106 protein-coding genes and 5 pseudogenes (2 of these 111 only partly in view) are annotated in these 115343 nt (G+C 39.7%); 54 read left to right on the plus strand and 57 right to left on the minus strand.

The window, feature by feature from the left end; translation table 11 throughout:
* From tssL to tagH, 4 genes and pseudogenes are all read right to left on the minus strand, one after another.
* A protein-coding gene (tssL, locus tag KQP93_RS18265) for a type VI secretion system protein TssL, long form (protein ID WP_217877254.1) crosses the window boundary here: on the minus strand, positions 1–174 show its 5' end (the start). 1104 nt of this gene lie to the left of the window's left edge; the window shows 174 of its 1278 coding nt (coding positions 1–174); the start codon lies at positions 172–174; the stop codon falls past the left edge of the window.
* 16 nt (positions 175–190) lie between these two features.
* Positions 191–1518: pseudogene (gene tssK / locus KQP93_RS18270) on the minus strand (type VI secretion system baseplate subunit TssK).
* Positions 1519–1527: 9 nt separating this feature from the next.
* Positions 1528–1986, minus strand: coding sequence for a type VI secretion system lipoprotein TssJ (gene tssJ / locus KQP93_RS18275; protein WP_105181720.1), 459 nt, complete (start codon positions 1984–1986; stop codon positions 1528–1530).
* Between the two features lie 26 nt (positions 1987–2012).
* Positions 2013–3323 (minus strand): type VI secretion system-associated FHA domain protein TagH, encoded by a 1311-nt coding sequence (tagH, locus tag KQP93_RS18280; RefSeq protein WP_217877255.1) that lies wholly within the window; start codon positions 3321–3323, stop codon positions 2013–2015.
* Positions 3324–3584: 261 nt separating this feature from the next.
* Here tagH and KQP93_RS18285 point away from each other — a divergent pair, with 261 nt between their 5' ends.
* Positions 3585–5543: a serine/threonine-protein kinase gene (locus tag KQP93_RS18285; protein WP_217877256.1), complete on the plus strand. Its 1959-nt coding sequence runs from the start codon at positions 3585–3587 to the stop codon at positions 5541–5543.
* Between the two features lie 114 nt (positions 5544–5657).
* Positions 5658–6002 carry a PEGA domain-containing protein gene (locus KQP93_RS18290; protein WP_217877257.1) on the plus strand — a complete coding sequence of 115 codons (345 nt, stop codon included), beginning with the start codon at positions 5658–5660 and terminating at the stop codon, positions 6000–6002.
* Between the two features lie 56 nt (positions 6003–6058).
* Here the strand turns inward: KQP93_RS18290 and KQP93_RS18295 are convergent, their stop codons facing one another.
* On the minus strand, positions 6059–6418 hold the full coding sequence (locus tag KQP93_RS18295; protein ID WP_217877258.1) for a DUF1294 domain-containing protein: 360 nt from the start codon (positions 6416–6418) through the stop codon (positions 6059–6061).
* 52 nt (positions 6419–6470) lie between these two features.
* On the opposite strand from KQP93_RS18295, the gene KQP93_RS18300 reads away from it, so the two are divergent.
* Positions 6471–6995: a hypothetical protein gene (locus KQP93_RS18300; RefSeq protein ID WP_217877259.1), complete on the plus strand. Its 525-nt coding sequence runs from the start codon at positions 6471–6473 to the stop codon at positions 6993–6995.
* A 45-nt stretch (positions 6996–7040) separates the two neighbouring features.
* On the opposite strand, the gene KQP93_RS18305 is transcribed toward KQP93_RS18300, so the two are convergent.
* Positions 7041–8558 carry a DUF3360 family protein gene (locus KQP93_RS18305; protein ID WP_217877260.1) on the minus strand — a complete coding sequence of 506 codons (1518 nt, stop codon included), beginning with the start codon at positions 8556–8558 and terminating at the stop codon, positions 7041–7043.
* Between the two features lie 399 nt (positions 8559–8957).
* On the opposite strand from KQP93_RS18305, the gene KQP93_RS18310 reads away from it, so the two are divergent.
* On the plus strand, positions 8958–10430 hold the full coding sequence (locus KQP93_RS18310; protein WP_217877261.1) for a sensor domain-containing diguanylate cyclase: 1473 nt from the start codon (positions 8958–8960) through the stop codon (positions 10428–10430).
* Between the two features lie 525 nt (positions 10431–10955).
* Here the strand turns inward: KQP93_RS18310 and KQP93_RS18315 are convergent.
* Positions 10956–13079 (minus strand): methyl-accepting chemotaxis protein, encoded by a 2124-nt coding sequence (locus KQP93_RS18315; RefSeq protein ID WP_217877262.1) that lies wholly within the window; start codon positions 13077–13079, stop codon positions 10956–10958.
* Between the two features lie 116 nt (positions 13080–13195).
* Positions 13196–14200 (minus strand): AraC family transcriptional regulator, encoded by a 1005-nt coding sequence (locus KQP93_RS18320; RefSeq protein ID WP_217877263.1) that lies wholly within the window; start codon positions 14198–14200, stop codon positions 13196–13198.
* Positions 14201–14306: 106 nt separating this feature from the next.
* Here KQP93_RS18320 and KQP93_RS18325 point away from each other — a divergent pair, with 106 nt between their 5' ends.
* The 3 genes from KQP93_RS18325 to KQP93_RS18335 are packed head-to-tail and all read left to right on the plus strand — an operon-like array spanning position 14307 to position 19478.
* Complete coding sequence (locus tag KQP93_RS18325; RefSeq protein ID WP_217877264.1) at positions 14307–15740, plus strand: coniferyl aldehyde dehydrogenase; 1434 nt, start codon at positions 14307–14309, stop codon at positions 15738–15740.
* Positions 15741–15765: 25 nt separating this feature from the next.
* On the plus strand, positions 15766–17484 hold the full coding sequence (locus KQP93_RS18330; protein ID WP_217877265.1) for a GMC family oxidoreductase: 1719 nt from the start codon (positions 15766–15768) through the stop codon (positions 17482–17484).
* Between the two features lie 23 nt (positions 17485–17507).
* Positions 17508–19478 (plus strand): alkyl/aryl-sulfatase, encoded by a 1971-nt coding sequence (locus tag KQP93_RS18335; RefSeq protein WP_217877266.1) that lies wholly within the window; start codon positions 17508–17510, stop codon positions 19476–19478.
* Between the two features lie 38 nt (positions 19479–19516).
* Here KQP93_RS18335 and KQP93_RS18340 read toward each other — a convergent pair whose 3' ends face one another.
* Positions 19517–19945 carry an organic hydroperoxide resistance protein gene (locus KQP93_RS18340; RefSeq protein ID WP_054553604.1) on the minus strand — a complete coding sequence of 143 codons (429 nt, stop codon included), beginning with the start codon at positions 19943–19945 and terminating at the stop codon, positions 19517–19519.
* 123 nt (positions 19946–20068) lie between these two features.
* Here KQP93_RS18340 and KQP93_RS18345 point away from each other — a divergent pair, with 123 nt between their 5' ends.
* From KQP93_RS18345 to KQP93_RS18370, 6 genes are all read left to right on the plus strand, one after another.
* Entirely contained in the window at positions 20069–20500 is a 432-nt protein-coding gene (locus KQP93_RS18345; protein WP_130151823.1) for a MarR family winged helix-turn-helix transcriptional regulator, read from the plus strand.
* Between the two features lie 93 nt (positions 20501–20593).
* Positions 20594–21607, plus strand: coding sequence for a zinc-binding alcohol dehydrogenase family protein (locus tag KQP93_RS18350; RefSeq protein ID WP_217877267.1), 1014 nt, complete (start codon positions 20594–20596; stop codon positions 21605–21607).
* A 734-nt stretch (positions 21608–22341) separates the two neighbouring features.
* Entirely contained in the window at positions 22342–22572 is a 231-nt protein-coding gene (locus KQP93_RS18355) for a helix-turn-helix domain-containing protein (protein WP_217877268.1), read from the plus strand.
* Positions 22573–22620: 48 nt separating this feature from the next.
* On the plus strand, positions 22621–23964 hold the full coding sequence (gene astB / locus KQP93_RS18360) for an N-succinylarginine dihydrolase (RefSeq protein WP_217877269.1): 1344 nt from the start codon (positions 22621–22623) through the stop codon (positions 23962–23964).
* Positions 23965–23967: 3 nt separating this feature from the next.
* Entirely contained in the window at positions 23968–24477 is a 510-nt protein-coding gene (locus KQP93_RS18365; protein WP_217877270.1) for a GNAT family N-acetyltransferase, read from the plus strand.
* Positions 24478–24576: 99 nt separating this feature from the next.
* A complete protein-coding gene (locus tag KQP93_RS18370; RefSeq protein WP_217877271.1) occupies positions 24577–26265 on the plus strand; it encodes a methyl-accepting chemotaxis protein in 1689 nt (562 codons plus the stop codon).
* 37 nt (positions 26266–26302) lie between these two features.
* Here the strand turns inward: KQP93_RS18370 and KQP93_RS18375 are convergent, their stop codons facing one another.
* Complete coding sequence (locus KQP93_RS18375; RefSeq protein WP_217877272.1) at positions 26303–26743, minus strand: hypothetical protein; 441 nt, start codon at positions 26741–26743, stop codon at positions 26303–26305.
* A 229-nt stretch (positions 26744–26972) separates the two neighbouring features.
* Here KQP93_RS18375 and KQP93_RS18380 point away from each other — a divergent pair, with 229 nt between their 5' ends.
* A complete protein-coding gene (locus tag KQP93_RS18380; protein ID WP_217877464.1) occupies positions 26973–27971 on the plus strand; it encodes a DUF4382 domain-containing protein in 999 nt (332 codons plus the stop codon).
* Between the two features lie 52 nt (positions 27972–28023).
* Here the strand turns inward: KQP93_RS18380 and KQP93_RS21595 are convergent, their stop codons facing one another.
* Complete coding sequence (locus KQP93_RS21595; protein WP_217877273.1) at positions 28024–29340, minus strand: methyl-accepting chemotaxis protein; 1317 nt, start codon at positions 29338–29340, stop codon at positions 28024–28026.
* 193 nt (positions 29341–29533) lie between these two features.
* Here KQP93_RS21595 and KQP93_RS18390 point away from each other — a divergent pair, with 193 nt between their 5' ends.
* Positions 29534–31126 carry a carboxylesterase/lipase family protein gene (locus tag KQP93_RS18390; RefSeq protein WP_217877274.1) on the plus strand — a complete coding sequence of 531 codons (1593 nt, stop codon included), beginning with the start codon at positions 29534–29536 and terminating at the stop codon, positions 31124–31126.
* 33 nt (positions 31127–31159) lie between these two features.
* Here KQP93_RS18390 and KQP93_RS18395 read toward each other — a convergent pair whose 3' ends face one another.
* The 3 genes from KQP93_RS18395 to KQP93_RS18405 all read right to left on the minus strand — a co-directional run bounded on the left by KQP93_RS18395 (position 31160) and on the right by KQP93_RS18405 (position 33596).
* On the minus strand, positions 31160–31879 hold the full coding sequence (locus KQP93_RS18395; RefSeq protein WP_217877275.1) for an SIR2 family NAD-dependent protein deacylase: 720 nt from the start codon (positions 31877–31879) through the stop codon (positions 31160–31162).
* Positions 31876–32898, minus strand: coding sequence for a Kelch repeat-containing protein (locus KQP93_RS18400; RefSeq protein ID WP_217877276.1), 1023 nt, complete (start codon positions 32896–32898; stop codon positions 31876–31878). The genes KQP93_RS18395 and KQP93_RS18400 overlap by 4 nt, the downstream gene beginning before the upstream one ends.
* 68 nt (positions 32899–32966) lie before the next feature.
* On the minus strand, positions 32967–33596 hold the full coding sequence (locus tag KQP93_RS18405) for an NAD(P)-dependent oxidoreductase (RefSeq protein ID WP_217877277.1): 630 nt from the start codon (positions 33594–33596) through the stop codon (positions 32967–32969).
* Positions 33597–33698: 102 nt separating this feature from the next.
* On the opposite strand from KQP93_RS18405, the gene KQP93_RS18410 reads away from it, so the two are divergent.
* Positions 33699–34583: a LysR family transcriptional regulator gene (locus KQP93_RS18410; RefSeq protein WP_217877278.1), complete on the plus strand. Its 885-nt coding sequence runs from the start codon at positions 33699–33701 to the stop codon at positions 34581–34583.
* 45 nt (positions 34584–34628) lie between these two features.
* Positions 34629–34880, plus strand: a complete 252-nt coding sequence (locus KQP93_RS18415) for a TIGR03643 family protein (RefSeq protein ID WP_058584633.1) — start codon at positions 34629–34631, stop codon at positions 34878–34880.
* Positions 34881–34882: 2 nt separating this feature from the next.
* Here the strand turns inward: KQP93_RS18415 and KQP93_RS21685 are convergent, their stop codons facing one another.
* The 5 genes and pseudogenes from KQP93_RS21685 to KQP93_RS18435 form a co-directional block, all read right to left on the minus strand.
* Positions 34883–35632 (minus strand): methyl-accepting chemotaxis protein, encoded by a 750-nt coding sequence (locus KQP93_RS21685; RefSeq protein ID WP_217877279.1) that lies wholly within the window; start codon positions 35630–35632, stop codon positions 34883–34885.
* A gap of 10 nt (positions 35633–35642) precedes the next feature.
* Positions 35643–36203, minus strand: a complete 561-nt coding sequence (locus KQP93_RS21690; RefSeq protein ID WP_217877280.1) for a PAS domain-containing protein — start codon at positions 36201–36203, stop codon at positions 35643–35645.
* Between the two features lie 196 nt (positions 36204–36399).
* Positions 36400–36975, minus strand: a complete 576-nt coding sequence (locus tag KQP93_RS21560; RefSeq protein ID WP_369598770.1) for a methyl-accepting chemotaxis protein — start codon at positions 36973–36975, stop codon at positions 36400–36402.
* A 12-nt stretch (positions 36976–36987) separates the two neighbouring features.
* A pseudogene (locus KQP93_RS21565) lies at positions 36988–37719 on the minus strand (PAS domain-containing protein); the annotation flags it as partial.
* A gap of 105 nt (positions 37720–37824) precedes the next feature.
* Entirely contained in the window at positions 37825–38079 is a 255-nt protein-coding gene (locus KQP93_RS18435; protein WP_054562570.1) for a YfhL family 4Fe-4S dicluster ferredoxin, read from the minus strand.
* Positions 38080–38326: 247 nt separating this feature from the next.
* On the opposite strand from KQP93_RS18435, the gene KQP93_RS18440 reads away from it, so the two are divergent.
* Entirely contained in the window at positions 38327–39985 is a 1659-nt protein-coding gene (locus KQP93_RS18440; RefSeq protein WP_217877282.1) for a tyrosine-type recombinase/integrase, read from the plus strand.
* A gap of 503 nt (positions 39986–40488) precedes the next feature.
* Positions 40489–42075, plus strand: a complete 1587-nt coding sequence (locus KQP93_RS18445) for a hypothetical protein (protein ID WP_217877283.1) — start codon at positions 40489–40491, stop codon at positions 42073–42075.
* A 180-nt stretch (positions 42076–42255) separates the two neighbouring features.
* On the opposite strand, the gene KQP93_RS18450 is transcribed toward KQP93_RS18445, so the two are convergent.
* The 8 genes from KQP93_RS18450 to KQP93_RS18485 all read right to left on the minus strand — a co-directional run bounded on the left by KQP93_RS18450 (position 42256) and on the right by KQP93_RS18485 (position 46763).
* The gene (locus tag KQP93_RS18450; RefSeq protein WP_217877284.1) at positions 42256–43020 is read right to left on the minus strand and encodes a hypothetical protein; all 765 of its coding nucleotides are present in this window, start codon (positions 43018–43020) and stop codon (positions 42256–42258) included.
* A gap of 100 nt (positions 43021–43120) precedes the next feature.
* Positions 43121–43462, minus strand: coding sequence for a hypothetical protein (locus tag KQP93_RS18455; RefSeq protein ID WP_217877285.1), 342 nt, complete (start codon positions 43460–43462; stop codon positions 43121–43123).
* 117 nt (positions 43463–43579) lie between these two features.
* Entirely contained in the window at positions 43580–44152 is a 573-nt protein-coding gene (locus KQP93_RS18460) for a hypothetical protein (protein WP_217877286.1), read from the minus strand.
* A 133-nt stretch (positions 44153–44285) separates the two neighbouring features.
* Entirely contained in the window at positions 44286–44564 is a 279-nt protein-coding gene (locus tag KQP93_RS18465; protein WP_055022527.1) for a hypothetical protein, read from the minus strand.
* A gap of 113 nt (positions 44565–44677) precedes the next feature.
* A complete protein-coding gene (locus KQP93_RS18470) occupies positions 44678–45115 on the minus strand; it encodes a hypothetical protein (RefSeq protein WP_217877287.1) in 438 nt (145 codons plus the stop codon).
* 99 nt (positions 45116–45214) lie between these two features.
* The gene (locus KQP93_RS18475) at positions 45215–45616 is read right to left on the minus strand and encodes a hypothetical protein (protein WP_217877288.1); all 402 of its coding nucleotides are present in this window, start codon (positions 45614–45616) and stop codon (positions 45215–45217) included.
* A gap of 711 nt (positions 45617–46327) precedes the next feature.
* Positions 46328–46573: a hypothetical protein gene (locus KQP93_RS18480; protein WP_217877289.1), complete on the minus strand. Its 246-nt coding sequence runs from the start codon at positions 46571–46573 to the stop codon at positions 46328–46330.
* A complete protein-coding gene (locus tag KQP93_RS18485) occupies positions 46563–46763 on the minus strand; it encodes a hypothetical protein (protein WP_055022470.1) in 201 nt (66 codons plus the stop codon). Before KQP93_RS18485 ends, KQP93_RS18480 begins: the two co-directional genes overlap by 11 nt.
* Positions 46764–47548: 785 nt before the next feature.
* Here KQP93_RS18485 and KQP93_RS18490 point away from each other — a divergent pair.
* Together KQP93_RS18490 and KQP93_RS18495 are read left to right on the plus strand one after the other, a co-directional pair.
* Positions 47549–48424, plus strand: coding sequence for a hypothetical protein (locus KQP93_RS18490; protein WP_217877290.1), 876 nt, complete (start codon positions 47549–47551; stop codon positions 48422–48424).
* A gap of 131 nt (positions 48425–48555) precedes the next feature.
* A complete protein-coding gene (locus KQP93_RS18495) occupies positions 48556–48918 on the plus strand; it encodes a hypothetical protein (RefSeq protein WP_217877291.1) in 363 nt (120 codons plus the stop codon).
* Positions 48919–48987: 69 nt separating this feature from the next.
* Here KQP93_RS18495 and KQP93_RS18500 read toward each other — a convergent pair whose 3' ends face one another.
* The 14 genes and pseudogenes from KQP93_RS18500 to KQP93_RS18560 form a co-directional block, all read right to left on the minus strand.
* Positions 48988–50088, minus strand: a complete 1101-nt coding sequence (locus tag KQP93_RS18500) for a cell division protein FtsZ (protein WP_217877292.1) — start codon at positions 50086–50088, stop codon at positions 48988–48990.
* A gap of 64 nt (positions 50089–50152) precedes the next feature.
* On the minus strand, positions 50153–51127 hold the full coding sequence (locus KQP93_RS18505; protein WP_254907777.1) for a WYL domain-containing protein: 975 nt from the start codon (positions 51125–51127) through the stop codon (positions 50153–50155).
* A gap of 27 nt (positions 51128–51154) precedes the next feature.
* Positions 51155–51922 carry an HNH endonuclease gene (locus KQP93_RS18510; protein ID WP_217877293.1) on the minus strand — a complete coding sequence of 256 codons (768 nt, stop codon included), beginning with the start codon at positions 51920–51922 and terminating at the stop codon, positions 51155–51157.
* 172 nt (positions 51923–52094) lie between these two features.
* Positions 52095–52547 (minus strand): hypothetical protein, encoded by a 453-nt coding sequence (locus KQP93_RS18515; RefSeq protein ID WP_217877294.1) that lies wholly within the window; start codon positions 52545–52547, stop codon positions 52095–52097.
* The gene (locus KQP93_RS18520; RefSeq protein WP_217877295.1) at positions 52544–56221 is read right to left on the minus strand and encodes a reverse transcriptase domain-containing protein; all 3678 of its coding nucleotides are present in this window, start codon (positions 56219–56221) and stop codon (positions 52544–52546) included. Before KQP93_RS18520 ends, KQP93_RS18515 begins: the two co-directional genes overlap by 4 nt.
* A gap of 155 nt (positions 56222–56376) precedes the next feature.
* Positions 56377–56475, minus strand: a pseudogene (locus tag KQP93_RS21695) (type I restriction endonuclease); the annotation flags it as partial.
* Between the two features lie 198 nt (positions 56476–56673).
* A complete protein-coding gene (locus KQP93_RS18525; protein ID WP_217877296.1) occupies positions 56674–57981 on the minus strand; it encodes a DUF4145 domain-containing protein in 1308 nt (435 codons plus the stop codon).
* Positions 57978–58946: a viperin family antiviral radical SAM protein gene (locus KQP93_RS18530; RefSeq protein ID WP_217877297.1), complete on the minus strand. Its 969-nt coding sequence runs from the start codon at positions 58944–58946 to the stop codon at positions 57978–57980. The genes KQP93_RS18525 and KQP93_RS18530 overlap by 4 nt, the downstream gene beginning before the upstream one ends.
* A 603-nt stretch (positions 58947–59549) precedes the next feature.
* Positions 59550–60155, minus strand: a complete 606-nt coding sequence (locus KQP93_RS18535; RefSeq protein WP_217877298.1) for a deoxynucleoside kinase — start codon at positions 60153–60155, stop codon at positions 59550–59552.
* Positions 60156–60245: 90 nt separating this feature from the next.
* Positions 60246–60917 carry a hypothetical protein gene (locus KQP93_RS18540; RefSeq protein WP_217877299.1) on the minus strand — a complete coding sequence of 224 codons (672 nt, stop codon included), beginning with the start codon at positions 60915–60917 and terminating at the stop codon, positions 60246–60248.
* Positions 60907–61335, minus strand: coding sequence for a hypothetical protein (locus tag KQP93_RS18545; protein ID WP_217877300.1), 429 nt, complete (start codon positions 61333–61335; stop codon positions 60907–60909). Before KQP93_RS18545 ends, KQP93_RS18540 begins: the two co-directional genes overlap by 11 nt.
* A complete protein-coding gene (locus tag KQP93_RS18550) occupies positions 61328–62182 on the minus strand; it encodes a hypothetical protein (RefSeq protein WP_217877301.1) in 855 nt (284 codons plus the stop codon). Before KQP93_RS18550 ends, KQP93_RS18545 begins: the two co-directional genes overlap by 8 nt.
* Positions 62183–62558: 376 nt before the next feature.
* Complete coding sequence (locus KQP93_RS18555; protein ID WP_217877302.1) at positions 62559–63005, minus strand: hypothetical protein; 447 nt, start codon at positions 63003–63005, stop codon at positions 62559–62561.
* A gap of 110 nt (positions 63006–63115) precedes the next feature.
* Positions 63116–63517, minus strand: coding sequence for a hypothetical protein (locus KQP93_RS18560; protein ID WP_217877303.1), 402 nt, complete (start codon positions 63515–63517; stop codon positions 63116–63118).
* Between the two features lie 760 nt (positions 63518–64277).
* Between KQP93_RS18560 and KQP93_RS18565 the strand changes: the two genes are divergently transcribed.
* Positions 64278–64643 (plus strand): hypothetical protein, encoded by a 366-nt coding sequence (locus KQP93_RS18565; RefSeq protein ID WP_217877304.1) that lies wholly within the window; start codon positions 64278–64280, stop codon positions 64641–64643.
* Between the two features lie 245 nt (positions 64644–64888).
* On the opposite strand, the gene KQP93_RS18570 is transcribed toward KQP93_RS18565, so the two are convergent.
* Positions 64889–65980, minus strand: coding sequence for a hypothetical protein (locus KQP93_RS18570; RefSeq protein ID WP_217877305.1), 1092 nt, complete (start codon positions 65978–65980; stop codon positions 64889–64891).
* A 1183-nt stretch (positions 65981–67163) separates the two neighbouring features.
* Here KQP93_RS18570 and KQP93_RS18575 point away from each other — a divergent pair.
* Positions 67164–68327, plus strand: a complete 1164-nt coding sequence (locus KQP93_RS18575) for a GGDEF domain-containing protein (protein WP_217877306.1) — start codon at positions 67164–67166, stop codon at positions 68325–68327.
* Positions 68328–68581: 254 nt separating this feature from the next.
* Here the strand turns inward: KQP93_RS18575 and KQP93_RS18580 are convergent, their stop codons facing one another.
* On the minus strand, positions 68582–69880 hold the full coding sequence (locus KQP93_RS18580) for a methyl-accepting chemotaxis protein (protein ID WP_217877307.1): 1299 nt from the start codon (positions 69878–69880) through the stop codon (positions 68582–68584).
* A gap of 448 nt (positions 69881–70328) precedes the next feature.
* Positions 70329–72428, minus strand: a complete 2100-nt coding sequence (locus KQP93_RS18585; RefSeq protein ID WP_217877308.1) for a TonB-dependent siderophore receptor — start codon at positions 72426–72428, stop codon at positions 70329–70331.
* A gap of 208 nt (positions 72429–72636) precedes the next feature.
* Between KQP93_RS18585 and KQP93_RS18590 the strand changes: the two genes are divergently transcribed.
* The 7 genes from KQP93_RS18590 to KQP93_RS18620 all read left to right on the plus strand — a co-directional run bounded on the left by KQP93_RS18590 (position 72637) and on the right by KQP93_RS18620 (position 77607).
* A complete protein-coding gene (locus KQP93_RS18590; RefSeq protein WP_217877309.1) occupies positions 72637–73374 on the plus strand; it encodes a DUF4198 domain-containing protein in 738 nt (245 codons plus the stop codon).
* A 362-nt stretch (positions 73375–73736) separates the two neighbouring features.
* On the plus strand, positions 73737–73949 hold the full coding sequence (locus KQP93_RS18595) for a DUF2061 domain-containing protein (RefSeq protein ID WP_058584548.1): 213 nt from the start codon (positions 73737–73739) through the stop codon (positions 73947–73949).
* Between the two features lie 367 nt (positions 73950–74316).
* Entirely contained in the window at positions 74317–74529 is a 213-nt protein-coding gene (locus KQP93_RS18600; protein ID WP_217877310.1) for a cold-shock protein, read from the plus strand.
* A 153-nt stretch (positions 74530–74682) separates the two neighbouring features.
* Positions 74683–74826, plus strand: coding sequence for a hypothetical protein (locus tag KQP93_RS18605; protein WP_217877311.1), 144 nt, complete (start codon positions 74683–74685; stop codon positions 74824–74826).
* Between the two features lie 2 nt (positions 74827–74828).
* Positions 74829–75038, plus strand: coding sequence for a hypothetical protein (locus KQP93_RS18610; RefSeq protein WP_217877312.1), 210 nt, complete (start codon positions 74829–74831; stop codon positions 75036–75038).
* Between the two features lie 467 nt (positions 75039–75505).
* Positions 75506–76549, plus strand: coding sequence for a flavin reductase family protein (locus KQP93_RS18615; RefSeq protein WP_217877313.1), 1044 nt, complete (start codon positions 75506–75508; stop codon positions 76547–76549).
* The gene (locus KQP93_RS18620) at positions 76546–77607 is read left to right on the plus strand and encodes a fatty acid desaturase family protein (RefSeq protein WP_217877314.1); all 1062 of its coding nucleotides are present in this window, start codon (positions 76546–76548) and stop codon (positions 77605–77607) included. The genes KQP93_RS18615 and KQP93_RS18620 overlap by 4 nt, the downstream gene beginning before the upstream one ends.
* Positions 77608–77651: 44 nt before the next feature.
* On the opposite strand, the gene KQP93_RS18625 is transcribed toward KQP93_RS18620, so the two are convergent.
* Positions 77652–78104 carry a hypothetical protein gene (locus tag KQP93_RS18625; RefSeq protein ID WP_217877315.1) on the minus strand — a complete coding sequence of 151 codons (453 nt, stop codon included), beginning with the start codon at positions 78102–78104 and terminating at the stop codon, positions 77652–77654.
* Positions 78105–78125: 21 nt separating this feature from the next.
* Positions 78126–78482, minus strand: coding sequence for a winged helix-turn-helix transcriptional regulator (locus tag KQP93_RS18630; protein WP_054553546.1), 357 nt, complete (start codon positions 78480–78482; stop codon positions 78126–78128).
* A 127-nt stretch (positions 78483–78609) separates the two neighbouring features.
* Here KQP93_RS18630 and KQP93_RS18635 point away from each other — a divergent pair, with 127 nt between their 5' ends.
* From KQP93_RS18635 to KQP93_RS18655, 6 genes and pseudogenes are all read left to right on the plus strand, one after another.
* Positions 78610–79191 (plus strand): NAD(P)H-dependent oxidoreductase, encoded by a 582-nt coding sequence (locus KQP93_RS18635; protein ID WP_217877316.1) that lies wholly within the window; start codon positions 78610–78612, stop codon positions 79189–79191.
* 9 nt (positions 79192–79200) lie between these two features.
* Positions 79201–79749 carry a redoxin domain-containing protein gene (locus KQP93_RS18640; protein WP_217877317.1) on the plus strand — a complete coding sequence of 183 codons (549 nt, stop codon included), beginning with the start codon at positions 79201–79203 and terminating at the stop codon, positions 79747–79749.
* Between the two features lie 9 nt (positions 79750–79758).
* Positions 79759–80124, plus strand: a complete 366-nt coding sequence (locus KQP93_RS18645) for a hypothetical protein (protein ID WP_058584543.1) — start codon at positions 79759–79761, stop codon at positions 80122–80124.
* Positions 80125–80136: 12 nt separating this feature from the next.
* A complete protein-coding gene (locus tag KQP93_RS18650) occupies positions 80137–81327 on the plus strand; it encodes a low temperature requirement protein A (protein WP_217877318.1) in 1191 nt (396 codons plus the stop codon).
* Between the two features lie 282 nt (positions 81328–81609).
* A pseudogene (dkgB, locus tag KQP93_RS21570) lies at positions 81610–82419 on the plus strand (2,5-didehydrogluconate reductase DkgB); the annotation flags it as partial.
* 60 nt (positions 82420–82479) lie between these two features.
* Positions 82480–83364, plus strand: a complete 885-nt coding sequence (locus KQP93_RS18655; RefSeq protein ID WP_254907792.1) for an alcohol dehydrogenase catalytic domain-containing protein — start codon at positions 82480–82482, stop codon at positions 83362–83364.
* Positions 83365–83401: 37 nt separating this feature from the next.
* On the opposite strand, the gene KQP93_RS18660 is transcribed toward KQP93_RS18655, so the two are convergent.
* Positions 83402–84256 (minus strand): DUF417 family protein, encoded by an 855-nt coding sequence (locus KQP93_RS18660; protein ID WP_217877319.1) that lies wholly within the window; start codon positions 84254–84256, stop codon positions 83402–83404.
* Positions 84257–84521: 265 nt separating this feature from the next.
* Here KQP93_RS18660 and KQP93_RS18665 point away from each other — a divergent pair, with 265 nt between their 5' ends.
* From KQP93_RS18665 to KQP93_RS18685, 5 genes and pseudogenes are all read left to right on the plus strand, one after another.
* A complete protein-coding gene (locus tag KQP93_RS18665; RefSeq protein ID WP_217877320.1) occupies positions 84522–85352 on the plus strand; it encodes an AraC family transcriptional regulator in 831 nt (276 codons plus the stop codon).
* Between the two features lie 26 nt (positions 85353–85378).
* On the plus strand, positions 85379–85981 hold the full coding sequence (locus tag KQP93_RS18670) for a LysE family translocator (RefSeq protein WP_217877321.1): 603 nt from the start codon (positions 85379–85381) through the stop codon (positions 85979–85981).
* 62 nt (positions 85982–86043) lie between these two features.
* The gene (locus tag KQP93_RS18675) at positions 86044–86751 is read left to right on the plus strand and encodes a helix-turn-helix domain-containing protein (RefSeq protein WP_217877467.1); all 708 of its coding nucleotides are present in this window, start codon (positions 86044–86046) and stop codon (positions 86749–86751) included.
* A 98-nt stretch (positions 86752–86849) separates the two neighbouring features.
* The gene (locus KQP93_RS18680; RefSeq protein ID WP_217877322.1) at positions 86850–87776 is read left to right on the plus strand and encodes a DMT family transporter; all 927 of its coding nucleotides are present in this window, start codon (positions 86850–86852) and stop codon (positions 87774–87776) included.
* Positions 87773–88186: pseudogene (locus KQP93_RS18685) on the plus strand (Rrf2 family transcriptional regulator). The gene KQP93_RS18680 and the pseudogene KQP93_RS18685 overlap by 4 nt, the downstream one beginning before the upstream one ends.
* Positions 88187–88188: 2 nt before the next feature.
* Here KQP93_RS18685 and KQP93_RS18690 read toward each other — a convergent pair.
* The 6 genes from KQP93_RS18690 to KQP93_RS18715 all read right to left on the minus strand — a co-directional run bounded on the left by KQP93_RS18690 (position 88189) and on the right by KQP93_RS18715 (position 98110).
* Positions 88189–91497, minus strand: coding sequence for a bifunctional diguanylate cyclase/phosphodiesterase (locus KQP93_RS18690; protein WP_217877323.1), 3309 nt, complete (start codon positions 91495–91497; stop codon positions 88189–88191).
* A 126-nt stretch (positions 91498–91623) separates the two neighbouring features.
* Positions 91624–93009, minus strand: coding sequence for a prephenate-dependent tRNA uridine(34) hydroxylase TrhP (gene trhP / locus KQP93_RS18695; protein WP_217877324.1), 1386 nt, complete (start codon positions 93007–93009; stop codon positions 91624–91626).
* 263 nt (positions 93010–93272) lie between these two features.
* A complete protein-coding gene (locus tag KQP93_RS18700) occupies positions 93273–93761 on the minus strand; it encodes a hypothetical protein (protein WP_217877325.1) in 489 nt (162 codons plus the stop codon).
* 80 nt (positions 93762–93841) lie between these two features.
* Positions 93842–96463, minus strand: coding sequence for a hypothetical protein (locus KQP93_RS18705; RefSeq protein ID WP_217877326.1), 2622 nt, complete (start codon positions 96461–96463; stop codon positions 93842–93844).
* On the minus strand, positions 96463–97074 hold the full coding sequence (locus tag KQP93_RS18710) for a hypothetical protein (RefSeq protein WP_217877327.1): 612 nt from the start codon (positions 97072–97074) through the stop codon (positions 96463–96465). Before KQP93_RS18710 ends, KQP93_RS18705 begins: the two co-directional genes overlap by 1 nt.
* A 445-nt stretch (positions 97075–97519) precedes the next feature.
* Positions 97520–98110, minus strand: a complete 591-nt coding sequence (locus KQP93_RS18715) for a hypothetical protein (RefSeq protein WP_217877328.1) — start codon at positions 98108–98110, stop codon at positions 97520–97522.
* 241 nt (positions 98111–98351) lie between these two features.
* Here KQP93_RS18715 and ndk point away from each other — a divergent pair, with 241 nt between their 5' ends.
* The 10 genes from ndk to KQP93_RS18765 all read left to right on the plus strand — a co-directional run bounded on the left by ndk (position 98352) and on the right by KQP93_RS18765 (position 109289).
* The gene (ndk, locus tag KQP93_RS18720) at positions 98352–98783 is read left to right on the plus strand and encodes a nucleoside-diphosphate kinase (protein ID WP_036972405.1); all 432 of its coding nucleotides are present in this window, start codon (positions 98352–98354) and stop codon (positions 98781–98783) included.
* Positions 98784–98953: 170 nt separating this feature from the next.
* On the plus strand, positions 98954–100084 hold the full coding sequence (locus KQP93_RS18725; protein WP_058584529.1) for a bifunctional tRNA (adenosine(37)-C2)-methyltransferase TrmG/ribosomal RNA large subunit methyltransferase RlmN: 1131 nt from the start codon (positions 98954–98956) through the stop codon (positions 100082–100084).
* A 114-nt stretch (positions 100085–100198) separates the two neighbouring features.
* Positions 100199–102001, plus strand: a complete 1803-nt coding sequence (pilW, locus tag KQP93_RS18730) for a type IV pilus biogenesis/stability protein PilW (RefSeq protein WP_217877329.1) — start codon at positions 100199–100201, stop codon at positions 101999–102001.
* Entirely contained in the window at positions 101998–102885 is an 888-nt protein-coding gene (locus tag KQP93_RS18735; RefSeq protein ID WP_217877330.1) for a RodZ domain-containing protein, read from the plus strand. Before pilW ends, KQP93_RS18735 begins: the two co-directional genes overlap by 4 nt.
* A gap of 5 nt (positions 102886–102890) precedes the next feature.
* Positions 102891–104009: a flavodoxin-dependent (E)-4-hydroxy-3-methylbut-2-enyl-diphosphate synthase gene (ispG, locus tag KQP93_RS18740; protein ID WP_054553525.1), complete on the plus strand. Its 1119-nt coding sequence runs from the start codon at positions 102891–102893 to the stop codon at positions 104007–104009.
* Between the two features lie 133 nt (positions 104010–104142).
* Positions 104143–105417, plus strand: a complete 1275-nt coding sequence (gene hisS, locus KQP93_RS18745; protein ID WP_217877331.1) for a histidine--tRNA ligase — start codon at positions 104143–104145, stop codon at positions 105415–105417.
* Positions 105418–105441: 24 nt separating this feature from the next.
* Positions 105442–106062, plus strand: a complete 621-nt coding sequence (locus tag KQP93_RS18750) for a YfgM family protein (RefSeq protein ID WP_217877332.1) — start codon at positions 105442–105444, stop codon at positions 106060–106062.
* Between the two features lie 9 nt (positions 106063–106071).
* Entirely contained in the window at positions 106072–107250 is a 1179-nt protein-coding gene (bamB, locus tag KQP93_RS18755; protein ID WP_217877333.1) for an outer membrane protein assembly factor BamB, read from the plus strand.
* A 75-nt stretch (positions 107251–107325) separates the two neighbouring features.
* Positions 107326–108795, plus strand: coding sequence for a ribosome biogenesis GTPase Der (gene der, locus KQP93_RS18760; protein WP_217877334.1), 1470 nt, complete (start codon positions 107326–107328; stop codon positions 108793–108795).
* 113 nt (positions 108796–108908) lie between these two features.
* Complete coding sequence (locus KQP93_RS18765) at positions 108909–109289, plus strand: VOC family protein (RefSeq protein ID WP_217877335.1); 381 nt, start codon at positions 108909–108911, stop codon at positions 109287–109289.
* On the opposite strand, the gene KQP93_RS18770 is transcribed toward KQP93_RS18765, so the two are convergent.
* A complete protein-coding gene (locus KQP93_RS18770; RefSeq protein ID WP_217877336.1) occupies positions 109286–109711 on the minus strand; it encodes a MarR family winged helix-turn-helix transcriptional regulator in 426 nt (141 codons plus the stop codon). The genes KQP93_RS18765 and KQP93_RS18770 overlap by 4 nt on opposite strands.
* 177 nt (positions 109712–109888) lie before the next feature.
* On the opposite strand from KQP93_RS18770, the gene KQP93_RS18775 reads away from it, so the two are divergent.
* Positions 109889–110887 (plus strand): NADP-dependent oxidoreductase, encoded by a 999-nt coding sequence (locus KQP93_RS18775; RefSeq protein ID WP_217877337.1) that lies wholly within the window; start codon positions 109889–109891, stop codon positions 110885–110887.
* Between the two features lie 51 nt (positions 110888–110938).
* Here the strand turns inward: KQP93_RS18775 and KQP93_RS18780 are convergent, their stop codons facing one another.
* Together KQP93_RS18780 and KQP93_RS18785 are read right to left on the minus strand one after the other, a co-directional pair.
* Positions 110939–111454: a zf-TFIIB domain-containing protein gene (locus KQP93_RS18780; RefSeq protein WP_217877338.1), complete on the minus strand. Its 516-nt coding sequence runs from the start codon at positions 111452–111454 to the stop codon at positions 110939–110941.
* Between the two features lie 22 nt (positions 111455–111476).
* On the minus strand, positions 111477–112064 hold the full coding sequence (locus tag KQP93_RS18785; RefSeq protein WP_217877339.1) for a DUF4202 domain-containing protein: 588 nt from the start codon (positions 112062–112064) through the stop codon (positions 111477–111479).
* A gap of 276 nt (positions 112065–112340) precedes the next feature.
* On the opposite strand from KQP93_RS18785, the gene KQP93_RS18790 reads away from it, so the two are divergent.
* Positions 112341–114749, plus strand: coding sequence for a putative bifunctional diguanylate cyclase/phosphodiesterase (locus KQP93_RS18790; protein ID WP_217877340.1), 2409 nt, complete (start codon positions 112341–112343; stop codon positions 114747–114749).
* Here the strand turns inward: KQP93_RS18790 and KQP93_RS18795 are convergent.
* A complete protein-coding gene (locus tag KQP93_RS18795; protein ID WP_217877341.1) occupies positions 114724–115188 on the minus strand; it encodes a TlpA family protein disulfide reductase in 465 nt (154 codons plus the stop codon). The two genes, KQP93_RS18790 and KQP93_RS18795, sit on opposite strands and share 26 nt — an antisense overlap.
* 139 nt (positions 115189–115327) lie before the next feature.
* Between KQP93_RS18795 and KQP93_RS18800 the strand changes: the two genes are divergently transcribed.
* On the plus strand, positions 115328–115343 hold the 5' portion of the coding sequence (locus KQP93_RS18800) for a Tll0287-like domain-containing protein (protein WP_217877342.1). The gene runs 551 nt beyond the window's last position; 16 of the gene's 567 nt are visible here — the first part of the coding sequence; it begins with the start codon at positions 115328–115330; the stop codon falls past the right edge of the window.

The raw sequence follows: 115343 nt of genomic DNA on the forward strand, positions 1-115343 counted from the left end.
AGCAGCATCGAGTAACTCATTTTTAAAAATTGAAACAGAACTGACATTCGCCTTTTCAGGTGAAGAGTGACTAAAGGAGACAACGGTTTTGTCACTCGTAGCCTTAGATACTTCTGAATTTGACGTGTCTCGGCTCAAACGTCCTGGACGTGGTTTAATTATTGTTTCATCCATTGAAACGCTTCCTTTATTAGCTTCTAATTGCCCAAAGAATTAAGTTTAAATCAGGGTAATTACCCGATAAATGAATAGCGATACCCCCACTGGTTGTTAGTTTGCTCCAGTGTTCACTGTTTTTATTAAGCTCAAAATAATGATATCCAGCATGGTAAGGTACTTGACGAGGCGCTGTAGGTAATCCATTTATTGAGATCCCTGGCAGCTGGTTATTTACTAGGTCTCGAATCGACTCTACGCTACCAATTTTAATTTGCGAAGGTAGCAACTTTCGTAATTCTTCATGGGGAATACTCGCTTTGACAGCTAGTACGAATTGAGCTGAGTCAAGAATCGACTTATCTCTTAATGCACCGAATGAGATACCAAACTTGCTTTGTTCTAACTTAATTTCAGTAGCTGTTTGTTCAATCACTTGGCTTAGTGATTGGTAAAGGAAGTTTACAACTTCTGCAAAAACAAACTGTAAATTTGCATGGTCATATTTTGGAAGTTGCGGCACCCGTTTATTCACAGCACTAAATGTTGCAAGTTCTCCAGCTAACTCAATTAGTCGCGCATAAAGCTCTCTCGGGTGAACACGAGAATGCGTTAGTAGGCTTTGAAAAATAGCATCATACTTATTAAGTGTTTGTAGCATCAAAAAATCAGCCACGGATGTGCTACCTGCATACCCTTGGCAAAGTCTCACCGCGATACTTTCAGCACGTTGCTTTATTAAACCAGAAACTTCTCTGACAAGCGCTGTCAGAGGCTTATTACTGGTAACAAACAAACTAGGAGGAATATACTTAGAATCAAGTTTTATTGCTCCCTCATTGGATACTTCTGTATTTTTGCGAGCGGTAGCAATACATAACCCGATGTATCATCAGACATTAACATCAATCGGCTGTGAAGCTTTGCTACTTGGATTACTTCTTGAGCCTGGGAGCCTAAACTGTCATCACTAACGGATAAGTCTGCAATCCTATAACGCGTCACTAATTCATCTTCATTAGAAGAGATGTTGATTCCACTTCCTTTCAAGGCTGGGATTGCAAGGCATATAATTTCATCATAGGCACTTTTAGCTACCACTAAGGGGTCAGGAAGAAACTCATCACTTGGCATCTGAATTGGGCATAAATCTGGCGAAATAGCTGACAATTTATCAATAGCAAATTGACCGGTTACAAGTAATTCACTATCAATCTCAAGCTCAATGACTCCCCATGAGTCAGGAACAGTACCCTCTACTACCCTTCTAATTACACTAGAAACATGCTTATCTGCTTGTTGAAAGTGCTGGGGCCTTAAGAACATTCCTTCTGTCCATGCGACCCGCGTGTAATCACTCATGTTTATTCCTTAATCTTTCATATATACAGCTAACGACTCAACATTTACGTCAATGTCATCATAGCCAGTTGGGTCAACCTCTATCACAGCTCGCCAACGGGCCTTCTCAATATCTCTGTAAGCGACTACAACACCAACAAAACGAGTGTTTCTGTTTAAGTTCATTTTGTATTCAATGTTTGCAGAAGGTTGTAATTCGAGTTCATCTTTTTTAAGAAGATCAGGTCCAAGTACTGCTTCAGGGTTTTCATATAAGCTAAAAAAATCTTGTGTATCAAAAATGGTGCGAGAGCTCAGTTCAAACACTTTATAAACAACAGGTGAAGGACGACCAGAGATATCTGGGTTCACATCTGAGGCCACTGAAATGTTTAAATCAGTAGATGGGGGCACAAACTTGTTTACCGTTGTACAGGCTGTTAAAAATACCCATAAAGCACCTACAAAAGTAAGCTTGAACTTCAACATTGCATTATTCCTTTTTTGTAATACAACTAATTTCCAACATTGTATGCCTTCAGAAAATCATCAGAAAATGCTAAAACACCTTTAGCTTTAACATCATCTGCAATGTCAGCATACAATTCGTTATATATACGCCAGCTAGAAGCTCCACCATAAGTTGGCAATGAGCTAAGAAAACCACCATTACTGCTTTGCGCTTTTATGCCATGAGGTGATAATTGCTCTAAAAGGCCATTAAGCGCACCAGTTGTTCCGGCTAATAATCCTTGTTCATGAAGCTTTATATCTACAAAACTTTCTTTAACTGCTTCATTCGCTGGCAAAAAACTTGCACTGTTACGAACAAAAAGATTCTGCATAACATCATCAATGGTTGCTGAAAATTTAAGCGGGTTATTCTGTTCAACTTTAAACGTTGTGTGATTCAATTTAAGTTGGTTCTTAATATTTGTCCGTTGGCGAATCAAATCCATCGAGCCTTCAAGGAACAACTTAAAGCACTCGCCCATATGCTGCCATGTATCTTCACTTTGCAGCTCTGCTGAAAGCTTTTCATTTATACTTAAGCCATTTAAAAATGAAGAGATTAACTTCGATGAGTTAGGATTTTGATTATCTTCTATTGGCACACTAACTGAGGCGTTATTTGCAGCCATTGCTCTATTGCCACTATTAAACGACTTACTATCATTAACGGCTGTAGTGCTACTTACAGGCTCTTTTGCCGGCGGTACAGGCATGCTATTTTCTTTTTCTTCTACCGTAGCTGATAGTTGTGCTAGATCATCCCAGTCTTCTGGAATCGGTTGAGTAAGGCTTTGTTGTGAAAAGGTGTCAATATTATCACTCGGCGTTTTCTGAAAAGTTGGCGCGACCATTGCCTCTTCAAGTTCATTTGCACTGCCATAAGTCATTTGCTGTTCAACAAAACCATTAATATCATCGCTTGAGTTTTTTGGCATTTCCGATGGCAAGGAATTGAAAGAATTGATTTGTGGCTCAAAATCTTGAACTTGGTTAGCTTGCTGTAGAGTTGATTCTATTTGAAAATCACCAATAGTGAGAATGTCACCATCATTTAGACGATGTTTATTTTCTTTTCCTAACGGTGAAACTGAAAAGTTTATAAACAATCCATTGGTAGAGTAGTCATACACGTAGAATCCATCGGTCTCTTTGACTATTTTACCATGACGCCCTGATATTACTTTTTCAGGATCAGGTAAATACCAATCGCACTCTTCTGAACGACCAAAAATTAATTCATTTTTTACTACTTTTTTCGCATCTATCTCAGGAGAGAGCCTGTGATAACTGGTAACATTTAGAATCACTTCCATTTGATTGTTAGTCCCATAAATACAAACATTCTATTAGGATAAAATACTTCACCGAATAAAGTCAACGCGGAAAAATACCCAAAAATAAAATTTAAAATAGTTTTAAAAAACAGAATAAAAAGGATAAAACAAATAACCAATTCTGAAACTAAACCTTAAGTACCAGTTCATTAATATAAACTGAATGATTGCTTATTGGTGTATTTTTTGTAAAATATGACACCAGTCAAAAGGATATTGATTTTTATAAAAGGAATTATAATGACTGCTGAAAATGATAAAACACGTATTGCTTCCATAAAAAATAAAAATGCAGTACCGAAAGAAAGTAAGCTTCACTTAATTGGTAAATATCTAGCTAAGCGCTATTTGATTGAAGAATTGATTGGCGAAGGCGGAATGGGTTATATTTATCGAGCACGAGATACATATCTAAATACTAATTCTAATCAAGACGATATCGTCGCTATCAAAGTATTGCACCCAGAGTTAGCAGATTCTGAAGATGCGCTATTGTTGTTGAAAGATGAAACAATAAAAACGCGCTCTCTTTCTCACCCTAACATTGTCAAAGTGTTTTCAGCATCTTCAAGTGACAACTATCATTTCGTTGTAATGGAATGGATTGAAGGTGAAACTCTTGAACAGTTGATCAAAAGAAACAAGCCTAGTGGATTATCTCAAAAAAGAGCTAAACCAATTTTAAATCAACTGATTGATGCCCTTACTTATGCGCACTCAAAAGGAATCGTTCATAGCGACCTAAAGCCTTCAAACATTATTCTTGATTCGCAAGGAAACTTAAAAATTTTGGATTTTGGGATTGCAAAAACCAATCTTCAAGAAGATATATACGCAGCCCCTGCAAACAATGAGCAACCAAACAGCAATGGTTACACCCCTACATATGCAAGCCCCGAACAGTTAAATGGAGACAAATCTTCAGCTAAAGACGATATATTTGCATTTGGTTGTATTGCATTTGAGCTATTAACGAGCAAGCACCCATACAACAGAGTCGCTGCAAATCAAGTAGCAAAAGAAACAAGTGTAAAAAAACCTAGGAACTGTTCACTAAGTGTTTGGCTTAAAATCAAAAAATGCCTCTCACTTGATGCCGCAAAACGCCCTAAATCATTGATCGAAGTTAGGTCTGAACTAAACAACAATAGTACATCTTTATTAATCCATGCCGCTTGCTACACATTACTCCTTGGAGCTGCTGGGTATCAGTTTTTATCTCAAAGCGATAAACAGCAATTGATTGAAGCAAACTATCAAAACTCGCTTGCAAAAGTAGAACAACTTGAAACATGGATGAATTGGCCTAGTGATGACTTACCGCAACGTTTAAATGAGATTCCTCCACAATACAAAGTATTAAAAGAAGGTCTTTTAGCTGTTCATCAAAGTAAAGTCGTGGAAAAATTTACTAAGCAAGTTGATAACTTACCAAAAACAGCCATAAATACAAGGGCCTACGATGATGCTATTGATATTTATGACGAAGCAAAAAAAATCTATCCCGATTCAGAAACATTAAATAACAAGCTCGAAAGTTTACTTACTGAAAGGCAGTCGATCCTATCTGATCTTAGTTATCGTTTAGATGTACTGTTATCGCAATCTAGATATGATGAAAGTGGAGAAAACAATATTCACAGCCTTGTATCTCAATTAAAAATTATCGACGCTAGTTATAGTTATGTACCTAACCAAGAACATATAAATAATTTCAAAATGGCCGTTTTAACGTCTATTGAAAATGAAGATTTCGTCGCGCAAAAAACGTTACTTGATGTCGGTGAATTAGTTTTTTCAAATACTTCAGAACTTGAACCACTCGTTACGGCATTGCAAAAAAAAGAGTCAGCCATGGTTGCATTAGCTGAGTATAAGAGAAAAACAAATGAAGGGATGACTGTCAGTTATCCTGACGATGATGCCAAAATATTTTATCAAGAAAAGTTAGAAAAGTTTAATACTCAACTTGCCGATGTTTCTGACTATAAACAACTTATGGAATTTGATGAATCATTTAGTAAGGAAGCTGAAATTTTCCCCGAATCTTTTGAGCCCATTTTACTAATCAAAGATCAAATAGCGACGACTTATATTTCTATGGCGAGTAGCTTAATGAAACGAAAAATGTACAGAACAGCCGAAAGACTTGTCGAGCGTAGCGAAGAAATTAGAAAGAGCCTAGAAAATAAAATCTAGTTCAGAATGTTAAATAATCAAACGTCAGGGAAGAGTGAATTTGCACAGTTATATTTTTGAACGCCATTCTTTTTCTTTAACGTTTAATAAATAGTGTAATTTAATGGAGTAATTATGAAAAAATTAAGTCTTGCCTGTGCATTAATGATACTTGCTGGCTGTTCATCAACCACTGAAGTTTCGCCAGAACCGGAGCCTATTGTAGAGCCTGTAGCTGAAGTGATAGAAGAAATGCCTGTAACTTCATTAACCGTCGTTACTACACCTAACGATGCCCGTGTTCGTATTATGAATATTAAACCCGTATACGAAGATGGTATCGAACTTGATGATGGTAAATACGATATTGAAGTTACAAAACCTGGCTATTTAACCTATCGCAAGTGGATTGTTGTAGATAAGAAAACAATATTGACTGTAGACCTTGCCAGCATAGAGTCTAATCAAGTGACTCAATAATGTAAAAATTACTTCCCACCAAAGGAAAGCAACTGCTTTCCTTTTTTTATCTACTTTTAAATTAACTGCAAATAATACAGTGACGACAGTACACTGCCATTAACAATAATTGTTAACCAAAGTACGGCAATAAAACTGCGTTTTTTAGATTTGTGTCTTAACCATTGCTGTGCAATTAATGAACCTGGCCAGCCACCGATTAACCCTAAAATATGCAGTGTACGCTCAGGTACTCTTATCACATTCTCGCCATGTTGCATCGCTAAACGTTTATCCCAGCCATATACCAAAAAGCTTATTAAGCTCGCTACGCTGTAAGTGCTTGCAATAAAGAAGGTAATATTAAGTTGCCACGATACCAACCATAGCAGCGCTAAGAACAACAATGAAAATGTAATTAATGTTTTCTTAATCAATGAACTATCACCTATACTCTGCAAAACAAATTAATTTTATCGGGGCGCTATTATGGCATACCTAAAATCACTTTTACTATCAATCTGCCTATGTTCGCTTTCTGTTATGGCAGCAGAGCAACAACTTGATGATAAGCTAAAAGTGTTTGAGCCTTACTTAGGCACGTGGCAGTCAGACTTTAATGTCGCAGCAGGTAAACCTGCGGTGCAAGATGTGAGTACCTGGCAACGCGCGCTAAATGGCACGGCGATTAAAACCATTCACTCTATCAATGAAGGTGAATATGGTGGTGAGTCGATGATTTTTTGGGACAATAAAAAGCAGTCTTTGGTGTTTTATTACTTTACTACGGCAGGGTTTTATACTCAAGGTACTATGAATGTACTTAGCCCTACTCAGTTTGTTGCTTATGAGAATGTAACGGGTAATAAAGAAGGGATCACTAAGGTCAAATCGACAAGCGAGTTTAAAGACAACAGCTTTGTGGTGTCGACCTCTTACCTTAAAAAAGGCCAGTGGACAAAACCCGATACCCGAACTTACACCCGCAGCGAAAAAACAGTTAAATTTAAATAAAAGCTTTGAAAAAGGGTAAGGCGTTTATCACCTTACCCTTTTTTATCAATGCCTAAAGTCAGCCATTAATGCCGGAATACCTGGCAGCATCCCCACTATTGCCATCACAGTTGTTAAGATAACAAACATCACTAATGGAATGATCCAACGGCTCATTGGAGACAGCTCAGAGCTTCGCTCTTTACAACCAATTAAGCCCAGATTGTCGAGCAACATAGTTAATGACCAGCCAAATGCAGGATTCACTAAAGTAGATGAAAACACCACAATAGCAGCCGATTGCGTAGTTTTACCTTCGCGGGTCATTTCCATACCCGCTTCTAGAAGTGGGATAAACACACCAACTATTAGCGCGACGCATAACACAGGTTGCCAAATTGCTAAATCCATTGGGTAGCCCCAAATACTGGCAATGATACAAAATAATGCCGTTAATACCGCACCCGCAGGAATTGGGCGTTTAGCGATAGCTGCTGGCACGATGTAGGTGCCCCATGAAGAGGTAAAGTTAGAGCCGCCTAACAATGAACCAAACGTTTGGCGAATTGAAGCACTAAACATGGTATCGTCAATGTTCATTTGTACTTTTTCAGTGCGTTCTGGGTAACTAATTTTTTGGAATACTTGATGCCCTAAAAAGTCAGGTGACCACATTGCAACCGCAAGCACCGCGAATGGCAATACCACAACAAAGCTCTCTAGGGTTGGTAAACCCAACATCCAACCAGTGTTTTCACCCCACCAATACATTGGGTTCATATTTGGTAAGCCCGGTGCTGTTTTAAACTCAAACGGCGCACCCAGTAAAAATGCGATTAAACCGCCAAGTAAACAGCTTAATGGTACGGCTAACCAACGCTTTTTGTAGTGCTCAAGTAAGGCATACAACACGATAGTCGACAAGATCACAATGAAAGCGATATGGGTCATATCAATGCCTTCAGCCCATGCAAACAGCTTTTTAACCTGCGAAATCGTGCCGATAAAACCAAGGTAGAGCAGTAAACCGCCACACACACCTCGGCTAGTTAAGCCCGCCAGTAAACTCCCGCCTTTACTAAGCGCGAGTAATAGACCAAACGCCCCTATCAGTAAACCAAAGGCCATTGGGTGACCACCCGCTGCAACCACTATCGGGATCAATGGAATAAGCGGCCCATGCGTACCCGCTAAGTTTGCTGTTGGTAAAAAGAAGCCTGAAAATAATAAAATGAAGATCGATACAATTAACAGTTCATAACGCACGTTTTCTAGAATAAAGCCTTCACCTAAGCCTAGTGGCGCTGCAAACGTTGCAGCAATTGCCCCCACCATGACCACCTTGCCTATGGTCCCTGCCATAGCAGGGATAGAGTCTTCTAATTCAAACCGATAATCACGAAATGGTAAGTTAGGTCGCCAGCGCTTAGGCTGCATAATTTGTAATTCGTGTTCAAGGTATTCGTCACGACTCGAAAATTCACTGCTGGGTTTATGAAGTGCTTGATAGCTTTGCTGGTCGGTATGAGTATCCGATCCTTGTTCAGCAGGCGTTATTGACGCTGATTGCTGCCTCGTATTCATGAGTTCTCCTACTGCCTATCTTGAAAAATTGTGTGAGTTTTTATTATGCAGTTAGGGTAAAGCAGACAGATACAAAACACGATTAGGCAAAAGGTCGGGTATGAATTTATAAAAAGGGGCTTTTAATAAGTTGAGAGTGTCAGAAAATAAATTTAACACATTGATATTTATAAACTTAATGATAAAAACGCTTTTAAAGAGTGAGATAAAGGTTATTTTTCAAGCACATTAACTATTAGTCTAATAAATTGTATGAATAGCAAACAACTATAGAAAAACCACTTTTAGATTAATCGAATTTGCCTATTCTCTAACTGCTAATATACTAATTTATTAGTAGTTTGATTAATGCTAACTCGCCAGTCGGTGGCTTTCTTACATAAGCACATAAAGGGATGTATGAACACACAGCTCAAGCCTTGGCAATTTAATATCATTGTTTGCTCTGTTTATCTGCTGTTTGGCTTGTTTACTATGCAAGTGTTAAAAACACTGGCGGTATGGCCACCAGCAGGAGTCGCATTAGCAGGCTTGATGTTATTTGGTCGTAAAGCCTGGTTGGGCGTTGCATCAGGCACCTGTTTAGTTGTGCTTTGTTACTTTTATCTTAGCGACTTAAATCCATTCACGTTTAAACACATAGCAATAAATGCCGCAACAACCACAGGTAATACTCTCGCTGCTTTAACTGCATTTTGGCTAATTAACCGAAAACTTAAACAACACACACTGCTGACAAGCGTCACCAGTTTAGCCAGAGTGTTTATTGTTGCTTGCATTGCGATTGGCGTGATTTCTGCGCTTTTCGGTGTGGGCATATACTCGCTAGTTAGTATCGAGTGGTTTAATGGCTTCTATGTTGGCATATTAAATTGGAGCATTAGCAATGCCTTAGCGGCGATTGTATTCACCCCTGCCCTTTACTTTTTATGGCGAAATTGGCCGCATCCGGTCACGCCTAGTGAGCTTTCTAAACTTTTGTTGCTTACTTTGACCGTGGTTTTGTTGTGTTATTTTATTTTTGGCCCCGCATACACAACCATGACATTACCATTTTTGCAACCTGCATTACTGTTGTTTCCGCTGCTTTATGCTGCCACGCGGTTATCACCAACCGCCACCAGCTGCATGAATATGTTGGTGTTTTTTGCAGCTTGGATCGGAAGTAATCAAGGCTGGGGGTATTTTTATTATCACCATCCTAAAACAGCAGAAGTGACCATGCAGTTTTTCTTTTTATTTACTCTTTCAGCGGTATTACTCATTCAAGCCGTTTTTATTCAACGAAAGAAAGAACAACAAAAACTGACCACCATGCTCGAACAAAAAGTAGAAGAACGAACCTATGAACTAGAACGTGCTAAGCATGAGGCATTAGCCTTGTCAGTGACAGATCATTTAACACAACTTTATAATCGCCGCGGCTTTTTCGAAAAGGTTAATCAACAGTTTGCAAAATATCATGACGCGCAAAATACCTGCTCCTTGTTACTGTTAGATTTAGACCAATTTAAAGCTATAAACGACACATTTGGCCACGCTACTGGCGATGAAGTAATACGAACCACAGCGCATAAACTCATCCAACATAGCAGAGCATCAGGTATTGCGGGGCGCATTGGTGGAGAAGAGTTTGTCTTATTTTTACCTATGGCAAATAACCACACAGCATTTGCTATCGCAGAAAAGATCAGAGCCGATATAGAACAGCAAGACATCATCGCCGACAACAAACACGTTAAATTCACCGTGAGTATTGGCGTAAGCACCTTACAAGCAAGCGATCAGCATATAGAATCGATGTTAAAACGCGCCGATAAAGCGTTGTATCAAGCCAAAAATCGAGGCCGTAATCAAGCGCAGTGTAGTTAGAATGAGTTACGAGAGTATAGTTACAAGGGGAAAGTTGCGATAGTAAAGAACGAGCATGTATGCAGCGATTTCACATCACGTGTTATTACTTATCTCCCTTACCCCAACAATGACGCGGCATAAAGCCGCTGCTACCTTGTAAGCGTCACGCTTGCTTGGCGCGCGAAACAAGTTTCACGCCTACGGCCAAGGTTTTACTTTTGTGTGGTGGTTAATTATTCATGACTAAAGTCATTCCTACGAAAGATAGAGACGAGATGCGAGCATGTAGCAGCGGTTTCACATCGCGTGTTTATCACGTATCTCCATTACCCCAACAATGGCGTGGCATAAAGCCGCTGCTACCTTGTAGGCGTCACGCTTGCTTGGCGCGCAAAACAAGTTTCACGCCTACGGCCAAGGTTCCACTTTTGAGTAGTGATTAATTTTTCATGACTAAAGTCATTCCTACGAGAGATAGAAACGAGATGCGAGCATGTAGCAGAGATTTCACATCGCGTTTTTCTCAAACCTAGCACCTTAAAACTACTTCGTCTTTAACTTATTCAACTCATCATCTTGTTGTGCAACGAGTGCATTGAGGGTTTGGCTACCATCTCCGGCTTGGGTAGATAGCTCAGCTAATTGCGATGCGGCATCTGAAATTAACGTCAGGTTGCGGTTTATTTCTTCTGTGACTGAGCTTTGCTCTTCTGCGGCCGTTGCAATGTGGGTAATTTGCTGCGTGATTTCGTCTACTTTGACGACAACTTCGTGTAATGCATCAAAGGCAACGGAGGTTTCATCTACCGCGGTTTGTGCACGCACAACTCCTTGTTCAATTACTTTAGAAGCGTTACCTACTTCTAGCTGTAAGCTGTCGATTAGACCGCTGATGTCATCGGTTGATGAACGTGTTTTTGAAGCAAGTGCCCTTACTTCATCAGCCACCACCGCAAAGCCACGGCCTTGCTCACCGGCCCTTGCCGCTTCAATTGCCGCATTGAGAGCAAGCAAGTTAGTTTGCTCTGCAATTGTTCTGATCACATCTAAAATTTGGGTGATGTCGTTACTGCGTGCCGCAACTTTTTCAACTGCTTGATTGGCCTCTTTGATTTCATCTGACATGGTTTTAACTTGCGTAACCGCAGACGACAGGCTCGATTCACTGCTCACTACAAGGCTGTTTATTTCATCGGCTTGCTGTGCTGACTGCTCTGAGGCTCTTGCCACTTCAAGGGCTGTTGCGCTCATTTCGTTCATGGCGGTTACTACACTCTCAATTTCTTGGAATTGAGCTTGAACGTTGTGCTTAGTATCAACAGCAACACTGGTCGCTAAGTGGGCCTGCTCTTTGGTTTGCGTTGATACATTCTTAAGCTCACCAATTAAATCGCGTAATTTAGCAAGAAATGCATTAAAGCCTGTAGCCAATGCGATTAGCTCAGCGTGGGTATCAACATGCAAGGTTTGGGTTAGGTCACCTTCAGCACTGGCAAGGTTATCAACACGCTGTTGAATTTGTTGTAATGGAGCCACAATGGTTCGGATCACTAAGGTCATGATCACAAAGGAGGCACCAGCAATAATAATACCCGTCACCAAGATTAAGCCACCTAGTGTATTGGCATTTTCGCTCATGCTATTTGCCAGTGCATGAGGCCCTTCAAGGGCAAGCTCAGCGGGTACTTCAATCAATAAGTTCCACTGTGTTTTCGCAAGCTTTATGCTAATTGGATAGTTGACTAAATACTCATCACCGACTTTAAATACACCACTTTGTTTTTTCGCTTTTACGTAATTGTCTAAAGTGCTTTTAGTCACCGCCTCTTTTAGTGGTCTGCCTAGCTTATCTTTGTAATGGCTACTACCAACCACTAAATCGAGTGAGCTTAATAATGTAACGCGGGCTTTTCCGTTATACAGCTCTTTTGAGAGCTTTTCAGTCATGCTTTGAAATACAGGCAATGTTAAATCAACCCCGGAAACACCAATAAATTCGTTATCACGAAGAATGGGCACAGTTAGAGAGGTCATCATTTCAGAGTAACCTGGGGTGATTTCGTATAAGTAGGGTTCCATAATACAAGGTACTTTGGTGTCTTTTACACACAAGTACCACTCAGCTTCCCGCTGGCCAAATTCATTGAGGGTATCGACATATTTCTCAGCTACATCGTCAACCACTTGTTGTTCAATTGCGCCGTCTCGGTTGCGCGTAAAATAAATTTCTAGTGTGCCAACACCTGCTACAGAATGATCATACCCACTGATAAAATTAGCATCACGGCCATCAAACGCATTTGCTTCAAATTGCGAGTAGATAGATGAAAGAATATCATTTTTTTGTAATAGAGAGCGATTCAACTCAACAACTGCATCGCGAGTTAAGGTAGCTGCCGCATCATGATCACCTAAGATTGCGGCAAATGAATAAGGCACTCGGTACGCTTCATTAATAAACCCAGCAACTTGTTCACCATATGCGGCGGCATTTGAGGCGAGTTTGTCTTCAACTTCAGCAACAATCAGCTTTTCTGATTGCGCAGCTAATTGCTGGTTGCTGCTTGACAGCTGCCACCATAAAACACTTGATAAAACAAACACAGTAATAAAAATACTGCCTACCGTAAGCCATAATAACTTTTTCGCTAATGCTAACTGCCGCATCGACATTTCCTGTTTTTATTGTAGGTTTGCTAATAGTTTAGACCATTTGCATGACTTCACAGGGACAATTAGAAAAAAAGTATGGAATTTTACTGTGATTAAGCCGCTTGGTTAAGTTAGCGCAAATTTTGCTGCCATTGGGTGGGTGACACACCAAACCATAACTTAAAGCGACGACTAAAAATCGACAGCTCCGCATAGCCTAAACGCAGTGCTAAGTCGGTCATATTGATATGCTTTTGTTGTAATAGCCGCATTGCCTCTGACTTTCTAACTTCGTCCAACAATTGCCGATAACTGGTGTTATGCTCGGTTAATATGCGTTGCAGCTTTTTGGGGTGTAGCCCTACACTTTTGGCGGTATTTTCTTTGTTGCACTCTCCTGTTGCTAACAACATTTTCATCGCACCTTCTATTTGCAGCATTTCATCGGGGAGCTTGTTAAGGCATTGCAGCTTAAGTTGATCAGCTATTAGAGTGTCTAAAATGGCATCATTGAGCTGGGGTTTATAGGATAAAAATGCGCTTGAAAAGTAAATTGCATCAACGTCACTGTTAAACTCAACCTCGCAATTAAGCACTTTATTAAATAAGGGCTGCTGTTTCACCGCGACAGATTGCCGTAAACACACTTTATCGGCGCGCCATTTCGGGCCAACTAATTCTTTTAATATTTTATTGACCAAACACACTGCCAACTGAGACTTTTGCTCAAATTCCTGTTTTTCGTCAGACAGTCGGACAAAACGTACCTCACAGCTTGTTTGCCCAAGCAAGGCAAGGTTTAGCACAATACCTTCGGCATGTAAGTATATGTATTTTTGGGCAACATTGAGGGCATCAAGAATCGTAGGCTGGCGCGACATGTAAGCACCAATCAAGCCTACCGTACTCATACTTTGTGATGCACCAAGCTTTAAGCCAAAGCACGGCTCGTCACAGGCATGAGCAGCAAGCTCAAGTAATTCAAGGTAATGAGCGTAAACAACAAAGCTGTCTGGGTCGCGTAATTGTTCGGGTAAAATACCCGCCTTCTCCAACAAAGCAATTGGATTTACACCATATTGCCTCACTAAATTCTCAAACCCAGCTAAACTAGAAGAGCGAATTAAACTTTCCACGCAGTGTGCCTTTTGTCCTAAAGAGTCATTTCAGTGTCCTAAAAAGTCAAATCAACTGCAAGCGATTTATTTATGCTAGAACAAACACTGACAACAGAACATACAGATGAACATTGCAGCACAACCGATAAGCATCGACAACATTTTAATGGCCGACTTAGACGCGCAGCGCAGCCACGCTAAAGCAGAAGGTATTGAAAGCTACCAGCAAAGACGTGAACACTTACTTGCGCTAAAAGCTATGATTACTGAGAACCAAGCACGTATTATTAGTGCTATTAACCAAGACTATGGTAATCGCTCTCGCCATGAAACCTTGCTGGCCGAAATCATTAATGCGTGTGCAGATATCAATAGCACTTTAAAGCACCTTAAAAAGTGGATGAAAGTGCAAAAGCGACATGTTGATCACCGAATGTATTTAGGGGCAAAAAACCGAGTTATTCCCCAGCCACTTGGTGTAGTAGGGTTAATTGTGCCATGGAATTTCCCGATAAATTTAGCATTCAGTCAATTAGCTGCTGCATTTGCAGCAGGTAATAAGGCGATGGTTAAAATGTCTGAAAACTCTCGGCATTTAAGTGCACTTTTAGGCGAGCTAGTGGGCCACTATTTCAAACCAGAAAAGCTGCAATTTTACTGTGAGACAGGTGAAGTAGGCATCGCCTTTTCAAAGCTTACCTTTGACCATTTAATGTTCACTGGTTCAGGTGAAACCGGTAAAAAAGTGATGGCTGCAGCGGCGCAAAACCTAACGCCTGTAACCCTTGAGTTAGGTGGTAAATCTCCTGCTGTGATTGCTACTGATTACCCGATGCAAAAAGCTGTTGAGCGCATCATGTATGTAAAGCAAATGAACGCAGGGCAAATTTGTACCAATGTTGATTATGTGTTTGTGCATCAGTCTCAACTTACGCTATTTATCGATACAGCAACTCGCTGGGCGAAGAAACATGTGCCAGATATTCATAGCCAAGATTACACAGCCATTATTGATGATCGCGCATTTAAACGCCTTACAAACTGTATTGAAGAAGCCAAACAACTCGGTGCTGACGTTATTACGCTTAGCGACCAAGTGGCTGATGCCAACACGCGAAAGCTGCCACTGACATTAATTTTAAATAGCAATGACAGTATGAGCATTGATACCCGCGAGACATTTGGGCCTATTTTAATGGTAAAAACCTATCAAGACTCGCAGCAGGTCGTTGATTATATTGCAGTGCGAGATAGGCCTTTAGCGTTTTACCCTTTTAGCTACAACACACAGCTTGTTAACTTTTATATTGAGCAGGTGATGTCGGGTGGTGTAAGCGTTAATGATGCCCTGTTTCATGTTGGTCAGCACGACCTACCATTTGGTGGTGTAGGTGCCAGTGGCATGGGACATTACCATGGCTATGAAGGCTTTTTAACCTTTTCAAAATTACGCCCGGTGTTTTATCAAGCCAAGTTTTCGAGCGTGAAATTTCTAATGCCCCCTTACGGCACATTTGCTGATAAGCTTTTAGCCTTTTTAAGTAAATTAAATTCATAATAATAAACACCAACAGGTGATAATAATGCAGCAACACACATTTGATTTTGACCAAATTATTATAGGCTCTGGATTTGGCGGCTCTGTGAGTGCGCTTCGGCTAAGCGAAAAAGGCAACCGGGTTTTAGTACTCGAAAAAGGCCTACGCCGCGACGATAAAGAATTTCCAGAAACCAACTTAGATATAAAAAACTATATGTGGCAGCCAGAAATTGGCCTAAAAGGCTGCATTCAATTTTCGTTTACCAGCAAAGTTACTGTGCTGCATGGTGTGGGTGTTGGCGGTGGCTCACAGATTTATGCCAATGTGCACCTTATTCCTGATGATGAAGTTTTTCAATCTCCAGCGTGGAAACGGATAAAATCAGACTGGAAAGAAAGCCTCATGCCCTACTACGGCCTTGCACAGCGTATGTTAGGCAGTGCCAAAAATACCTATACCAATGTTGCCGACCACACACTAAAAGACATTGCTGAGCAGATGGGTCAAGGCGACTCGTTCAAAACCGTGAACACTGGGGTGCTTTTTGCAAAACCCGGCGAAGCCTATAACAAAGAGCTACCCGACCCATACTTTAATGGCGATGGCCCAAGGCGAAATACCTGTCATTATTGTGGTAGCTGCATGATTGGTTGTCGCCATAATGCAAAAAACACCTTAATGAAAAACTATCTGTACTTTGCCGAGCGCAACGGCGTAGAGATAAGACCTAGCTCTGAAGTAATCAAAATCACCCCGCTCAATGCAGATGGCAGCGCCGGATACAAAATTAAGATTAAAGATACCAGTCATCGCAATAGCCATATTTATACCCTGAAAACACGTGGCGTTGTGCTAAGCGCAGGGGTCATGGGCACCGTGCCGTTGCTTTTAAAAATGCGTGATAAAGACAAAACACTGCCCAATATTTCAGCTTGGCTAGGTCAGCAAATTCGTACTAATTCAGAAACTCTCACCACCGCGAACAACACCACGAAGAAAGTTGATGATGGCGTTGCGATCAGCTCATTTATTTCGGTCGATAAAGACACCAACATTGAAATTTGCCGATTTAAAGAAGGTGCCGATGGCACATGGCTATATTTACCTTACGTTCCTATGGTGACTGGCAAAGGCCTCAAGCGTATTGCTAAGTTTTTAGTGAATACACTGCGCCATCCAATTAAAACAGCCAAAGTATTGCGTCCAAAAGGCAAAGCCCGCAGCTCGATTCTATTTTTGGTGATGCAAAAATCCGAGGCATTTATTCACCTTGAGTGGCGACGTAAATGGTATCGCTTATTTAAAAATGGCATTACTGCGGTGCAAAAAGACAATGACACACCGCTTAGTGTTAGTTTTCCAAAAGCAGAAGAAGCAACTAAGCTCTACGCCGAAAAACTCGGTGGAGTACCAGGCTCAGCCTTAACTGAAGTGCTCTTTGGTGCCCCGATGACAGCACATATAATGAGTGGCGTCGCTATGGGAAGTGATGCTTCTAACGGCGTAGTTGATAGCTCCGGAGAAGTGTTCGGCTATCAAAACCTACGTGTTATTGACGGCTCAATCATACCGGGAAATTTAGGGGTAAATCCATCATTAACCATTACCGCATTGTCTGAATACGCAATGAGCCAAATACCGGTATTCGATGAGCATCGCGCAAAAACAATTAAGCCCATTTTATTTAGCGAGCCTTTAGCCGGTCAAACATCATCCCTAACAGGCTCTGGTGATTTATTAGCACAAATAAAAAACATATAAAAATAACACCAAGGACAAAATAAATGATAACAAAATCATTAAATTTCAGTATATTAGCTTTTATAGCCTGTACTCATTACGCACAGGCAGATAATAATTTAAGCAGTAAACCTGCTAGTAAATTCACAGTTCAAAAGAATCAACAGTTGTTACAAACATTACCTTTTAATGATAAAGCTGACTTTGCACTTGCGAGTAAAGGAATAATTGCGAAACCTCAAAATAAACAAATTTTTAATGCAAATGGTGACGTAGTTTGGGACTTCAATCAATTTGATTTTTTAAAAGAGCATGACTTTATCCCCTCAATAAACCCAAGCCTTCATCGACAAGCTGTACTCAATCTAAATTACGGACTTTTTAAGGTTTCTGAGAATATATATCAAGTAAGAGGCTTTGATTTAGCTAATGTAACTTATGTCAAAGGCGATACAGGTTGGATTATATTTGATCCCCTTACCGTTCCTGAAACAGCCAAGGCAGCACACGATTTAATAACAAAGCACCTTGGGGATAGACCCATTAAAGCCATAGTTTACAGCCATGCACATGCGGATCATTTTGGCGGGGTAAAAGGCATCATTAGTCAACAACAAGTCGATAATAACGAAATACAAGTAATTGCCCCTGCACATTTTATGGAACATGTTGTCAAAGAGTCTGTTTTGGCTGGCAATGCAATGCAGCGTCGCGCTGGATATCAATATGGAAGTATTATTGGTAAAAATGAACTATCCACTGTTGATAGTGCACTGGGTAAAGGGATTGCATTTGGCTATGTTAGCCTTATTGCGCCTACCCGCATCATTGAGCAGCCTCAAGAAACCATCATGGTCGACGGTATTGAGATGGTCATGAAAAACACACCGAACACCGAGTCGCCTTCAGAAATGAATACTTGGTTTCCTCAATTTAAAACTTTATGGATGGCTGAAAATACTGTCGCAGGTATGCATAATATTTATACAATACGTGGGGCAGAAACAAGAGATGCATTACAATGGAGTAAAAAAATAAATCAAACTCTACAACAGTTTGGTAAGCAAGCCGACATACTTATTGCCTCACACCATTGGCCTCGATGGGGTAATAAGAATATTGTTCACTATCTTGAAAAACAGCGAGATATGTATGGTTACATGCACGATCAAGCGCTTAATTTAGCGAATCAAGGGGTTACGATAAACGAAATTCATAACCAATTTTCAGTACCGGAAAGTTTATCTAATGAATGGTTTAATCGCGGCTATCATGGCTCTGTTAGTCACAACGTAAGAGGCATCATTAATAAATATCTTGGTTTTTTTGATATGAACCCCGCCACACTTAATAAACTAAGCCCTTCCGATTCTGCAAAGCGATACGTTAAACTCGCAGGCGGCAGCATCGCAATGCTAAATGAGGCGCAAACGGCATTTGATAATGGTGAATATAGATGGGTGGCAGAATTACTAAATCACTTAGTTTATGCAGAACCCGAGAATCAAGCAGCTATTGCACTACAAGCTGATACATTAGAACAACTTGGCTACCAAGCTGAGAATGCTGGTTGGAGAAATGCATATTTATCTGCAGCATATGAGCTGAGGAATGGAATGCCAAATAGTGTAAATAAAACAGAAATTGGGCCTGACATCATTAAAGCTATGAGTACTGAGCTTGTCTTTGACTATTTAGGTGTAAGATTAAATGCCGAAAAAGCTGTTCAACATCAGTTTATTATAAATATTCAGCTTCCCGATACTCAAGAAAAGTTTACTTTAGAGTTAAACAACGCCCACTTAAACAACCTAGCAAACACACAAAGTGAGCATGCTGATTTAACGTTAACACTTAATCGCACTGACTTAGACTTACTTTTATTGAAACAAGTGAACTTCAAGAGCTTACTTGAAAGTAAAAAGGCCAGTTTTAAAGGGGATATTCAAAAGTTCGCCTTGTTGATTAGCTTAATTGATAGCTTTGACTATTGGTTTGAGATTGTAAAACCTTAACTAATGTAGGTGGGCACTTAAGCCCACCTATCAACACACTAGATCACTGATAGTTCTACTGCAATGTTGCCGCGCGTTGCATTTGAGTATGGGCATACTTCGTGCGCTTTATTAACCAGTGCAAGGGCGGTGTCTTTATCCAGATCACCCACCGATACCGCAAGCTTAACAGCAATACCAAAACCACCTTCGATAGGACCAATTGATACTTCAGAGTTAATGTGAGTATCTGCAGGTAGTTTAATTTTTGCTTGACCAGCAACTAACTTTAATGCACCGATAAAACAAGCCGCGTAACCTGCTGCAAATAACTGCTCAGGGTTTGTACCTTGACCATCATCACCACCTAACCCCTTAGGAGTTGATAGTGCCACATCTAAACGACCATCATCTGATTTTGCTGTGCCTTCACGGCCACCTGTTGCTGTTGCTTTTGCTGTGTATGCGACGCTTTGTAGTTCTTTCATGATTACTCTCCTAATTGAGTGACAATATGTTTTGCATGCAAAATATATTAGATCAGCTTTTTCGGGATTGCAAATACTTTGTATGCAAATTAAAATACTCGTATTGAATTTTGAGGATCGAGTATGAAATACCCACAACTAAAATTAGATAACCAGCTATGCCATCGCTTATATATGGCATCGAATGGGATTGCCCGTGCGTATCGAGATTCTCTCAATCAATTAGATTTAACCTACCCGCAATACGTCGTAATGATGGCGCTGTGGGAAAAAGATCAGATCAGCATTGCTGAATTACTTGAAAAAACCGCCATTGATGGCGGTGCAATGACGCAAATTTTGAAAAAAATGAGCGATAAAGCATTGTTGTCGATCACCAAAGATAGCCAAGATAAACGCAAACGACTCGTGCAGCTCGAAGCCAAAGGCAAGGCGATGCAAGATCAAGCGGCTGAGATACCGTCGCAAATTCGTTGTCGCTTCCCAAGCATTAACGAACAACAAGCACTGCAACTGATTGAGTTACTCGATTTAGTAAATAGTGACCTCAATTAACAAAAATTATTTGAAAGTGAATTTGGATTACACCGCTTTTTAATAAAACTAGATGCGCTATAGTGTTCAAAACTCATCAATACGGACACCATCATGAAAGCATTTGGATACACTACAGCAACCCCAACGTTATCTGACTCATCACTACAAGCGATTGAATTACCTGATCCCGTTGCCACAGGTCACGACATTCTTGTCGCCGTAGAAGCAATTTCAGTAAACCCTGTTGATACTAAAATTCGCGCCAATGTATCGCCAGACAGTGGCTACAAAGTTATTGGCTGGGATGCCGTGGGAACCGTTAAAGCTGTTGGCGACAAGGTTTCGTTATTTAATGTCGGTGATCGTGTGTTTTATGCTGGCGACTTAACGCGCCAAGGCAGTAATGCTGAGCTGCAACTTGTTGATGAACGCATTGTCGGTCTTGCACCAACAAGCCTTAGTAATAGTGAAGCAGCCGCCCTGCCCTTAACCAGTATCACCGCATGGGAGTTATTGTTTGACCGCTTACAGATTGAAAAATCTAAGAACAATAAGCCAGCCTCTGTATTAGTGATAGGTGCCGCCGGTGGTGTAGGCTCAATTTTAGTGCAGCTTGCCAAACAGCTTACCAATTTAACGGTTGTTGGTACCGCCGCACGAGAAGAAAGCGCCAACTGGCTTAAAGACTTAGGTGTTGATCATGTGCTTGATCATAGCAAAAACCTTAACGAGCAACGTCTTGCGGCCGACTTAAATGAATTTGATTACGTAGTGAGCTTAACGCACACCGACCAACATCTTGATAGCATTATAGAAGTGATCAAGCCACAAGGTAAATTGGCATTGATCGACGACCCTGCAAGCTTTGATATTTTAAAGTTAAAGCGTAAAAGTATTTCGTTGCATTGGGAGTTTATGTATACCCGCTCAATGTTCCAAACCGATGATATGATTGTCCAGCATCAGCTTCTTTCAGAGCTCGCGACCTTAGTGGATAACGGCACAATCAAAACAACATTGGGTGAGCATTTAGGTAAGATAAACGTAGCAAACCTTATTAAAGCCCATGGGATTTTAGAATCTCATAAAGCTCGCGGAAAGCTTGTATTGGAAGGGTTTGAATAGCTAGTTACGAGAGTAAAGTTGCGAGATACGAGCATGTAGCAGCGATTTCACATCGCGTTTTATTCTCGTATCTCTCCGACCTCACCCATGTCGCGGCATAAAGCGCTGCTACCTGTAGGCGTCACGCTTGCTTGGCGCGCAAAACAAGTTTCACGCCTACGGCCAAGGTTTTACTTTTGTGTGGTGGTTAGTTATTCATGACTAAAGTCATTCCTACAAGAAATAGATGCGAGCATGTAGCTGCGATTTCACATCGCGTTTTATTCTCCTATCGCCGCTACCTCACCCATGTCGCGGCATATAGCGCTGCTACCTGTAGGTGTCACGCTTGCTTGGCGCGCAAAACAAAAAAATTAAGATTCAAGTTACAAAAAACGAGATACGAGGTGCGAGGCACGCGCATGTAGCAGCGATTTCACATCGCTTATTTCCTCACTCAACAATAATAACACGCATCATTAAAGTGCATTACTACGCTTGCCTTTCACTATTTTAGTGCCTGATTTTGGGGACGCCCTTATCGCCCAGCATTAACCAATTGATTTTTAATGCATTTAATTTTAATAAAGGTTTGGCACAGATCTTCCAATAGTTAGTATGAACTGGCACTAACAAGGAGACTAACGTGACTAACTTCTTTCACACTCTTTATCTACTTTGGCGATTAGACATCAGCACATGGCATATGCATGAAGCAAATGATCCGCATAATGTTGCTGATTTGGAGCGTCGCTATGTTAAATAATGACCCCGTATTTATTGAAGCGCTGAAAAAAATTTCGGTTCATCAACTAACAATCACCGAAGCATCTGAGCAGTACGACATTCCTAAGCGTGTGTTATACAAAGCCGCACGACAGCAACAAGTTAAACAGAACAAACAAAAAGCGTATTTAATTGCCACTCAGAAGCGACTTCAACAAAGTCTACGTAATGTAGAAATGGAGTTAGCTAGCTTCAGCTAAATAACTTCTGTATGGTTAAAATACACGCACAATAATGACGGATTAAGTATGCACGCAGTAGAAGTAAACTTTGATGGCTTAGTGGGGCCTACTCACAATTACGCGGGATTATCGTATGGCAATGTCGCTTCACTAAGTCACGCCTCTTCGCATTCAAACCCTAAAGAGGCCGTACTACAAGGCCTTGAAAAAATGAAGGCGATGCACGAATTAGGACTAGAACAAGGTATTTTTGCACCTCATGCTCGCCCTGATATTAATGTGCTAAAGCGTTTAGGCTTTACAGGCAGCGATAGCCAAATTATTGAAAAAGCATTTAATGCCGACCCTGTTTTACTGCGAGCTTGTTACAGTGCATCGGCCATGTGGACAGCCAATGCTGGCACTATTTCGCCTTCAGTCGATACGCTTGATGGCAAAGTTCACTTTACGGCTGCTAACTTAAATAACAAATTTCACCGCTCGTTAGAACCCGTTACAACTACGGCTTTATTAAAAGCCATGTTTAACGATGAGCGTTACTTTAGCCATCATACACACTTACCTGATCAAGGTTTTTTTGGTGATGAAGGCGCCGCAAATCATAATCGATTATGCGACAGCCATGCAGATGCAGGGCTTGAGATCTTTGTTTATGGGGCAAGTAGTTTTAATAGCGCCTTACCAAAACCTGTTAAATTTCCTGCAAGACAATCTCTTGAAGCATCTCAAGCAATTGCTCGTTTACATGAGCTTAAGCCAGAAAATCAGTTATTTATTCAACAAAACCCAGATGTAATAGACCAAGGTGTCTTTCATAACGATGTAATCGCTGTGGCCAATGGCAATGTACTTTTATGCCACGAGCAAGCGTTTTTGCATCAAGCTGATACGCTAAAACAGATTAAACAAGCTTACCTAGGCAACAAGCCGCTACATATTATTGAAGTGCCAACCAATAAAGTGAGCATTACAGATGCTGTAGGAAGCTATTTATTTAATAGCCAATTAATTACCTTAAGTGATGACAGCATGATGCTGGTTGCACCTAAAGAGTGTCAGCGTAATCAAGCTGTTCACGATTACATTCAAGAAATGATTTTGGCAGATAACCCAGTTCAGCAAGTGCGCTTTTTTGACTTGCGCCAAAGCATGCAAAATGGCGGTGGCCCTGCTTGTTTACGTTTGCGTGTTGCACTCAATACTGACGAACTAGCCGCGGTCAATCCGGGTGTACGGTTCAGCGAAGAAAAATATACCCAATTAGTGAGTTGGGCAAATAAGCATTACCGTGACTCTTTAAGTAGTGACGACTTTGCCGATCCAATGCTTTTAACCGAAAGCTACCAGGCACTTGATGAGTTAACCAGCTTGCTTAACTTAGGCTCTGTGTATCCATTCCAACAAGAATAAATAATGAAAATTAAAGCAGTACACTCTATTAAAGGGGTGTCTAAATCACTCAATAGTTTACTGATTGATAGCGTTGCCAGTGGCGCATCAATCGGCTTTATTGCCCCGCTATCATTACAGTCAGCACATGACTACTGGCAAGGGGTTGATGGGGATTTAGCAACGCCTTACCGTAGGCTTTATCTTGCCCTTGATGGTGATACAGTGATTGGCTCAGTGCAGCTTTCTTTGTGCGCTAAAGCCAATGGCGCTCACCGTGGCGAGGTTGAAAAGCTCATGGTACACAGCGAATATCAAGGCAAAGGAATAGCAAAACAGTTGATGAATAGCCTAGAAACCGACGCCCATACATTAGGGATTCAATTATTGGTACTTGATACCCGCCAAGGCGACACTGCTTCATATTTGTATCGCAAACTCGATTATATTGAAGCTGGTACTATTCCTGGTTTTGCGAAAAGTTCATCCGGTGAATTTGACGCAACGGTGTATTTTTATAAGCAGGTCGCCTAGATCTGCTTTTTATAGCCAATTGATATAATCATAAAGTCGACTAATAAAAATCTTTAAACGTACTAAACTAGTACTGCGGATTTTTATTAGGAGCGATAAATGGCGCTATCAATACAGCAACGGGTACTCTTTCTAGCCCTACTACCCCCTCTACTCATTGCAATTATGCTGACACTCTACAACTATGTGCAATCAAAACACAGTGGTGCACAAACCGTTGAAAGTTTTGCTACACAAATGGAAAACGACCGAAAAGCAGAAGTCAGTAACTATCAAAAAATTGCCATGAGTTCGATTGCTCATCTCATCGCACAAGATGATGGTTCTAATACTGAACAATTGCAAAACCAAGCAAAAAGCATCTTACGTAATTTGCGTTTTGATGATGCTGGCGATACAGGCTATGTGTTTGTCTATGATGATAAAGGTGTCAACATTGCCCATGGTGTTAACGCCTCACTTGAGGGTAAAAACCTTTATGATTTTAAAGATCCTAATGGGGTTTATCTGATACGTGAACTCATTGATGCTGCGAAGAAAGGCGGTGGATATGTGCAATATTCTTGGAAAAATACCAATGGCAGTGTGAACCCTAAACTCGGTTATGCCGCTTTACTACCAAAATGGAATTGGGTGCTAGGAACCGGTTTTTGGATCAGTGGCCTTGAGCAACAAGTTGCAGCAACAGAACAACGGGTTAATGAAGGTATCGATAATGCCTTTATAAACACCATAATCGCTTCAGTATTTGCAGTTGCAATTACCGCAGCAATTGCTGTAGTGGTATCGCGCAGTATTACCAGCCCACTGCACACAACCGTACTAGCAATGAACGATATATCACAAGGTGATGGTGATTTAACCCAACGTTTAATGGTGAAACGAGATGATGAACTCGGCAAGCTTGGCAGTTCGTTTAACCGTTTTGCCGATGACGTTGGTAAGATGGTTATTGATATTCGCCAATCATCGCAATCGATGAATCAAGCGTCACACAAACTCAACGAGCTACTTGCCAATATGCATGCAGGCATTAATCGTCAACATGAAGAAAGTGAACAAGTTGCAACCGCAATAAACGAAATGTCGGCGGCGTCAATGGAAGTTGCCCGCAGCGCCCAAGAGGCCTCAACGGCTGCTGAACATGCCGATCATTTAGTTAAGCAAGCTAACAATCAATTACTCATTGCCATAAAGGTGATTAATGGCCTTGCCAAACACGTTGATGAAGGGGCTAATGCGGTCGATCAGCTTAATCAACAATCGAGTCAAATTGGTAGTGTGCTTGATGTGATCAGAAATATTGCCGAGCAAACAAATCTACTGGCACTGAACGCAGCTATTGAATCTGCCCGAGCTGGTGAAGCGGGTCGTGGCTTTGCGGTGGTGGCTGATGAAGTGCGAACTCTTGCAAAGCGCACGCAAGATAGTACTCATGAAATAGAGGCAATGATTGAGCAAGTACAGCAAGGAACAACAACTGTAAATAGCATTATGCAGTCAATCAAATCTGGCAGTGCAACCAGTGTTAATGAGGCAGGCGAAGTCGAAAAAGCGCTTAATGAGGTACTGCTTTCGGTTAACACCATCACATCACAAAATGCACAAATTGCCACAGCCGCTGAAGAGCAAACATCAGTGTCTGAAGCGATTAATCAAAACATGACGACCATTGTCGATATTGCTAACAAAACCGCCAATGATACCGATGTAGCCACATCGTACATGCATGAACTAACAGACACCGCAACGCAGTTAGAGCAAAATGTAAGTCGCTATAAAACCTAATATTTTGCGCGATTGTTAGGCAGGAAAATACGCCTGCTTAACAAAAATCATTAGTCTTTTGTAAGTTCTTTAACCAATCAAACAAGTCGTTATCGTAGTGCTTAAGACGCTGTTGTTGCTTATCGCTGAGGCTGTAAAACGGTGCAAAACAGACATATTTTTCACCCATAATAAGTACTAAGCGCAAACCAAAAAATGAGTAATGGTGAATAAACTGCACTTGTCTTGCATGCATATGACGGCACTGCCCAAATAAATTACGGTAATGTACACCATGGCGACACACCGTTAAATTACGCTTTGAATTAAACACTAACAGAGCTAGTAGTAATGAAACAGTGCACAGTAAAAAACTAAAAAGTAAATTACTTACCTCCGATTTACTACTCATAAAGCCCATAAGTAAGAGCACATTAATTGCACTTAATAATGCCCAGCTCATAAGCTCAAAACGCTTTTCCAAGTCAATAACCTTCATTTTCGTTCCTAGGTTCTTATTTTTTGTCATGGTGTCAGCAAAATGTGGAAGAAAAATGGATTTACCTAAAAGCAGTCTAATTTTTTATTAGTAGTTTTTTGCGGCTTTCAACTTGTTAGATAAAAGGTACAAAGGTGTTAATCGAAACTTATTATTAGCAATTCAAGTTACATTAATCTTTAGTTATTAAACTGCTGATGAATTTTTAAGAACACAAAGGGAAGAAATGATGAACTTTAAAACTACATTACTTAGCAGCGCCGTTTTATTTGCACTTGTTGGTTGTGGCTCAGATAACGACAAGAACAACTCGGTTGATCCTCAGCCGCAAACTGCACAGTTCACATTAGGTGTGTCTGATGCACCTGTGACAGGTTTAAAAGCTGTAAATGTTGTGTTTGATTCAATCACATTGAAAACCCAAGGTGGTGAAGAGTTCACTTTTGAGACCCGTGAAGATGATGATGAAACCATGCCTGAAATGGTTAACTTATTAGACTACACAGGTGATGATGTATTTTCTTTATTAGAAGATGAAGAAGTACCTGCTGGCGAATATCAATGGATCCGTGCAGATGTGATCAATGGTGACACAAACGATTTAACCATGACTTCGCATGTTGTATACGAAGATGACAGCATTGCACCACTGGTTGTTAAACGTAAAGGCAACGATGGTATCGGTGAAATCCAACTTGATGGTTTTACCCTTAACCAAGCTGGTAACGACTTTGTTATTGAATTTGACCTTAAAAAGTCATTAGTTGATCCACAAAATAGTGATGAGATCTTCTTAAAACCACGGGGTGTTCGCTTAGAAAACCTTGCTGAATCTGAAGATATCGAAGGCACTATTAGCGACGTACTTATCGCTAACTGTGAAACTGATAATATCGATATCGCACTAGAAGATGGCTCATTCGGTCATGCTGTTTACCTATACAGCAGCGATGTTGAAATGCCAATGGACAACTATGAAGTTAACGAAGATGAAACACCATTAGATGCACCTCTTGCAACGGCGGATGTTGTTTTCGATAGCGAAGATAACCAATACGAATTTGAACTTGCGTTCATTCAACCAGATGACTACCAACTAGCTTACACATGTGCAGCACATATCGATGACGTAGAAACGCAAGACGAAGCATTTACGCTGTATCAAGTAAAACCAATTACAGTAACATCAGGTGAAGACTTAGACGTGTCTTTCACTGTTTCTGAATAATATTGGAATCAATACCCCCATTAAAAAGCCCGCACTGCGGGCTTTTTGTTGTTTAGAGTGTATCGTAACGAATAATCACTTCGGATATTTGATCCACAACTTTATCTGCACCGGTTTTAATGTCTTCCATGATCATGCTGACTTCTTCAACATTTTGCTGAGACTCACCAGACAGAGCTTCGATTTCTTCGATAAGAGCCGTCATTTTTGCTGCGATTTCTTGCGTCTTACCAATTAAGCCTGATATTTCACTGGTCGACACAGAAGTACGTTGCGATAAATTTCTTACTTCATCGGCAACCACAGCAAAACCGCGACCATGCTCCCCGGCTCTGGCAGCTTCAATCGCTGCATTTAAGGCAAGTAAGTTTGTTTGTTCTGCGATGCTATTAATGGTTGTTACAATTTCACCTATTTGTGATGACTGCTGCGCTAACACATCCGACAGCTCACGGGTTTGATGAACTTGCTCGCTCACTTTTTTTGAAGACGCAACACTGCTTAAAATTCGCTGCTGACCATTCGTCACGACTTGCGAGGTTTCCTCAGACGTGTGGCCAGCATTTTCTGCTGCATGTTTAACTTCTTCGGTGCTGTTAACTCTGGCGGTGACATCAGATGCAAACTTAATGATCTGCGCCACTTTACCCTGTTTATTAAAAATAGGGTTGTAAGTTGCCTCTAAATAAAGCGGGCTGCCATCACGTTTTTTACGAGAAAATTGCCCAGAGAAAATGCGACCGTTCGCCAGCTCTTGCCAAAAGTTAGGGTTCTTTTGATAAAAGTCATCATAACAAAACAGTTTATGATGCTGACCTTGGATTTCAGCGAGACTGTAACCCACAACATTTAAGAAATTATCATTTGCAGAAATAATATGACCATCCGGCGTAAAACGGATCATTGCAGTGCTTTTATTAACGGCATCATAGATTGCCGACATTTCATCAAGTTTTTCGACTTCTTTAGTAATCTCTGAAGCGAACTTAATTGCACAGCGTACCTTGCCATCATCACCGCGTACCGGAAAATACGTTGCACGTAGCCAAATATTTTCGCCAGCACCATTTATGCGCGAGAAAACCCCTGACTTTGCTTGGCCTCTAGCAATATCTTGCCAAAAAGTTTGATACTCTTTTGAGCTGCTATATTCAGGCGCACAAAAATTACTATGATGCTGACCAATAATATCGCCCGCTTGCACTTTCATTGTTTTACAAAACAAATCATTGGCTTCGAGAACAGTTCCATCTGGTGTAAATTCGATATAAGCAATATTTTCTCTGATCCCAGCTAAATATTGCTGACTTTTATCAACATCATGCTGCAAGGCATCAATGAGTTGATCTTTATTTTTACTAAACCACATTGAAACACCAGTTATTAAGGTAGTTAAGTAATATTAGCTTAGTAGCATAAGAAATAGAATTACAAAATGGTTCTTTTTTCTTAATGATTAACAGGTTAACTAACTGCCTGTTCTTACACTAAAGCGCTTTCTTCTTAAACATTGAGCAAATATATAATATTATAAGCCTTACCTAAACAGCCTAGGCTTTGTTATGACATCGCGTATTCTCAAATCGATTTTTTACTCATCTTTTCTATTAGGCTCTGCTGTATTTTTACAAGGCTGCCAAGAACAACCTCAATCAGATCAAATTGCCGTCACAGGCGGGCTCATCCAAGGGCAAAAAGAAGGGCGTTTTATTGCCTATAAAGGCATTCCGTATGCTGCAGCTCCGGTGGGAGAGTTACGCTGGCGAGCACCAGAGCCTGTGCCCAAGTGGCAAGATGTAAAAGTACTTAACGATTACGCGCCTGACTGTATGCAAAAGCCGTTTGCAGCAGATGCTGCACCGCTAACAACAACTCCTTCGGAAGATTGCCTTTATTTAAATGTATTTAAACCCACTAAACACAGCGATACTGCTTACCCTGTTGTGGTGTGGATACACGGTGGTGGCTTTGTAAATGGTGGCGCATCACCTGCTGTTTATTCAGGTGAAAGCTTTGCTAAACAAGGGGTTATTTTTGTTAGCTTTAATTATCGTCTAGGCCGATTTGGCTTTTTTGCGCACCCTGCTCTTAGTCGTTTTGAGAACGATGCGCTTGGCAACTACGCTCTAATGGATCAAATTGCGGCTCTTGAGTGGGTTAAACAAAATATTGCTCAATTTGGTGGTGATGCTGCAAAAGTGACGCTTATGGGTGAATCTGCAGGAGGCGCATCGGTACACGCGATGATGCAAACCCCTGCAGCTAATGGCTTATTCCAACAAGCGATTATTATGTCAGCGGGTGGACGAGAGCTATTTAAGCAGTTGCCACTTAATAGTGATGATGACACCGTATTAAGCGCCGAAAAAATTGGCGAAAACTTTGCCAAACAACACACTATTTTAGGCAGTGATGAAAATGCCCTTGCTGCACTGCGTGAGTTAACTGCCGAAGAGGTGGTTGATAACCTAAATTTGAGCACATTAAACCAACAAAATGATGATGAGTCTACGTACGTTGGCGGGCCAATTATAGATGGCACCATCATCAATTCGGCGACAGAAGCGCGCTTAAGTAAAGGCTCATTTAGCCATGTTGCGACCATGGTTGGCACAACAGATATGGATTTAGGCTTTGCTAATTTTGCTTCTAAAGAGGCGCTATTCGCAAGTTTTGCCCAGCAAAGTACACAAGCAAAAATGACTTACGATGCAAGCGGCGAAACGCCACTGCCTTTACTCAATTACCAAGTTGGGCAAGATGCTTTAATGCAAGAGCCTGCAAGGTTCGTTGCAAAACGTGTGACAGATATGGGTAACGATGCCTTTTTGTATCGTTTTGGTTATGTGGCGCAAACTTTAGATAAACCCGGTGCAGAGCACGCCAGCGAAATTCCGTACTTTTTTAATACTGTGGCAGCGAAATATGGTCATGTCACCACTGAGCAAGATAAGCAAGCCGCTAAAATAATGCACCGTTATGTGACTAATTTTATTAAATTAGGCACACCAAATGGCCCAGGTTTACCGACTTGGCAAGCATATAAAAATGATGAATCTTTTATACTGCAAATGAGTAAATCAGGGACTGCAGAGTTTTTACCGGATCCCTTACAAGCAAGGTTAAACATCACAGAAACAAAAGCTGAAAATTAATCAAATAAGGCGCTTAATATAAGCGCCTTATTTTTATTCTTGCTGCTGAACATACTCAAGCGCTGTCATCTTGTGATATGTCACATTAGGATGAAATACGTGAGTAGGATCTGGGTCTACTACTTCAATTGGCGTGCCTTGACTGCGTGCAATATCGAGTGCCATTTGGGTAATATTGACGCTAAACGAGGTGCCAATAAAGACGATTTTATCGGCATCAAGCATGCGCTGTTGCGCCTCTGAAATTCGATAAAGCTCTGTGTAGTATTCATCAAATAACAACACGTAAGGCTTAAACGACTCGTTGAGCTTGGGGCTTTCATTATTAATATTGAACACCTCAAGTAGTGAGAGGTGGAGGTTGTCTTCGTTGACATTATCCCACGGCGCGTTAAAAGCCATCACATCGTCACCTTGATGGTGAAACAGTGTCATTTGATCTAAGCGACCATGAATAGAAATAAAATCGGTGTTACCTGCTTTGCCATCAAGGCCATCGATATTTTGCGTAATGAGATTTTTATCACTCAACCAATGATGCACTTCATTGGGACCGTGATGGCGATAGGTTGCAAAACGATGATAATACCAAGCTAAAAATTCGCGGGGGTTATTTTCGTACATAGCACGCGTTGCCATTTCCATCGGCGTATAATTTTTGCTGCCAATGGTCCAAAAGCCATCTTCGCCACGAAAGGTCGGTATACCACTAGCGGCACTCACTCCCGCCCCTGTAATATAGAGTGTATTCATAGAGATAACTTTACCTTGTATCCAAGTGCATCGGCTGTCACTTGTTGATTATTGTCCATACCACCCAAGCGATACAAACTTCCTTGGTGCTCTAATAAACCTCGATGATCCATGCTCGCGGTATCGGCTTTTGGCATTACTTGCCATGTGTTTTTATCAACATCAAAGCGCCAAACATGATCACTCGCTGGCGCTGGTTTGCCATCGTACCCCATACCATTGTAGTTATATGGGTTATCAGAGCCGCCCATCATATAAATGTCGCCATTAAAGCTGGTTGCTGCCATACGGTAATGGGCAACACCTGTTGGGTGTGGCACGGTACGCCAATCTATCTTTAATGGGTTATCTGCATCAATTGTACCTTTTAAACACTGTGCAACCGCAGCAAAAGAACGACGTTTATCAGCATTCGCCTGTGTTTTAACGCCATCACACACCAATATAGTGTTACCACTGATTGCCGCTGCTTGGCCAAACACCGGTTGACCTAAAAATGGCGAAGCCTGTTGCCAAGTATCTGTATGCGTATCATACACTTGTACTAAGTTAACATTGCCATCGTTATGCCAACCACTGACTAAATAGATATAACGCTGCTGGTACGAAAGCGCCACGCTGTCATCCACCGGTACTGGCATATTGGCAAGTTGCGTATATGAATTAGAGAGCACATCATAGCGATATACATCGGGTGAAGAGATTTCTTGATGATCGGCACTTACCGTATAACCACCAAATACATAGGCATGTTGACCAACACCCACCGCAGTACTCGCCAAACGACCAGTAAGGGGCAATGTACTTGGCACAGCTTTAGCTGTTTTCCACGCGTTATCTCCCACTTTAAGGACCCACACTTTATTGTGAACATCGGTATGTGCTTTGCCTGAGCTCAAGCCCATAAAGCTTAAGAAGTAGGCTTGTTCATCAATAACAACTTTGGCGACAGCGTTGTTCGCGACGGCTTCTGGTAAGGCCGGAATGGTTGCAAGTGCAATAGAAAATAGCAGGCTCATAAATTAAATAGGTAACTTAACACATCGCTAAAGAATACCATTTTATGAGCCTGAAGAAAGGCTCGCTATTAGTAAGCAATACTAATACGTTGATTTAAATGAGCTGCCGACTGTGCTTCATCAAGCATCGCTTTCGCATAATCGGTTACTGATATTTTGCTTTCGCCGTTTGCATCAGTAAAGAAGCTGTCGCCACCAACGCGGTAAGGGCCTTCTGACTCACCTGGGTAGATTACCGCTGCTGGTGATACAAAGGTCCAAGCTGTAGCTGCTGTTGATGCTCTAAATACATCAAGTGCCTCACCTTGAGCTATGGCTTCTGCTTTGTATTCAGCAGGAAAATCTGGGCTTGATACCAGTGTTACACCCGGTGCCACTTCTAAGCTACCTGCACCGCCCACCCATAAAATGCGTGTGTTAGTACCTGCAAGAGCGTTTAGTAATTGTTTTGCTGTGTTTGCCACAATTTCATGGTTTCCTAAAGCACGACCACCAATTGCAGCAATAACAACATCACTGCCTTCAGCTGCAGTTGCGATATCGTCTTTTGTTAAATCAAATTCAGTTACAGTAACGTTTTCTTGGGTTACTTTACCTGCGTCTCTAACTAATGCATTCACTTGATGGCCACGTGCGATTGCTTCTGAAGTAATGTGGCTGCCAATCCAACCTGTTGCGCCAATAACTGCTAATTTCATGAGGAATTCTCCGTTGTTTGTTTCAATGATTGCAGTTTACTTGTTCACTATTTACTGATAAATACACTATATAGATACACATTATTTCATTTTAAGATACCAATGGATAAACTCACTTCAATTACTAGCTTTGTCGAAGTTGCCCGTACAGGCAGCTTTACTCAAGCCGCTGAGCATATAGGCTTAAGCCGATTACAAGTTTCTAGGCATATTCAAGATATTGAAAAGTGGCTAAATTTAAGGTTATTTCATCGCACAACACGCAAAGTCAGTTTAACTCTTCAAGGCGAAGAGGCCCTTAGCTATTGCCAGCAAATACTAAATCAAGTGTCTGACTTACAAAGCCGAGCACACAGCCACAACAACGAATTAGTGGGTACCATTCGAGTTGCCTCTCCTATTGGGCTTGGCCAACATAAACTGTTTGATGCCATTGAAGTGTTCACCAAACGCCATCCTCAGACGCGGTTTGAGCTGTTACTTTCAGATAGTTTATCGCAGTTGGTTGATGACCGCGTTGATATCGCTTTGCGTTACATCCACCAGCCCGATGAAGGTCTTATTGCCCGTAAGCTAATGTATATCGCAACTGCAGTATGTGCTTCTAACGATTATTTAGCTGCGAACCCACAGATTAATGAGCCAAATGACTTAACTGCACATAATTGCCTTATTCATAACAAACACACTATTTGGCAATTTCAACACGACGACAACACACAAAAAGTGACAGTAAAGGGCAACATTGTTGCCAACGATATGGGGGTGCTTTTAAAAGCAGCGAAACAAGGAATGGGGATTGCTCACCTACCATGCGATCTCGCCAATGACTATTTGGCATCAGGTGAGCTTGTAAAAGTACTGCCAGAGCATACTACTATGGGCTCTCACTTATGGGCGGTGTATTTATCGCGTAACTTCCAACAAAATGTGGTCAGAGCATTCATCGATTTTTTAGCAGAGCACTGGCAACACGATATCTTATAATCTAAACCTGCTGCAAATACGTATAAGCAACAAAAAGGAGCCGTAATGCAGCACTTAGATCATGAAATATCACGCATCATAGAGATGGCGTGGGAAGACAGAACCCCGTTTGAAGCAATAAACCAACAGTTTGGTTTAAATGAAAAAAGCGTTATCGCGCTAATGCGTGAGCAATTAACAAGCTCGAGTTTTAAACTTTGGCGAAAACGCGCAGCGGGTAGGCAAACCAAACACTTAAAACTACGCCATCCAGATATATCCCGTGGCTACTGTAAAACCCAGTACAAACATAGATAAAGTTACTTTATCTTTTGTGAAAACTGGCCAACCGCATCCACTACTTTTTGAGCGCCATGTTGAATGTCGCTCATCACACGCCCTGATTCTGAGGCGAGGTTAAATCCTTGCTCAGCTTTGGTTTTTCCTAATTCAATAACCTCTACCGTATGTTTAGTCAAAGACCTATTCTGTTTTACAACATCAACAATCTCGACTGTCGAATTAGAGGTTCTTAAAGCAAGCTGCCTGACTTCATCAGCAACTACTGCAAAACCCCTGCCTTGCTCGCCGGCACGGGCCGCTTCAATTGCCGCATTAAGGGCTAATAAATTTGTTTGCTCCGCAATACTACTAATACTTTGTACTATGGCAGCAATTTGCTGTGATTGTTTATCAAGCTCTGCCATTTCAGCTGCAGCTTGCTCCATTTGCTTTGCTAGACCGTCCATTACATGAACCATTTCATCTAAAACAGTGGCACCTTGCTTAGCTGCTTTATCAGTTTCGGTTGATGTGCTGTAAGCGATGTCTGCCGCTTGAGACACAGCCATTTCTAAATTCACTTGTTCGGTGATCACAGTGGCAAACTTAACGACTTTATAAAGCACATCTTGCTCGTTAAAAACCGGATTGTAAGTCGCCTCCAACCAAATGGGTTCACCAAATTTATTCACTCGCTTAAATCGTGACGAGATAAATTGGCCTTTTTGTAATTTCTGCCAAAACTCAGCATAGCCAGTTGAATTTGCTTCATCAGGTTCACAAAACATGCGGTGATGTTTACCGATAATTTCGTCTTTTGTATAACCAACCAACCCCCGCTAGAAATTGGTTATTCGCTTTTAAAACATGGCCTTCTAAATCAAACTCAATAACCGCCATAGAGCGATTAATTGCTTTAACTAAGTCTTTATTTTCTCGCGATGTTTCAATTGTTCGAGTCAGCACACTGGCATGAAGATCAAACTTTTCAAAGCCCTGCTGTTTATTTAAGATTGGATGAAAAAATGCCCTTAACCAAACATGCTGGTCCTGTGCATTTAAAAGCTGAATAGCACCGACCCAAGCTGATTTGTCTAAAATAGCTCGTTTGAACTGAAGGGAATGCTTAGCTTGTTTAGCGGTGCTAGGCACCAAATCAAGCAGAGGTTTTCCTATTAATTGGGCTTCTGTATAGCCGAGCTCTGCTAATACTTGCGTATTGGCAAACGTGATACAACCTTCCTTATCAAGTTCCAGCGTAAACATTCTATTATCTAATGTATCTTTCACTTGAGATACGTTAAACAACTCCTCTTCTAACTGAGCTATCCTTTCTTTCAATGGTTGGGTAAAAAACATAAATCATCCCACCTTTAATACTAAAATCATCACAGAGTAGCTCGATAAGGACTACTAAATCTGTACCGTTCGATGATATTAGCGTAAAAAAGTTGGATAAATACCCGCTTTCAAGACAATAGGAAGTTTCTTGAAGCAAAATAAGAAATGATTTAATTAAATAGCATTATAAAAGCCTAACTGAGTAGGCTTTTTGTCAGTGATTCAGTTGATTTGCAAATTGTCCAACTGCATCAACCACTTGCTGCGCACCGTGTTGTATATCTTCCATCACTTGGCCAGACTCATTTGATAAAGACACACCTTGCTCAGCTTTCACCTTGCCTTGCTCAATAACCTTTACCGTATTTTGCGTAAGTGACTGATTGTTATTTACTACTTCAACAATTTCTTCAGTGGCTTTTGAGGTTCTTGAAGCAAGCTGTCTGACTTCATCAGCCACCACCGCAAAACCTCGGCCTTGCTCACCGGCACGAGCGGCTTCAATGGCCGCATTTAGCGCCAGCAAGTTTGTTTGCTCTGCAATGCTACTAATACTTTGCACAATGGCTGCAATTTGTTGTGACTGTTTATCGAGGGCTGAAATCTCTTGGGCTGCTTGCTCCATCTGCTGAGCTAATTCATTCATCACCGTCATGGTATTTTGTAACACCTCAGCCCCTTGTTGAGCGAGTTTATCGGTCTCGGTTGATGTGCCATACGCAATCTCGGCCGCTTGTGAAATTGCCTGTTCACGATTAACTTGCTCAGTGATCACTGTGGCAAACTTCATCACTTTGTAAAGCTCACCAAAATCATTTGAAATGGGGTTGTATGAAGCTTCAAGCCACACTTCATTACCATGACGGTCAACACGTTTAAAACGATCAACAACAAACTCACCGCGTTTTAGGCGCTGCCAAAACTTCTCATACTCAGCTGACTCAGCAAGTTCAGGCTCACAAAGCATACTATGGTGCTTACCTACTATCTCTTCTTTTTTATAACCCATACTCTCTAAAAACGGTTCATTTGCGTTAATAACCTTACCCTCAAGGTCAAACTCAATAACCGCCATCGAGCGATAGATAGCATTTATAGTGTCGCGCTGTTCACGAGAAGTAGAAATTGCATCGGTAAGCACTGTGCCATAAATAGCAAAGTAATTAAGCTCACCTTTCTCTGTGTGTACCGGGTGTGCAATCAAACGGAGCCACTCAAGCTTGCCGTCATAGCGAGTTATTTGTAAGTGCCCTACTCCATGCTGTTGATTTTCAATGGCGTTTTTTAGTTCTGCAAACTGGTCAGTATTTCGAGATTGTTCAGTAATAATATCTTGAAAGGGCGAGTCAATTAGCTGGTTGTGCGAGTAGCCTAATTCATCTAAAAAGTTCTGGTTTATATAGGCCATTGTGCCATCTGCACGCAGCCTAAGCACCAACATCTCTTCATCAATACCTGAAGTGAGATCTTTTAGCGGATAAAGCTCAGCTTTTAACGCATCAACTTCAGCCTGTAAGGATTTACTAAACCACATAAAGCGCCCTGATTTTTTATTAACGTGTTGTTAATAAAATTGTAGAACAATTATCGCAGGGTGCTACTTTAGGATAAGCAAAAAGAATTAAGAAAAGTAATTTAATTAAGAAGCTTGAGAAGTCAATTTAACGTATTTCTCTGCTAGCTCATCTAAAGTTTCACGATGATTTGGATCTGGCTTAATGCAATCAATAGGACACACACTCACACAAGTAGGGTTATCGTAGTGCCCTACACACTCAGTGCATTTGTTTGGGTCTATTTGATATATCTTCGCGCCCATATAAATAGCCTCATTCGGGCACTCCGGATCACACATATCACAGTTAATACATTTGTTATTGATGAGTAATGCCATTTAATGCCCTCGAACATAAATCACTATAAAACAAATAGTTACATGAGTAGGTATGTAACACATATATTTTTCAAACAAGCTTAGTTTGAAAAATATTCGATAAATAATAACACAATTCGTAGCACACTCTGTTTATGAGCAGCCGTTACAAAAGCGGTCGCGCATTCTACTTTACCCCACTCTAAATTTTGTTGATCTAGATCAAACGACAGGCCTGCAGGGCTTAATAAACCTGAGTTTTAGAGAAATGAAAAACACGAAAAAACCCATTACAAAAGCCGAATACATCAAAGCAAAAGCAGTTTGGAAAGAGACGAAGGCACCTTTTTCAATGTTGTACATAAAAAAGTGTGTTACTGCGATTCAAATAATTTCAAATTTTGAGAGAAAAGTTGCTTTAAAACAAGGGATTAAAAATAAGCCCTTGGTTCGTTTGTCTAAATATGAGCAACAACACAATTTACGGCTCGTTTTCACCCCAAAAGGTAAGGTCATCTTCTATTCTAATTTCCCAAAAAAATTAGAGATCCGAAACGTAAAGCTAGGGGAGTTACCAGAACTCACCATTGCAAAAGCAAGAGAGCTTACGCAAACGATATTAGAGGGAAGAACGATATTCGCCGATTTAAACACTATTTTTAAAGAGTATGAGCAGAACCTGACAAACCGACATTTACTCGCACCAACAAAGTTTGCAGCCGGTTCATTGAGAACATATAAGTGCAGAGTAAAAAAGCTTAAGCAGTACTTTAATATGAAAACGAGATTTCAAAGTATTACGGCAGGGGATCTTGAGCGAATCATTGATAAAATTATTGCTAGCGAATCCAACAACCAAGCCATAGAGCTATTTGCTCAAATAAGGCGTATATGGAAGTTTGCCAAAAATAAGTTTAACAATGGCCGTAATCCTGCTGCTGACATCGATGATTATTATGTTTCGGATCGAGTTGATACTCCCCGCCCGTGCCAAGCCTACACTGACTTAGATTCAATTGCAGAGTTGTGGATCAACCTTGCAACTACGCCATGCATTCACCAGAAGAACGCAGCCAGGTTTATGATTTTAACGGGCTTGAGGCCTATCAACATTCCTCAAATGAAATGGTCATGGCTGAATAGTATTACCTTTCCGACCTTAATAACTTTTCCGTCATCCATCGTAGGTGTACGTGGTGAAATGAAAAACCAAAAAGAATACAGACTCCCACTAACAAAAATGATGCGAACTATTATCCTTGAACAAAGGGCATGGATGGAATCGGCACGACCTAATTGCAATCAAGAGTTCATTTTTCTGCAACCACGCGACCCTATGAAGCAATTTTCTAAACGCTCCCTCGATAAAATTATCAAAGACTATTCTCCATTTGATGCAGTAAAAGGCGATATCGAACAGATTGTAATGAAAGGCTCTGCGGGTGCATTTTGTACTATGTGTAGAAGCTTTTTTAAATCCAATACAAAAGAGCTGTTGGTATCAAACGGCTACCACTTTAAGCATGCAGAAGACTTAACCCGGTTAGCACTTCATCATTTGAGAAAGTCTGATGATCCGAATGGGCTTAACTACGATAAATCTGAAGAGCTCTACGGCACTTCAACAAAACTTAAGTTCAATGTATTTAAGTTACACGAGGTCAGCATTTTAAAACGAGTCCATGAGTTTCAAAGCTTAGAGTTAAGGCCTACAGCATTTCAGGTAAACCAACAAAAAATAATCAAAGATAAGGAACATAAAAAAGCGCTAAGAGAGCGAATAAAAGCATCGCTTGTCCATAAAGGTGCATACATTCAATTCATAAATCAGCCTTTTGGCGATACAGGAAAATCAGTTAAAGAGTTAATTCTGACTAAAGATGGTAGAACTGTAATCGAAAGTTACCTTGATGATATTGCTGTTTAAGCTAAATACTCATCCGAAAAGTATACTGAAAGAGCATATAGAAACTAAATAATGACTTAGCGTAAAGCCGGGTCATTTTTCGTACAACAACAAAGGTGATGAACACTTTTCGCTCAAAAATAATAAATAGTATTGGCAAAAATAAATTTAACGGTAGAACGAAGAAAAGTATTGAATTTTGATGAACTTACAAAGAATTTATAAAAAGTACACAAAAATCGTTAAAAAATTTTATTAAAAAAAATTTAAAAAAGTTTAGTACCCAAAACATACTAATACACCACCAAAAAGCTCAGATTTGATAATAAGCTTATAAACGACATATCAGTAGCTTAAACAAAGCCATTTAATTTCACCACCAAAATGATCTTAGTAGTCATAGGCTTAAAGCCATAGCTGGCAAGGCTTCCCCCCTCTTGCAGCAATCAAAAAACTCATTCAACATAATAAAAAAGCGACAAAGTTAATTCATCCCAGATGAAATAATAAAGACTTAATAAAATATGAAAAAAACCAACAAGAAGTTTAAGAAAAATAAAATAAGCAGAATATTAGATAAAATTAGAAACCTATCTAAGATAACAAGTGAAAATGAGTCTGAGAAGCAAAGTGAAAGTGAGTGTATTAGCAAGTCGAAATTCGACAGTATTAAACCACCATATAGTGATAAAGATATTTTAATATTATCTGAATGCGCTGCAGCAATTGAATACCCAGAACCAGAACCAGGTCAACCAAAAAAAGATCTTAGGATGTCTAAATATGACAGTGAAAAAAACTTAAGATACGTTTTTTATCCAAATGGAGTCGTAAAAGTTTTTGCACATTTTGATAAAAAAATTGGGTTAAAAAGTACTCTCTTAGGTAGCTTTGAAACAATGACAGTCGCTGAAGCTGCTAGGCTTAGCGCCATCATTTTATATAATCACCTATATGGTCAAACGCTTGGAGAAGTTGCTGAACTGTATATAGAAGAATTAAAACAAGAGCAAAAGAGTAATCGTCGTTCATTTTCAGATGGAACCATTAGAACGTATTCATGCTACCTTAGAAAATTTTCAACTATCATTGGTGTTGATAAAAGGTTTATTGATATTACAAGTGATGATATTCAACTAGCATTTACGAAATTAAAGAGTGATCTTACAAGGGAATATGTAGAAACCATTTTCCATCGCGTTAAAGATTTATTTAAGTTTTCAATAGACAGACTAAATTATAAGAACAACCCTTTTAATAATGTCAAAAGTTTATATTTATCTAAGAAAAGATGTGAAATAAGAAAGTATGAAGGCTACACAGATAATGAATCTACAGCAAAGCTATTAATCGCTCTGGAACACAACGAAAATAGAAATTTAGTAAATGCTTTAAAGCTTTGTATTTTTGCCGCATTAAGACCTCAGTGCGCTTGCACATTAAAGAGCAGCTATTTAGATAATTTAGATGATCCGAAGGTTTTGATAATACCAGGTAGTACCACAACAGAAAGAGGGCCAACAAAAAACCAACAAGAACAGAAAATAATATTAACCAGTGAAATGATAAAAGCCATAAAAGATCAATTAGCATATTCAAAAAGAGTATATGGTGAGATAAAAGAGTACTTGTTTGTAAGCATACGAAATCCTGAAAATCATTTACCATACAATACGCTTAGGGAGTTCATGCAGAAGAATGCACCTAAAAATATGGATAAGGCAAACCCTTATAAAATTAACAAGAAAGGCTCTAAAGGTTCTTGCTTAACTATGTTTAGAAAACTTGCTAAAACAAATGTACTGGTTGCATTAACAAATAATTATTCAACACTAACGGAAGCTGAAATTGAATCAAAAGAAATATTACACCACATAAGTAACTCTGAGAAAAAGCTATCAACAGAAGAAAAAAATGAATCTGAAGCAAATAGAATGCTTCATATTATACATACAAATCATGACCGCTCCGGAATGCATTACACTTCCGCTGAAGAGCAACACAGAACGTACTCAAAAAGATCAAACAATTTATTCATATTGCATGAAAATGCAATCCTTGAAGCTATGAATAAAATAAAGAAAAGTAATGAAGAATATCAAACCATTTAAGTCTGACGTATTATCTAAATTGTTTATGGTCAAAAACACGTTAGAGTATTTAATCAGTAACGCCCAATTAAGGTGTGAAGCACGCGATCACAGAACTTCATTTGAACCCCGTAAACACTGAACTAAACCCAAACCAAAAATGCCAAGCGTGCTGAATCACTCTTAAATTGTTTGTTAGTTTTAAACGACTCCACCGAACCCTTTCATCTCACCGAGAGCCGTAGCTCCAAGGAAGTTAATGAGGTTACTTCCGATCATTAGCCCTTCCTTTTTCTTATATGTATGAAATACACCGACTAATTTAGGCACTGTCCAATCAGTTGAAGTTTCATAACCGGCTGGCCACGCAAAAACTGCACCACCGCTCATTCCATTCGGGCTTGGTGGGGTCATACGTTCATCGGTACTAGGATTGACAGTTCGCTTCATACTAAAATGAATAATCGAGCTAGTCATTGGACATAGTTTCAGTGAGTCGTAAGTTTCTTTCTGTGCTGCGACACCCCGAAAATAGTAAAGCTCTGATTTGAAACCATCGGGTTTCTTTTTAGACTTACTTGCAGGGTAACCGACAACGGAAACCACTCCTAGTTCTTCAGACGAGGCTACTAACTGCGATTTAGTTTGTAGAAGAGGCAAAAAATGATGGCAGAGTTCGCAAGCAAACTTTGAAGACAACCGAATATAAGCCATATCAACAGTGTCGTCAGCACGAGCAATTTCAGGTGGTAGGTCTATGAATGCAGTATAACCATCAATTTCAGTCAACCCATTTGCCGTAGGGACTAATAGTGTTCCTTTCTCCATGTCATCTGTAACATGTGCTGCGGTAAATAGAAATGGATGGTTATTCAAATCCACAAATACCGCGGTTCCTATTTGAACGATACGTTTAGGAACATCTGTCTTGATAAAGATAGGAACTATTGATTTATCAACTTCCACTGAACTCTCCTTTAAAACTAACGCCGCAAATAAACGGCTAAAATTTGTGAGGTACGAACAAAGCCAACTGATTTTTGTCCGCACTTTTTAATTTGCTTTGTTAGGCTGAACGCAGCACTTTGCTGTTTTTAATACCTAGGACGAAGTAAATTAAACCGATAGCAAACGCAATGTTGTAAGGAAGAGCAACAAAGAATTCAAAGTGCGGTGAATCAGCTGCAATACCAGCAATTAAAATTATTATGATAAAGGAAAATAAACTAAAAAAGGTTGAAAGTGCGAACGAAAAGAAACCCTTTGAAAGATGTGAGAGGTATTTATCACTTTTAATTTTGTAGGTTTTCTTAAGTGAAACATATGCGTAAACGTTAACAATAATTGCAATAACTGACATTGCCACGTCAAAGAAATAATAAGGTGTAAAAATATTCGCTTCTTCCAAGGTAAACTCCCTTTTTTTGTGCTGCCTAACGCCCCAAGCAGGGGCAATAACACGTAGGCTATAATACGGAACGAAGTGACGGAAGCCTACGTGTTAGTGTCCCGCTGACTTGGTTTGTTAGGTATTGCATGGTTCCCGGTTTATATTGATGCCTTTTTCTAATAATTCAGAAACCGCAGCGTTATCTAGAATCTCCATGTTGTTTATTGGTGTAATACCATCCTGTGATATGACTCCTGCCTCGGTTGGGCAAGTAGACCAACTAGTTGAGTTTGTAAATGTGTAGGTTTTTCCATTTTCGGGTGTAAACAGGTGCTTAGACATACACTTATATCCATTTACTGGATGAATTAAACCAAAAGCTAAAAAAATGGGATTATCTGCCTTAACTTTAATTGTCGCTGGATTGCCCAATGGTAAAGCCGTTGAAATTTGTAAATCCCCAACGTAACCAAATGTAGTTTTACCGCTATCTTTTTGCTGGCAACGTTCATAGATAATTGCGGTATGAGGATGTGGTTGGAATCCGAAACCATCTGTTTTCTTGGTGGTTTCAAGACTTAAATACGCTACCGGACCATCTTTAGGTTCCTGATATTTGTTTGGTTGACCTGAAAAAGTAATGTTATTTTCAGTGCTTGCACACCCAATTAAGCCAATGCAGCAAAGTGCGCTTATATATGTTTTCATTCGAACTCCGAAGTTAAACGCAATACCTAACGCCCTGTTAATGGGCGGATTACGCTTGGCTAAAATTAGCGAAGAATGAGCGCCAGCCAAGCAGTAAGGCGTCCATTTTAAACAGCTTGTTAGGTTACGAACCTCAATCTACATTGTGATACTGTGCTGCTTGTTCGTAACAGTTAACACATACGACTGACATTTGATTAAACTCTCTGAATCTTTCTGTCATGCCGTCCTCTTCCTCAAAAACAGCCTCACATTGATAACACCAAGCTTGAAGATCATTTGGAACGCTTGAATTTTCAATGAAACCGAGAGGCTCTCCCTCAGGTTTGACAAGATGACCACATAGTACGGCAGCCACTCGCTTTCCATGCTTACCGCAATCAATATACATCGGTTCTATATCTGTACTCATTAGTAACCTAACACCCACATAAGGGGCAGTAATGCGTGGGCTATAATAGGAGCGAAGCGACAGAGCCCACGTGTTACTGTCCCAGCGAGCCTGCGAGCGGCTTAATGTGCTTGTTAGTTGCCGGCATCACTAAATTTATCAAGATAGTCAGAAATTCTGGGCAATATGTCTACTCGTTTAACAACCTTATCCCGTAAGAAGAACAGCAACTCTTTGGAATTATCAACATAATCAGTAAAACGCCCATCTTTAACTTCTAATTCTAAGTTTGGATAGTGGGTTAACAGTTCTTGTTCGGTTAACCCAATTGGAAAAAAGCCATCTAAACTTACATCCGGTGAATAGACAAAAATTCTTTCCAAGATAAAATTAAAATCAGGATCAAAGTCTAACCTTAGGCCTTGCGCTTTGTATTCCCAAACTTCAGCACGAATACCGTCTTTACCACCTTCATTTTCGACGATATCAGGTTTACCGAAGAGTTCTAAAGCATCTTCTTTGGTAGCACCGAATTTTAATACATCCAACCCTTCAAGTGGCTCAATTTTCATAAGGCAACTAACGCCCTGTTAATGGGCAAAATATAGTTGGCTAAAATAAGCGACGAAGGAGCAAAAGCCAACTGTATTTTGTCCTTGTTAAACAGCTTGTTATGCGTCTTTTTGCCATGGCAGTTGAAGATACAACAACGCAGTACACACAAAAATAATTGCAGTAAAAAATTTGGCTAACCTTATATTTATTTCGGTGGAGCCAATACATACAGCTATAAAATAAAGTGCCAGAATTGAAAATGAAATAGCGAAAGCAAAAATAAGTGAACTAATAAATTTGTTTATGCTTGATAGCTTTAATTTTGTATAAGTGAAAACACCAATCAATAATGTAGGTACAAAAGCTAATAGCACTAAAGGTGCTGTTGGATCTTCAATTTCACCTTCTTGTTGTTCATCTATTGTTATTTTAATGATTAATCCAACTAACACAATACCAACGAATTTGAGTGTAATTTTTAGATTTGACCAAAACTTAGATTTGAATTCAGAGGTCAATTAGAAACTCCATTTTCTCGAGACGCATAACATGTTTATAGCGAGCGAATCGCGCGTTTTTCTACCACTGCGTCGCTCGCTTTTCTGAATGACTCATTTGTAACAAACTTCTTAACTAATTGCCATTAATACTAAAATGCAGTAATTCTAGCTTTTGTCTCAGGACAAAAACGAGCGATTGGGTCGTTTTCCTGACTATGCAAGCAATATGCTTTGACGAAATAGAACAGTAATTTCGAACGGCCGAAGTTCGCTCTTTTGAGTCATGCGCCTAAACACGTTTAGGGGCAATAACAAGTTAGCCTTCATCAATAACTATAAATTATCACCTAACAAACATACGTATTTGCACAGTACAAATGAGGAGAATCTGTGTGAAGACATTTTGTTTAGAGCTCGTACTTGGGTTAGTTCGAGTCGGTGTGAATAGTATTTATCTGTTTATTTCACTTGCGATATTTTTGTGGGTTATTAATTACCCCGAAACTTCTAGACTGGCGTCTGCTGACTTACTCGAAGGTTATGAGCAAATTATTTTGGCATACATATGTGCTGATATTTTAAGTTTCATAGAGTCTAAATTACGAGACAAATACCTTTAATTCTAAGCGCCCTATGGGCGCTTTTTTAAATTCTGATATAACTACGATTTTACTCTCTTATAAACCGAAAAAGCGCCATAGAGGCGCTTTGGTGGACAAACATAGGAGGTTAGTAAAACCTTAGTAACACATACTCAAGCATCTTTTTCATGCTGGGTGCGTGCTTTTCTGCATAGATATAGTAGCCAGTTGCACCCATTACAAATTTGGTGCAAAACAGGCTCATTACGATTAACCAAACGAGATTTTCTGTGGTCTTAAGCTGATAAAACGTAAACCCAACACCACTGATTAGAATCAGTGCGATAACAATCTCTATACGATTGCGATAGATAAATGAGTGTTTAAAACTCATCTATTCCACCGCAAGAAATATCAATCCCCCAATCAGTATCATCAAATACAGAGAAAGAATCACAGCTTGTTGTATCAGAGAAATCACTGTTATCTGTGCCAAATACGTTGCCACCTATATCTACACAATTGCCATTATCAGCATCATTGATAGGTAAACCGGTTGCAGGATTAATCGATGTAGTCGTCATTTTTTAACCTCTTAGAGTGGGTAAGTTCTCTTTAAAAGTTAATGATTTTGTGATAAAAAACAAACTTGTTTGACTGCGAAGCTCAGCAACAAACAGTTTGGATTATCACTTTCTTCTTTTCTATTTATCTCACTATTCACAGACAATATTACTTTGTTTTGTTACGAAGTAGACTTACTTTTTCGTCTGAAAGACATCAAATTCAGCCTAATCCGGAACGAAATTAGGCAATAAAAAGCGTCTCAGAATGAGACCAATAAGTCGCGTAATGTGCCGTAGGCGAAGCCGAAGAAACATGGAGCAGCGCGAATGTACAGCTGGTCTGTACTCACCGCGATGATGTTTCGCCCTAGCGAAATTCGGTTGAAATTTGGCACAAATTGAAAAGCGAACCACCTTTGCGATAGAAAAGTAAGCGATATGATGAAGGCGGATAATGGGGCACCCATCGCCTGTTCATAAAGCGGCATTGTGGCGGTGAGTACAGAGCGTAGCTCGGTACATTCGCGCTATGGCTTAATACGCTAGAGCGGTAGCTCGTTGAGTCAGCTCGTTGCGGAGCAACATCAGAGATGACGGGCGTTTTAAGCCATATGTTTGAACAACAACGTTGTGAAGACATCAGCTGAAAGCTGCCTGTTGTTGCGATAATCATCGCGACAACTCTGCCGGGCACGCGTACAAAGCATCTCGGTAGGAAAACCGGCAAACAATCGCTAAAAAGCGATAATTTGCAAGGCGGGTTGTTAGTTAAAGATTCAAACTAACAACCAGAGTCTTTAAACATGACAAGCATTCAAAACAACAATACAAGTAGCCAACTTCAGCTCGCCTATCCTCGTTATTTTGATATTGATATGCGCTACTATGAAGGTGCAAACAATCATCAAAAGTTTAGCAATCGCCTGAAGCTCTCAACTCTCATTGCCATTCGATTTACAATCATAACACCAGGCCTTGTGAGTTGGCTTTACTGCATCTCACACCGATTAGCCTTAGAGCATTTAAATAGGCTCACCAACGATGGATTTTTAAAGCTCGTTAAAACACATCGTAGCCCCGATGGGCGCGTCTATGTTCCAACCTACAGTGCTGCAAAGTACGCTGAAGAAATAATGAATATTGATGTGTACTTCAGAGCCAATACCAACCCAGCTTTACAGTTTAACCATAACAACGTTATGCATAACCTAATTAACGCCTTTGTGATGCTAAGAGGCATTCACAATTATCACAGTGATGGCACCTACGCCCCAATGTGGCAAAGCTTTATAACTGAACCCGAATTCAAACGCGCCAATACAAGCACAGAGACCCGAACAGTCGATGGCGCAGTACGCTTATTAGATGGCTCAATTGCAGCCATAGAAGTCGAACACTCCTTCAAGAACAAAGCAGCACGGCAAGCCATTCTTCTAAAATACCTAGCCTCACTTAAAAATGGCGACTACGACAAAGTGTTTTTATTCTCCCAATCGCAGCAAATTTTTGACGACATAAAGCGCCTGCATGAACAACTATTCGAAGAAATGACAACACGGTTCGACAAGAAAACTCGCCACCCTCTCCTATCACCTGACGATGTCGAGCTACTGCAATCATCGATTATCTATCGAACCAAGCTATGTGATGAAATAAGTGAGAGGTTTTATAGCATTTAGATTTTGCTTACCAGTGGCGATAATAGCACCATATAAAAAGTAGAAATTTTTCGCAGAAATGGGCTATGAAGAAGGGTTCTAAATTGGGCATAACCGAGTAATGTCGGGAAAAATAAATTTAGGAGCCCTTAATGAATAACAAAGTTGGCATCTTTTGGTTTGCTGAAAACACATTAGTCTTTAAAGCTCAAAGTGCTATCGACTTAAAGCCAGATCAACTTGGATTTATTGATAGCACGCTGCAACACCAAGTTGAGTGGGAAGATAATAATATTTATCAATTGTTTGGTTTAATGCTAGACAACACTGACTACTACAACTTTCCCAGAGGTCGAGTTGTTTTTAATGTTGATCAAAATGCCTCATACGTATATTTAGACAAAAACTTGTTTAAAAAGCATATAGTTAAAAAGATAAAAGCTAATTTTTCTTTACTAGATACAAATGTCAGGTTCTTTACTGATCCTCATTACAATTGCTTTGGTAGTATTTAGAACAAATAAAATACTACCAAATAACTGAGCACAGATACGCAGAGCTAAATTGGTGGCACACCTATGAAACTACTTACCAGAGGGGGCTGGTGATTGACTGCGTATAAAAGCCGGTATATCAAAAATATCACTTTTACTTGATACAACAGCTTTAGTTTTTGTGGTTTTCTCTACTTTAGGTATTGTTTCATCTATATTTTTGGCATGAATTAACTGACTTTTTGCACCTGTAGCTATGATGAGTATTTCAAAGTTATTCGCCAAACTCGTAATTTTAGATGCACCACAAATAACCACTGCATTTGGGCTAACTTGATGACGTACTGTATCCATTATGGTGTTGTAACTACCTAATGAAATCTCTTCGACACAATTAATTTGTACGATAACACCTGTACTTGTGCTCATATCAACACTGCTAACCAGAGGGTTGCTCAGGGCTTGCGTAAGAGCCATTTGTAAATCGCTTTCATCTGCACACTTTCCAACCCCCAATACAGCATCGCCTTGGGCGTCCATTACTCTTTGAAAGTCACGCAGATCTACGTTAATTAATCCCTGATAACACAGCATATCGATGAGTGAGGTAATTAAAGAATGTAAAATTTGATTACTGTGCTTAAAGGCATCAAATAAGCCAATGTCATTACCAAGCACCTCAATAAGTTGATCATTTGGTAAAGTAACGACAGCATTAGCGAACTGTTTTAATTCATCAAGCCCTTGCTCAGCTACTTTTCGCCTAAAATCCCCCTCACTGGTAAAGGGTAATGTTGCAATACAGATTACAGGCTTATTAAGATCTTTGGCTAACTTAGCTATGTATGGGCTAGCTCCTGTGCCAGTGCCACCTCCTAAGCCAGTTGCGCATAAGAGAATATCGCAGCTTTTGATAAGCGCTAATAATTGCTCTTCACTTTCTTGTGCGGCGAGTAACCCTATTTCTGGGTCTGCGCCAGCGCCATAGCCGTTTGTAAGCTCAGCACCTATCAACACAAAGTCATCACTTTGAGAGTGCTCTAATACAACCTTATCAGTATTAACGCAGTAAAACTTAGTTTGCGGGTTTTGAACCTCATTAAAAATGGTATTAACAGTGTTACAACCGCAGCCACCAATACCAAATACGCCAATAGACAAGCCATCTAAATTCTCAACTAACTCAAACATCATTGCTCCTCATTTTTTAAAGAGCATAACAACAAGGTGCGTCAATTTTTGACGCATCTGAAAATCACAAGTTATAAGTGTTTGAAGCCTCATTTAGTTTTTTGATGACTCTGTTGCGTACAGCTTGGGGCTCTATTACCTCAAGCCAATGTGATGCTCTAAACAATTCACTTGTTAATTGCTCAGTGTCCTGCACATTGAATTTAAGCAGTGATGTTTGAGCATCTAACTTTTTCTGCTCTATTAACTCACCAAATTGTACAAACCCCAGATTCAATGAAGATTGAGACAGCACTTTGATAATCAAGTTAATACTGTCCTGACGCTTTCCTTTATTAATCGCAGATCTTAATGAGCTTAACTGCTCTAAATTTGGTTCACGCCGTGTCTTTTGTAATACTTTCACATTACGAATACGATAAACCGGCATCTGATAGCACTTGTCATGCAGCGTCCCTACCATAAACTGCGCCATAAGAATTCCGTTGTCTTCTTCAAGACCATAGAAGCTAAGTTCAGTAAAAGCTAACCAGTGTGCCTGATCATATAAAACGCGATAAATCTCAGCACTAACTGAACGATTATGTTTTATTGCATGCTCGATTTGTTCAACAACCTTGCTGTCAAGATTCACCTTAATCGAGCTATTATTTTCTAGGTTTAACCATTCAGGTTTGATGCCATTTAGTCGCTGTAATGCAATATCAGCTTTAGCATGAATTGTTTGTTTAATATCTACAGGGATATTCTGTGGCAGAAGCTGCTCAAGCAGTAAGTAATGCTGAGCAAGCTCAATACTTAGTAGCGGTGAGCTTCCCCGCCAATCCTTACTAATAGACCATGCATAAGGTTTTGTTCGTGTATCTTTTTCAAGGCCAAAACAGCCTTGTTCGTATAAAGATTGAAGATCACGCTGCAACATGCGTGTGGAGAGGTCAATTCCTTGGTTAGATAGCTTAACTTTCAATTTGATAATTGTTATTCTTTGCGGTGTGAAAGGAATCAAACTTAAAAGCAAATTTTGTCGCCAAGATGACATTAATTTAATCCCTATATACAATTAATATCATCCGAAATGTTCTTCCCTATGACAATTTGGGCATAAAGCTATCGTATTTTCAACTGTATCATCTCCTCCATTTGCAAGTTTAATTTTATGATGAACCTCTAAGTAAGGAGTACCATCTTTTCGTCTAATGAAAGGTGCAGGTTGATTGCAACCTTGACACACACCATTTGCTCTAATTAAAGCTTCAGCTACAACATCAGGGTTTCTTTTAAAAAAAGTCGTAGTGACTGTTAATTTTTCAGGTTTTTTTGGGGACTTTCTCAACCGCTCTTCTCTAGCTTCTTTACTAGAGTTAAGCGCTTCCTTGACTTGCTCATCAAAGTCATCTAAATGCTCTTGCAACTGATTTTTTTTGGGAAGTAAGCTTTTTAGTATTGAAATGACTTCATTATCAAGAGGACGTTGAAAAGAGTAATTTTGCTTGCAGAAGTGCCTTTGAAAATTACTTCTACGTTTATCACCCGTTGTCTTTGGTAGTAGTTTACTTAACCCCTGTTCATCTAATTGAATTAAATCATCTAAATTTGATAGATCTCTTAGTTCAACTCTATAACGAAGCTTACCCACTTTAGTATCTTGTATTTTTACTATTTCATACAAACCACAAAGCTCATAAAAACTCTTATTTAAATTTTGAATAATGAATACAGAATCACCTACCTTTACTTTTTTTAAAGTTTTTTCGCCAGAAACACCATAGCCTTTTTTAAAATCAAAATTATCTTTATTTTTTGGACCATGATATGCATAAAAATAGTTTCTCATGTTCAAGTTATCCTTGTCTAAAAATACCATTATATAAACTTTACTTTATTATCTAAGGTAATTGATTTTTTAATTTACAATCATGAAATATTAATATTAAAAACTTTGCTTCTTCTCTAAGCTTAAAAAATATTAAAAGGAAAATATATCCCCCCACCAAGTAGTTTTATTTTTAAAGTTTCATTTCTCGTATAATTTCTTGTAAATCTTCATGCCAATGATTGCTAGCCGCTGTACTTGATTTTACTAAGTGAGTTTTATGCTTCTCGAGCTGTGATTTAATTGCGGCAATCCACTTTTCATCATTTGGTTTGGCTTCTAATACTTGTTCAAAAGCAAATAACATACTTGAGAAGAACCACAAATATTTAGCGTATTCTGGATCATTTTTTGAATTAGCGACATACTCACCACTCGCTAATTCAGGGTGAGCGATACATAATGCTAAATACTGCTGATAAATTCCATGTGCTTGTGCTGAAGCAGAAGTATTACGCCCTACCTGAACTTGCCAGAAAGCAATAATCAAAGCCCCTATTGCCACAAATAAACTAATAATTGGAACCCAATTTTTCCAAGTTTCAATATTTAATAAAACGGCAAAACCTGTTTCAAAACATGTCATCTGTTTACTCCTGCTGGTTTAGTTTTAACGGCTCTATATTTTTTTATTTTTCTTGTGAAAGCTGCTAAATCAATGTCAGCAGTACTAATTGATATTTGTTTGCTTCCATGAGCATGAGAGATTAAACGATCATAACGTTCTTTATAAGGTGCTTGTATCGTTGATCCTCCAAACTCACCAATATTAGAAATAACTATATGTTGATACATATGATATTGAAGAGCAGCAGCCATATTATCGAAGGTGTTTACATCTTGGTTATGAGCAACCACTACAAATAAATCTGTAGTATTTCTTAAATCCGCGGCTAGCTTTATATCTGTCGCGTCATAACAAATAGCCCCACTAATTCTGAAAGGTCCTTCATCATACCCATGTAATTCTAAAATGTGCTGACAAGGCCTATAACCAATGATTCCAAGAGCAAGCTCATCCTGAGTCATGTTTTCTTTACCTTGATCTCTGATCACCCATTGCCTTCCACTTTCTCTATAATCTGGTATAAACCACCTAGCTACATTAACTAACTTTCCTTCATGATTAGTAAATACCAATCCGGCAAAAATAATAGCACCAGTTGTATCAGCAAGTCGTTTAATGAGATCTTGATCATCAATATGTACAGCTACTTCTGCAAAAACAATTAAGTCAGCAAACGGTTTAGTTTTTTCACCTTGAGCTTGTGCTTTACTTTCTAAAGTTTTTAACGCTAGTTTACAAACCGAAGATAAGTGCTCACGGTGCTTAGTCCTATAGACTGGATTATTAAGTTCAGGATCGGAAACACTAAAGTCCGACGACATAGGCAAAAGCTGCTGAACTGTTGCAACCCTTAGGTAGTTACGTTTGCTGGGTCTTGCAACTCTCGTTGGTAATGCGGGTAAAGAAGAAGAGTTACAAATAAGACTATTTAAATAACTCAACCTTTTTTTTAAGCAAAATTCAAATGTTTCTAAGCACTCTATAGAGCGTACATCTAAATCACTCACAAATGTTGATTCGAAGCCTGGCCATTGTAGGCAACGAATTAATAAGTCTGAAAACCAGTCTGTTACTTTAGAATATTCCCCAGTTAAAGTCTCAGGCGAATGCATCATACCCATGCGCCTTTTGAACCAACTTGTTTTCACTCCTTTATAAGCGACGATATCACCTTGCTTCCACCGGTTAGTTGTAAAGTCTGCACTACCAATTACAGAGGCCCTTAATATAATACCTATCCAATAAATGACTTTTTTACTTTCGCTGTTTTTCTCAATCCATTCTGGAAACTCATATCGAGGATCCTTAAATGATACAGTCCCTTTTCGCTTAGATTCAGCAATCTTAACTGACGGTCTCCACAACTCAGACCATCTTGTAACCGCATCCAATTTAATTTCTATTTCAGCCGGTGTGGCACCCAGTATCGGTGTATTTCCAAAGCTCTTTTGTTGAGTTGCTTGTAATAAACTTAATGCTAACTTTATTAACGCATGCTCAAACTCAAACCCATTTGAGTCAGAATGAATAACCTTGGATAAAAGCTGCTTTTTAGCTCTAGGCTGAGCACTTGATTGAGGGGCTGCCCAATCAAATTTCTTAGTAAGCGCCTGAAGATTTTTTCTTTTTTTAAGCTGTTTCCATATCGCATTCCAAAAGAGGCCGCCTCTCTTTGCGAAAACGTCCAACGCCTTGGCTTTATTTACATCGTCAAAATCACACATTGACTTAATCAGAGAAGCAGCATAAATATCAAACTTTCCTGTCATTTGTGCTGAGATTTCATATAAAGCGCAGTGTTCATACTTAAACTTTGATTGAGCGCCAGCTAAAATAATGTGCAACTCATTTTGGAGAGTCGAATTTGGCTTTTCTTTGATAACTGGTTTATTAGTAGCTGCAAGTAACATTAATGCTTGTCTTTCAACAAATTTAGAACTTTTATTAGCGCTTGCAATAACTGCTAATGCATAGTTAGCAATCAAATCAATCACAGAGTTTGGTTTAATTGAACTTGGGTAGATTGACTTCTGAAATGTCATTATGAAATCAAGTCCACATCTAAATATGTCTGCTAGCAAATAATCCATCATTTGCGCTGTAATAGTGTCATTTATTTTTGCGCTATTCGCATAACTACTACGAGAAAAAATAGCCTCAACTACTGGCTCAAATAAATCAGCTTCTGGGTGAATTTCCATTGCCTTTCTCAACACTAATGCAAGCGAAGGATCTTTCATCCAAGCTGTAATCAACTTTTTAGCTAACAGTTCTTCTCCACTATCAGCGTTACTTATTCTGCGTTTATTTCTTACAATGCTTTCTAACCTATTTGCTGCAAATCGCTTTAATGTATCTGGTCGAATATCATGATCGTAATTAGCAATTTGTAACAACGCAGAGTCATTGTGAGAACTTTTTAAAGGAGGTAAATCTATATCTTCAATATCTAAAAAGCTCTCTAAAAGACCTGTAACTGAATCTAAAACATCACGATCAGCTGGTCCACTGAGCTCTCCTTGAGCCATTTCAATCCGATTCGACATACTGCCACTATCGTCTAAATCTGAAAAAAGAGTCACCTTTGTTTTATCATTATTCAGTTTAAGATCAGCGCCACCATGCTTTTTCAAAAGATTATTTATATTTCTATTTAAAGCACGCCTTATAGAGCCTACAGATAGGTTTTTTGCACTTATAACTAAACGTAAATCATCCACATAGCGACAATAATCATGGACAAAAATCGAGCTTTGAGGGCTTAGTTTCCTACCGATTAATTCACCCACCTTTTCATCAAATTCGATTAAAAATGCATTGGCAAAAAAACCTGCAGATACCAACCCCTGCGGTAAACCTTGCTCAACATTGCCTAGCTTTAAATCGGCAGCTAGTTTTAAGTCGTGCTTTTTCCACTTCCAATCTGAAATACGGTTAAACGCTTCCCAAAATTTTGTGCACTCTGGGTTACCAAATTTTTTAGATATTCTTTTTAATCTAACTATTAATAAATCTCTACAAATTGTGTTGTAGAACTTTGATAAATCCAAATTAACAACGTAAACCTCCTCCGAAGAAGAGGCTTGATTTAAAACACTTCTTCCTAACTCCATTGGTCTTTTTAAGAAGTTTTGATAATCAGTAAAAAACTTTCTGTATGTATCGCTATTTCCCCAACGAAACCAAGCTTGATCTTTGCTTTTCCAATCACATACCAATCTGTTTCCGTAGCTATACACCTTATTACTTCTTGCTTGTGCAAAACTCTGATTTTTATCGCTGCAATTACCTTGCTCTGATTCAACCGCATCAGCCAGGCACAACATAGCAGCACTAGCCCATGTTTGATCTCTAATCGACATATGAGCCAATGGCCTTATAGGTGGGCTTTCTTCTCGTTTATCAATACTTTTAGGATGCCAACCATCTTGATCAATAACCCATGTTTCACTTTTTGCAGCAGGTACCATCTCTAAAGGTTTAAGCTTGTTTCTAATAATCTGCCTTTTCCATTCGCTTACATTGTCCTCAATATTTAAGGCAGATACATCTAACTCCAATGTATCTGCATACCAGTTAAACGCACGAATGTAATTATGTGTTTTTTTCCAAGCTTGAGTGAGCACGACTTCATCAGCAAGATATTCAATCGTTGGTTTTAAAGTACGGTATTTTGGGTTAATTAGTTTCATGGCATCCCTGCATAGTTTTAATTAATATTATTTTAAAAAGTAGAATTATTGAAACTTATTAGTTTAAGAAAAGAACTGCCTGGCTCAGTTTTTTTGGAATATAAAACTATAACTATTTAAGTGAAAATTGACCTCACGTCTCGCTATTTCACTTATTGGCGAATTTGTGTCATATCATTCAAACTTACTTTTTTAACCGCAGTCATAGTGAATTTAGAAATGATACCTGTTTCGCTGAGCTTTCTTTTATCCATAACCTAACGTGTCCCTAAATATTACGCAATTAGCCAACAAGGCTTTGCATACAACTCGTTGATTAAACGTATTTCATACTTTTAGTGATGCTATATAAAATATGATGAATTAGCAAAAATAAAAGGTAAAACTAAAAGCGAGAGACACTGTCTCTCGCTTTAATTTAAGGTAAACCTTTTGAGACATACCTCGATTATTTATTTTCCACAGCAATTTTTATACTTTGCATTAAAGCCGCACGAACAAAGTTCATTTCGCCCTAATTTAGTAGTTTTAGTAAAAGACCTCTGTGGCCCTCTTTGCACTTTGGCACCTTTGATTTCCTCTAGTAAGCCAGAAAATAGATCTCTTATTTTTAAGTACTTTTCATCAAAGTACAAAGCTGCATCTAAGTTACCAGTAGCGATTGCTTGGAATAAATATTTTTGAGCTAGTTTGTCATCTTTTGGAACTAACTCACCTTTGTAATAGATTTTACCTAATTCAAACATTGATTTATTACAGCCTCGCATTGCTGCTGCTTGAAAACTCTCAACAGCTTTATCACCATTAACAACGCAAGCTTTGCCTGAAGAATATAAAACACCTAACTTTTGAAAAAGAAAAACTGTGTCTTCAGCTTTTTTATGGGTAAGGTATTTATGTGCTTTTTTATAGTCTTCATTCAAATAATGACACCACCCCAAATAAGCGTAAGCAGCGTAAAATCCCCTTTTTACTAATGCGCTTAGTAATATTGTTATCTCAGTAATTTGAAGGTTATCTACTTTATGATTGAGACATAAAAGAGCATATTTAAATAGAATTTGATGGCTTTGCTGAGCAATACTGACTTGTTTATCATCAGAGCTAATAACATCGGTTATCGTTTTTTTTGAGCAAAGTTGAAAAGCACTTTTATAAGACTCCGCTGCAAAAGCATACATACTCTGTGCTCGCGCAGTGAAAGATTTATCATCAAAGTCTTCACTTTCAAAAACTTCGCCCATTTTTTTGTAAAAATCACCTAAGCTTAAATACTCTTTATAGTCACAAGACATTAAACAGTTAAACCATAAATCTTTATGTTCTTGGCCCCCCACATTTATTAACTCGTATTTTGGTATACATTTACCAAGCCCAAAGCTCAAGTAAGCACTCTCCAGCAAGTTTAAAACTTGTGTTCTTGAAACTAACGCGTTACTCACCAATATCTCTTTACTTAACTCCTTATTATGTACTCCATCATTTGTTAACTCCCTAACACCATGAAATAGCTCTCTATCAGCTCCGTGAATTGCGTTGATTTCTGCTAGTTCGTTTATTTGCTCCCATAAGTTTTTACTAGTAAATTCATAACTATGGCGTTGAGCATAAAGTAAACATAAGGTCTCAAGTATCCTGCGAAATTTAAATAAACTAACATCAGGGCTTACATTCATCAGTAATAGTGCATTTTTGTAATCTGACGCAATGGACTCTTTGAACAATGCTACGAATTGCTCATCATTATTTACAAAGCTCATGCTAATACTCCCTGTTTTAAGGCAATGTTATTTTGTTTATTCTTGTGCTGATACTCACTATTACTAATGAGGCTAATTGTATTATCTTTTTTATATCGGCTAGCAAACGTCTCCCAGTTTATCTGGCAAACCTCTAATGCTTTCTCTACCCCTACATCTAAAATTAAATCACCATAAATATATCCATTTTGAGTTGAACTATTTTGATAAAAACGCCCTTGAGGGTTAATCATCAAATAAGAAGTCGTCATCGCTTCATTATCTTCTGCCACCATGACTTCTTTTAATGAAGCGTGACGGTTTACAAAAACAGTAAACTGCTCATCAGAAATTAATAAGTTGTCATTTAATACAGGTAGTACTTGGAAAACTTTCCATTTTTCAGGTTTTATTTCTGCTATTAGCTGCTCGAATGACTCTTGGTAATTAAGGCTATTAACAACGGTGTTTATTTTTATTGTGATGGATGGGTTAACTTTACGAAGCTGTTTAACAGCTTTAATTAAATCGTGAGTATCAAAAGAATTATCTTTGCGATCTATTCGACCAATATCTTCACGTGTAGTCATATATTGGCTATCAAAACTTATCCCGATCATTGAAAACATAGCGCCATAATTGTTTATGAAGGAGCTTGTTAGGTAATGGCCATTAGTAATTAAAGACAAATTAAAGCCAAGTGACTTTGCTTTCATAATCAATTGTGCAAATCGCTTTTTAAGTATTAAAGGCTCCCCACCTGCAAAATTAATACGCACTGTTTTATAAGGGAAAACCGCTTTTACTTGATTGCTATTAACATCAAAAAAGTAACTGGCTAACTTTTCAAGCATTAACTCTGCGCTATTTTCATTTGCATGTAATTCGTTGGGCCGGTCCCACTTTGCATAGCAAAATTTGCATGAATAATTACATACTTCTGTAACGTGATAATTAATTACCAACTCATCAATCGTCTTATTCATATGAACCTCCTAATACAAGGTTCAATAACGCTGTTTTCACAGCCGCATCTGCTGATGAAAGTTCATTGGTTTCACTGAGTAATGAAAAAAGAATTAAATGATACATAATGTACTCCTAATATCACCGCGGACTGCGGTGACTTCAGGAGGAAGTATCGAACTGTGAAATTCACAAAAAAGGGAAATAACAAATTATTTAAACTTAAACCTGCAAAACCATTTCAATCATTAATATGATGATTGTTACGCGACCATTTAGCTAGATAAGTTGTTAATACAATACACCCATCGAGCATTGAGAAACGATATCAGCTTTACTTATTGCCGAGTGGGATGACGATACATTTAGTGGATGATTAACTTGAGAGAGGGCGGTCTAACTTCAATCACGGTTAAAGGTCACAAAAAAGTGATAAGTGTTTAATCAAGTCTGGGCTGGTAAGCTTCACGAGTCATTTACAGCCGTTCAAAAGAACTTAATCGCTGTATAGTTGATTGAGAATACAATTTCTATTCTACTTGTTTGCTGCCGAAAATATGGCATTGCTGTCTAAAAGGGAAATGACTCATGTGCTCACTTCCCTCTTAATTGATAAACTATTTTTAGATGCGGCTACACGATAGGGCACGCTCAACTTGAGCTTTCATTAGTTGGTAGTTTTCTTCAATCGAGCGCCCATTCTTTTCGGATGTATCAATCTCGACTACTGGAATATTAAACCATTGAAAGATCTTTTTATAGGCTGTTTCTACACAACTATTTTGTGTAATAGCATCTCCATACCACTGAATACTGCCACATCTAGCCCCTATCCTACTATTTATTGTTTCGGCATCGGCCTTAACAAATATAATGACTTCTGGCAGAAGAATGTTTTGAGAGATATTAAGTGTATCAAAGACATTCTTAACGATTTTTTCTCCAAGCATGATCGTCTGATACGCTAAAGTTGAAAAAATATACCTGTCGACTACGACATCCTGTGACTTTATTGCTCCGGAGACAGTATGACTTCTCAGAAAGTTATTAAGTAAAAAAAACAAAAAAGCACTCTCTTTCGACTCAAAAGAATCAATGTTCTTTCTCAACTCCAGTGCTTCTTCCACTATAGCTGAATGAACAACAACATTTTTTTCTTTTGCATATAAAGAACTTAGTGTAGTTTTTCCGCAGGCATCAAGCCCTTCAAAAACTATAAATCTATTCATTAGAATCTCCTAATGTCACCGCATTGTGCGGTGACTTCAAGAGCAAGTATCAAACTGTGAAAGTCACAAAAAAGAAAAAGATTAAATATTTTAATATTTATTGAGCAACATACTATATTCTTCGTACTCTGCTTTTTTAGTGTTGTATAAATTTACTAGCCACTGACCGTGTTCGCTGATAAAAGCACCAGGATTATTAGAAATCAATTTACCTAAAGCCCCAAACTCTCCGTCAATAACAGCTTTTAGCGCTAAATCATATGGGCTCGATTGGTTATCAAGTTCTATAGAATTAGCAATCAACTCCATTGAACTATATTTACCATCACTAAATGGGTATGGGATTTCATCTTGTGACCAATCTATATTTTTATTTATTAAAAAAAACCTTAAATCTCCGATTCGCCTATCTAGTGCTTGAAAGAGTAATTTTTTAGCCTTCCATTCCTTAGCAAATTGCTCAAAATTTTCAGAATTGACTTTTTCACCGTTTAACCACTTTACGACTAACTTTTTATCTTCAAAAAGCGTGTCTAAAATTACAAGGTTTCGTATAAATATGTGATTACCTGCTTTAATAGGCTTAGGTACATAGTCGACTGACTCAGATTTTATATCGGCCTCATCCAGTAGTTTGGCATTGAGATTTTTATCTTTAACGTAATAATTTAAACGACTTCTTAACCGCTCTGGTAACAAATTACGGTCAATTCCTAATGCCTGACAAGCAACAGCCGCAATACTTGTATTTTTACCAGCCATAAGTATTTCCGTAGCAACCGAGGCGCTGCTCAACAATTTCTACCGTAATGCTTCCTCTAGCGATATCAGTGTAATCAATGTTGTAAGTATCTGCTTTACACTCTTTGGCTAATTTATAAATAGCGCCAACACACATACCTGCCAGATTAGCTTCTTTTAAAGAGGTACTTAAAGAGCTTAATAGCGATGCTTTTTGCTCTAAAAACTCAGAGCAAGCTTCTTTCAAATTAATCCTATGTACAGATTTAAAACCAGTACATTGTCCAGCTAAATGAGCTTCAGTAAGAGATGTTGATAGTCTTTCTAGTAGAGAATATTGCTGTTCTTTCTTTTCTTTGCAGGCGAGGTCAATATCTATTTTTGCTAAGCATGTAGTGCTAAAAGCCATAAGGGCAATAAAGATACTCCACTTAAACATTTGCACTCTCAACTCTTGTAATTTCCTGTTTATTTAACTCTTCAGTCGGCTCATCATCGAGTTTAAAGTTAATAACACAAGACAGAAATAAACCAATAATTATAAAATCATCAATCCAATATTTGTTGTAACTTAAGATAAAAACAAAAGGTATAACCCATAAGGTAATTACTTTTAGTAAAATATTTACAGAGTGAATGCCTAACAAGCTAACGCTAAAGCGAAAAGGAGTACTAGCGACTTGTTTGTATTTACTTACTAAGTGTGCGGAGCTTTTAATACTTTCAATCCAAAACCACCCCAGCAATAATTTTACAAACAAATTGCCCTGGGTCTTTTGTAAAATCAAAAGACTAATTCCTCCCAAAGTCAAAATAATAATTAACAACATTAAAAGGTGAAAAAGTGAATGTATCCAGCTACTCATTTTTAGCCGTTGCTCAAGTTGCTTAGTTCTTGAGAAAAAGTAGAATTTTGCAGGTGATTTATTAGGATTAAATTTTTCTAGCCCAGACAAGTACTCAAAAGCAACATGATACTTGGCTTTATAAGCCTCAAATCCATCGTCTGTAAACTGAAAATCTTCATTTTCGTCTAGTAGAGTATTTTTCTTATCTAAATACTCTAACGCTTCAAGAGCAGCTAATAAACTTTCATTCGTATTATCAGGCTCTGAGGGGAGCTCAAAGCTAATATCATTCTTAATAGATTCCAGATTTAATCGCCATTGCTTAACTAGCTCATGATTAGATGAGAGCTTATCTTGGCCATTACTTTCTGCTTGGTGATCTTTTTCATCGAGGTGTGTGGGGTCATTGCTACTTTCCATATTACTTACAATATCCATATTCAAACAACTGAAATAGATTACTTTTTAAATGTAAAAACTTCAATGTAAATATGCGTAAGATATTGAATTTATAAATGCTCGAGCATTAGTCTGAAAAACCGATCTCCAAGTTTTCTTTCGTAATAAATTAAAAAGGAGTAGCACGCTACTCCTTTATTGCCCTTAAGCCCCGCCCTACATTATCGTTGGCAATACGCTTTTGCATTACCACAATAGAAAAGTATATTTGCGTACAATTCCCTCACTAGTATTATCAGAGTGAACTCTGACTACCCAGGCATTGAGTAGTGAGCCGGCAAATAACGGCTCGTGGCGTATTTCGTGAGTTATGATTAGGCCGCTATTTTAAAATGCAAAAATAGCTTTATTTATCCTATGAATGCGTTTGTTTGATTTGCGATATGGTCTCTTTTATAGAATTTTGAGTACGCTCATTACTCAGCTCTGGCTCGAATTCACGCGCAATTTTTTCCTTAAAGTCATCATCGAAGTCATTCTCTAATTCCGTATCGAATAAATCATCAAAGCGCTCAGGGTTTTCGTTGCAAGGTTGATCATCGTAATCCGAATAATCAAAAGTGCCCTCCTGAATATCTTCAAGCAGAAACACCATCATTTTATAAAACAGCACTTTTACACCACGATAGTTCAGTTGCTTATTAGCATAAACATCAGGCTCGATAATTGACCAAAGCGCCTCAAAATCAGGATTTTCTTTATTTAACATTAAATGATTAATTTTATGGTCGTTTTTGAGAATGATACTGCGGATTGAGTCAACTAAAGTTAGAAGATCCTGCGTTGATATATATCTAAACATATATATGCTCCTTTATTTTTAATAGGTTTTAAACCGCTGTTACGGCTTTTAACTAAAAAGGAACGAGGAATGGGAAATATTAAGAAAGCGAACCCGAAGGTTCGCCAGTTTTAACTTTTTTCGATGATTTCTAACCAGCTCTCTTCAGCGTGACTGAAGAAGGTTGTTGGTTTTATTAAAAATATCGCTTCGAACTCCGCTGAAAATAAATGACAGAATTCTTTTATTTGCTCAATGTACAGAAGCAAAAAAGCATACATTTCTACACCATCTAAATAGCGCCCTGAAAAATCAGGATTATCATCAAAAAGCTGCTTTGAGATGCTTATACCCAATACACTGCCTACCCTATCTCTGTGCATATAAATGTAATGGCTAAAACTAAGCTCGATTGAGTCACTTGTAGACGCTTCGTCAACATCTGCTAAAAGTAGAATTGTTGAATTGTCATCCCAAGGTGATTTACTCGCGCGTTGATACTCTCTGATGAATTGTGATTTTGATGAACTCATGAGTTTCCTCGTTAGTGTTTGACCTAACACTAACTAGGCTTATGTGATGGTAACGAATAGTAAGTAACAGAGGTAAGTTTCATCTCTGTGTTACGCATTTATCATTCTGTGTTACGAACTAATAGCGCTGTGTTACGTCGTAATTTAAGTGAAAATAAAGGAGGGAAAGCGTGTGAAAAAATGCATAAAATTGATAAAAAGTCGATTTAGTTAATACAATTTGCTTTTCCATCAAACTTAGTTAATACTTAGGTTTGTTGTTGATTAGTCAAAAATCACCAACACAAAAAAGAACACAGCAAAATTCAACTATTTGTTTTTCCTCATTAAATTCTGGCACCTAGTACTTATCACAGTTAATACATTTGTTATTGATGAGTAATGCCATAACACACCTTTAAGCACGATGATGGAGTATTGCCTTTAAAAGCTAATCTAGATTCAAAAAGCAGCGAAAATTGCAGCCGCGTAATATAGATTGCTACGAATGAAGTTTCTTTGATCTAGATCAAATTTAAAAGTAGTTAAGATTCTCAATCCGATATTACAGGACTAATGCACTGAGACTATCTATCTAACTAAGCTATGTGATGAGGTAAGTGAGAGGTTTTATAACATCTAGATTTTGCTTACTCATACCAGTGGCGATAATAAGCACCATATAAAAAGTAGAAATTTTTCGCAGAAATGGGCTATGAGGAAGGTCTCTAAATTGGACTTAACCGAGTAATATCGGGAAAAATAAATTTAGGAGCCCTTCATGAATAGCAAAGTTGGCATCTTTTGGTTTGCTGAAAATACATTAGTCTTTAAAGCTCAAAGTGCTATCGACTTAAAGTCAGATCAACTTGGATTTATTGATAGCACGCTGCAACACCAAGTTGAGTGGGAAGATAATAATATTTATCAATTGTTTGGTTTAATGCTAGACAACACTGACTACTACAACTTCCCTAGAGGTCGAGTTGTTTTTAATGCTGAGCAAAATACCTCATACGTATATTTAGACAAAACCTTATTTAAAAAGCATATAGTGAAGATGATAAAAAGCACGTTTTCACTTGATAACACTGCGGTCAAGTTCTTCACTGATCCGCATTACACTTGCTTTAATAGCACATTTTAATAGCAAAAGTTTACTCCTTGGTAAACAGTAGCAACAATTGACTACAGGAGGGTTACCAAAAAGCTCACATTAAACTACAAAGATTATCTGTATTAGTGTGATTACGTCACGAACGCTTGGTACTTATACCATCAGTCCCCCCTTGGTAATCACCCTAGTAAAATTTAACCATAACAATCAGCTTAGGCTTGTGTTTAGACGTAGTAGCTCACTTAGTATTTAACTTACAACTCGGCTATTGCATCCTAGCCTAGCTGAGTTTTTAAATGCTGAATTAATCTTTTTGCTTTTTCACTCGCAATAGAGCAACTCGTAGTATATGGGTGGTGGATATTGAAGTCCGCTTTAAGTACGCTTGGAGCAATAGCCCCATTAAAGTCATCATTTGAAGTATAAAGCCATTTAACTTTTAAACGATGTAAGTGATATTCTGAAACAGGATCATTCTTTACTGACTTTGAAAGACATTTATAACCATTCTCTGGTGATTGACGAATTTCTGCGACACCTACTGCACCATACCCATTTACATAAGCAATTAATTTATCTCCCTTAATAAAACTATTAAGTAGCTCGGTCCCTTTATCACCCTCTTTCCCATCAAAACCAGCTGAAACAATTGACTCACTTTTTAAAAAAGCCCAATTATCAAAATCAGTAGTGCCAATGTTATACCAAAAATATTTAGGCTCTCGTTCTATTGCACTAAACTCCAAAGGAAAAGTTGATTCAGGGGAACGATCAAATACAACTGAAAAATCAATATATTGCGTTCCATCACTATGCTTGGAAACACTATATTGAATACACTTAAAACCAACACCTTTTTCTGAAAGCCACTCCCCCATCGAAAATAGTGTTTTATCAAACGAATTGGCAATCAAAATAATACGATTTTTGGTATTTATATCCTCTCTTTCTAAAGAGGCTGATTCAATAAAAGATTCTATGGATTCTATAAATTTCTTCTCGATAAGCCGGCTATTTGATATAAACTTTTCACCTTTAAATCGTGAAATATCTGCTAAATATTGAAGTGCTTGGGTTTCAACACCTAACCTTCCGCCATCTTTTTTTAACTCAATTACAACGCCATTACCATTTCTATCCAAGGCTAATATATCTGCCCTTTTTTTATTCACAACCTTTATTTGATTCTTCAATAGTATGAGCTCTTCACCAAAGATACCCTCATTAAGTAACTGAGTTGTAGTGTTATCATTATCATCCCTTTGATTAGCTAAAATAAGCTTTTCAAGCTTTAACTCCCCCATACTTTCAGGCTTAACAGGCTCCAAAACTTGACCATTATTTTCTTCAACTATTTTAAATAACATTTTTTTCCTTAATTTTGAGCGTAATATTTCATCTTTGTTCGAGCACTTCAGCTAACTAGTCTCATCTAATTTCAGTTGTTTAGTTTGGACATAAAGCACCTTCATGAACAATTATTCGAAGAAATGACAACACGATTCGATAAGAAAACCCTCCCCTATCACCTGGGGATGTCGGGCTACTTCAATCGCCGATTATCTATCGAACCAAGTTATGTGATGAGATAAGCGAGAGGTTTTATGATGACTAAGTTAGTTTTCGGTTCGGGCAATTGTCATACGAACGTAACTCGTTACTGGACAGTTATGAGTTAGAGGATGTAATCGGTAAACACCCTAATAGTGGGCAAAAAATTGTTTGCTACAATGTTGAAGAACAAAATAGAAACTTTTTATCCTTATTTATTAGTTTGTTATAACTCGACTTCTAATCTCGGCTTCTTTATTGACCAGTACCAGCAATATAACCAACTAGCAGGAGCGAAAAGGAAACTTAGCAGGAAAGTATAAAGCCCTACAAGTGGTAAGTTATCAGATTTTCCTTTGGCAAACTTCAAAGTTAAATACAGCATAATTAAGAAATTAATAAATATGATTTGACCTGCAACTGTTGCATTTATGTTCATTTGTGCATCCTTACACTCTGCAGTGTGGTGAGTTATGTTATAGCGAGCGAATTGCGCGTTTTTCTTATTAGTATATTTTTAACAAACTAGTTAACTAATTGCCAGTGTTATTAAAATCTAGACATGCTTGCTTTTTTTCACTGAATAGAACGAGTGATTGAAAATGAAAATTCGCTTTTCCAATTTAAATTACATTGTAGACTCTATGCTCACCCGACACTATTCATTAATAACTATTCTTGAACGCTCATAGCGCCCCTTAGAGCATTTACGTTAACTGGTCTTGGGGGAGAAACAAGTTGAAATACTAGTCATTTTTCTAATTACATTAAATGATAAGTAAACAATCTACCAACATTCAAAACTTACTGCTTTCAGAGTTTATAGTTTAAGCAAGAATTGAAGTTCTTGGTTTAAAACAACTGCGAAGGAAGAAACGCTATAAATCAATATATTATGTGCTAGAAGTAACTACCACAGTTTATAAAGTCGCACCTCAAACATTACAGAAACTGTATTATTATGATATAAAACAATAAGAATAAAGGAGGATAACTCAAATGGACCAAGTAAGCATGACGGCTGCAGCGGCAGCTTGCGCAATCATTATGATGATAACTAGCATGTTGCTTTATAACGTCAGCAGAAATGAACGTTATTTGTTTGATTGGATGATTGCGGCTATTTTATTTAGCATTTATGGCGTTATAGCCATTTGTTCTGCTTACCTTGAAACACACAGGCTCATATTTCCTGCAGCTCCTAATGCCTTATATATGGCTGGCTTTACTGCTATCTACAGCGGTGTTAGCCAACTGACACTCAAGCGTTCGCATTGGAAGTTGGTTGCCAGTGTCCTTGTAATTAGTTATTTGGTTCAGCTAATTCCCGCTGTTATACAGTCAGTTAACCTTCGGCTTTTAATTTTTTATCCTTTCCTGATTTTTATAAATTCTTTAAGCTTTTACACCTTATGGAAGCATAGAAAGCAAGAGGACAGAAATTCATTCATCTTATTGATGATCGTGTTATTTCTTTTCACCCTCCAATTAATTATTAGGGGTGTTGTAATTGCTTTTGGTGAGAAACTTGAAATATTCGGTAGCGAATTTATTCAAACTTCAGGTACTTTGGCTTTGGTATGTTTGTTTTTTATGCTTACTATAAGTTTCGCATTTGTTTCATTTTGGAAAAAAGAAGCCCATTTACGTGCACTGGCAATAACAGACCATTTAACCGGCTGGCTTAATAGAACCGTTCTAAATAGTATCTCACAGAATATGAAAAGTGAGTGTCTTCGTAACGACAGTTGTCTCGGATTCATGTTGATTGACATAGATAACTTTAAAAGCATAAATGACAAGTATGGCCATTCAGTTGGAGACACAGTTATAAAGGAAGTATGCGATCGGGCTAAAAGTAATGTAAGAGCTTGTGATTATGCTTTCAGGCTAGGCGGTGAAGAGTTTTTAATTCTCATCAAGAACGCTGATAATAACCTTATGGAGAACTTGTCCAATCGAATATTGAGGAAAATCAGTTGTACTGAAATAGATACTGTAAGCGACAGTCTAAAAGTAACTGTAAGCATTGGGTATTCTCTTTGTTCAAAAGCTGACAAGTCGTGGGAGTGTGTTTTAGAGCGAGCTGACCTAGCTCTTTACCATTCGAAAGAGTCCGGTAAAAACACATCAACAGATTTTAATATGATTCAGATTGCTTGATTACTATGTGATCGTGTCTTTTACTGAGTATGTAATCAATTTTCGTTATAAATGGTTTATGAAACAAACTACCACTGACAAGTAGATCTAAGTGAATGTTTGTATTTCCAATCCAATCATAGAGAATCGGTCTTAGCATTCAGAGTTAATTGATAACTACAAAACAAGCTGGCAGCAATACACCTAGCAAGGCTTTAACCACGCCAAATTCATAAAAGGAGTAGCACACTACTCCCTTATTCGATACCCCTTTACTAAAGGTTAGTTTTAAATTGACTAACGGCCTCAACCACTTCTTTAGCACCTTTTTGAATATCATCGATTACACTACCTGCGCTATTAGATAACTCTAATGCATCTTTTGCTTCTACTAGGCTAGATTCAATTTGAGTTACCGCATCTTGTGTTAGTACTTTATTTTCAGCCACGACACCTATTATCTGCTCAGTAGCGGCACTCGTTCTTGAAGCAAGCTGCCTTACTTCATCAGCCACAACAGAGAACCCGCGTCCTTGCTCTCCTGCTCTTGCTGCTTCTATTGCAGCATTGAGAGCAAGTAGATTAGTTTGGTCTGCAATACCTTTAATACTATCAACCAGTTGAGCTACTTTAGCCGACTGTACATCTAATTTATTGATACCTTCACTGGCTGTTTCGAGTTTCTTCGAGAGGGCTTTCATTGTTGATATTGTTTGCTTAACAACTTCTAAACCGTTTTCTGCATCTGCGTCTGTTTGCTTTGAAATATCGTAAGCAATCTCTGCAGTCTGTGAGATTGCTTGCTCTCTTCTCATTTGCTCTGTAATGACAGTAGCGAACTTAGCAACTTTATATAAATCACCATTGTCGTCATGAATTGGGTTATATGAGGCTTCAAGCCATACCTCATTACCGTGGCTATCAATCCTTTTAAAGCGATCTGAAATAAAGCGCCCTTGCTTCAGCTCAGACCAAAACTGTTTATAAGCACTCGATTCAACTTCATGTGGGTCACAAAACATACTGTGGTGCTTTCCTAAAATTTGATTTTGAGAGTACCCCATAGCTTGCAAAAAGTTATCGTTAGCATTGAGTATTATGCCATCTAGGCTAAATTCAATCACAGCAGAAGAGCGACTGAGAGCTGTAAGCATATCTTCTTTCTCTCTTGATTGAGATATGGTTCTTGTCAGTTCAGCTGAATACACGGCAAGTTCGCCATTTATTGGTTGTAAAATGCTCCTGAGCCACAGTTCGCGACCTGTATTAGTTTGTAATTGTAAGGCACCGTGCCAATGGTTTAACTTATTTATTGCCGAGAGTAATTTTTGTGTGTGGGGTTTATTAATTGATTTTTTTAGGAGCAAATCATTTAGGGTTTTACCAACTAGATCATTCGCTTGAAGATCTAGCGCTGCTGCAAATCGCTCATTTACTTCAATGATGGTGCTATTTTTGTTCAGTAGAAAATACAACATCTCTTCTTTGAGCTCATGCTTTATATTTTCGTATTCAGCAGCCTGCTCTTTTAAATAAATATTTTCGGATAACAGTTTGCGATTAGTAAACCACATTAGGTGTGTTCCTTTGGATTATGCACTCAAGATTTGAGTAATTTTTATCATCATACAAATATAATTGGTTATTAATAGTACATTAAGATGAATGGGTACAAAGAGAAGTTAGAAACCATGTAAGTTAACTCTAAGCTCCAAGCATAGTTTACAAAGAGTTTATTTACTGCTGGAGGATTATAAAAGATCACTTTTCTAGTTCAGAGCCTTACATTATCGTTGGCAATACGCTTTTGCATTACCACAATAGAAAAGTATATTTGCGTACAACTCCCTCTCTTGTATTTTCAGTGTGAACTCTGTCTCTTGAGCAAAAAACCACCACCTTATAAAACAAAAAACGAACCCGAAGGTTCGTTTTACTTTAAATTCTAACAGTGTCAGCGGCGCTCTTACTCAAGAAAGTGAGTAAGAACTAAGTGCTCTAGCCTGTAGTATTTAGTCTAGTTTAAAAATTATATTTTAAGCTTACCTTATAATTTAACGGCTCACCTGGTTGAGTCCAAATTGCAGAGTATGAATTAGCGTAATAAGTTTTATCCAATACGTTATTTACAACAAACTGTAAGCTCAAATCATCATTAACATGGTAATTTGCAAATAGATTTACCAAGGTATACGAAGGTAAATAATAGGTAGGATCAATCGCTTCACCTAAACGCTCACCAACATATTGAACAGACACACCAACCGTTGAATTCGAACCGATTAAATCGCTTAGATCTCGTTTAATTTGCAGATTGGCGCTGTGCTTTGGAATATTTAGTAAAGGGCTACCTTTTGGCAAACTAACCCACCAATCGGTATTAACCGTATCTTTTGCTGTTTTGGCATCAGTATAAGTGTATGCAAGATCAAACGAAGTTTGGCTAGTAATATTACCGTGTAAGTCTAGTTCAACACCTTCACTCGTAACCTCGCCTAGAGCCCTAGATACACCTGCTTGTAAGTCTGTGGTTAGCATGTTGCTCTTTTGCGCATTAAATACTGTAAAGCTACCACTGACAATGTCGGTATTAAACTTAACTCCAGCTTCAATAGAGGTTGTTTCTTCAGGCTCAAATGCTTCTCCATCAGCATCGAAACCGCTATTAGGTCTAAACCCTTCAGAGTAACTGCTATAAAATTGTAGATCATCAGAATGAGCATACACTAAACCTGCTCGAGGGCTGAATGTGCTTTTGTCAGCCTCTGAACGGGTTACGTTTTTATGGTTATCAATTTTTTGATCAAACCAATCGTAACGACCCCCAATTTGCATTTTCCATTTTTCAGTGATGTCGACTTGGTCTTGAATATAAATACCATAGCTATTCTGTACTTCTGTGGTGTCGAATAACAGTGAACCTTCAGGCGCCGTTTTACCGTATTCAGGCTCATACATATTTATAGCGTAACTCGTGTCATCAAGAGTCGGGCGATATCTGTACCAAACCTTATCAAAATCAAACTTACTGGCATCAACACCAATTAAAAGATGATGAGTGAAACCAGCAGCTTTTATACTACCGCTAAGCTCTGTACGTGCAGACATATAGTTAGTTTGAAAGTCACGCTGATTATGTTGTCTGCTCAGTGTCACGCCATCAATAAAATAAACTTGTCGGCTTGGAGCAAGCTCAGCATCACTTGATTCACTCAAAAACTCTGAATCGCTATAACTAATACCTGTTAGAAGCGACCATTCTCCTAATTGATGCTCAAGAGTAAGCTGATGAGAAATAGCCTTAACTTTTGTAGGTTTATCACTTGGCTCACCTAAAAAAGTTTCAATGGGTAGCGCATCAATTTTACCATCTACAGCAACAATACCTCGATCGAAAGTTAAACTTTGATCAACGTACTCTAGCTCGTAATTCAACTTAGTTTTATCTGAAATAAGCCATAAAATTGAAGGCGTTAATACCGTTTTTTCCGATTCATGATAATCTCTAAAACCTTCACTATCTTCCACAGCACCATTAATTCTAAAGGCCACTTGGTCCGTAATTGCGTTAGTATAGTCGCCTTCTGCGCGATAACTTTGCCAGCTACCCGCTGTCACTTTTACATAGCCTTGTTGTTCAAACTGCGGTTTCTTTGTAATGATATTAATGGTACCGCCAGGCTCAGAGCGTCCATAGAGTGCAGAGCCAGTTCCTTTCATGATTTCTACATAATCAATATTACTCGTATCACGAACACCGCTAAAGCTACGTCCAGACGAGAAACCGTTAATTAAAAAACCTGATGGAATATTCTCATCGCCCACTAAACCACGTATTGCGAAGCTTTCCCATAAACCACCAAAGTCATTTTGTTCTGAAATACTTGGGGTTAAATCGAAAATGTCACTTAAGGTGGTTACACCAGCCTCATTAAGTGTGTCTGATGAAATAAATTCGACAGATTGTGGCTGCTCATTTAAAGGAACATCCCCACGAAAAGCTTGTCTTACACCCGACACAGATATTTTTTCTATGTCTGATGGCTCTGTAGTGGCATATACGGAAGATGTAAAAATTGCGCTAATCATGATTGAAAGGGCTGATTTTTGGTATCTGTTCATTCTATCTCTCAGGTATGAATTGTACTTATTCAATAAAGCTTGTAGTTATTAGGTAAGGGCTTACATTATCAATTACACGCACATGCAATTAATAATACTTATCATTTACAATATGATATACAATTAGACAACCGAGCACTAGCCTCGCAAACAACAGAAATTAAAAAACTTAAATCAACGCTCAATTTATAAACACTTAGAGAAAAAAATGAACAAAGTTACTTTAGCCTGCATTACATTAGCTATATCAATTTCCAGCATTTACAGCGCAAAAACACAAGCGCATGCAATTTGGTTTGCTGAGCGCTCATCACAACTAGCACTGATATATGGTGAAGGTGCACAAGATTTAGACACCGTTAAGCGCCAAGACAAAGTTAAAACAGTTACTGGCTATAACAAAAATTGGCAAAAACAAAGTGTAAAACTTATTGAGTCAGGGCATATGATGATACTGAGCGATAACACGGTTTATGCTGTTACAGGAATGCTCGATAACGGTTTATGGAGCAAAACTAAAGATGGTAAATGGTTTGCTAGTGGCCGTGATCAAATCCCTGATGCAGTTTTAAGCGAGCATACAAAAAAACATGCTGTACACTTACGTGGCCCGCTTACAGAAATTCCTCAACTTAAAGAACAACAGTTACAAATTATCCCAATAGGTGAGAGCTTTTCAGGTCAAAAAGGTGCATTGGTCAGTTATCGTATAATATTTGATGGTAAGGCAGTTCAAGGCGCTAAAGTGATAAATGATATTGTGAACGACCCAGATCAAAAGCCTCTGATAAGCAATCATGAAGGCGTAGTAACATTGCCACTACGTAATCAAGGTTTAAACGTAGTTGCCGCTATATATGATGAAAAAAGTACCAATCTCGCTGTATTTGATAAGACCGAGCACTTAGCAACACTTTCATTTGTTTTACCCCATGCTGCAGAGTAGTTTTTAATTAGCTACTTATATTCAAGCAAAACTTTGTGGGCCTAGACTTACAATAAGTCTAAGCCCTCATGCACTTTTAATGGCCCTTTAAATAAATGAGTAGCACGCTACTCCCTCATTGCATTCAAGCCTCGCCAAGTATAGTTAAAAACAGCACATTTAATTATTACAGTAGAAAGCATGTTTACGAACAGCTCTAAACTTCTATGTTAAGGTGCACATTTTAACTTGAAAATTCACAAGCAAAACCGAGCACCACCATTCCATTAAATCAATCGCTACAATCCTTTTATTCCATTTTAAAGATTGAAAATAATGAGCAATACTAAACTCATCAAATTATGAGAGTTAGGGTATTCGAAATGATTAAGACAGTTACTTTTGCAATGATGCACTTCGCAATCGCTTTTACAGTGACTTACTTTTTAACCGGTAGTTTTTTAATTGGCGGCTTGGTTGCTATTGTTGAGCCAGCTGTGAACACTGTTGCGTTTTACTTCCACGAAAAAGTGTGGCGTAAAGTTGAGAGTCAGAATCGCTTTAAACAAGATTCAGATGGGATAATGTTTGCTTAACTATTAATAAGGGGAAAGTTAAGCATTTAACAAATTTCGCATTCACATTCTGTTTAGTGAACTAAAAAGCACGCACCTTACTTTTTAAATTTTGACTAGCATTATTGATAGCTCAAATAAACTTTAAAAACAGCCTTTCTCACTGTTTTAATTAAACAAATAAAAAATAAAATATATTCATATCTATTATTAAAATATAGTGTATAGTTTCTGCAGCTCAAATAGCGAGCTATTAATGAAAATATTTAGTACAAGTTCATCTCAGTTTCTTTTCGAATCTATTCGTCATATATGCCCTGCGACTCTTTTTCCTTCATTTCCGATTTAGTAGCTAGAAATTAAAATTTATAAATATATCGAGGTATATATGTCTAACAAGACAACTGGTTCAGTAAAGTTCTTTAACGAAGCTAAAGGCTTTGGCTTTATCTCTCCTGACAATGGCAGTCAAGATGTTTTTGTTCATTTCAAATCAATTGAAGTTGATGGATTCAAAACTTTGCAAGAAGGGCAAAAAGTAGCTTTCAATATAGAGAAAGGGACTAAAGGTCCACAAGCAAACAACGTCACACTAGGCTAAGCAGCAACTAAAGAGGTATGGCAAAACTGTATCTCTTTATTTTCATCACTACTATTCATTTAGTTCCAGTTCTTAATTGAGAAAATCCAAACTCTCTCTTTTAAATTAATAGTTAATTGAGAATGGGAAAACACGAAGAGCATCGGGAGTTCAATGAAGAAGAAAATCAAAAAATCAAACCGCGTTGATGACATGAACAACCAAAATGGCATCAAGTATAAAGATATTCACTCGATTAGGCGAAAAATTGAAGACATTCTAATTGAACGTGAACGTTTAAAATTACTGGAATTGTAAAAATGAAAAAATCAAGAAAACCACAGAAAAGTACAAAAAGAATTAAAAAAAGTAATTTCGAAGAAAAACTAGAACAAGTTGTTAGCGAATACCGCAAAGAAAAAGAATTTTTAGATACTTTGGTAGAAGACAGTATTGAGTTTAATCAGCAAAAGATAAAATGCGACTCTCTATACTCAAAAGCAGAAAGATTTATTAATAAACAAAGTTAATCCTTATGGTTTAAAACCTCCTACCAAAATCAAAAACCTATTATATAAAAAACAATTTAAAACATTCATAAAGTTCATTAATGCATCAAAAAAATTATGGCTCTGTTATTGAAGCCATCCCCCCTATTCAATCAATTTCAGCAAACAAACTCTGTGTAGTTTTCAGAGATAGAAGAAACCTAAAACGTGTCAATTTCAAAAATTCAATAGAAAAACACGCTTTTATTTCTTGGTTAATAAAAATATAACCAAGCAGATATGTAAAAACCGAGCATATCCATATTCCCAATACAAACAATCATAGACTTACCGATACTGAGCTCTATCGAGGCTAAGTTAAGTTAGTCAAATACTCGATAATGATCACCTTTTATTAGAGCAAACACTCAAATTACACTTGCAATTATCACTTTTCAGCTTACACTTGTGCGCTAATTGAGCGCACACTTGTAAGCTAAAGACGAAAAATGAGAGCGTTATTAAATTCATTATCAAAACATTTATTGCATCATCAGTCATGGTCAGGGTACTGGGAGCCTGTGGTTCAGTGCTTTAAACCAGGCTGGCGCGAAGGCTACTTTCGTGCACAAGTAAAACATGTACAGGTGTTTTCTGAACAAAGCGTTGAGCTGGTTATTGAGCCAGAAAAAGCATGGCCAGTTCATCAAGCAGGCCAGCACATTGCGTTAACAATCCAAACGAATGGGCGACTACTAACGCGGGTGTTTACCATCGCAAGCGAACCACAATTGGCAAGGCAGCAGCGACAAATTCGTTTATTGATCCGCAGCCAAGAGTTCGGCGCATTTACATCAAAGTTAACAAACTTGAGGTCTGGGCAATGGCTTAATATTTCTGAGCCTAAAGGCCAGTTTGTTATGCCAAATACCGCGCGCTCTTTAATCATGCTTGCCGGTGGCTCAGGCATTACGCCATTTATAGCCATGCTTAAATCCTTGCCGGCAGATAGTAAACACACTATAACCCTGCTTTACTATGCAAAGCCGAACAGCCACTGGCTTAAAGATGAGCTTGAGCAACTAAAGCAATCGCTGAGCAATTTTGATTACCACTTACTTGAGCGCAACAAAGATGGCGATGCGACGACATGGCTGACAACAAATGCGCATAAACACTGGTTAGTCTGCGGCCCAGCTGCTTTGTATAAGCAAGCAGCCGCTTTAGCTAAGCAATTAAATACGCCTATAGACAGTGAGCATTTCAGTGCAGTCCCTGCTGTTTTAGCAACCTCTGATAAGCACGAATTAACACTCACTCATCAGGGCAAAACATTCACTATTGATAACCAACAGACCTTACTGACCCACTTACAAGCGAATAAGCAACCGGTGACAGTTGGCTGTGGTATGGGAATTTGCCATCAATGCCAATGCGTTAAAAAGCAAGGCATCGTGCGTGATATTCGTACCGGTGAGCTCTCTGATAGCTCAGAGCAGTTAATTCAACTTTGTATTTCGCAACCAGTCAGTGACGTGGAGTTATCAGCATGAAGACAACAAAAACAGTCAATTTTGAAAAATTAGCAGCTCAACTCGATAGCGTTAAAGCAGATATAAAATCAAAACTCGGTGAGCAAGATGCGAAATATATTCGTCGCATTATTGTTTGCCAGCGAGTGTTTGAATGGAGTGGCCGAATTCTATTAATGCTAGGCTTTATTCAGCCTGTTTTATGGCTAGTGGGTGTGCTTAGTTTAGCCACAGCAAAAATCCTCGATAACATGGAAATTGGCCATAATGTGATGCATGGCCAATACGACTGGATGAATGATAAATACATAAATTCAAAGTCTTATGAGTGGGATATAGCGTGTGATGGTGCTAGCTGGAACCGCGTTCACAACTATGAGCACCACACCTATACCAATATTATTGGTAAAGATCGCGACTTCGGCTATGGATTACTGCGCTTATCGAATGACTTTCGTTGGCGGGTAAAAAACCTGTGGCAATTTGTCACTTACCTATTACTCAGTGTGCTGTTCCAATGGGGGGTGTCGTACCATGAAATGGCAGCCGAGCGGGTATTTTTTGGCAAGAAAAAAGGCGACCGCGATTATACGGTATCGCACAGCGAACTGAAAAAGCGCTTTTTTAGTAAAGGTGCACGCCAGCTAGTGAAAGACTACCTGCTCTTTCCATTGCTTGCTGGGCCTTTATTCTTGTGGGTTTTAACGGGCAACCTTGCCGCTAATTTATTACGTAACCTGTGGACCTCAACCATTATCTTTTGCGGGCACTTTACCGGTGAAGTTGAAACATTTAACCAGCAAGACTGCGAAAATGAATCACAAGGTCAGTGGTATTACCGCCAAGCGTTGGGCTCATCAAATATCAAAGGGGGTAACCTGTTTCATGTAATGACTGGGCACTTGAGCTATCAAATAGAGCATCACTTATTCCCAGATTTACCTGCAAAACGCTACCGCGAAATTGCCCCTAAGGTGCAAGCTATCTTTAAAGAACACGGCATCCACTACAATACCGGCGGCTTCTTTCGCCAGTACTTTTCTGTTGTAAAACGGATTGTGCGCTACTCTTTTCCGTAATTGATGAACGCCAGTGCACAGCGCTGGCTTTTTTAAAAATAATTTTATGGCAAGGAGTTAGCTTCGAGAATCAGTTCGTTAATTTCTAACTGCAATTCATCATCTGCTGCTTGTTCCGCGAAAGTTAAAGCTGTATTGGCAAAGTTTAGGGCTTGGGCCTTATCAGCTTTCTCTAGGTAATTCTCTGCAATCGCAAAATTAATCGACGCTAAATAATCTTCTAGTTCGAGTAATATTGCTAACTCTAGCGCTTTGAAATAATAGCTAAGTGCAATTTCTGGCTTATGATAGGTAAAGTCAGCGAGCGTTTCCCATTGAAACGGATGATCAAGCGATGTGCCTGCAAACTTGTCGCAAATTTCTTTTATTTGATTGTACGCCGCCCACTCTTGTTGTTTATTGTTAGCATTAACAATATCAAGCGCAAGTTGATGAATCGCCTCATAATGAGGTGGCTTTTTAATTGATTCAACCTCGCCAAATTGTGCTTTATGCATTCCCTGCCCTCTCTAAGCTAATTAAATCTCATTCGATTCAGACCAAACCCGTAACTCATCGAGAATATGCAGTGCTGAACGGCCAAAGTCAGTTAGCTCATAGGTCACCGCTATCGGGCGCGTGCTAATAACATGACGGGTGATCATCGCTCTACTTTCAAGCTCTTTTAGACGTTGGTCGATCATCTTTTTGCTTGCACCACCCAGCATGCGCGTTAAATCATTAAAGCGCACAGGGCCATCTTTTAAATGATAGATAATAGAGCCCGTCCATTTACCGCCAATCAAACGCATGCCTTTTTCAATAGCACACGGCTCCATGCAAGCATTTAAAACTTTTTTTCTTCCCTTACTGTCTGTTTCTACTGAACTTTCCAAAACAACCTCGCATTTTTCAGCCTAGTTACAAAAAGGTGACTGGTTGATTAAATAATCTAGGTTACTATTATATACCACAGAATATATTTTGAACACGATAAAGTAATTAGCAAACGGATACTCAACTATGAAAAACGTATTAATTCTTAACGCGCATCACTATTACCCTTTTTCTGAAGGTAAGTTAAATGCTGCTTTAATCGAAAAAGCCGACGCTTTTTTTCAAGCAAAAGGCTATCAAACTCGTGTGGTTAATACACAAGACGAATTTGATGTAGAAACTGAACTTGAGAACCATCAATGGGCAGATATCGTCTTTTTGCAATCACCAATTAATTGGATGGGCATGACTTGGTCATTCAAAAAATACATGGATGAAGTGTACACAGCGGGCATGGGTGGAGCGCTTTGCCATGGTGATGGTCGCCATCAAGACAATCCAAAAGCCAATTACGGTAAAGGCGGCACCTTGACTAACACTCAATACATGATGTCGCTGACATTGAATGCGCCCGCAGAATCATTTGCAGATGCCGCTGACTTTTTTGAAGGTAAAAGTGTTGATGACCTTGTTTTCCCAATGCATATGAACTTTAAGTTTTTCGGTATGCAAGGGTTACCTACTTTCGCCTGTTATGACGTGATGAAAAATGCAGACATCGACAGCGACTTTGCGCGCTTTGAAAAACACTTAAACGAGAACTTTTAAGGAACACTCATGAGTAACGAATCTGTTTATAGCAATAAACTCCATCCGGGCAGTGCATTTCCTAGTATTAGTGCTGCACTTTTGAATGGTGAAGAGGCTGTTCTTGGTCAACCTCAACACGGTGCAAGCTGGCAGCTTGTTGTTGTTTATCGTGGTAAGCATTGCCCTTTATGTACTCGCTATTTAAACAGCCTCGAGCAGTACAAAGCTGCGCTATTAGAAACGGGTGTTGATATAATTGCTGTTTCAGGTGATAGCAAGGAGCAGTTAGAAGCGCATTTAGAGCAGTTATCTGTGTCATTTCCACTTGCTTACGGTTTGACTTCAGAGCAAATGCAAGCATTAGGTACTTACATATCTGATCCCCGTTCACCGCAAGAAACAGATCACCCTTTCGCAGAGCCTGCTCTGTTTGTGGTTAACGAGCAAGGTAATGTACATGTGGTTGATTATTCTAATAACCCATTTGTAAGACCTGATTTAGCAACCTTGGTAAGTGGGCTTAGCTGGATACGCGACCCAAAAAATAACTACCCAATTCGCGGTATGCATAAGTAGAGAGTAGCCATGAGCAAATTTACAACTTTGCTGATTGGCTTGGTGAGCATAATGATGTGCTCACCACATGCCTTTTCAGCACAACTCCCCCATGCACATATTGCTTCACCTAATCACTATGAAGTATTGCTAGATAACAGTGAAGTACTTGTTTTGCGTATGACTTTAGCACCAGGTGAGCAAGATAACTGGCACACGCATAATGCCGAAACTGTCTACTTTGAAACAGGTGGTAAGGCAACCATCAGTACAAAAGAGTCACAAACAACACTCGAGATCCCCAATGGCTATGTGATGTGGCATGACGCATGGACTCATCAAGTCAAGAATGAAGGTGAAACCACTATCACTGCAATTATTGTTGAGAGCAAATAGGTAGGAGCAATTATGGCATTAGAAAACCACCCAATGTGGCGCTTACCTAAGCATCACCTAGATTTAAAAAGTTCACACGACCATGTTCATTGGGTTGAATTATTTTATGACCTTATCCATGTGGTAATCATTTTTCTGCTAGGTAATTTTTTAAGCGACCACTTACATTTAAGTGGTTTTCTTACTTTTGCAGGTTTATTCATCACCGTATGGTTCGCCTGGGCAGACTCCAGCGTTTTTAACTCACTCTATGTCAGTACAGATGTAAAACATCGGCTGATCATGGCCTGCCAAATTGTCACCGCCATGGTTATGGCAGCCTCTATTCCCCATGTACTTGACAAAGGCTGGACATATTTTGCATTGGCCTATGCAGCTAACCGCCTTATTACAGCTTATTTATTTCATCGCACCAATCAATTAGGGGTCGAATCAACAAAATTAGCACGCAGTGTGAGCCGCAACTACTTTGCTCTTGCCATCATCTTTGCGACCACAGCTTTTATGCCTGCACCCTATCGTTATTGGGTATTTGGCACTGCGATTGCCGCTATCCAAGTTTTGTATATGGCTCCAAAAATTGGTGTACTTGAAAATAAACGTTTTTTACCACGCCTTGGGCATATGTCTGAGCGCTTTGCCCTTTTACTGCTCATTGTCGTAGGCGAAGGTTTCTTTAAATTGGTGATTACTTTATCAGAAAAAGGAATTTATAAAGTCGACCCCTCTGTAATGGCTAACTTTATGTTTGGTGGTATTGCTGTATTTGTGCAATGCTGGATTTACTTTGACTTTGTTGGCAATGGTAAACCCAAAAATCAACACAAATGGACACTCGTAAGTTGGTGGTTAGCTCACCTATTTTTAATGTTATGTGCAGTTATGGTTGGCGTTGCGCTCGCCGGCGAAGTGAAAGCTGGGTTCTGGCAACCCTACCCACTTAAATATGGTGTCATTGGCTGCGTAGGGTTAGCAGGCTACTTATTGAGTTTACTGTGGATCCAGCTAATGATCGAGCATCGTGTAGCGCATCGTTTTGCAACAGCTAAAGTAAGAATGTTTGGCGTTATACTCGCTTTGGTTACTATTCCTATTTTACCCCATGTACCTTCGCTCATTGGCAACTTACTTTGGGGCACAGCACTGATTTCACAAATTGCCTACCCAGTCACTCGCGCATACTTTACCCTTTCAAAAGAATAAGCTAATTCATAACGATTAAAACACCTTTGCAAAAACAACAAAGGTGTTTTGTTATCCCTACTATTTTTCGAAAAAGCATTCCTCGCCATAATATCGTTATTCAATCATCCCCTTTCTGGGGGTTGAAACAAACGTTAACGGACTCATCTCAGAACTAAAGGCAATGAAAAATGCCGATGTGAATAACATTGGCCTGCACGTTTGACGTAACGAATTACCATAGAATGGGCATTAAAGCACATCGGCGAACATGTTTTGCCCAAGTTCCATAATTAAGGAGTTATGATGTCACAATCAATTATGCCAAAACTGGGTTTTGGTACATTTAGATTACAAGACGAAGTTGCATATCAAAGTGTGCTAACAGCTATTGAAGAGGGCTTTAGACACATCGACACCGCGCAAATTTACGGTAACGAAGAAGCAGTTGGCCGAGCGATTAAAGACAGTGGTGTTGCACGTGGTGAGTTATTTATCACCACCAAAGTATGGAACGATAAGTTAAATAAAACAGACTTTATCAGCAGCGTAAAAGAAAGCCTGACTAAACTCCAACTAGATTACGTCGACTTACTGCTTATTCATTGGCCAAGCCCTGCCAATGGCGAAAGCATGGATGAGTACTTAACCGAGTTACAATCAGCAAAAGAGCTCGGTTTGACTAAAGAAATTGGTGTTTCAAACTTTACCATTGCACAAATGGAAGAAGCCTTAAGTATTTTGCCAAAAGGCGCGTTATTTACCAATCAAGTTGAAGTTCACCCCTACCTAACCAACCAAAAAGTACGTGATTTTTGTGCGCAAAACGACATTCTCGTTACCGGCTATATGCCATTTGCGGTAGGCAAAGTACTTAAAGATCCAACCATTAAAGCGATTGCAGACAAACACCAAGTGAGCACCGCTGAAGTGGTCATTGCTTGGGAATTAGCTCATGACATGGTGACAATACCGTCATCGACCAAACGCAAAAATATGGCTACCAACTTAAAAGCCCTTTCGCTTAGCTTAAGCCAAGACGAGATTAATCAAATTGATGCCCTTAGGTGCGGCGACAGGCAAGCCAACCCAGATTTTGCTCCTGACTGGGATCATGATGAAGTAAAAACAACTCACACTTGGCAATTTCAAGGTGCTGATAAAGCACTCGCTTTGGGATTAAAAGCTGTACCAGTACTTAAAGCAGGGCAAATTTTAGTCCGTAACCTTGCGGTTGGTATTAATCCAGTTGATTGGAAGTTTATTCAAGCAGACCCTATTAATTGGACAGATACACACACTCCAGGTGTAGATGGTGCTGGGGTTATTGAGCAAGTAGGCGATGGCGTCGATACCAAACTAATTGGTAAAACAGTCGCTTATCATCATAGCTTGAGCGAAAACGGCAGTTTTGCTAAACACACGGTGCTTTATGCTGAACGTGTTATGCAGTTACCAAAAGAGTTAGCTGCTAATGTTGCTGCTGCATTGCCTTGCCCACTGCTTACTGCGTGGCAAGCCTTTAGCAAAATACCATTACGCAAAGGCGAAAAAGTATTAGTTACCGGCATGGGGGCTGTTAATAAACTACTGACGCAAATGCTGAACCACAGTGGCTTTGAAGTTCATGCAATATCAAAGAGCCTAACGACAGAGCAAGCCAAAAAGCTTGGCGTTAAGTTAGTATTACGCGACGCACCATCTGAAGGTGGCTACTTTGCACTCTTTGATGCTAATGGCCCTGAAGAAGCTAAAAAATTAGTGCCACTTCTACAGGCAAATGGTCATGTGATCAGTATTTTAGGACGCATTGAAACACCAGTCGATGAGCCATTTACGCGCACTATTTCTTATCACGAAATTGCCCTTGGTGCATTACACGATTATGGTGATACACAGCAATGGCAACGTCTTGTAAATGATGGCGAAAAGCTCCTTAATGACATTGCTTCGGGTACTTTAAATGTTGAAGAACCTACAGACTTTGAATTTAACAATCTCAATGAAGCCCTTGAGTTTTCTAAAGTTCAAAAGCAAAAAGCCGTTGTAGTTGTTTAGTTATCATTTAAAAGGCCTCTTTTGAGGCCTTTTTATTTTATTCTGCTGTTTCTTTAGGTGTATTGTTGAATACAGCTAGATGATAAATAATCACTAAATTCGCTATAAACCACAGATCTTTAATTACAAATTGACCTAATCGCTCAAACACTGTAACGCTGCTAAGCGCATTCGGTGCGGTAATTAAAAAAGTTTGTGTCATGATAAATACCGAGCAACAGGCTAGCCCTGCAAGTAAAATAAGTTTCGCATTTCTGATATACAAGCCAACACCTAACAGCGCTACACTCAAAATATCAAATACGCCAATCGCATTTGATGCTCCTTGCACGCTAAAAACAATATACAACCAAGACATAAACGGTGAAGATTCAACAAGGCTAACAATCGCATTTGCTTCAAACGCAAAAAACTTCATGGCGCCAATCCAAACCAGCACTAATGCCACCGATGCATAATTTAAAGCAATATGCGCTTTATCACTCAAAGTATCTTTGTAAAACACAAATAAAAACAGTGGAATAACAGCAAAATACTTAATGATCCCCTGCCCCGACCCAATTACAGGAAAGCCTCCTTCACTTGCAAGCCAACGATTAGCGCCAAACAGCGTAATCAAACAAAGCATTGATATAGCGAATGCAGTGATGGTCGGAAGCGCCCTATTAATAAACCCCAAATGTGAATGAAGGCTGGTAATGCCAACAAAGCAAAATGCAAAGCCTGCGATCATACTCATGATATGAGCTGGCACCTGAGCGTCTAATTTATAGAACGAAAAAATACTGCCAATGGCATTAGGGTTTGCTCCCAAGATAAAAGACAAACCCAATAACGAAAAACTGATGGTGATAAGTGCAATCACTAAATTATTTGATGTACGTAAATTCATTTAAAACCCTCTCTACTACTTGTTTAAAAGACCTCAGTTAGGGATAAAAACATTCACACTGAATTAAAGTATAAGAAAATTCTGATAGTCATTTTTTATAAACCATTTAAAAATTATGAAAAGAATCGACACTGCTTGATTTTATTTAGGCAAAAAATAAACCTCTTTTTTTCAATATCAGCAATTTTGTTCAAGTTTTTAGGTTGCCTGCTTCGCTATATTGGCGTAGGAATAATAACGAAGCGCACAACCTTCAGGAGCATCTGTGAGCAAAGACAATCACTTTAAGTACATCAACAACGAACAGCATCAGAGCATCTCGATGTTGACTGCGACTATGAGTGATTTTACCTATGCAAAACATGCTCACGAAGAGTATTCAATTGGCATTACTCTACAGGGGCGGCAAGATTTCTTTTGTCGTAATGCGTTTTATAAAAGCGTACCTGGCAATGTCATTTTGTTTAACCCTGAAGATATTCACGATGGTCACTCTGGCACTGAGCAAAACCTAGAGTATCTAATGCTGTACATTCATCCCGATGAATTTCAGCCTTTGTTCAAAGCACTAGGGTATAAGCAAGACTGCACATTACGTATGGCAAACACCTTGTATGCTGATCCATTACTGCGTAATCAAGTGATTAACTTATCAATGCTTTTACAAACCAATAGCACCAGCAAAATAGAGCGAGAAGCTGCAGTATTGCAAATGGCACAGTCTTTAGTCAGGCTCAACGGCAGCCTTGATTTACCGACTTTAAGCACCCGAGTTGATAGCTTACTTCTGCGCGCAAAAGACTATATTTTGGCAAATATCGACAATGACATCTCTATTGATGACATTGCCCATGCCGCCACTATGTCGAAGTTTCATTTTATCCGCCGCTTTCGCGAGCACTTCGGTATTACTCCACATCAATATGTTTTGAACTGTCGTATTAATTATGCCCGTAGAGCGTTACAGGTTGGCCGCGATGCCACCAGCGTAGCGGTTGAATCTGGCTTTGCAGATGCCAGTCACCTCAATCGTAACTTCAAACGAGTATTCGGTATGACACCAAAACAATTTCAACTGCAATGGGCTCGTAGATAGAGCTAAATGACTGATTTGGAGCTGTTATGGCAGATATTTTTGCATATGCTATTGGCATTATGTACACCCCTGGGCCAATCAATTTACTCGGTTTAAGCAGTGGCTTAAATAAACAAACACGTTCACACCTTGGTTTTTTTATCGGCGTGGGTAGCGCGATGTTTATCTTATTTGTGCTGCTTGGCTACCTTGGCTTACAAGTGATCAACCCGCAGTTTTTGCCTTATGTGAGCTTAATTGGTTGCGGCTATATTTTGTATATTGCTTGGAAGGTCGCAAAAGCAAAAGTACAGGTGAGTGATACCTCAGCGGATGCCTCACTTAGCTTTTTCGATGGCCTGTTTATGCAGCTATTAAATCCAAAAGCCTTGGTGGCCACTTTGCCAATTGCTACGATTCAGTTCCCAAGCGCAGATATTACCGGCGCTGCAATCGTATTTTGGTCTCTTATTTTAGCCATACTTGCTTTTGGTGCTCCTACAAGTTACTCGTTAGCGGGCTTAATGCTTGGCAAACAAGTATCACGACCGGGTATTTTTAATGTGTTTAATAAACTGATGGCTGTTTTGTTGATTTATGTCGCGCTAATGATTGCCTACGAGCATGTGCTAACCCCGTTAATGGCCTAAAATTGATCATCCCTCGCAAACAGGCATAATAGCGTTATTCAGCAAACGGTTATCACAAAATGATGCAAGGCAATCTATCTATTCGTTCTTACAGTACTAAGCCTGTTAGTCATAGCCATGACTATCATCAACTTGTACTGCCCTTAAAAGGTGTGATAGCCATTAGTGTCGGTGATTTTCAAGGTAAAGTCGCCCCCGGTGAATGCGTGGTTGTCAAAGCCTCGCAAACACACCAGTTTACCGCAATGCCAGAGGCACGATTTGTGGTGGCCGATATGCCAAAGCTACCTGATAACCTGACTAATGCTGAGCGCTGCGTGTTTGCAATTAATCAATCACTTTGGGCATTTTTGCAGTTTGTGGCAAAGCAGCTTGAGCAAGCGGTTAATAATGAGTTAGAACTTGCCATGTTTAACACTTTCAATTTGCTGCTAGCTGAGCAAATTATGCAGCCCAAGGTCGACAGCCGAATTAGCGAGGCACTGCTTTATATTGACAGCCACTTAAGCACTCCTCTTCAAATCAAACACCTTGCCAGCATTGCCTGTTTAAGCCCAACGCAATTTAAACTGCTGTTTAAGCAACAAACCGGATTGACTGTCATGAACTATGTAACTAAACAGCGAATGGAAAAAGCCCAAGCTTTGCTGAGTCATACCGACTACCCGTTACAGCGTATTAGTGAGTTAGTTGGTTACAATGAGCTCTCATCTTTTAGCCGCAGTTTTTCAAAGTACTTTGGCCTATCACCGAGTAAATTCAACAAATAACTTTAGTTTTTAACGCCAACAAAACCGTCCTTTTTGTCAAAAACTGTGCATCGATTTTGATTATGCTTTTGATATCTTATATTTAAAGCGAATCATCAATGAACCATACTATCGCGACCATTGCCGTTTTAGTTGCCAGTGTGTTTTGGGGCACAACAGGCACAGCCGCAAGCTTTGCACCAGACATTAGCCCTTTTGCAATAGGTGCGTTTGCGATGGGGTTTGGCGGCGTATTACTTTGCCTAACCTCACTAACTCAGCTAATAAACAATGCAAGTACACTGCGTAAGCACTACAGTCTAACCCTACTTGGTTCAGCTTGTGTGGCTATTTATCCGCTGGCATTTTATACCTCTATGAATAGCGCTGGTGTGGCAATTGGCACCGTTGTTTCGATTGCCAGCGCCCCTTTATTTACCGTCTTATTAGAATACTTAATTGAGAAAAAGCCCATTGCAACCCGCTGGCTAGTCAGCTTTTGCTTTGGTGCGATTGGCATTGGCTTAATCGCGTTAGGTAAAGAGTATAACCCTGCTACTAAAGGGCTGTTTAGCCAAAACATCGGCATTTTACTTGGCTTAATTGCAGGGCTTACCTATGCGGGTTATTCATGGGTTGCCAAACGTTTAATTAGCAAGGGCGTTCATTCAAGAGCGACTATGGCAAGCTTATTTGGCGGCGCTGCGTGTGTGCTTTTGCCTTCGTTATTGATCACTGGAGATACACTTTTTGCCACAGTTACCAATACCAGCGTGGCGCTTTACATGGCCATAGTACCGATGTTTTTAGGTTATTGGCTATTTAGTATTGGCTTAAAAACCATAGCGGCTAGCCAAGCCGTGCTCATTACTTTACTTGAGCCTATCATCGCCACCATACTGGCTATAGTGGTTTTAAATGAGCAATTTCAGCAAATTGGCTGGCTTGGAATTGGCTTAGTGAGCGTTAGTTTGGTCATTCAAACGGTCAATATTAAGCAGTTCGTGAATACACTGCAAAAAACGCATATTGACGATTTAAGATGAGAAAAGACAGCCGACTATCACGGGTTTTACATGTACTGATCCATTTAAACAGTTAAAGTCACCCTGTCACATCAGAGACATTAGCAAACATGTTTATGACCAACCCTGTGGTCGTGCGCCGTACAATGGCGTTACTGCGTCAAGCGGGTTATGTATCGGCAATAAAAGGTCACAATGGCGGCTTGCTACTGGCTACTCCCTTAACAGACATCACCTTATTTGATATTCACCAATCGCTTGGCGAAAAGAGCCTTTTTGTAATTGGTCTAACCGATGAGCACAGCAACTGCCCTATCGAACATACAGTTAACAGCGCCCTGCAAAACGCAATGGATGATGCAGAAGCACTGTTATTAAAACGTTTTGCTGAAGTGTCGCTTGCAGAGCTTGCCAGTCAATTTAGAAAGTAGGCTTACCTTGAAAAACTTGGTGACTTCACAAACTCATACAACACTGTAATTGGCAGGGGTTTACTGAAGTAATAGCCTTGTACTTGAGAACACTCAAGCTCTTTAAGTATGTTCAGCTGCTGCTCGCTTTCAACGCCTTCAGCAATTGACTCCATATTTAACGCACTGGCTAAATCAATCATAGCTTTAACAATTGCTTTGTCAGCCTCACTAGGGTTTTCTAAATCATCAATAAATGATTTGTCGATTTTTAGCTTATCGAGAGCAAAGTCTTTTAAGTAATTCATTGATGAGTAGCCTGTGCCAAAGTCATCAATCGACATTTTAAAACCGGCTTCACGCAGTTTTGTAATCGTACTTAAAGCAAACTGAGGGTTACCAATGGCAATAGTTTCCGTTAATTCAAGTTCAATACATTCAGGCTCAATAGAGTAAGTTTGTAATACAGAGATTAAATCGCCAAGCAGCTGCTTTTTAACAAACTTCGTTGCAGATAAATTTATTGCAAAGGTCATTGCTGGCATGTTGTCGTCTTGCCACTGGCGAATTGTTTTAACGGTATTTTCAAATACCCAGTCATCAATTTCGCTAATGCGGCCACTGCTTTCAGCAATGGGAATAAACTCAGCAGGTGATACATTGCCTAATGTTTCGCTGTGCCAACGTAATAATACTTCAACAGCCACCACAGCGCCTGATGCAATATCTATTTGTGGTTGAAAGACTAAATAAAGCTCATTATTTTCAAGGGCATAATTAAGGGCATTGATGATTTGTAATTGCCTAAGCCCAGATTTATTCATTTCTTCGGCGTAGAATAACGCATTGTTTCTACCCTGCCGTTTAACCTCAAACATCGCTGACTCGGCCATCTGCAATAGCAGCTCAAACTCTTTACCATCAATTGGAAACAGGGAAACCCCGACCGATGCTGTAACAACAATGAGTTCATCATTAATTGTCAGCGGCTCACTGATCACTTTTAATAAATCGTGAGTACTTTTATTTATAGCGCCAGTGGAAGTATAAGGCGTGATAAATGCAAAGCGGTCGCCTTGTAGTCGTGCAACCATAATCTGCTCACCCATAAAGTTACAAATTCGCGCACTCAAGCTTTGTAATACAAGGTTGCAACTTGCCATACCCAATGCTTTATTGAGAATTTTAAAGTTGTCTAAACCAATTAAAATAAAGGCTACTTTTGCATCAGCTTGAAGCTTAATGGTTTGCTCAAACTCCATCTGCAACTTGTCTTGGTTTGCAAGCCCCGTTAGCTGATCAAAATAAGAAAGTTGATGTATAAGGGTTTCACTTTCGACTTCTTTGGTCACATCATGCTGAAACGAAATGTAGTTACTCACCTTCCCGTGCTGATCCTTTAATGGGTAAATGGTAGTTTGCTCAACAATCACTTTACCGTGCTTGGTCATGTTAACCAAAGCACCCACCCAGGCTTGTCGATTTTTTAAGTGCTCCCACATTGCTTGATAAACAGCTAGCTCAGTTTGACCGGCACTGATTTTATGCGGGCTCTGACCTATTAGCTCATCATACTCGTACTGACACATATCGAGGTAAGCGCGATTCATATACTCAATTTTTGCATCTGTATTGGTAAACATAATGGGGTGTGGATTTTGCTCAACCGCTTGAGACAATATGTGCATGCGTTTGTTTAGATTAATTTTATGAAACCATTGCCACACTGACTCAGCCCAAACCGTTAGCATGTTTTTATCTTGCACACTAAACACCTTGGTTTGATGCTGCAAAATAATGGCCATATGGCATTGACTATGGCGTATCACTGGCACCACTAACAATGAGTTAGAATCACTTGGTAACCCGTATTCTTTCGCATGTTTTCGGTTAACAATGACAGCTTGCCCACCCGCTATTTTGCCTTGTAACTTTTCAGTGCACACATCAAAAACATTACCTTTCTGGGCTCGATAATCATGTTGCTTTTGTTCGTTACAAATAAACAAGGCTGCGCCATCGCAATTGGTAATTTCGAGGGCTTGGTTTACAGCATAATTCAACAACACATCTTGATCGTCTTGAAACGAAATTTCGGTTAGCTGTAATAAACCCCGATTAAATTTACTTTGCTGAGCAAGTGCCGCCATACGCCCAACTTTATCTGACACATCGCGGGCGTTCACTAAATACGTTGGGCCATCATTATCGTGTTCGAACAAGGTAATCGAAAATTCAAAATGAATAACCCAACCATTTACCTTTATAGGTAGAGTATTAACCAAACAAACAGCTGATTTTTTTGCCTCCATAAGTGTGCGTATAAAATCTTGCGCATCTGATTTCGCAAACATGCTACTAATATTTTGCCCAACCATCGCTTTAGTAAACACATGGCTATCAGAGTTATCACTGAATACTTCACGAAAGGTACCGTCTTTTTCAAGCTCAAAAACAGAGTCTGGCAGTGCGGTAAGTGTTGCTTTTAGCTGATTAGAGGAATTATCTAGTGCTGCATACGGTTTGGTGACGGTTTCAACAAAAAGGATTTTATACAGTAAAAAGTAGGTGAGCCCTTTATAAACATGCCCAAAAAAATTAAAGGTGTTGGTGGTGTGTGATGCATCATTAAACACCACAAAACAGGCCTCACTTAAAATAGCTAATAGGCAAACTAATGTTTTACCTGCAATATTTATATTTTTTCTGGGCTTACGAAGTTGTGTCGCAAACATCAAAACAGCAGCACCGTAAAGCGCTAAAACGAGTAACTCAATTAAAAACTTAATATAGCTACCGCCTACTCCTTCGATGTATATGTTCGGCAGTAAATCAGGAAAGTAAAAGAGTGTGCTTGCTATGAGCAAACTACAAAGCAACAAAGAGGTAAGTAAGGCGCGCGCATTTAACGGTTTATATTTAAGCCAAATCCCTGCTGCAATAATTAAAAAAGCAGCTCCATTAAACAACCGAGCAATGAGCCAAAAACTTAATACCAAGTTCATGTCTGCATTGCCTTCATGCATGCTGTCATAAGCTAAAAAGTGTAATGAATCAAAAATAGCAACGCACAACATGGTGCAAGACAGTAGTAATAGTTTGAAGTTATTGGTGAAGTGCCATGTATTCCAACCAATCGCAAATATTAAAAACGAGATCACAACTGAAAATAATTCGACGCTCGTATGCATTGCTACATAAAAAGGAATAGCAGCAATAAGGCCTAATCGCTCGAGTAGCAAAACAACAGCCAGCAACAATACCCCTACCGCAACATAAGGTACTGTGTGTAAAAGCTCTTTTTTATGTGATGGATGAACAACGTATTTCACTATAGTTTTTGACTATGTTTAATTAATACCCTTAGAAAAAAGGATAGTAAAAATAACTAGTAACGACAGTGAAATACCAAAAAAAGATGAGAGCAATGCGCTAAGTATGACTTAGCGCATCTTCTATTAAGCTTTATTGAATGGATTACGGGTATCTTGGTCGGCATCGAGATTACGCATCAAAATTGCGTGATCTAAATCGATATCTTCTGGCAGAGGAATTTTAACAATATGGCCTGAACCTTTTGCATCGCTAATGGCTTCGCCTTTTTTGTTTTCCATAAAATCTAGCTTGAAGTTGATATTTCCTTTTGGCGTCATAAGCTCAAGTGAATGACCAGTACAGAACTTATTTTTAACATCAATTTCAACTAAGCCATTATCGTTGCGGCCTAATACTTCACCCACAAACTGCTGTTTGTCTGACACCGAATGACCGTACTCATAGTTTTGATAGTCTTGATGTGCATGGCGCTTTAAGAACCCTTCGGTATAGCCGCGGTGCGCTAAGTTTTCGAGGGTTTTAAATAAGTTTGCGTCAAATGGACGTCCAGCAACGGCATCATCAATGGCTTTACGATACACTTGTGCAGTACGAGCAACATAGTAGAAAGACTTAGTACGGCCTTCAATTTTTAAACTATGCACGCCCATTTTCGTTAGTTGATCAACATATTGAACAGCACGTAAATCTTTTGAGTTCATTATGTAAGTGCCATGCTCGTCTTCAAAAGCAGGCATGTATTCACCAGGGCGACCCTGCTCTTCAAGCATAAACACTTCATTACTTGGTGCACCATCACCTAGGGTTGGGATCACCGCTTTAGGGTCGATTTTATGCACCATTTCGCCGGTTTCATTTTCAGTGCCTGGTTTCACATCATAGTTCCAACGACATGCATTAGTGCACGTTCCTTGGTTTGGATCGCGTTTATTAATATAACCCGATAACAAACAACGGCCAGAATATGCCATGCAAAGTGCACCGTGAACAAATACTTCAAGCTCTGTATTTGGGCATAGTTCACGAATTTCAGCGATTTCTTCAAGCGACAATTCGCGCGATAAAATGACTCGTTCAATCCCCTGCTGAGCCCAAAAGTTCACTGTGGCATAGTTCACCGCATTGGCCTGCACAGATAAGTGAATCGGCATGTCTGGCCATTTTTCACGCACTAACATGATAAGCCCAGGATCAGACATGATCAGCGCATCTGGCTGCATCTCTATGACAGGCTCAATATCGCGTAAGTACGATTTTACCTTGGCATTATGAGGAGCGATGTTTGACACCACATATAATTTTTTATTTTGCTCATGGGCTTCGTTGATACCGATTTGCAGGTTATCGAGGTCAAACTCATTGTTACGAACACGAAGGCTATAACGAGGCTGGCCAGCGTAAACGGCATCTGCACCATAGGCAAAGGCATAACGCATATTCTTTAAACTACCCGCAGGTGATAACAACTCAGGCGTAAAAGGACGAGGGGTCAAAATAGGTGACGACATGAAAGCTCCACACATCGAACCGAGTACAAGTCGGTTGCATGAATTAATACGATAATGAAGCGCGGCAGTATAATAACCTGCTCAGTAATTTTATTGATCTAGATCATGATTGGTGAAAACTCAGCAAACAAGCTGTGAGCCTATAAAAAGAAAAAAGGTGACCAATCCTATGGCCACCTTTTTAGATCAAACTCAATTAACTATCCAGGGTAATTGGTTTGGATTTGCTAATGTTAACAGCAAAGCCCTTAACATTGATATTTTTATACGCCAGTTAAGCGTTCTCGGCGTTTTTTCCACAATAAGAACTGATAACCAAGTAGGCCATCGGCCTGAATATTGATCCGCCCACCTGCGGCTTTTATCACTTGCAATTGCTTTGGCTTATCGTCGAATTCAAATTTGAATTTATATGACGTCAGTGTTTGCTTAATCAAACTAATGGCAAGCTCGTGCTCTTTTGCAGCCTGAATGGTGACCATTTCATCCTGATTAAAGCGGTACTTAATTTGTTTATTTGTTGCGATTAGTTTCGGCATCAAATTAGCGATATGTTCATTCCAGTGCGCAGACTTTTTTGCGTATTCCATTGAAGCTGCCTCATCTAGCTCCCATGTAGTCAAAAGTTCTTCAGGAACACTCAACCCATTATTGATTGAGCTTGCAGCCTGATGGGTTTGGGCACTAGCTTGATAAAAGGTGAGGTTGAAAACCAACAAAACAATTGCATTAAATGTTATTTTTTTAAACATGAAGACTCTCTAATACGGTTTAATTAAAAAATAAAGACCCACTTTCTAAGTGGGTCTTTAATGATTAATACAGCAAAATATTAGTCGTCTAAGTGCGCGCAGCGACCAAATTCAGCACCTAGTTTAACTGCCTCAACCACTTGCTTAGGGAAGCTAAGCTCACGATCGCGGCCGTTATCACATACAAATGCTTTATTGGCATCAATTTCGATTGACAGTGTTAGTCCAGCCACACCAGCCATAATCTCAGAGCCATTCGCACTTAAACCAAACATGTTATCGGTAAGCAAACCTTTTGCTTCGGTTACGCCTTGTTTACCAAAGAACTCTTCTGTTGACATCCAACCAATACCTTTAAGGTAAATAGCACCAACAAAACCGCCTGCTAATGGGCTACCAGCACGACCCGTAATTACTGACAAGTCGTCGTTTGCATCAAGTACCATAACTGAAGGTAAGCCAAAACCTAATTCAACTAACTCTTCATGGCTGTAGCCTAGGTCACAGTAGTTAGTCCAAAAGCTTACCGCTGGAATGTTGTCACACCAACGCAGGCTACCAATTTGCTCTGTGGTATTTGATACTGTGTCCCAAACTTTAACGCCAACAGCGCGACGATTTTCAATTGCACCAAACGCGACATAGCGACCATCAACAGAAATAACTGAGTTATCAATCGCACCAAACTCGGTATGAGTATCAACAAGTTCACCATTTACCCAAGCAATTTGGGTAAAGCCATTTGTAGAACCTGTAATAGTCTTACCATTGCCTGATATACGGTCAGCTCGAGCCCATGCAGTACGACGGATCTCGGTATCACCATCCACTAGAGCGATTTCTTTACCTGAACCATACGAACGGTCAACCATCTTAGTACCTGGCAATAAGTTAGCTTTGCCAGTTTTAACATCCCATACGGTTGGAATACCGAGTGAACGCGCAGCTTCGCCTTCAGCACAGCGATTTGAACCATCATAGGGGAAGCGTGTTGTACCAACAATCAGCTTACCATCATCATCCATATCCCAGATGCTATGTGAGCTTTGCCCCTGCTGACTTGAAAGCGAGCAACTATTCCCCGTTAAATCTTCAAGCATTGATACTTTGCCAGAGTTTATATCCCAGACACCGCCTTGCATCACGCCATTATCATTAAAGTGTGCGGTAATGGCAGCTTTAGTGGCTGTTTTGTTCATTGCTGTGCTTGTAGAACTCAATAAAGCGTAGCCATCAGGGCTTACTAAAGTATCAAACGAATTAGTCGCACTGTCGTATAAGAAAGGAATACCCGAAGAGGTTGTTCCAAGTGCTTTTTTACCGTTTTTAGCGTGATCCATTACAAACGCTGAAATCAGTGGCGTATATTGAATACCATCTTGATAACCGTTGAAGAACATTTCAACCTGTTTAGTTTCACCAGCTGAAACAACTATCTCGGTCATTGCACAGGCATTATCAACACCAGGGTTCGCACTTTCGTTGTCATTCCAATACTCTGCTTCTGACAGAATATTTGTTTGCTGAGTTGGGTAGCCGCCGGCATTAATCTCTTGTGTATAAAGAGCATAACGTGCCCCTGGAGTTAAACCATTAATAGTAAATGATCCATCTGGGCCGATACGGCCTTGTGTCATATTACCTGACTGTTGGCTGATCACATCTTCGTAAGGGTTATCAAGGTTACGCGCTATTAAATTCACCCCTGAGTACTCTACTCCCTCTTTTGTTAAGAGCTTACCTTGGATAGAGCCAAACTGTGATTTGTACTGCGCCGTAGGATAAAGGTCAGATATGTTAACAATATCGTCTTTTACATTAATCGTATGCTGGTTAGAGCCTGCTGTTGAGCGAACATTAATAAATGGGAACATTGTTTCAATAGCAGAAAAATCAAGCATACTAGAGCTGGTAAATTTAGTTACACCTTCACAACCTGGTACACCATCATATTGCGGGCTATAGCTTGCCGACATATACACTAAATGGCCATTTGCTTGCGAGTGAGACATATTGATCGCATGGCCAAACTCATGGGTGAATACCCCACCAACTTGCGTGCCATCGGTATCATTAATATCAACATACCAGCCGTTCATTAAAGCTGTCGCTTCAATAATCTCACCAGTTTCTTCATCAGCCCATTCAGGGAAAGCAATACCCAATACCGAGTTGCGCGGCACACCAAAATAGTTTTCTAAAATGCCACCATCAGTGTCGTAATTGACCCAAAAGCCATAACCATTCTCAACACCATAAATTTGATCAACATTTTCTGCAGTCACATCCGCAATGCCTGTTTTCTCAAAAATCGTGCCCTGTACTGACATCTCGAAAGTTGACGTTTCTACATCAGACCACTCTTTCACAGCATTCGCCGTTACTTTGTTGGCTTGCTCAATCGTTAAAAACGTATAATCTCGGTCAAGTTCAGTGTATGCAGGGATCACTGTGCCATCAGGTAAGGTAACATCAACGTTAAATACAGTGCCTTTTTCAAGTACAGTGAAGGTTTCGACATCGTTACCGTCTTTATCTTTGATAAGTTGGCCGCCATCTGTCCACACTGGAATACTGCCTTTTGAGGTGTCCCATTTGTATGGTTGCATTGTCGGTTCATGAATATAAAGTGGGCCACCGGCTAACGCACCTGTTGAAATAGTTGCAAGGGTTAATGCTGCTGCGATTTTAGAAAATTTCATTATTGTTGTACTCCAGACAGTTCACCTACTAAACCCATAAAAACTCCCACATCGACTGCACCTGGTGTGGTTAAGAGATTTTGTTGCTCTGCTGATAAGCTGCTGGTATCTAACCCTTCAAAAACACCTTTGTTAGCAAAAATGTTTTCTACTTTGCCATTGCGCACTACAAATTTACCTTGAGCGAGGCCAACGGTCGTTTGAAACCCTGTGATTGATGCCGGCTTATACATAAAGGCAATCACTTGTTCGCCTTCACGCCATTTAGAAAAACCTTCAGGCGTTGCGCCTAAATACACTTTGCCATTACCCATAGAGCGGGGTTTTATCAGGCCAAACTGACGAAAAGTGTAATTTGAATCGTCTTTTAACTTGCCTTTTGCATCTGACGAAACCTGAATAGTCACTTCGGTATAGGGACGATTGTTATCAAAACCATCTGTTACGCTTACCACCTGGCCAGCAATAATGCTCTGTGACTCAACAGCCATCTCTTGTAAGTTTTGTTGTTTTAGTTTCATTGCATTGGCTGCGGGGCTCAAAGTCAGCATGGTGCCAAGTGCAAAAGCTGACGCGCATGACAACTTAGAAAGTGCACTGCGTAGTTTCATTGTTCTCTCCTTTGATTATTCAAATTAAAATGAAAGTGAGATTTTTTGTTTAGAAAAAATCAATTCACTAATATTTTATGATTGAATAAGTTCAGGAATTCACGAAAAACCATGTAGCGTTTTGTACACTTAAATTTAACATTTCGATTACAATTTTATTGTTGCTATTTTTCTCTGAAAAGATAGATTAAATTCACAGGAAAAAGCAAAAATAAAATCTTTTTCAATAATTTAAAATAATACCACTTTATCAATAACAATTAGCTTACCCGCGCAAAAGTGAACGAAAGGTTAACGGTACAGGTTGGTTTTTTACAATTTTTAGATGCATTATGGGAATGGTAAATTAATAGCAATTAGCTTAGCTAAGTGAGCACGTTCTAAGCGAGTAGAGATTAGGTATGTCAGCAGAGAAACCCGCTGACATTAAGTGAAAAATAATAAACTAAAACAGCTGCACTTCTTCAGTTTCAAGCGCAAAGGTTTTGCCGTTTGCAAAACTAATATCGATATAAAAAATATGACTACTCTCAACTTCTGGAGCTTGGTTAGGTTTTAATTCAATTAATATAGGTGCAGTCGTGGGGAATACGCTTGCGAAGTCTTCAACACTGGCATAGTTGCCATCACTGTAATAATCAAAATCACTATCAAACATCTCAGTGATATCAAACAGGCTATTTAAACTCGTACCCGCGGTGAAATCACTGTTGTAATCAGAGCTTGAGTAAATATTAATAGCTGTAATGGTATTCGCGCTACCTAATACCACTGCTGGGATAGGACAGTCTGCATACTCTTTATTAGGGTCAGGCTCATCTCCTTCACTATAAACACCTTCACCTACACCGCCTAATTTTATGGTATAGGCATCATAAGCGAGAGCTGTGTTAGCCTCGTTTTGCCCTGGGGTGACAACATAATTATTAATATCGATTGCCAGGGGAAAAGGATGGCACGTTAGCTCATCGTCTGAGTCTGAATTACAACCAGCTAAACAGCTTGCAAGTAAACTAGCCAGTAAAAGATTTTTCATTATTGTCCTTATTAGTTTTGTAATTTCCTGAGTTAATAATTGCCTATAAAATAGCCCACAACAAGTACTTAACTGCTAAAATTCGCTCACACTTTATACCCGTGTTGCTATACATGGTTAGGGTTCATGAAAATGCCATCAAATGACTATTTAATTAAATTAGGAATTTTCACGTAAAGCGCGTATAATTCGCGCCCGTTAATATTTAACCTTTTAAATTTAAAATTATTGGAGCATAAAGATGGCTTTAGAGCGTACTTTTTCAATCGTAAAACCTGATGCAGTTGCTAAAAACCACATCGGTGCTATCTACAACCGTTTCGAAACTGCGGGTCTTAAAATCGTTGCAGCTAAAATGGTTCACCTTTCAAAAGAAAAAGCTGAAGGTTTCTACGCTGAGCACAGCGAGCGTCCTTTCTTCGGTGCTTTAGTAGAGTTCATGACATCTGGTCCAGTAATGGTTACTGTTCTTGAAGGTGAGAACGCAGTACTTAAAAACCGTGAAATCATGGGTGCTACTAACCCTGCTGAAGCACTAGCTGGTACTTTACGTGCTGATTACGCAGACAGCATCGACGAAAATGCTGTTCACGGTTCTGACGCTGTTGAATCAGCTGCACGTGAAATCGCATACTTCTTCGCTGACGAAGAAATCTGCCCACGTACTCGTTAATTTCGAGTTCACAGCTAAGTCTGTGATGCAGAAGAAAAAGGGCTTTCGGGCCCTTTTTTAGTCATTAGCTAAGCTTATTGTAAATATGTTTAGCTAATGACTAAGTCGATTAAATAATGTACAATCGCGCCCCCAAACTACTTACCACCGTCACTGATTGAGGTTGTTTCATGACCACTGAAAAAAAGATTAACTTATTAGATTTAAACCGAGATGCAATGCGTGAGCTTTTTGTATCATTCGGTGAAAAGCCATTCCGTGGCGATCAGGTGATGAAATGGATTTATCATTTTGGTGTAGACAATTTTGACGACATGACGAACGTCAACAAAAAGCTAAAAGAGAAACTAAAAGCTGAATGTGAAATTGTTGCTCCTGAAATCTCAGTTAGACAACAGGCAAGTGATGGCACCATCAAATACGCCCTAATGCTACAAGGTGGCCAAGAAGTAGAAGCTGTTTGGATCCCAGAAAAAGACCGTGCAACTTTATGTGTTTCATCACAAGTAGGTTGTGCCCTTGAATGTACTTTCTGCTCAACAGCACAACAAGGCTTCAACCGTAACTTATCTGTATCTGAGATCATCGGTCAGGTATGGCGTGTTGCAAAAGACATTGGTTTAGATGGCGATAGCACTAAGCGCCCAGTTACTAACGTGGTAATGATGGGTATGGGTGAGCCATTACTAAACCTTAAAAATGTAGTACCAGCAATGGAACTTATGATGGACGACTGGGGTTTTGGTTTATCAAAACGTCGCGTTACGTTAAGTACCTCTGGTGTTGTACCTGCTCTTGATTTATTAAAAGAGAAAATTGACGTAGCGCTGGCTATTTCACTTCACGCGCCAAACAATGAACTACGTGATGTACTGGTACCAATTAATAAAAAGTACCCTATCGAAGAGTTTTTAGCGGCGTGTCGTCGTTATATTGATGGTTCTAAAGCAAACAAAGACGTGACTATCGAATACGTTATGCTACAAGGTGTAAACGACAGCACAGATCAAGCTCACGAATTGGTTAAAACTCTTAAAGGTACACCTTCTAAAGTGAACCTAATTCCGTTTAACCCATTCCCAGGCAACGAATATGGCCGTTCGAGCAACAGCCGCATCGACCGCTTCTCTAAAGTATTACAAGCAGCAGGAATTACCTGTATTGTTCGCCGTACCCGCGGTGATGATATTGACGCAGCTTGTGGTCAATTAGTCGGTGATGTCGTTGACCGTACTAAACGTTTAGCGAAAAAGAAAATGCGCGAAGATAACGCAATTGCGGTAAATGTTCACCAAGCATAAGCGTAATTTCTAAAGATAAGCCTTTGTGACAAACTCGTTATTTTTAAAATAATAGATGCAACACAAAGGCTTTTCGGTAAGATAGGCATACGGAATCAAAGAAGAGATTAGGTAATGCGTTCTATACTTGCCATTACTGTTGGTGCATTCGCATTAACAGGGTGTGTTACAGAAAACAGCTACGAAGGTAGCGACAGACCCGTTGTTGAAAAGCAGGTTAATAATACCGGTGCAGCCCGTACTCGTATTGCCCTTGCGTTACAGTACTTAAAGACAGGCAACAACTCACAAGCAAAATATAACCTAGAACGCGCTGCAGATTTTGCCCCTGACCTCCCAGAAGTTCACTACTCATTAGCTTATTATTATCAACAAGTTGATGAACCAGAGCTAGCCGATAAAGCCTATCAACGCGCTCTAAAAATCGCTCCTAATGATCCTAACACCTTAAATAACTATGGTGTCTTTTTGTGTGGCATTGGCGAATATGACCGCGCTGCGGAAGAGCTTCTTAAAGCGATTGCTGTTCCTAGTTATATCCGGGTAGCTGAAAGTTACGAAAACTTAGCCTTATGTGCAATTGAATTTGATGACTTTGAAAACGCAGAAAAATACCTAAAATCAGCGCTAAACCACAGCTCACAGCGCCCTTCTTCAATGATAAGCCTTGCCGGTTTGTATTACGCAAAAAGCGACCTTCATAAAGCGGAAGATATCATTGAAAGATACGAATCGTTAGGCCGCGTAACCCCTCGAGCACTCATGCTCAGCTACTTAATCCAGCAACGCATGGGCCACATTGAAAAAGCCGAAACAACGGCAGGTATCATTTTACAAACCTATCCAGGTTCGAGCGAAGCAAAAGCAATTACAGCAGGACAAACTAAACGCTCAGAATTTGAAATTCTGCGTGAAAAATACCGTCAAGCCCAGCTTGAAGAGTTGAAAATATCAGTTGATAACAGCTCCGTGAGCAAAGATCAGCCAAAGATTCGCATCGTGAAAAGAAAAGCGCCTGCTAAACAAACCGTTGCTTCACAGTCGTATGTGCCTGTTACCGGGCAAAGCCTTGTACAAACAACGAATGCTCAACCCTCACAAAAAAAGCCTGCTGTTATTCAAGCTCAACCTGAGCCAGAAACTGTAGCGCAAAGCAATGAGCAAGTGCCTACTGAGGTAAACTCAGGCAGCGAAGAAAAGCCAGCAACAGAGACTCTCGCCTCTGCACAACCACTCAATACAACACCAGAGGCATCCATTGAGCAAACAACTGACGAAGGTTTCCAAACAGTCACCTCTCGTACAGTTGAACAAGCCCCTGTTATTGCAAAGCAACAAACACAAACAACAGCGCAAGGCAGTGATGAAGTGACCATAGTGTCATTTGGTGCACCACAAACACCTAATGTTCAGCCACAAACGCCTGCAACCACACCAAGCCCTAATAAAAATACTGGTACAGTGGTGTTTTATGAAGCAGAAAAAGACGAAAACGTATTTAGTGGCAGCCAAAATAGCACTACTTCAACAAGTAGTAACGACTTTAGCGTGACAAACGAGCCGCTTAATTTACCCATGCTGAACGCAAATGTACCGGCGCTGAATATTCCGTATCATATTATTGAAAATGGTGAAAACCTCTTTAGCATTTCGGTGCGATACAATGTTAAACTACAAAAGATTTTGCTGTGGAATGGCTTAAAAGAATCGGATCGTGTACAAAACGGTACTCGCATTTATTTAAATGATCCGAACATTTATCACAACATCAGCGATGGCGACACGCTTTATAGCATAGCCACACAGCATAGCGTATTGATCGATCAGTTAATGCGCTGGAACAAATTGAGCCCAGATGTCGCCCTAGAACCTGGGCATAGACTCTTATTGGTAGACCCAGACTCATACTCATTATGAATGAAGAAAACAATTTAGAACAACCGCAAGAAACGCTCGGCCAAGCGCTAAAAAAGCGCCGCGAAGACGCAGGAATGAGCCTTGAGCAGCTTGCCGGTGCATTAAAGCTAACTGTTTTACAGGTGCAACGGTTAGAAAACGATGAGCACGAATTACTTGGCCCTGCGACCTTCGTAAAGGGCTATGTTAGAAGCTATTGCCGTGAGCTTAAAATCGATAGCCAAGCCATGCTTGAATTACTGCCAGAGCACGTTGAACCTGCAAAAAAATCTAAAATGCAGAGCTTTTCTCGCCGCACAGAAAAAGAAGCTCATGACAGCCGCTTAATGCTGTTTAGCTACTTTATCTTAGCGGTGATCATTGGTTCGTCAGTGTTTTGGTGGTGGCAAAATAGCAACCAGAATATCGAAGAGCCGGTCACGACTGCGATGCCAAATCAGCTTGAAAGCAGTGATATTTCACCTGACTTAGCTTTAGAAGCACCTGCTGAAGAAACCATTCAACCACTCGCTGAAGACGAGCAAGAAATCGTTCAGCCTGAAGCAAATGCGCCAACGACCAGCAACGAAGCACAAAATCAAGCTGCATTACAAAACCTACCTGCCGCTCAGCCACAAACTGAGAAGGTTGATCCTGAGCACAGCGAAGTGGTGATGCACTTCAATGAAGATAGCTGGGTAGAAATTCACGATGGCAACGGCGATCGTATTGCTTTTGGTGTTAAAAAAGCAGGTTACGTTATGACAGTAACCGGTCCACAACCGTTTAGTGTGGTACTCGGCAAACACCAAGTAGTCGATATTACTTTTCAAGGTCAAGCTGTCGATACCTCACATTTTGCCAAAAATCGCTTAGCTAAATTTACTTTACCGTTATCAGAGTAACCGCAATGTTTTCAGAATCTCCTATTAAACGCAGAAAATCGACCCGTATTAACGTAGGTAACGTGCCAATTGGTGATGGTGCGCCAATTGCCGTTCAGTCGATGACTAACACCAACACCCTAGATATCGATGCAACGGTTGCACAAATTCAAGCTATTCAAGATGCCGGCGCCGATATTGTGCGTGTGTCTGTACCAACCATGGAAGCAGCTGAAGCATTTAAAAGCATTAAAGAACAAGTCACTATCCCGCTGGTAACAGATATTCACTTTGATTACCGTATTGCATTAAAAGTGGCTCAGTATGGTGCTGATTGTTTACGTATTAACCCGGGTAACATTGGTAGCGAAGAGCGTATTCGTGCCGTTGTAGACTCTGCACGTGAGCATAACATCCCTATTCGTATTGGTGTTAATGGCGGTTCATTAGAGCGCGACTTACAAGAAAAATACGGTGAGCCAACGCCTGAGGCACTCCTTGAATCAGCTATGCGCCACGTTGAGATCTTACAGCGTTTAGACTTTGATCAATTTAAAGTATCTGTTAAAGCGTCAGATGTATTTTTAGCAGTCGGTGCATATCGTTTACTTGCGAAAGAAATTGACCAACCACTGCATTTAGGTATTACCGAAGCAGGTGGTATGCGCTCAGGCTCTGTTAAATCGGCTGTTGGCTTAGGTATGTTACTTGCCGAAGGCATTGGTGACACACTTCGCGTGTCACTTGCTGCCGATCCGGTACAAGAGATCAAAGTGGGTTTTGATATTTTAAAATCATTACGCATTCGCTCGCGCGGCATTAACTTTATTGCTTGCCCGAGCTGCTCACGCCAAGAGTTTGATGTGGTAAGCACCATGAACCAGCTTGAAGAGCGCCTTGAAGACGTGGTTGAGCCTATGTCAGTGTCGGTAATTGGTTGTGTGGTAAATGGTCCTGGCGAAGCGCTGGTTAGTGATATTGGCCTTGCTGGTGCCAACCGTCGCTCTGGCTTATACATCAATGGTGAGCGCCAAAAAGCGCGTATCGATAACGATAATATTGTCGACCAACTTGAAGGCTATGTGCGTGACTTTATCGCTAAGAAAGAGAAAGAAACGCCAATCGACATCAAAATCGTTGAATAATTCGCATATACTCGGCAAACCCTTGGGTTTGCCGTTTACCTTTAGAGCCCAAACGGTATAATAGCGGGTCAATTTTTAGTTTTTCTTGAGGCGCGATTTTTTTCAGCGCAATTACAGTATTTAGGATTTATCAGTGGCAAAACAAATTCAGGCAGTTCGTGGTATGAACGATTGTCTGCCAGGCGATACGCAAATTTGGCAGAAAGTAGAAGACATTTTACGTGAAACAGTTTCATCGTTTGGTTATCAAGAAATTCGTTTTCCAATTGTTGAATCAACCGACCTATTCAAGCGCTCTATCGGTGAAGTAACCGATATCGTCGAAAAAGAAATGTACACCTTTGCTGACCGTAATGGCGATAACTTGACTCTTCGCCCTGAAGGTACCGCAGTGTGTGTGCGTGCAGGTAATCAAAACGGTTTACTGTATAACCAAGAACAACGTTTATGGTACATGGGCCCGATGTTCCGTCACGAGCGTCCACAAAAAGGGCGTTACCGTCAATTCCACCAATTTGGTTTAGAAACATTCGGCATTGCCACTGCTGATATTGATGCAGAAGTTATTTTGCTGACAGCCCAATTATGGAAAGAGTTTGGTATCAGTGATCACGTTCGTCTTGAGCTTAACTCATTAGGTTCAAATGAAGCGCGTGCAGACTACCGTGATGCACTTGTTGCTTACTTAGAGCAACACGTCGATGTACTTGATGAAGACTCTAAGCGTCGGATGCACACTAATCCTTTACGTGTGTTAGACAGCAAAAACCCTGATGTACAAGCCATTTTAACTGATGCGCCTAAACTATCTGAGCACTTAGACTCTGAATCAAAAGAACATTTTGAAAATTTATGTGAACGTTTAGACGCTGCAGGCGTCGAATACACGGTAAATGAAAAGCTTGTACGTGGCCTTGACTATTATAACCGCACCGTTTTTGAGTGGGTAACCGATAGCCTAGGCGCACAAGGGACCGTTTGTGCCGGTGGTCGTTACGATGGTCTAGTTGAACAACTTGGCGGTAAAGCAACACCAGCGGTTGGTTTTGCAATGGGTCTTGAGCGTTTAGTGTTATTACTTCAAGCGCTAGAAAGTGTAGGTGACATCCGCCGTAGTGCTGATGTATATTTGGCAGCCATGGGCGATAAAGCCAGCATTCAAGCGCCTATCATTGCCGCTCAATTACGTAAAGATGTTGCAGGTCTACGTGTTATGGTGCACGCAGGCGGCGGCAACTTTAAAAAGCAATTAAAACGCGCAGATAAAAGCGATGCTCTAGTCGCGGTTATTATCGGCGAAGATGAATTAGAACAAGGCGTTGTGACTATTAAGTACTTACGTGAGCGTAAAGAACAAGTCACCTTAAAACTAGAAGAAGCGAAAACGCTACTAGCTGAGCTTATTTAAGCCCAGCTAGCAACAGAGGTAAGCATGGAAATTTATTCAACAGAAGAACAACAAGAAGAAGCGATCAAACGCTTTTTCCGTGAAAATGGTTTAGCACTTGCAATTGGTATTGTTGCAGGTTTAGGTGGTTTATATGGTTGGAAAGCTTATAACCAAAACCAAATCACCACAGCTGAGAAAGCATCTGACTCTTTCACACAACTTGTTGAAAGCGGTGCCGTGCTAGAAAAAGCGGATACGTTTATTAAAGACAATGGCGAGTCAAGCTACAGCACGCTAACAGCATTTGTAGCAGCGAAAGAAGCCGTTGAAAAGAATGACCTTGATGCAGCAAGCGAAAAGCTTAACTGGATCATCACCAACGAGCAAAACCCTGAGCTTAAAGCAACGGCAACAACACGCCTTGCTCGTGTTCACCTTGCACAAAAGCAATATGAGCAAGCGCTAACAACGCTAAATGCCGAGCTTCCAGCATCATTTGCTGCTGCAGTTGCTGAATTAAGAGGCGATGTTTATGCTGCACAAGGCGACAAAGCAGAAGCACGCAGCCAATACCAAGCTGCTGCTGATAATGGCGGCCTTGAAAACAATCCGTTATTACAAATTAAACTTGATGACTTAGCACAAACTAGCCCAGCGGCGTAAGGGGTTAAGATGAAAAAGTTAACAGCGGCAACACTTGCTCTGTGTATCGCAACCCTGACTGGGTGTTCGTCAAGTGATGACGAAGATGAATTGGTACTGCCTGAAATTGTTAATCAGTTTGAGACAGAAGTGGTTTGGCAAGAATCAGTTGGTGATGGTGTTCAGCATTATTTCTCTCGCTTAACACCGGCTATTTATAACGATGTTGTGTATGTAGCGAACCGCGAAGGTGAAGTTGAAGCCCTATCGCTTGAAAATGGCGATACGCTATGGCAAACAGATGTACGTGAAAACCCAGCCTTCTGGCCTTGGGAAACCACAGAAAGTGCCAAATTATCGGGCGGTATTTTACAAGCTTACGGCAAAATTTTCGTTGGTTCTGAGCATGGTTACTTAACCGCTCTTGACCGTGAAACTGGTGAAATTGTTTGGCGCAAAACTATGCCAGGCGAAGTACTTGCTAAACCTGCTGCAGGCGACGGCCTAATTTTTGTAAACCTAGGCTCAGGTAAACTATTAGCTGTGCACCCAGATACAGGTGAAGAGCGCTGGAGTTTTGAACAAGAAGTTCCACCACTGACATTACGTGGTCAAAGTTCACCAACTGTAGCCAACGGCGGTGTATTGCTAGGCCTTGAAACAGGTAAATTAAGCGTATTAATTTCTGAAAATGGTTACTCTGCGTGGAGTGCTGAAATTGCTTCTCCAAAAGGTGCGTCTGAATTTGAACGTTTGGTTGATGTAGATACACAAGCATTAATTAGCGGTCCATATGCTTATGCAATCGCCTATAATGGTAACTTAGCAGCCGTTGATATTCGTTCTGGTAATGTTGTTTGGAAACGTGAGTACAGCAGCTACCGTGATTTATCAATGGATAGCCAGTCTATCTATGTAGTTGACAGCGATGGGGTTGTTTACGGTCTAGATAAGGCATCAGGTATTGAGCGTTGGAGCCAACCGGCACTACGCGGCTGGTACTTAACAGGCCCTACCGTGGCTGGTAAGTATTTAGCACTAGGTGACCAAGAAGGTAACCTACACTGGTTAGACAAAGAAACGGGCGAGCTTGTATCGCGCGAAGACTTTGACAGCTCAGGTTTCTTCATTGAGCCAGTTGTTGCCGGTGACAAATTGATATTATACACCCGAGATGGTGAAGTTAGCGCGGTTAAAATCCCAAACTAACTTACTAATAGTAAACGTTATTTTTCTAAGGCTTCGCTTGGCGAAGCCTTTTGTTGTTTTTTTAAGAGGTAGTTTATGCTTCCCGTGATCGCTCTTGTTGGGCGACCCAATGTGGGCAAATCCACATTATTTAACCGTTTAACACGTACTCGTGACGCCCTCGTAGCCGACTTTCCTGGCTTAACACGAGATAGAAAATATGGCCAAGCTGATTACGATGGCTATGAATTTATCGTGGTAGACACGGGTGGTATTGACGGTTCTGAGCAAGGTATCGAAACTGAAATGGCTGAGCAATCGCTACTAGCGATTGAAGAAGCCGATATCGTGCTATTTTTAGTTGATGCCCGCGCAGGTATGACTGCGGCTGACCAAGCTATTGCTAACCACCTTCGTAAACAACAAAAGAAATGTTTTGTTGTGGCAAACAAAGTCGATGGTATTGATGCAGACTCATACTGTGCTGAGTTCTACCAGTTAAGCTTAGGCGAGGTGCATCACATTGCTGCAGCTCACGGCCGTGGTATCACTCAGCTACTTGAAACAACCTTACAGCCCGTTATTGCAGAACTTGCAGGCGAAGCTGAAGAGCTTGAAGAAAGTGATGACGAACTAATTGATCTTTACAGCGAAGGTGAAGAAGGCGAAGACAACCAGCAAGCCTTTGCTGACAAGCCAGTAAAGCTTGCTATTATCGGTCGCCCTAACGTTGGTAAGTCAACACTTACAAACCGTATCTTAGGTGAAGAACGTGTAATCGTTTACGATATGCCGGGTACCACCCGTGACTCTATCTATATTCCGATGACACGTAACGACAAAGAGTACATTCTTATTGATACAGCGGGTGTTCGCAAGCGTAAGAAAGTAAGCGATGTTGTAGAAAAATTCTCTGTGATCAAAACCCTTAAAGCGATTGAAGACGCTAACGTCGTATTACTAGTGGTTGATGCTCGCGAAGGTATTTCTGATCAAGACTTAAGCTTATTAGGTTTTGCCTTAAACGCAGGTCGTTCATTGGTTGTTGCTGTTAACAAATGGGACGGCCTTGACGATTACGTTAAAGAACGAATTAAGTCAGAGCTTGACCGTCGTTTAGGTTTCATCGATTTCGCACGTTTACACTTTATCTCTGCTTTACACGGCACAGGTGTGGGTCATTTATTTGAGTCAGTAGACGAAGCATACGAATCAGCAACTAAGCGTATTAGCACAGCGATGCTGCGTCGTATCATGGATATGGCACAAGCTGATCACCAACCGCCACTTGTTCGCGGTCGTCGTGTAAAACTTAAATATGCTCACGCAGGTGGCTATAATCCACCACGTATCGTGATCCACGGTAACCAAGTTCATGACCTACCAGATAGCTACAAGCGCTACCTAATGAACTACTACCGTAAAGCATTAGGTATTATGGGTACGCCAATCAAAATTGAATTTAGAGAAGGCGATAACCCATATGCAGGTCGCACTAACAAAGTGACCTTATCGCAAAAGCGTAAAATCCGTGCGTTTGCGAAAGAAAACCGCAACAAGTCGTAGTTTCTTCGTAAGCATTAAGTATTAAAAAAACCTTGTGAGTATGACTTACAAGGTTTTTTTATTGCTAAAACTATGCTTTATTTAATAAACGAACAATAAATAGAGCAGCATAAATGGACTTTTTAAGTCAGGTTATTTACGTCGATAACGTAGAAGAAGTACTCGACTTTTACTATCAAGCATTTGGTTTAAATACCAACCATATCAGTGACGATGCTGAGTACGGTGAACTTGTTACAGGATCAATTAAACTTGCTTTTGCAACCCACCCGCATGCGCAATCATACTTCAAGCAAGGGTATATTCGCGCCCATCCTAAGCAGCCTGCGCTTGGCTTTGAGCTAAGATTCAGCTGCCATAATTTAGTCGAAAGTTACGATAAAGCTGTGCTGGCTGGCGCTGAGCCATTATGCCCGCCCACTAAAAAAGACGCCCAGCATTATGCGTATGTTCGCGCTATTGAAGGGACTTTAGTGTGTTTATTAGAAGATTAGCTTTTTGTCAGGTCAGTATGCAGCTCAAGGGTTAACTCGCGTAATAACTCGATTCGCTCCAAACTCATATTTGAGCGTGCCATTAACTTAGCCGTTAATTCTTCAGCATCAACTTTAAGTTGCATGCCCTGCTCTGTTAACGAAATTACTTTTTTACGCTCATCTTCACTTGAAACCTGACGCGTTAATAAACCTTTTGTCTCTAGGCGCTTAACTATCGGTGTTAAGGTGCCAGAATCGAGGTGAGTATCATGAGAAAGTGCTTTTAAACTCACTTGATTATTATACCAAAGCGAATGCATCACAATATATTGTGGATAGGTTAAGTCATAAGCTTCTAGGATTGGTCGAAACGCTCTGATCAACGCATTTGTTGCACTGTATAAAGTGAAACATACATTGTCTGATAAGTTGTTGCTCATGCTGCTACCCTAAACTGAAATACAGCCGTATTATTGCCTTAATTTAGTTTGCGCGCAAATTATTTTACGACGTTCTATTGCCTTTTATAGTAAAGACCATTAAATTGCTCACAAATAGTTTGCGCACAAATATTTTGCGCGGTTAATTAATTCTAATCTAGCAGATTCGAGGTTTATATGGCTACAAGTCAACAAATTCATTTAGTTTCACGCCCAACAGGTGTACCAACACAGGCTAATTTTGCGCAGGTAGACGTATCACTTCCTGATTTGAACGACGGCGAAGTGTTAATTAAAAATACCTGGATGTCAGTTGACCCCTATATGCGTCCACGCATGATTGATCGTAAATCATATATCGCGCCATTTAACTTAAACGAAGTAATGGATGCCGGTGCCATCGGCGAAGTGATTGAATCGCGCAATAAGGACTTTCCAGTAGGAAGCAAAGTGAGTCATATTAGCGGCTGGCGTACCATGCACATTAGCGATGGCAGCGATTTAACCCTACTACCTAGTGTACCACTACCAGACCAACTGTTTTTAAGTACTATGGGTATGACCGGGTTAACAGCATGGGCAGGTTTAACAAAGGTAATTAGCCTAAAAGAAACTGATACCGTGTTTGTTTCAGCTGCATCAGGCGCTGTAGGTAGCGTTGTTTGCCAAGTTGCTAAGCTAAAAGGCTGTAAAGTGATTGCTTCGGTTGGCTCTGACGAAAAAGCACAAATGGTTAAAGCGTTTGGTGTTGATGCTGTAATTAACTATAAAACGGTAGCAAACCTAACAGAAGCTCTTGAACAAGCGGCACCACAAGGCATTGATGTGTACTTTGAAAACGTAGGTGGCGATCATCTTGAAGCGGCACTCAATGTAATGAACGATTACGGCCGTATTCCTGTATGTGGCATGATCTCAGGTTACAATAACGACACTGCACAGCAAGGGCCAAGCAACCTGTTTTATATCAACTCGAAAAAGCTCACCATGCAAGGCTTTATCGTGATTGATTACTTTGATCAGTTCCCTGAGTTTATTGAACAAATGGGCGTATGGATCAGCGAAGGTAAAATTAAATCTGAAGAAACGGTTTACCATGGCATTGAAAATGCCGTTGATGCATTTCTTGGCCTGTTCGAAGGTAAAAATAAAGGAAAAATGCTGGTTAAACTTTAACACTTAATAACTAATAAAGCCTGTATCTTAGTTGGTACAGGCTTCTTATTTTCAGTCATTCAAAATCGATAAATAGGCAAGTTCTGCTAGTTTTTCTAATGATGACGTTGCATTAGACTCAGGCTTTTCAGCATGAACTGAGTAGCGCCTTTTTGGGGTTTTAACTTGAATAAAACCATGATTATTGGCCATATCAATACGCAGCATTTCACGTTCTTTTGGCGTTAAATGATTTTCATGGATCTTTTCAAGCTCACCATGATCAAGCCAAATAGCAGCACAGTTTGGACATTCGTCTATTTCAACCACTTTTAGTGGCGTAAAAAAGCGTCGCATCATCACCACGTCAGGGCAATTCGGGCAATTAATTCGCTTTGCTAAATCAACACATTCTGTTGGCAGGGTTTGTAAATGAGCCACCAGCACTTGCGCTGGTTTTAAGCTCGGATCGCTAAAGTGAAATATTTGTCGGTTATCAAAAAATACGCCACCGCTTTTTGATAAATACACGTTAACGTCGCCAATGCTCACTGCTTCAAGGGCTGTTTTAGTACGCGGACAAAACATAGTACATCCTTGTTTTTTTTAATTAACTTAGCGCTTTTGTAATTAACGGTTTAAGCGGCTCAGGTAAGCTGATGTTACCAGCTAATACAAAGTCATGTGCTTCATCTGACATTTTTTGCCATGTTTTACGAATAATACCCAACCATTTTTGCTCATCGTAGTCAGGCTTACTACTTGCAAAATCAAGCATGTAATGCTCAATAAACACAAGGCTTGCGATGTCTTCAATCAATTGGCTATCGGGGTTTCGTTTTATGTTCTTTTTAGCAACGGCTGCGTATACGCGCTCACATTCTTCCGGTGCGTAACCCGCCGTTTTCATAAGGGCTGTTACACGCTCGGCATGAAAATCATATAAAGCCGTACGCCATTGATAATAACCTTGCTTACCCATAGGAAAATCACTGCGAGGAGAGCGCCAACGCTCAATATGTTGTCCTCGCGCAGCAATGCGCATCAACTCATCGGCTTGGGGATTAAAGCGGTTTAGCATGTCGGTCATACGCATTGCGTATAGTGACTCTTTTGCTAGCTCTTGATCATCTTGTTTTACACGATTTGGATCGACAGCATTCGCTGCATCTATCGCTTTTATAACGGCTTGGTACATAGTGTTTAATCTTACTTGTGCTTGCAATTCATTGTATTTAGGTACAATTATTTTTTTAACTTGCTAAAAATTCAACTAAAATTCTAGCTCTTCGCTAGACAATCAGTTAACCCTAAACTAGTATTTTTAAAAACGAGCTTAGTACTTAAATACCCACTCAATTCAGGGACGCCATTGCGTAATATTACATATTTTTCGTTGTTATTTACTTCTTTTTTTCTCAGTTTCTGCTTGTTTTCGGCGATCGCACTAAAAGTGTTTTACGATAGACAAGAAATGCATGAGATTGAGCTAAGTGCAGCACTTAACAGTTACAGCAATAAACTTGAAAAAGCCCTCGATAACGCACTCCTTGGTCCCTACCTTGTTCGCGCCGCAATGCGTGACTTTGCATATACGCAAACTGAATTCGAAACCCTTGCCACAGAGATATTAACTCATAGTGATGGTAGCCAAACTATTCAACTCGCACCAAAAGGGGTAATTCAATACAGCTACCCGCTAACCAGTCACGAGAGTGTGATTGGTGTTGATTTATTCAAGATGCAAAGTATTGAAAGGTCATTACAAACAGCCATTGATACTCAAAAAATGCGAATCGATGGACCTAAAGAGTTGGCTCAAGGTGGTCAAGGATTAGTCGCTCGATTACCAATTTTTGATCAAAATGAGTTTTGGGGGTTTGCAATCGCGGTGCTGCGCTTTCCAGAATTTATTGCAAATTTGAGCCCTGAGAGCTCCTCCCCCTCTCACCTCTATGAGGTTTGGCAAAAAACAACGAATAACTACTTGCCGCTTTTAAATAACCACGGTTTTGAAGAAAACCACTGGTCAACTTACAACCTCGATGTTGAAAATCAGCATTGGGTTGTGGGTATTAAAGACGAGTTTGCTTATCGGGCGCATGTTGAATTTTTAGTATTATTACTCATTGCTCTGTTACTTTCATCGGTTAGCTGCTATTTGATTACGATTACTTTTCGGTTACGTGAGCATGAGCAAAACCTCGAAAAACTTGTGCAAAAGCAAACCTTAGAGCTGTCTGAACAGGCACTTGAATTAAAACAAGCTCAGTCACTCAGTGGCGTAGGTAGTTGGCATCTGTCGCCTGATAAAAGCATTAGGCAACTATCATCACAAGCTAAATCGCTATTCAAAGAACAAAGCAAAGCGCAATCAATTACTGATGTCTGTAAAAAAATCGATAGCTTTTATAAAAATTCGTTTTTAAATTTTATTCATACTAAGCCTAGTAACCCAACTGAAATTGAGTACACGATTAAACTCAATGGAGAAAAACGCTGGTTTCATGAACACGCTGAATGGAACCCTAAAACCAACACCTTGGTTGGTACGATTAAAGACATAAGTGCTGAAAAACAACGCCAACATGAGCTTTACCAGCAAGCACATTTTGACTCGGTCACCGGCCTTGCCAATCGCCATTACAGCGAAAAATATATCGCTAGTTTATGCCCTGAAGACCAATACAGTAGCGGCCTTACTTTATTGTGTGCCGAGATCAAAGGCTATCGTCAATTAGAAGATATTTACGGTCAAGATTACTTAAATGAACTACAGACAACGATAGCTAACCGGCTAATTGAATTTTCTGACTTACATCAAGCGTTTTGCGCTCATATAAAACCTGGCTGTTTTTTAATATTACTAAAAGAAGCCATTTTTGATGAAAAACTCGCCGCCCTATTAGATAAATTACAGCATCAGGTCGGCGGTATTATTGAAACCGCTGGTAGCGCTCATTTTTACCACTTATACATTGGCGTGGGCTATCCGCATTTACAAAACATCGATGCGGCTGAGCAAATCAACACAGCCCTCATTGCGATGAATGAATGCCCTCGCACACAAAAACCGTTCACAGTTTATAGCCAATCTCTAAAAGATAAGCTTATTGCACAAAGTAACCTCGAAAGTGATCTACGCCATGCGCTTGCGGCCAACGAACAGCTAAGTATGGTGTATCAGCCTATTGTAAACACTCTAGATGGCACACTGATTGGCTGTGAAGCGCTTGTACGTTGGCAGCACCCTGTTAGAGGCTTTGTGTCACCTGTTGAGTTTATTGCCATCGCTGAGCAATCAGAGCTTATTAATTTATTATCTCGTTGGATTGTTGCTAAGGTTGCTGAAGATTGCCACCGCATGGTTGATAACAACATTCGCATTAAAGTATCGATCAACCTGTCGCGTAAGCAGTTCTCTGATGTGCATTTAGTTAAACGACTCAGTAAAGAAAAAGCTAAGCTGTTTCCGGCTAATCAAAAAATTAATCTTGAGATCACCGAATCAGCCCTATTTCAAAATACCCAATACGCCATAAACCTAATGCATGAACTTAAATTAGCAGGTTTTAATTTATCACTTGATGACTTTGGAACGGGTTATTCATCGCTGTCGTCGATTCAGCAGTTTCCGTTAGATAACGTTAAGATTGACCGTGCCTTTATTTGTAACTGCGTTGATAACCCACGAGATGGTTTATTTTTACAAACGATGAGTGATTTAGCCCATCAACTAGACTTAACGATTACTGCTGAAGGGGTCGAAAGCTCAGAGCAATGGCAGTTGGTGAGTGATAAAGGCATTGATTATATTCAAGGTTACTTAATATCAATGCCCTTATCTATTGATGATTTTATAGCGTTTGACCCGGTTGCGTAAGATCCAAAGCCAAGCTTTGTTTTGGCTTTTCGATCATACGGGTAAGCTCTTTTTCGCCATCAAGGACAATAATGGTTGGTGTATACATTAAGTCGTGCTGTTTTGCTAACCCTGCAGGGTCTAGCTTATCGTAGCCTACAGCCACTAGTTTAAGTGAGCCTAACTGCACCTTGGCAGTATCGAGAAGCTTTAAAAATCGAGGCACTTCACGTTTTGAGTCATGACACCAAGTGCCCAAGAACACCAAAACCTGCTTACCTTGCAGTGCTTTTATAGTGCTTAACTCTTCTTCGCTCGGTGAGTATTCATCATACTCTTCACTAAACGCAGAGTAGTCTTTAAGTAAGTCATCACGACTTATCTCTCCACTGTATGGAGCGGTACCTGAAAATGTCAGGGCAGAGAATAACAAAGCGGCGATATAAATTAGTTTTTTCATTTTTTTGTTCTCAAGATATTTTCTTCACCTTAACCAATTTAGTAACAACACTCCAGCAGGCTTTGTGCAAAGAATCTAAATTGGCATGTAAAGTAAAAACAAACTACTATATTAGATATATCTAATGTAAGGTTTTACTATGTTTTCCTTCAGAA

Source organism: Pseudoalteromonas shioyasakiensis (genome assembly GCF_019134595.1).
GTDB lineage: Bacteria > Pseudomonadota > Gammaproteobacteria > Enterobacterales > Alteromonadaceae > Pseudoalteromonas > Pseudoalteromonas shioyasakiensis_A.

What these genes read in the sequence shown, in the direction of transcription:
- tssJ (WP_105181720.1), bottom strand. Translation starts at nt 1,986, where the DNA reads ATGTTGAAGTTCAAGCTTACTTTTGTAGGTGCTTTATGGGTATTTTTA.
- tagH (WP_217877255.1), bottom strand. Translation starts at nt 3,323, where the DNA reads ATGGAAGTGATTCTAAATGTTACCAGTTATCACAGGCTCTCTCCTGAG.
- KQP93_RS18285 (WP_217877256.1), top strand. Translation starts at nt 3,585, where the DNA reads ATGACTGCTGAAAATGATAAAACACGTATTGCTTCCATAAAAAATAAA.
- KQP93_RS18290 (WP_217877257.1), top strand. Translation starts at nt 5,658, where the DNA reads ATGAAAAAATTAAGTCTTGCCTGTGCATTAATGATACTTGCTGGCTGT.
- KQP93_RS18300 (WP_217877259.1), top strand. Translation starts at nt 6,471, where the DNA reads ATGGCATACCTAAAATCACTTTTACTATCAATCTGCCTATGTTCGCTT.
- KQP93_RS18305 (WP_217877260.1), bottom strand. Translation starts at nt 8,558, where the DNA reads ATGAATACGAGGCAGCAATCAGCGTCAATAACGCCTGCTGAACAAGGA.
- KQP93_RS18310 (WP_217877261.1), top strand. Translation starts at nt 8,958, where the DNA reads ATGAACACACAGCTCAAGCCTTGGCAATTTAATATCATTGTTTGCTCT.
- KQP93_RS18315 (WP_217877262.1), bottom strand. Translation starts at nt 13,079, where the DNA reads ATGCGGCAGTTAGCATTAGCGAAAAAGTTATTATGGCTTACGGTAGGC.
- KQP93_RS18325 (WP_217877264.1), top strand. Translation starts at nt 14,307, where the DNA reads ATGAACATTGCAGCACAACCGATAAGCATCGACAACATTTTAATGGCC.
- KQP93_RS18330 (WP_217877265.1), top strand. Translation starts at nt 15,766, where the DNA reads ATGCAGCAACACACATTTGATTTTGACCAAATTATTATAGGCTCTGGA.
- KQP93_RS18335 (WP_217877266.1), top strand. Translation starts at nt 17,508, where the DNA reads ATGATAACAAAATCATTAAATTTCAGTATATTAGCTTTTATAGCCTGT.
- KQP93_RS18340 (WP_054553604.1), bottom strand. Translation starts at nt 19,945, where the DNA reads ATGAAAGAACTACAAAGCGTCGCATACACAGCAAAAGCAACAGCAACA.
- KQP93_RS18345 (WP_130151823.1), top strand. Translation starts at nt 20,069, where the DNA reads ATGAAATACCCACAACTAAAATTAGATAACCAGCTATGCCATCGCTTA.
- KQP93_RS18350 (WP_217877267.1), top strand. Translation starts at nt 20,594, where the DNA reads ATGAAAGCATTTGGATACACTACAGCAACCCCAACGTTATCTGACTCA.
- KQP93_RS18355 (WP_217877268.1), top strand. Translation starts at nt 22,342, where the DNA reads ATGTTAAATAATGACCCCGTATTTATTGAAGCGCTGAAAAAAATTTCG.
- astB (WP_217877269.1), top strand. Translation starts at nt 22,621, where the DNA reads ATGCACGCAGTAGAAGTAAACTTTGATGGCTTAGTGGGGCCTACTCAC.
- KQP93_RS18365 (WP_217877270.1), top strand. Translation starts at nt 23,968, where the DNA reads ATGAAAATTAAAGCAGTACACTCTATTAAAGGGGTGTCTAAATCACTC.
- KQP93_RS18370 (WP_217877271.1), top strand. Translation starts at nt 24,577, where the DNA reads ATGGCGCTATCAATACAGCAACGGGTACTCTTTCTAGCCCTACTACCC.
- KQP93_RS18375 (WP_217877272.1), bottom strand. Translation starts at nt 26,743, where the DNA reads ATGAAGGTTATTGACTTGGAAAAGCGTTTTGAGCTTATGAGCTGGGCA.
- KQP93_RS18380 (WP_217877464.1), top strand. Translation starts at nt 26,973, where the DNA reads ATGAACTTTAAAACTACATTACTTAGCAGCGCCGTTTTATTTGCACTT.
- KQP93_RS21595 (WP_217877273.1), bottom strand. Translation starts at nt 29,340, where the DNA reads ATGTGGTTTAGTAAAAATAAAGATCAACTCATTGATGCCTTGCAGCAT.
- KQP93_RS18390 (WP_217877274.1), top strand. Translation starts at nt 29,534, where the DNA reads ATGACATCGCGTATTCTCAAATCGATTTTTTACTCATCTTTTCTATTA.
- KQP93_RS18395 (WP_217877275.1), bottom strand. Translation starts at nt 31,879, where the DNA reads ATGAATACACTCTATATTACAGGGGCGGGAGTGAGTGCCGCTAGTGGT.
- KQP93_RS18400 (WP_217877276.1), bottom strand. Translation starts at nt 32,898, where the DNA reads ATGAGCCTGCTATTTTCTATTGCACTTGCAACCATTCCGGCCTTACCA.
- KQP93_RS18405 (WP_217877277.1), bottom strand. Translation starts at nt 33,596, where the DNA reads ATGAAATTAGCAGTTATTGGCGCAACAGGTTGGATTGGCAGCCACATT.
- KQP93_RS18410 (WP_217877278.1), top strand. Translation starts at nt 33,699, where the DNA reads ATGGATAAACTCACTTCAATTACTAGCTTTGTCGAAGTTGCCCGTACA.
- KQP93_RS18415 (WP_058584633.1), top strand. Translation starts at nt 34,629, where the DNA reads ATGCAGCACTTAGATCATGAAATATCACGCATCATAGAGATGGCGTGG.
- KQP93_RS21685 (WP_217877279.1), bottom strand. Translation starts at nt 35,632, where the DNA reads ATGTTTTGTGAACCTGATGAAGCAAATTCAACTGGCTATGCTGAGTTT.
- KQP93_RS21690 (WP_217877280.1), bottom strand. Translation starts at nt 36,203, where the DNA reads ATGTTTTTTACCCAACCATTGAAAGAAAGGATAGCTCAGTTAGAAGAG.
- KQP93_RS21560 (WP_369598770.1), bottom strand. Translation starts at nt 36,975, where the DNA reads ATGAAGTTTGCCACAGTGATCACTGAGCAAGTTAATCGTGAACAGGCA.
- KQP93_RS18435 (WP_054562570.1), bottom strand. Translation starts at nt 38,079, where the DNA reads ATGGCATTACTCATCAATAACAAATGTATTAACTGTGATATGTGTGAT.
- KQP93_RS18440 (WP_217877282.1), top strand. Translation starts at nt 38,327, where the DNA reads ATGAAAAACACGAAAAAACCCATTACAAAAGCCGAATACATCAAAGCA.
- KQP93_RS18445 (WP_217877283.1), top strand. Translation starts at nt 40,489, where the DNA reads ATGAAAAAAACCAACAAGAAGTTTAAGAAAAATAAAATAAGCAGAATA.
- KQP93_RS18460 (WP_217877286.1), bottom strand. Translation starts at nt 44,152, where the DNA reads ATGAAAACATATATAAGCGCACTTTGCTGCATTGGCTTAATTGGGTGT.
- KQP93_RS18465 (WP_055022527.1), bottom strand. Translation starts at nt 44,564, where the DNA reads ATGAGTACAGATATAGAACCGATGTATATTGATTGCGGTAAGCATGGA.
- KQP93_RS18470 (WP_217877287.1), bottom strand. Translation starts at nt 45,115, where the DNA reads ATGAAAATTGAGCCACTTGAAGGGTTGGATGTATTAAAATTCGGTGCT.
- KQP93_RS18480 (WP_217877289.1), bottom strand. Translation starts at nt 46,573, where the DNA reads ATGAGTTTTAAACACTCATTTATCTATCGCAATCGTATAGAGATTGTT.
- KQP93_RS18485 (WP_055022470.1), bottom strand. Translation starts at nt 46,763, where the DNA reads ATGACGACTACATCGATTAATCCTGCAACCGGTTTACCTATCAATGAT.
- KQP93_RS18490 (WP_217877290.1), top strand. Translation starts at nt 47,549, where the DNA reads ATGACAAGCATTCAAAACAACAATACAAGTAGCCAACTTCAGCTCGCC.
- KQP93_RS18495 (WP_217877291.1), top strand. Translation starts at nt 48,556, where the DNA reads ATGAATAACAAAGTTGGCATCTTTTGGTTTGCTGAAAACACATTAGTC.
- KQP93_RS18500 (WP_217877292.1), bottom strand. Translation starts at nt 50,088, where the DNA reads ATGTTTGAGTTAGTTGAGAATTTAGATGGCTTGTCTATTGGCGTATTT.
- KQP93_RS18505 (WP_254907777.1), bottom strand. Translation starts at nt 51,127, where the DNA reads ATGTCATCTTGGCGACAAAATTTGCTTTTAAGTTTGATTCCTTTCACA.
- KQP93_RS18510 (WP_217877293.1), bottom strand. Translation starts at nt 51,922, where the DNA reads ATGAGAAACTATTTTTATGCATATCATGGTCCAAAAAATAAAGATAAT.
- KQP93_RS18515 (WP_217877294.1), bottom strand. Translation starts at nt 52,547, where the DNA reads ATGACATGTTTTGAAACAGGTTTTGCCGTTTTATTAAATATTGAAACT.
- KQP93_RS18520 (WP_217877295.1), bottom strand. Translation starts at nt 56,221, where the DNA reads ATGAAACTAATTAACCCAAAATACCGTACTTTAAAACCAACGATTGAA.
- KQP93_RS18525 (WP_217877296.1), bottom strand. Translation starts at nt 57,981, where the DNA reads ATGAGCTTTGTAAATAATGATGAGCAATTCGTAGCATTGTTCAAAGAG.
- KQP93_RS18530 (WP_217877297.1), bottom strand. Translation starts at nt 58,946, where the DNA reads ATGAATAAGACGATTGATGAGTTGGTAATTAATTATCACGTTACAGAA.
- KQP93_RS18535 (WP_217877298.1), bottom strand. Translation starts at nt 60,155, where the DNA reads ATGAATAGATTTATAGTTTTTGAAGGGCTTGATGCCTGCGGAAAAACT.
- KQP93_RS18540 (WP_217877299.1), bottom strand. Translation starts at nt 60,917, where the DNA reads ATGGCTGGTAAAAATACAAGTATTGCGGCTGTTGCTTGTCAGGCATTA.
- KQP93_RS18545 (WP_217877300.1), bottom strand. Translation starts at nt 61,335, where the DNA reads ATGTTTAAGTGGAGTATCTTTATTGCCCTTATGGCTTTTAGCACTACA.
- KQP93_RS18550 (WP_217877301.1), bottom strand. Translation starts at nt 62,182, where the DNA reads ATGGATATTGTAAGTAATATGGAAAGTAGCAATGACCCCACACACCTC.
- KQP93_RS18555 (WP_217877302.1), bottom strand. Translation starts at nt 63,005, where the DNA reads ATGTTTAGATATATATCAACGCAGGATCTTCTAACTTTAGTTGACTCA.
- KQP93_RS18560 (WP_217877303.1), bottom strand. Translation starts at nt 63,517, where the DNA reads ATGAGTTCATCAAAATCACAATTCATCAGAGAGTATCAACGCGCGAGT.
- KQP93_RS18565 (WP_217877304.1), top strand. Translation starts at nt 64,278, where the DNA reads ATGAATAGCAAAGTTGGCATCTTTTGGTTTGCTGAAAATACATTAGTC.
- KQP93_RS18570 (WP_217877305.1), bottom strand. Translation starts at nt 65,980, where the DNA reads ATGTTATTTAAAATAGTTGAAGAAAATAATGGTCAAGTTTTGGAGCCT.
- KQP93_RS18575 (WP_217877306.1), top strand. Translation starts at nt 67,164, where the DNA reads ATGGACCAAGTAAGCATGACGGCTGCAGCGGCAGCTTGCGCAATCATT.
- KQP93_RS18580 (WP_217877307.1), bottom strand. Translation starts at nt 69,880, where the DNA reads ATGTGGTTTACTAATCGCAAACTGTTATCCGAAAATATTTATTTAAAA.
- KQP93_RS18585 (WP_217877308.1), bottom strand. Translation starts at nt 72,428, where the DNA reads ATGAACAGATACCAAAAATCAGCCCTTTCAATCATGATTAGCGCAATT.
- KQP93_RS18590 (WP_217877309.1), top strand. Translation starts at nt 72,637, where the DNA reads ATGAACAAAGTTACTTTAGCCTGCATTACATTAGCTATATCAATTTCC.
- KQP93_RS18595 (WP_058584548.1), top strand. Translation starts at nt 73,737, where the DNA reads ATGATTAAGACAGTTACTTTTGCAATGATGCACTTCGCAATCGCTTTT.
- KQP93_RS18600 (WP_217877310.1), top strand. Translation starts at nt 74,317, where the DNA reads ATGTCTAACAAGACAACTGGTTCAGTAAAGTTCTTTAACGAAGCTAAA.
- KQP93_RS18605 (WP_217877311.1), top strand. Translation starts at nt 74,683, where the DNA reads ATGAAGAAGAAAATCAAAAAATCAAACCGCGTTGATGACATGAACAAC.
- KQP93_RS18610 (WP_217877312.1), top strand. Translation starts at nt 74,829, where the DNA reads ATGAAAAAATCAAGAAAACCACAGAAAAGTACAAAAAGAATTAAAAAA.
- KQP93_RS18615 (WP_217877313.1), top strand. Translation starts at nt 75,506, where the DNA reads ATGAGAGCGTTATTAAATTCATTATCAAAACATTTATTGCATCATCAG.
- KQP93_RS18620 (WP_217877314.1), top strand. Translation starts at nt 76,546, where the DNA reads ATGAAGACAACAAAAACAGTCAATTTTGAAAAATTAGCAGCTCAACTC.
- KQP93_RS18625 (WP_217877315.1), bottom strand. Translation starts at nt 78,104, where the DNA reads ATGCATAAAGCACAATTTGGCGAGGTTGAATCAATTAAAAAGCCACCT.
- KQP93_RS18635 (WP_217877316.1), top strand. Translation starts at nt 78,610, where the DNA reads ATGAAAAACGTATTAATTCTTAACGCGCATCACTATTACCCTTTTTCT.
- KQP93_RS18640 (WP_217877317.1), top strand. Translation starts at nt 79,201, where the DNA reads ATGAGTAACGAATCTGTTTATAGCAATAAACTCCATCCGGGCAGTGCA.
- KQP93_RS18645 (WP_058584543.1), top strand. Translation starts at nt 79,759, where the DNA reads ATGAGCAAATTTACAACTTTGCTGATTGGCTTGGTGAGCATAATGATG.
- KQP93_RS18650 (WP_217877318.1), top strand. Translation starts at nt 80,137, where the DNA reads ATGGCATTAGAAAACCACCCAATGTGGCGCTTACCTAAGCATCACCTA.
- KQP93_RS18660 (WP_217877319.1), bottom strand. Translation starts at nt 84,256, where the DNA reads ATGAATTTACGTACATCAAATAATTTAGTGATTGCACTTATCACCATC.
- KQP93_RS18670 (WP_217877321.1), top strand. Translation starts at nt 85,379, where the DNA reads ATGGCAGATATTTTTGCATATGCTATTGGCATTATGTACACCCCTGGG.
- KQP93_RS18675 (WP_217877467.1), top strand. Translation starts at nt 86,044, where the DNA reads ATGCAAGGCAATCTATCTATTCGTTCTTACAGTACTAAGCCTGTTAGT.
- KQP93_RS18680 (WP_217877322.1), top strand. Translation starts at nt 86,850, where the DNA reads ATGAACCATACTATCGCGACCATTGCCGTTTTAGTTGCCAGTGTGTTT.
- trhP (WP_217877324.1), bottom strand. Translation starts at nt 93,009, where the DNA reads ATGTCGTCACCTATTTTGACCCCTCGTCCTTTTACGCCTGAGTTGTTA.
- KQP93_RS18700 (WP_217877325.1), bottom strand. Translation starts at nt 93,761, where the DNA reads ATGTTTAAAAAAATAACATTTAATGCAATTGTTTTGTTGGTTTTCAAC.
- KQP93_RS18705 (WP_217877326.1), bottom strand. Translation starts at nt 96,463, where the DNA reads ATGAAATTTTCTAAAATCGCAGCAGCATTAACCCTTGCAACTATTTCA.
- KQP93_RS18710 (WP_217877327.1), bottom strand. Translation starts at nt 97,074, where the DNA reads ATGAAACTACGCAGTGCACTTTCTAAGTTGTCATGCGCGTCAGCTTTT.
- KQP93_RS18715 (WP_217877328.1), bottom strand. Translation starts at nt 98,110, where the DNA reads ATGAAAAATCTTTTACTGGCTAGTTTACTTGCAAGCTGTTTAGCTGGT.
- ndk (WP_036972405.1), top strand. Translation starts at nt 98,352, where the DNA reads ATGGCTTTAGAGCGTACTTTTTCAATCGTAAAACCTGATGCAGTTGCT.
- KQP93_RS18725 (WP_058584529.1), top strand. Translation starts at nt 98,954, where the DNA reads ATGACCACTGAAAAAAAGATTAACTTATTAGATTTAAACCGAGATGCA.
- pilW (WP_217877329.1), top strand. Translation starts at nt 100,199, where the DNA reads ATGCGTTCTATACTTGCCATTACTGTTGGTGCATTCGCATTAACAGGG.
- KQP93_RS18735 (WP_217877330.1), top strand. Translation starts at nt 101,998, where the DNA reads ATGAATGAAGAAAACAATTTAGAACAACCGCAAGAAACGCTCGGCCAA.
- ispG (WP_054553525.1), top strand. Translation starts at nt 102,891, where the DNA reads ATGTTTTCAGAATCTCCTATTAAACGCAGAAAATCGACCCGTATTAAC.
- KQP93_RS18750 (WP_217877332.1), top strand. Translation starts at nt 105,442, where the DNA reads ATGGAAATTTATTCAACAGAAGAACAACAAGAAGAAGCGATCAAACGC.
- bamB (WP_217877333.1), top strand. Translation starts at nt 106,072, where the DNA reads ATGAAAAAGTTAACAGCGGCAACACTTGCTCTGTGTATCGCAACCCTG.
- der (WP_217877334.1), top strand. Translation starts at nt 107,326, where the DNA reads ATGCTTCCCGTGATCGCTCTTGTTGGGCGACCCAATGTGGGCAAATCC.
- KQP93_RS18765 (WP_217877335.1), top strand. Translation starts at nt 108,909, where the DNA reads ATGGACTTTTTAAGTCAGGTTATTTACGTCGATAACGTAGAAGAAGTA.
- KQP93_RS18770 (WP_217877336.1), bottom strand. Translation starts at nt 109,711, where the DNA reads ATGAGCAACAACTTATCAGACAATGTATGTTTCACTTTATACAGTGCA.
- KQP93_RS18775 (WP_217877337.1), top strand. Translation starts at nt 109,889, where the DNA reads ATGGCTACAAGTCAACAAATTCATTTAGTTTCACGCCCAACAGGTGTA.
- KQP93_RS18780 (WP_217877338.1), bottom strand. Translation starts at nt 111,454, where the DNA reads ATGTTTTGTCCGCGTACTAAAACAGCCCTTGAAGCAGTGAGCATTGGC.
- KQP93_RS18785 (WP_217877339.1), bottom strand. Translation starts at nt 112,064, where the DNA reads ATGTACCAAGCCGTTATAAAAGCGATAGATGCAGCGAATGCTGTCGAT.
- KQP93_RS18790 (WP_217877340.1), top strand. Translation starts at nt 112,341, where the DNA reads ATGCATGAGATTGAGCTAAGTGCAGCACTTAACAGTTACAGCAATAAA.
- KQP93_RS18795 (WP_217877341.1), bottom strand. Translation starts at nt 115,188, where the DNA reads ATGAAAAAACTAATTTATATCGCCGCTTTGTTATTCTCTGCCCTGACA.